Raw genomic sequence first — 112,154 nt, 5'->3', positions numbered from 1 at the left:
CCCACGCCTTCGTTGCCGCTGTAGTCGCGCGCACTGGCACGCACGATGTACTCGCCCGGCGGCAACGCCGCCGGCTGCCAGCGCCCGGTTTCCATCAGCCCATCGCGCACGGTGTTGGTCACCAGATAACGGAAGCGGGTGACCGCGCTACCATGCACGGTGATGCCGCTGTCGGGTGCGTAAGCCACTTTCACCGCCTGCTTCTGCGGTGGCATGCGGTTGAAGACGATGTTCCAGCGCGGCTGCTCGTAGCCCTGCAGTGGCTGCCCGGCGGCATCGAGGATCTGGTAGCCCACCTGGTACGGCCCCAGCCGACGACGCGGCAGGTTGTTGTCCACCTGGTCCCAGGCCTCCACCACGATCTGCACGCCGCGTCCCTGCCGGGCCAGCATCACCACGCCATCGCTGCCGGCGGCCAGTGGCTGGTCGTTATCGTCCAGCAGCGCCACATCGGTGATGCGCGGCGCGAAGTGGTCGGCATAGCCCTTGAACCCCAGCGCCACCGCATTAGTCTCGAAACCGCCATTGCCCACGGCCAGGTGCACGTGCGCCTGGTTGTTGATGCTGCCCAGGCGGTCGCCGACGTGGATGCGTGTACCACGGCGCACGCGGATCCGCTCCAGCGTGCCGTCTTCGGCGTACAGCGGCTGCCAGCGCGCGTCGAACGGTTCGCCGCGTGGCGTACGACCGACGCGCATGTGGATGTACTTCAACCGGTCCACGGCCAGGCCTTCGGCCTGTCCGCCCAGGCTCCAGGCGGCAATCGGGCTGCTGATCTTGCCCTCGGCGATCGCCAGTACGGTCTGGCCGACATCGCCGCGCACATCGAAGCCGCCGTGCAGGTGGTGGCGGCTCTCACCCTGGAAGGTGCCGCGCACCTCGCCGAGTGTGCCGACCACTTCGTGCCAGCCATCCTGCGGTGCCAGTGGCCAGCGTCCGCCACTGTCCGGCAGCGCCGCATCCGAGGCCGGGCCCACCAGCGCCGGTGCGGGCAGTTCACCCACCGGCAACGGGCGCAGGCGATGCAGGCGATAAGCCGCGGAATCGGCCACCAGCAGGGTGCCGTCGGCCTCTACCGCCAGACCGCTGGGGCGCGCCAGGCGTGGCAGGCGGTCATTGCCCAGCAGTGCCAGCTGATGTCCCTGCGGGGTCACCTGCACGATGCGTCCATCCAGGTCACCCACGTACAGCACGCCGTCATGCGTGGTGGCCAGTGACAGCGGGCCATTGATGACCTCCCCGCGGCCAACGACGGTGCTGACCATGCCATCGGTGCCGACGCGACGCACTGCGTTGTTGAACAGATCGGCCACCAGCAGTGCGCCGTGCGCATCGAAGGCCAGCGCCACCGGTGTATCGAAACGAGCGTCAGCGCCGACCGCATCGGCGAAGCCCGGGCGGTCGCCGCCGGCCAACGTACGCACGTTGCCATCGGTACCGATCACCCGGATGCGGTCATTCCAGGTATCAGCCACATAGACCTGTCCCTGCGCATCCACGGCGATGCCCATCGGCCCATCGAAGCGCGCCTGCGCGGCAGGACCATCGGCGAAGCCTTGCTGGCCACCGGCCAGCGTCGTCACCTGTCCATCGGTACTGACGCGCCGGATCGCATGATTGCCGGTGTCGGCCACATACAGGTTGCCCTGCGCATCGGCGGCAATACCCGAAGGCGTGTTGAAACTTGCCTGCAGGGCAGGCCCATCAACACGACCCTCGCCCTGCCCCGCTACCGTTTCAATACGGCCATCGGCCAGGCGGCGGCGAATACGGTTGTTGTCACCGGCATCGGTGAAGTAGACGCTGCCATCGGCACTGGCCAGCAGCGCGTAGGGGTCGGCAAAGCGTGCCTGCGCCGAGGCGCCATCGCGATTACCCGGATGACCGTCGCCGGCCAGCAGCTCGATCTGTGCGGTCCAGCCCAGCGGCGTGGCGGCCGGGCCGCTCGCTACTGTCGGGCCCGATGCCGGGAACTCCCACCAGGTTGCCGCCAGCGCCACCGCTGTTGCCACCACTACGCCTGCCGCCATCCAATGCCGCCGTGCCATCGTTCCTGTTCGCCTGCCAGACCGTGAAGAGGGTCAGACGATAGTCGCTGCACTCCCGGCTGCCAAGGCCACGCCGCTGCAAATGCGGGGGTGCTTGTGGTGGCAGCCCTTTGCGGGTTCAAATCAACGCACTTCGCATTCAAATCAACGCACTTTCCAAGGATGGATGCCGTCATGTCCCGACCTACCCTGCCTCTCGCCGCGCTGCTGCTCACCGTGCTGGCGGCAGCATCTGCACACGCCGTCGAGCCCCATCCCGAGGCGCCAGCGCAGGAGATCGCGGATACCCCCTTTTCCGCCTACCAGCAACGGTGGGAGTCGGCGTTGATGATGGCCGGCAGCGGCAACATGCTGGGTGCCATGATCGCGTTCGAACGGCTGATGGACGATCCGTTGTTCGCCCGTCTCGAGCCCGCCGTGCGTGGGCGCAACGCGCAGATCGCCGGTGCCACCGCGTTGATGCAGGATGCCCCCGGCGTTGCCCGCCGCTACCTGCAGCAGGCACTGACCGCGCTGCCGAACGACCCGGCCACGCTGGCCACCCTGGTATCGGTGGAACTGGCCGAGGACAACACCGCCGCCGCAACCCTTCACCTGCTGCAAGCGGCCACCCATGCAGATGCCCCCGTGCAGGTTGATACGCAGACCGTCAGCTACCTGCAGTACACGCTGCGTGCGCAGCCGGCTCAACGCATGGCCCTGCTGAAGAGCCTGTTCGACAACCAGTGGACGGGGGATGGCGTTGAACCCACCGGCCTCTGGCTGGTGCTGGCGACATTGCAGGTCGAGCACGGCCGCAGCGCAGAGGCAGCTGCCACGATTGCCCGCATCGATACACCGTTGGAGGTGATCGCATTGCGCAGCGACAAGCGCTTCGACCGCTACGTCGATCGCCGCGATCCGCGGTTCGATCCGCAGCAGGTGGCACAGCGCAAGCTGGATGACCTGCGCGTGTCTGGCCTGCTCGATCGCCGCTTGAATGCCAAGCTGGCTGCGTTCGGCTTCATCCAGCTGATGGTGGGCGAGAACGAGCAGATCGTGCAGTTCACCGATGACATTGCGCGGATGGTCAGTGCCGGCCAGCGTCCTGCGGGTGAGGAGGCAACCTGGCTGGCGTGGCTGCTGGACTACCGCACGCTGGCACTGCGCCGGCTGGATCGCATCGACGACTCGGTGGCGGCCGCACGACTGACCGATGCGGTCGGTGCTCTTGGCCCGGACGCGGCCGAGCACCGCATGAACCTGGCCTTCATGCTGTCTGCCACTGGCCACGAACGCGAGAGCGACACCCTGCTTGCCGGCATGGACGGGCTGTCGCCCTTCGGGCTGGCGGCGCGCGCCTACCTGACCTTCGTGCATGCGCGCGAGAACAACGATCCGGCGGCAGCGGCGGCCGCGCGCGCGGAAATCGTCAGCCACCGCAAGGACGCACCCCAGATCCATATGGAGCTGCTGATTGAAGAAGGCGACATGGAGGCCGCCGCAGCCGCGCTGATAAGCCAACTGGAATCCGCAGAGGATCGCACCGACGCACTGCTCAGCCTGCAGGACATGCGCGTGTATCCCTCGCTGCCGGCGGAGCGGGTGGCCGACGAACGCTGGCGCGAACTGAAACAGCGTGCCGATGTGCGTGCCGCGATCAACCGCGTCGGCCGGATTGAGCGCTACCCTCTCTACAGCATTTCCACATCGCGCTGATCGCCGGTCATTTCGCCGGCACTTCGATACGGATGCCCATCGCTTCGCGGTAGCGTGTATACAGGGCCATCACCTTGTCCACGTAGGCCAGGGTTTCGGCATACGGTGGCACGCCCTTGTAGCGCGCCACCGCACCGATGCCGGCGTTGTAGGCCGCCGCTGCCAGCGGACGGTCGCCGTTGTAGCGACGCAGCAGCGCGCGCATATAGCGGGCGCCGCCGTCGATGGACTGCTGCGGCGAGAACGGGTCGCGCACGCCGTATTCCAGCGCGGTGTCCGGCATGAGCTGCATCACGCCCTGCGCGCCCTTGCTGGACACCGCCAGCGCGTCGAAATTGCTTTCGGCGTGGGCGATCGCCCGCAACCAGGCATCGTCCACGCCGGTGGCCTTGGCCGCCGCCTTGAACTGTTTTGCGTGCTGGGCCAGCTGGGGCTTGCCGACCTTGCCCAGGCCTTCGTGCGCCGGTTCGCCCGGCGGTGTGGCTACGGTGAACTTCAGGAACACCCTTGAGCCGGGCAGGTTGCGGGTGGAGTAGACAAGCTTGCCGTCCTGCTCGCGCTCGTACAGCACGCCACTGAACACGCCCATGTTGCCCCACAGGTTGGGGGTCTGCACGGCGCTGTCCTCGATCTCCTTCGGCGTGCAGCGCGAGCCGGGTTCCGGTGCGGTGGCCAGGCTGACGGTGTTGCCCTGCACGCAGCGGTAGACCGTGCGCGCAGCGGCCAGCCCTGGCCACAGGCCAGACAGCAGCAACAGCGCGACGAGGGCGGGACGGAGGGACATGGCGGCGGGATGATCCGGCTGCGGCCGCTAACACTGAGTGAATGGGGGTTCGGCCGGGTGGCGCCCGGCACCCGCAGAAGCAACGGCCGCAGCAACGGCAATGGCAACGGCAATGGCAACGGCAATGGCAACGGCAACAGCAACAGCGGGCTATCCGTGGGATGGCGGGGTGGGTCCGGTTGCGGGGGACGCCGTAAACCCATCCCTGGGGGCTTGGCCGCGGCATCCATGCCGCGGACACCCCCGCAACCGGACCCACCCCGCCTTCGACAGATTTCCGCGATCTGGGAACGGTGTTCTGTGCGGCTGTTGATGGGTGTCGACCACGCGGCTTCTGGTGGGTGTCGACCTTGGTCGACACGTGTAGATCCACGCCATGCGTGGATGGGACTCGCCGAGGCCGCTCGATCTGTTGGCGAGGGTCTTCCTGACTATCTCGCCATCTTCCGCCGCAGCCAATAACCAGCGCCCAGCAGCACGAACCACGCTGGGCTGGCGATCAGCGCCTGGCGGGTGTCGGCCTGCAGGCTCAGCAGCACCAGTACCGCAGCAAAGAAGACCAGGCAGGCCCAGCACATCGCCACGCCACCGGGCATCTTGAAGATCGAGGCCGCGTGGCGCTCGGGATAGCGGCGGCGGTAGACCATGTAGGCCACCAGGATCAGCGACCAGACGAAGATGAACAACACCGTCGCCAGGGTCGTCACCAGGGTGAAGGCGGTCACCAGGTTGGGGATCAGGTAGATCAGCAGGGTGCCGCCCAGCAGGCACAGGCAGGAAAACAGCAGGCCCCGTGCCGGCACTGCAGCGCGCGAGAGCTTGGACAGGCCACGTGGCGCGTGGCCTTCCTCGGCCAGGCCATACAGCATGCGGCTGGTGGAGAAGATGCCGCTGTTGGCCGAGGACGTGGCCGAGGTCAGCACCACGAAGTTGATCAGGCTGGCGGCGGCGGGAATGCCGGCCAGCACGAACAGCTGCACGAACGGGCTCTTGTCCGGCACCACCTGGCGCCATGGAGTCACCGCCATGATCGCGATCAGCGCCAGCACGTAGAAGATGATGATGCGCACGGGGATCGAGTTGATCGCCTTGGGCAGGTTGCGCTCGGGGTCAGCCGTTTCCGCAGCGGTGGTGCCCACCAGCTCGATGCCGACGAAGGCGAACACCGCGATCTGGAAACCGGCGAAGAAACCCACCAGGCCCATCGGGAACATGCCGCCGTCATTCCACAGGTTCGACAGCGATGCGGTGTGGCCGCTGGGCGAAGTGAAGCCCCAGGCCACCAGTCCAGCACCGGTGATGATCAGCGCGCAGATCGCCACGATCTTGATCAGCGCGAACCAGAACTCCATTTCGCCGAACAGCTTCACCGTCACCAGGTTCAACGACAGCAGCAGCATCACGCAGGCCAGCGCCGGTTTCCACGCTTCCAGTCCCGGGAACCAGAACTGCGCATAGGCGGCGATGGCGATCACGTCGGCGATGGCGGTGACGATCCAGCAGAACCAGTACGTCCACCCGCAGAAGAACCCGGCCCACGGCCCGAGCAGATCGGTGGAGAAATCGATGAAGGATTTGTACTGCAGGTTGGACAGCAGCAACTCGCCCATCGCCCGCATCACGAAGAACAGCATCGCGCCGATGATCAGGTAGACCAATACGATGGACGGGCCGGCCAGGCTGATGGTCTTGCCCGAACCCATGAACAGGCCGGTGCCGATGGCACCGCCGATGGCGATCAGTTGCAGGTGGCGGTTGGACAGGCTGCGGCGCAGGTGCTCGGGGGGCGTGGCGGGCTCGGTCATGGGCGCGGGAAGGGGCGGGTGAAGCGTTCGACGGTAGTCCTCCCGCTGCCACAACGCCAGCGCCGGACGGCCCAGGGCCGTCAGCAAGTGTCACTTTCACCACAATGTGACCCGTTACCGCCTTTGTCCCATTCCGCCCAGCCCTGCGCCGTGTTCATATACCGCCATCGCCCAAGGACCGGCCCCGCCCATGTGCCCAGCCCTGCACACCTCTCTGGAGCCCCGGTCATGAGCCGACTGCGGGTCATCATCGGCGGCACCGTCCTGGCCGTGCTGGCCGCGGCAGTGCCGATCGCGGTCATGGTCTATGCCACCTGGGACCGTGCCGTAAGTGTCGAACAGCAGCGGCTGCATGCCATCGCCGAGCGCAGCCTGCGGCGTACCGAAGTGTCCTACCAGGAAGCACTGGCGGCATTGAAGTCGGCCGAGGCCACCGTGCTGCCGCCCTGCGGGGCCGAACACATCCAGCGCATGCAGACCCTGGTGATGACCACGCCGTCGTCGGACCAGATGGGCTACTTCGAGGGCGGCAAGCTGCGCTGCACGTCGTGGGGGCCGTTCCAGCAGGTTGTGGACCAGCCTACGCCGGACCACGTCACCAGCGATGGTGCCGGCATCACCGTCAACGTGCGCCCCGAGGCGGCTGGCCGGCGGCCGATGCTGTCCATGATGTACGGGTCCTACGACGTGCTGGTCGACCCTCGGCGCTTCGTCGACGTCATCGTCGATCCGGACGTGCGGCTGGCCCTGGCAAGTCCGGATGGAAGGCTGCTGACCCAGCAGGACGGCATGGACCCCGCCCTGCTGCAGCGCCTGCTGCGTGAGCCCGGCGAGGGCCTGGACCGCGACACCCTGTATGCCAGCGCGCGCAGCGGTGAATGGCTGGCGATCGCCACGGCGCCACGCACTGCGCTGGCGGCCACGTTCCGGCAGCAGGCGTGGCTGTTCGTGCCCTTGGGCCTGCTGATGGCCGCCGCCGGTGCCGGCCTGGTGATCTGGCTGTCGCGACGACGGCTGTCGATGCGCGGCGAACTGGGCATCGCCATCCGCCGCCGCGAACTCTACCTGCACTACCAGCCCATCATCGAACTGGACACCGGCATCTGCGTCGGCGCCGAGGCGCTGGTGCGCTGGCAGCGCCCCGACGGCACGCAGGTGCGTCCGGACCTGTTCATTCCGTTGGCCGAAGAAGCCGGGATGATCGCCGCCATCACCGACCTGGTGATCGAGAACGTGGTTGCCGACATGCGTGAGCTGCTGGCCGAGGATCGCAGTGCACACATCGCGATCAACCTGGCGGCCGAGGACATCAGCAGCGGACGTGCGCTGAAGGTGATCTCGCAGCGCATGGCCGGCAGCGGCATCCTGCCGCAGCAGATCTGGTTGGAGGCCACCGAACATGGCTTCCTCGACATCGACCGTGCACGCACCATGCTGGCTGCGGCGCGGCGCGCCGGCCACAGCGTGGCCATCGATGATTTCGGCGTCGGCTATTCCAGCCTGCAGTACCTGCAGCAGCTGCCGCTGGATGCACTGAAGATCGACAAGTCCTTCGTCGATGCGATCGGCACCGAAAGCGCGACCAGCCCGGTCACGCCGCACATCATCGGCATGGCCCGCGAGCTGGGCCTGTGGGTGGTGGCCGAAGGTGTGGAAACCGAAGCGCAGCTGGCCTACCTGCACAGCCAGCACGTGCAGTTCGGCCAGGGCTGGCTGTTCTCGCGGCCGTTGCCGCGCGATGAGTTCATCGCCTTCCACCGCAAGCGCCAGCAGCAGTACGGCGCAGCGCGGGAGCACATGCAGAATCCGCGCAGCGTGCCGTTCGAGCGCGAGCAGGCGGGGGAGTAGCCGGCGAACGGCGACGCCCCTCGTGGTGGGTCGCATAAAGCTGTTCGTGGGTTGGCCGGGTGGTACAGATCTCTGCGGCGTTCCACCACGTAAATAGAGAAGAGAAAAGCAACAGCGGGTCGCTGCGCTCGCGCGCGCTGTTGAGCTTCGGCTGGGGTAGTGCCGGCCGCTGGCCGGCAACCCCGTCATCCTCGATCGACGCCTACGCCCAGGCCTTCGGCCGCGCCCAGACCCACAGGCCGCACACCACCAGCAGCAGCAACGGCAGCCAGGCCAGGTGCTGGGCGCCGCTGGCCTGCAGCATCAGGCCGCCGCCGACGCCGCCGGCGGCGATGGCCAGGTTCCAGCCGGTCACCAGCATCGACTGCGCCAGGTCGGCGGCGGCACCGGCGCGGCGCGCCAGGGCGGTCTGGAACAGGGTGGGTACCGCACCGAACGCGACGCCCCACAGGATCGTCACCAGCAGCAGCACGCCCGGCACGCCTGGCCACAGCAGCAGCGAAGCCACCGCCATCACGAAGCCGATCACGCTGGCCCACACCAGCGCGCGCAGGTGGCGGTCCACGCCCCAGCCGGCGATGGCGATACCCACGATCGCGGCGATGCCGAATGCCAGCAGCAGCCGGTCCAGCCACGCCCCGGCGCCGGCCTGCACTGCCAACGGCTCGATGTAGGTGTACAGCACGTTGTGCGCCAGCACGTACAGCACCATCACCAGCAGCGTGCTGCGGATGCCGGGCATGCGCCAGACCGAACCCAGCGACATGCGCCGGCCTGCACCGGCCGCCGGCAACGCGGGCAGCGCCCATCGGGCGTAGCCGAGCAGCAGCACCGCCAGCACGCTCATCAACGCGAACGCCCAGCGCCACCCGATCTGCTGGCCCAGCAAGGTGCCGGCCGGCACCCCCAGCGACAGCGCCAGCGGCGAGCCGATCATCGCTACCGCGATCGCCCTTCCCTGCAGTTCCGGCACCACCATGCGCGCGGCATAGCCGGCCACCAGCGACCACAGCAGGCCCGCGCCCACACCCGCCAGGAAGCGCGCCACCAGGGTCAGCACGTAGTCGTGGCTCAGCGCGGTCACGGTGTTGACCACCATGAAGCCGGCAATCGCCGCCAGCAGCAGCGGACGACGTGGCAGGCGCTGGGTCAGCGCAGTCATCGGCAACGCAGCCAGCACCGAGCCCAGTGCATACACGCTCACCAGCTGCCCTGCGGCCGCGTCGCTGACGCCGAGGCTCTCGCCCATCGGCCGCAGCACGCCCGCTGGCAGCGTTTCGGTCAGCAGAGTGATGAAGCCACCACCGGCCAGTGCCAGCAGCCCGCGCCACGGCAGGCGCGTTGCTTCACCCGCCGGAGCCCCTGCATCAATTGCGTGGCCGCTCATCGCACCGTCTCCAGATCGGCGTACACCGCATCGCGCAGTTCATCGACAAACGCGCCATGCATGCCTTCGTACAGCGTGTTGGTCAGCGCGACCACGCTCAGGCCACGCGCCGGGTCCACGAACCAGCTGTGGCCGTAAGCACCGCCCCAACGCCATGTCCCTGCGGTCTGCGGTGTGCCGCTGGCCGCTGCATCACGCAGCACCGCAAAGCCGAGGCCGAAGCCCCAACCCGGCGGATCAACCGGTCCCAGCTCGCCGACCTGCGGGGTTCCCATCTGTGCAACCACGCTGTCCGGCAGCAGCTGCGAGGCGCGCACATCGCGCAACGCTTCCAGCACGGCCATTACCTCATCGGCACTGCCCACCAGCCCCGCGCCTGCCGACGGATAGCGGTGTGGATCGGTCGCCCGCGCCACGCTGTATTCGATGCCCACCGAGCCCTCGAACGCAGGCACCACCTCGCCCTCCCGCAACCGATGCGGCTGCGGCAGGTCACTGACATACGGCGTGGCCAGACGACTACCCTCGGCGGTGGCGAACGCGGTGTCGCGCAGGCCCAGCGGCTGCGCCAGCAGCCGGTCGAACAACACCTGCAACCTTTCGCCGGTGGCCGCTTCAGCCACGGCGCCCGCCACATCCACGCCCAGCGAGTACAGCCACTGGCTGCCCGGCGCGAACAACAGCGGCGCCTGCGCGATACGCTGCACGTTCTGCTGCAGCGTCACCGGGTTCGCGTCCATGCCGTCGCTCACACCCGCCTGGGCATAGGGCCCCTCGGCATCGGCCTCCAGAAAGCGGTAGCCCAGCCCACTGCTGTGGCTGAGCAGCTGGCGCAGGCTGATCGGCGGGCGGCTGCCATCGGCCAGTGCCGGGCGGAACGCCGGCAACCAGCGCTGCACCGGCGCGTCCAGGTCCAGCACCCCCTCGGCTACCAGGCGCAGGATCACCGTGGTCAGCAGCGGTTTGCTCACCGAGGCCAGCCGGAACAGGTGGTCGCGGCGCATCGGCGTGTTCGATTCACGGTCGGCCAGGCCACTGGCGCTGGCGTGGCGCAGCACGCCGTGCTCGCGTACCAGTACCACCGCACCGACCAGGCGCTGCGGATGCACGGCCCGCAGCAGCGCGCTCACCGCGGGCAGTGCCGGTGCGGTATCAACAGGAAGGGCGAGTGTCATCGGGGTGATCCGTGGGGAGAGGCCCGCCACGGTAGGCAGCTCCGGCGCCGGCAAAAAGCGGGGCGGGGCTCCGTGCATCATGGACCGCAAGGTCCGCAATCGGCATGATGCCCGGAACCACTGGGCCGCACCGCCCCGCCAGGCCCGCGCACCGCAGTGTTGCGCGGGCCACGTCAGCGGGCCGGACTGCCGCGCCCTACCCTGCCCACTTTCGCAGCGACCTTCCCCATGTCCGTCCTCGACAACCTGGCCAACCTGCAGACCTTCGTCCACGCCGCGGACACCCGCAGCTTCGTCGACACCGGCCGCGTGCAGGGCATCTCCGCCTCGGCCGCCGGCAAGTGCGTGGCCCGGCTTGAACACGCACTCGGCGTGCGCCTGTTCCATCGCAGCACGCGCAGCATCACCCTCACGGCCGAGGGCCAGCTGTTCCTGGCACGCTGCCGCCGCATCCTCGACGAACGCGATGCCGCACGCACCGAACTGGCCCAGCAACATGCAACCCCCAGCGGCACCCTGCGCATCAGCCTGCCGCTGGTGGGCGACCTGACCCTGCCGCTGATGGCCGAATTCATGGCGGCCTACCCGGACATCCGGCTGGAGCTGGATTTCTGCGATCGCCTGGTCGATGTCATCGAGGAAGGCTTCGACGCCGTGCTGCGCGTTGGCGAGCCCAGCGATTCACGCCTCACCGCACGCCGCCTCGGGGTGTTCCCACGCCGCGTGGTTGCATCGCCGGCGTACCTGCAACGGCACGGCGTTCCACGCACGCCGGCCGACCTGCTGCAGCACCGCCTGCTGCACTACCGCTTCCCCAGCACCGGCAAGCTCGAGCCATGGCCGATCCTCTGGCCCGAAGGCGAAACGGCACAGGATCTGCCGGTGCACCTGGTCGCCAACACCATCGAAGCGCGGGTGGCACTGGCGCTGCGCGACGGGGGCCTGGCGTTCGTGCCGGTGCATTCGGTGCGCGATGCACTGGCCGATGGCCGGCTGGTCACCGTGCTTGAAGAGCACGTGCATTCCTGCGGCATCTTCCACCTGCTGTGGCCCTCCGGCCGCCACGTGCTGCCGAAGCTGCGGGTATTCATCGAATTCGTCGGCGCGCGGCTGGATACGGTGCCCTGACCCCGCGCCACGGCCGCGACCATTCAGCTCGCGGCGCTATACTGAACGCTCATTCCCCACCGAGGCTCGCGACCAATGCGCCAGTGATGCCGCCGTCTTCGCACTAGACGGCCCGACTCTTCCCGCCCCTGCGCGCAGGGGAGAACCAGGCATCCATGGAGGTCGCATGACTTCGCATTCCCTCACGCTCGATCGCGTGTCGTATCGGTTGGCCGATGGCCGTCCGTTGTTTTCCGATCTGTCCTTTTCCTTCGAACCGGTGGCCACCGGGCTGGTCGGCGCCAATGGCGCCGGCAAGAGCGTGCTCGCGCGCCTGCTCGCCGGCCAGCTGTCGCCCGACGATGGCCGCGTGCACCGCAGTGGCCAGGTGTTCCTGTTGCCTACGCCGGGCTATCCGCCACGTGGCACGGTGGGTGAACTGGCCGGCGTCGGCGCCGAACTGGCGGCACTGGCGCGCATCGAAGCAGGCAGCATCGATGAAGCCGATTTCGCCTGCGTGGGCGACCACTGGGACCTGCGCGAACGCCTGCAGCAGCAGTGGCAGGCGATGCAGCTGCCGGCCGGCCTTGATCCGGCGCAGCCCGCCTCCCGGCTCAGTGGCGGCCAGGCGATGCAGGTGGCGCTGTCCGGTGCGTGGGCCAGCGGCGCGGACTGGCTGATCCTCGACGAGCCGAGCAATCATCTCGACGCCCGTCATCGCCACCAGCTGTACGCACAGCTGCAGCAGTGGCAGGGCGGCCTGCTGGCCATCAGCCACGACCGTGGCCTGCTCGCGCAGATGGCGCAGATCGTCGAACTGGACGCGCACGGCCTGCATCGTTACGGCGGACCGTGGCAGCACTATGCCGACACACGCGCCGCCGAACGCGAGGCCGCCGCCGCGCAGCTGGAGCATGCCCGTGCCCAGCACCGACAGCAGCAACGCAGCGCGCGCGAACAGAACGAGCGCCAGCAGCAGCGGCAGGCACGTGGCAACCGCGAAGCGCGCGAGGCCAACCAGGCACCGATCCTGCTCGGTCGGCAGAAGCAGCGCGCCGAAGCCAGCCACGGCCGTGCGCAGCAGATCCAGAGTGATCGCCTGCAGGCCAGCGCAGCGCAGGTGCGCGCCGCCGCTGCGGCGGTGCACGTGACGCCAGAACTGGCGTTGTTCAGTGGCGAAGGCGAGCGTGGCCAGGGCCGCCTGCTGCAGGCGCACGATCTGGTGCTGCCGCATGGCTGCAACGCGGCGCTGCAGCTGGAGATCAGGCGCGGCCAGCGCATCGCCGTCGTGGGCGACAACGGCAGCGGCAAGTCGACCCTGCTGCGCGTACTGGCCGGGCAGCTGGCGGCGCGCAGCGGTCAGGTGCAGCGGCATGCGCCGCTGGCCCTGCTCGACCAGCAACTGCTGGGGCTTGCAGGTGAGCTGAGCATCCTCGATGCCGTGCGCGCTGCGAATCCCGCGGCCGATGCGGGTGAACTGCGTACGCGTCTTGCCCTGCTGGGCCTGGATGCGCAGCGCGTCCAACGCCCGGCCAGCAGCCTCAGCGATGGCGAGCGGGTGAAGGGTGCGCTGGCCAGCGTGCTGTACGCCGATCCTGCCCCGCAACTGCTGTTGCTGGACGAGCCGGGCAACGCGCTGGACCTTGCCGCGCTGCAGGCGCTGGAAGAACTGCTGGCGGCGTGGCCGGGCGCGTTGCTGATGGTCAGCCATGACACCCACCTGCTGCAGGCGCTGCGGCCAACGCAGGTGCTGCAGGTCGGTGATGCAGGTTGGCGGTGGCGCGATGCGTTGTAGGGCCGAGCACGTGCTCGGCTCCTGCAGGCATTCATCCACGCATGGCGTGGATCTACTACCAGCCTTTCATCCACGCATGGCGTGGATCTACTACCAGCCTCTCATCCACGCGTGGCGTGGATCTACTGCCAGCCTCTCATCCACGCATGGCGCAGACGCATCAACGCTTCCACACCGGGAACGCCTGCGGCATCTGCTGCCACAGCAAGGGCCCGGCCTGCAGCTCGGTGTCGTTGAGCAGGCACGCATCCAGGGCCGACCGCACCACACGCTCGTCCATGTGCACGCCGATCACCACCAGCTCCTGCCGGCGGTCACCCCACAGCGGATGCCACAGGCGTGCCATCGCCGAGTGCGCGGCCGCGTCCGGGAATTCCCGTACGTCCGGCAGCGGCGCGCTCCAGCAGTCGGCCTGCTGCCGGGCCCAGCCCAGATCGCTGTAAGGCAGCGGCGTTGGCGGCAGCAGCGGCGTGGTGTCCTCCTGGCCGGCGCGCACCCGCTCGCGCGCCGCATACCAGAAGCCCGCCGCCTGGGTGCGTGTGGCCGCGCCCACACTGTTCAACTCACCCACCCAGTCCATGCGGTTGGCCAGCCAGAACCAACCCTTGCTGCGAATCACCCCGGGCATGCCGTGCTGCAATGTGCGCGCGAAGCGAGCGGGATGGAACGGCCGCCGTGAGCGATAGACGAAGCTGCCGATGCCGTACTCCTCGGTTTCCGGCGTGTGCTCGCCACGCAGTTCCTTCACCCAACCGGGGGCCTGCTGCGCGCGCTCGAAATCGAAGCGGCCGGTATCCAGCAGCTCGGCAAGCGGCACGTCGCCGAAACTGGACAGCAGCAGCTTCGCGTCGCGGTTCAAGCCGCGCAGCACGGCCAGCGTGTCCTGCAGCACTTCGTCGTCCACCTGGTCCACCTTGCTGACCACGATCACATCGGCGAATTCCACCTGCTCGCACAGCAGGTCGACCACGCCACGATCATCATCCGGCCCCGCCTGCTGGCCACGCTCGGCCAGGCGCAGTGTCGAACCGAAATCGGCCAGGAAGGCACTGCCATCCACCACCGTCACCATCGTGTCCAGCCGCGCGATATCGCTCAGGCTGAAGCCGTGTTCGTCGCGCACCGCGAAGGTGGCCGCCACCGGCATCGGCTCGCCGATCCCGGTCGATTCGATCAGCAGGTAGTCGTAGCGGCCGCTGTCGGCCAGGCGCCGCACCTCCTGCAGCAGATCGTCGCGCAGCGTGCAGCAGATGCAGCCGTTGCTGAACTCCACCAGCGTCTCTTCGGTGCGACGCAGTTCGGCGCCGCCATCGCGCACCAGCTGCGCATCGATGTTGACCTCGCTCATGTCGTTGACGATCACCGCCACCCGCAGGCCATCGCGGTTGCGCAGGATCTGGTTGAGCAGGGTGGTCTTGCCGGCACCGAGGAAGCCGGAAAGCACGGTGACCGGAAGGCGGCGGTCGGCGCGGGAAACAGTGTTCATGTCGGAGCGGGCTGGCTGCGGAATGGAAATGTTACTGTATAACAATTGTCGCGCAAGGAATCTCCCCGCATGAAGTCGCCCTCTGCCGCCCTGCTTGATGCCGGCGCCGTCGCCCTGTCCAGCCTGTGCCTGCTGCATTGCCTGGCACTGCCCCTGCTGGCGGCCGCGCTGCCGCTGTTCGGCGTCTGGGCCGAAGCGGAGTGGGTGCACCTGGTCTTCGTCGCCATCGCGCTGCCGATGACCGGCTTTGCCCTGTGGCGCGCCGAACGCCGCCAGCCGCTGCCTGCGCTGGCATGGCTGAGCGCGGGCATGGGCTTGGCGCTGTTGATGGCCGGGGCGCTGGCACTGCCCTCGCACGCCTGGGAGACTCCGCTGACGGTCACCGGCAGCCTGCTGCTGGCCGCCACGCACCTGTGGAACGCGCAGCACCGGCACCGCAGAAGCTAGTGCCGGCCGCTGGCCGACAACTGCAGGCATCGTCCGCAGGTCATGAGGTTGCCGGCCAGCGGCCGGCACTACCCAGCTATTTGCCGTAACGCCGCAGCAGTGCCACCAGTACCTCGGCTTCGGCCGCCCGCTGCGCCGGGTCGTCCGCACCCACCACGTGTTCCTGCAGATGCTCGTGCAGCAGTTCCATCAGCAGGCTGTGGGCAGCGCCACGCACGGCCGCCACCTGCACCAGCACATCGGCGCAGTCGCCTGCCTCGCCCTCGGGCGTGTTCAATGCCTGTTCCAGCGCCGCCACCTGCCCGCCGATGCGGCGCACCCGGGTCAGCAGCTGCTTTCGATTTCTGTGTACATGGGCCATTGCGGGATCATATACCCTATGGGGGTATCCACCCAAGCCTGACCGCCGCCATGCACCTGGACGCCCTCGCCGCCGCCCGCCGCCACGAGCACCGCTTCGACCACGGCAATCCGCTGGCCGAACGCAACACCCGCCGCGCGATGTGGCTCACCGTCAGCATGATGCTGGTGGAGATCGTCGGTGGCTGGTGGTTCAACTCCATGGCCGTGCTGGCCGACGGCTGGCACATGAGCTCGCACGCGCTGGCACTGGGCCTGTCGGTGTTCGCCTACCGCTGCGCACGGCGCTACGCGCACGATCCGCGCTTCGCCTTCGGCACCTGGAAGATCGAGATCCTGGCCGGCTATACCAGCGCCATCGCCCTGCTCGGCGTCGCCGCGCTGATGGCCGTGCAATCGCTGGAACGCCTGTGGGTGCCCGCGCCCATCCACTACAACGAAGCCATCGCCATCGCCGCGGTCGGCCTGGGTGTGAACCTGCTGTGCGCATGGTGGCTGCATGACAGTCCGGGCCACGCCCATCACCACCATGGACACGGGCACGACCATGGCCATCATCATGGTCATCACCACGATCACGACCACGACCATTCCCACGGCCACGACCTCAACCTGCGGTCGGCCTACGTGCACGTGCTGGCCGACGCCGCCACCTCGGTGCTGGCCATCGTCGCCCTGCTGGGCGGCAAGCTGCTCGGCCTGACCTGGCTGGATCCGGTGATGGGCCTGGTCGGCGCGGTGCTGGTCACCGTCTGGGCAATCGGCCTGCTGCGCGACAGCGGCCGCATCCTGCTCGACGCGCAGATGGATGCGCCGGTGGTGGCCGAGGTACGCGAAGTGATCGAGCAGGGTCCGTGGCCGGCACGCCTGGCCGACCTGCACGTGTGGCAGGTGGGGCGCGGCAAGTACGCCGTCGCCGCCAGCGTGGTCACCAGTGATGCCACGCTCGATCCGGATACCGTGCGCCAGGCGCTGGCGATCCACGAGGAACTGGTGCATGTCACCGTGGAGATCCACCGCAGCCCGTGACGCCAGCAGGGCGACGGTTCTTGCCGAAAATCTGTACCGGCCACGGCTGCGTGCTGCCTACACTGGCCGCACCTGCCCCGTCGGGACATCCCATGCGCACGCTCCGCCTGCTGCTGCCCGGTGCCCTCCTGCTGCTGGTGGCCTGTTCCGGCGATACCCAGCTGCCGTTCTCCTCCGACCCGATGCTCGGCTGCTTTGCCACCAGCCCGCGCAAGTCCGCCGAGTTCCGCATCGAAAAGGAAGCAAGCCAGTACTTCGTCTCGTTCGAACGCGATGGCCACTGGCAGCGCGAACCCAATGCGCTGTACAAAGCCAGCCGCAGCGACATCCAGCAGTACTTCCGCGACGACGCCGACCAGATCGACAGCGCACTGATCCGGATGGCCGGCGGCTTCGGCATCTTCCGCGTCAAGGACGGCGCCACGCTGAAGGCCCGGGCACGCGACAGCGACTACATGGCGCTGCTGCTGATCGGCGCCGGACCGGTGTATGCGGTGAAGTGCCAGTAGCGGCCACATTGCAATTCTTCCCATGGCCTCAGCGATGCCGCTGGCACACGCTGCCGGTTTCGAGGAGGAATTCCGATGACCGTTCTTCTCCTGCTGGCCGCAATCGTTGCAAAGACCCAGGGTGCTTACGACGAGTTGCGTGAGACCGCTGATGGCGAGATCGTGGTGATGCGTACCTTCGACTGGGAGATCGAAGGGCAACGCGCCGAACGCGTAACCGTGCACTGGCTGCTGCAGGAAGACGGCAGCATGCGCTACGACTTCGACCGGCAACCAGCCGCCACCCAGGATGTCCATCGCCGTTCGTGCGCGTTGCGGGGAATGCGCCCCTCGCGAGGCATCAACATGATCTCAGGAGAGGGAACCATCCACGGATTCAGCTGCACCGACCTGCGGTAGCGCCGCGCCCATGTCCGGCTCGGCTGCACGGCGCCTGCGGTACCATGCCCTCCCCCGAGCCACCTACCCTACCCGCCGTGCCCCACTACTCCGGCCCCCTGCTGACCCGCGACAGCGCTGACACCCTGCGCCGTGCCCATGACAAGGGCGCCACCGAGTGGTCGGGCTCGCTCGATCTGGGCCGCAGCGAAGCGGCGGTACAGCTGGATGCCGAGGGTTTCACCTTCCGCGGCCAGCACTATCCGTGGCCGGGCAAGCTGAAGGACCGCACGCTGTACTACTGGGATGGCGAGGAGTTCTGCTCCATCTCCCGCTTCAGCGGCTCGCTGATCAAGCTGGTGCCGACCGAGTGGGGCGCACCGACCTTCGAGATCGACGGCATCAAGATGCTGCCGACCTCCAAGCTGTCGCCGTTCGAGGACGCGCGCCGCAAGGTCGAGCTGGTCGCCCCGGCGGGCAAAAGCCTCCTCGATACCTGCGGTGGGCTCGGCTACTTCGCCGCCTGCGCACTGGAGGCCGGCGTCGGCCAGATCCGCTCGTTCGAAAAGAACGCCGACGTGATGTGGCTGCGCACGCTCAATCCGTGGTCGCCCGATCCTGACTCAGCCGCCGCGGGCGGCCGCCTGCACTTCAGCCACGGCGACGTCTCGCAGCAGATCGAACAGGTCGCCAGCAACAGCGTCGATGCGATCCTGCACGACCCGCCGCGCTTCGGCATTGCCGGCGAACTGTACTCGCAGGTGTTCTACGACCATCTCGCCCGCGTCATCCGCAAGGGCGGCCGCCTGTTCCACTACACCGGCGCGCCGAACAAGCTGACCAGCGGCCGCGACGTGCCACGCGAAGTGGCCAAGCGCCTGGAAAAGGCCGGCTTCAAGGCGGAGCTGGCGCTCGATGGCGTACTGGCCGTCAAGCGCTGAGGCTCACTCGCCTTCCACCTTGGCCAGCTTCATCACCCACTTCGGCACTTCCGGCTCGCCGGCGTAGAACGCCTTGGGCTTGTTTTCGGCCATCGCCCAGCGGTGCAGCCAGCTCGGCCCATAGCGACCACTGTAGCCCTCGGCGCCGCGCGCGTAGGCGGGGTCGCGCACGGCTTCTTCCAGCGACACGAAGCGATAGCCACGGCGCTTGGTGGCTGCCACCAGCTCGGCGAACGTCGCCGCGTTGAGCTCGTTGGCATGCATCAGCCACACCTGCGGCACCGCATACCCCAGCAGCGCCTGTGACTGCTGCTCGTAGTAATCCACCTTGTTCAGCATGTACGGCACATAGCCCTTGCGCAGGCCCGCCAGCGTCGCCTCGCGCTGCGGTGAATCGGGCTGCTCGTTCATCACGTTGGCATAGGCGAAGGCCCACACCCACTCACCGTTGTCGACCGTCACCGGCGCAACGCGGTAGCCGTGCTGCTTGAAGAACACGTCCATCGCCACGCGGTCTTCCTGCGTACGGCCCGCACGCAGGTAAGGGTGGCGCATCCATTGCGGCGTCTGCCCACGCTCGGCCAGCAGCGGCCGCAGCACCTGCTCGCCGCGCAGGAAGTCCTGCTGGAATGCCGCTACGCCTTTGGCGTTGAGGTCCATGTGCGACCAGGTGTGGTTGCCGAGTTCGTAGCCGGCATCCAGCCAGTCGCGCAGCATCTGCACGCGCGCCGGCTGCACCTGGCCATCCACTTCCAGCTTGTTTTCGTTGACGAAGCCCACCACTGGCACATCGGCCTGGCGCAGCTGCGCCATCAGTGCGGCATGGCGCGCCTGCAGATCGGCCGGCACGATCTCATCCAGGCGCGCCCACGGCAGATCGTCAATGGTCACCGCGATGCGCCGATCGACTTCGGCAGCGTGGACAGTCAATGACAACAACAGCAACGGCAACGCACGCAGGAGCAGACGCATCGGTACATCCAAGGGACGAGGATGCAGCGACTGTAACGCGATTGGGCCTTGCCGCCGAGTGTGGACCCGGCCGCAGCGCCAGAGCGGGTCAGTCGGCGATGTACTGCGGCGGCACGTGGTCGGTCAACCAGACACCATTGGCCGAGCGGTGGAACACGTGCCCATCGGCATGCATGCGCCCTGCGTGCACGCTGAGGATCACCGGCGCACCGCGGCGAGCGCCGACCTGGCGGGCCGTCTCCCGGTCCAGTGACAGATGCACGTGATGGCGCTCGCCCGCACGCAGGCCCTGCTCGCGGATCGAGCCGACGAAGCGCGACACCGTGCCGTGGTACAGCCACTGCGGCGGCGCCACCGGCAGCAGTCCAAGATCGACCGCGACCGAATGCCCCTGGTTTGCGCGGATACGCTGGCCATCATCGCTCAGTGCAAAGCGTTGCTTGTTGCAGCTCGCCACGATGTGCTGCAGTCCGCCACGGTCGAGCGCGTGCCCGTGTGCAGCCAGCTTCTGCAGCAGTTCGTCGACGTTGGCCCAGCCCTGGCCGTCCAGGATCAACCCGATTTTCCCGGGTTCATGGCGCAGCACCAGGCTGAGGAACTTGCTGGTCTGCTTGGATGAAGTTTCCGTATTCATCTGCATAGCGTGCCGCAAAAGCGCCAGTTGGTGCCAGTAAGCGGCCCGCGCCAGCTTCAGAACCGGCTCAGCTGAGAGGTAGTGCGCCACAGCCACAGGCCGACCACCATCGCTGCCATCAGCAGTCCGCACAGGATGATGGCCAGCGCATCAGGTGCGTGCGGCGGCATCAGGTCGCCCCTGGCGAAGATCTGCAACAGCCATCGCCGCGTCGAGGACGGGAGCGCATGTCCGTCTGGTGTCAGGTCTGTCATGCATGCTGCAGGCAGCGCAGTGGTGATGCCTGCCCACACATGCTCATACAGTCGCAGCATCACGCTCGCCAGCAGCAGCGCCGCCGCATGCAGGGCAAGCAGGCCCCAAGCGCTGCGGCGCAGCGGTGCATCTACATGGCGCAGCCAGTGCACGCAGACCAGCAGCGTACCCAGCAGGGCCAGCACCAGCGTTGCCATCGGCAGCCAGCACAGCGGCTGCCAGTCGTCCAGCGCGCCGGCACGTGCCAACAGCTGCTCGGCAACCAGCATCCGGGCAGCAGGATCGGCACCGCCGCAGGCCAAAGACAGGGGCTCCAGCAGCAGGGCCACGCGCTGGTGGAAATGGCCTGCGGCCAAGCCCACCGACAGCAGCGCCAGCACCTGCAGCAGCAACAACATCAGGCCGGCGCCAAAGAAGCGTCCGAGGCGGGCAGTGAAGGCGGTCATCGACGTAGTCCCAGCGAGTGACGCGCATGCTAGCCAAGCCAACGGCCGCTGTCGGCTGGCAGATGCGACACGACCCTGGAGGATGCGCGATCATGTCCACTCCTTCAGGAGAGCTGGCGATGGTAGGGCTGTATCTGCTCGTGCGTACCCTGCTGCCGGTTCTGCTTGGCGGGTTGGTTGCGATGCTTGGCGCACGCGTGATCAATGCGCGGCTGGCCCGCCTTCCGCCGCGCGTGATTGCACTGCCGGATGACAGCCTGCTGCCCAGACCCGCCGCACAGCGACGCTATCGCCGCCTACGTCGGCGCAGACCGCATCTGCAGAGCTTCACCGTGCCACCCAAGGTACCGCGCAGCTGGGTCCTGCTCGCGGCAATGGCGTTCATCGGCACGGTGGGCCTGACCGTCTACCTGATGCCCGATGGCCCCCGCTTCCAGGTGCTGGTCGAGAGCACCTTGGGATATCCCTCCACCGTCATCGAGGTCCGCGCGCCCATGCAGCAGCAGTTGCACCTGCTGGACGCCTGCGCACCTGTGCTGCACCGCACTGTCCGCCCCATCACCATGCGCTACCGCAGAGCCCGCACCGGCAATCCGGTCGAGGTGCACGGGGTACTGCCAGTGCAGGTGCGGCACCGGGGCACGCTGCTGCAGGTGGCCACGGCGCAGCCGGTGGACGCGGCCCTGCTGCGCGATGCCCTGCACCAGTGCAGCGCATCGTCCAACGTTACGCTGACGATACAGCCGCGCACCGTCGCGCCATGGCGGGAATGGGGTTGGCAGCCGTGGCCGGGGCGCAACAGCCAGTAAGGCTTCAACCGCGCGGCAGTTTCGCCGCCCACATGTTGTCCACCAGGTTCGGGTAACGGCGCCCGTTCTCCTCTGCCCGCTGCCGCGCCGCCGCCTTCTGCGCTTCCGTCAGCGGCTGCGTCTTCTGGCCCTTCGGGTTGGGCCTCTTCCAGGGCGGCGTGCGGGCAGTGGGCATGTGCGGATGATGCCGTAGTAGGTGTTACTTCTTCAGGAATTCCAGCAACGCCAGATTGAAGTCATCTGCGTGGCTGGTATTGCAGCCATGCGGTGCATTCTTCAGCACCACCACCTCGCTGCCGGCGATGGCCGCGTGCGTGCGCTTGCCCGAACCTTCGAACGGCACCGTCGCATCGCTGTCACCGTGCAGCACCAGCGTCGGTACGGTCACCTTCTTCAGGTCCGCACGGAAATCGGTGGTGGCGAACGCCTTCATGCACCCCAGCGCAGCGGTCTGGTCAGATTGATGGGCAAGCGCGATGGCGGCCTGGCGCTCGTCCTCGGTGACCATCAGCTTGCCGTCGGCACTGAAGAAATCGCGGGTAAAGCCGTCGAAGAACGACTCCCGGTCCTTCTCCAGCCCCTGGCGCATCTCATCCGCCTTTTCCTGGGTCAGCGGCCCTTCGGGATTGTCCGCGCCCTTCAACAGGTACGGCGGCACGGCCGCAGCGAACACCACGCTGTGCAGGCGATCTTCACCATGGTTGGCGATGTAGCGCGCCACTTCGCCACCGCCCATCGAGAAGCCGACCAGGGTGACATCGCGCAGGTCGCGTTCGTCGATCAGGCCGGCCAGGTCAGCGGCCAGGGTGTCGTACTCGTAGCCATCGGCTGGCTTGTCCGAGCGGCCAAAGCCGCGACGGTCGTAACTGATCACGCGGTAACCGGCATCACGCAGCAGCGGCACCTGCGCCTTCCAGGATTCGGCAGACAGCGGCCAGCCATGGATCAGGATGACCGGGCGGCCGGTGCCGCCGGTGTCTTCAATGTGCAGTCGGACGGAGGAGGTAGCCATGGGAACTCCCGGGGGAAAGAGGAGCCCAGCCTAGGCAATCGCACCGGAGCCGCCCGTGACGGATCCGGCTCAGGCCATGACATCGCGTACACGGGCACCGGTCAGCCGGCACATCGGTTCGCACCCGCCAGCACGGCCTTGGTCGGGCCCTGCGCCGGTTTCGTCACGCCCCGGTTACCGTGCGCCATCGTCCATGCCAGTCTGCGCCGGTCCTCAATGGAGCCACGCCATGCTGCTCGCCCTGCCCCTGCTCGCCGCCGCCGTCGCCGTCGCCGACACCTCCCCCGCCAGCGACACCCTGCGCGAGCAGATCCGCACGGCCGACACGCAGCTGTTCGCCGTGGCCTTCGATGCCTGCGATGCCGACAGGGCCGCCGCGATGACCACCGAAGACATGGAGTTCTTCCATGACAAGGACGGCAAGTCCGCCAACAGCCGCGAGGACTTCCGCCGCAGCGTGGCCACCCTGTGCGACAACGCGCGCAAAGGAGGCTGGCACCTGCGGCGCGAGCTGGTGGAGAGCTCACTGCAGGTCTTCCCGCTGCAGGACGATCGCGCCCTGGAAATGGGCGATCACCGCTTCCATGAGCGCGGCGCCGATGGCGTTGAACGCTGGACCGGCCAGGCCCGTTTCATCCAGGTCTGGCGCCGCGTGAACGGTCAATGGCAGGCCGAGCGGGTGATCAGTTACGACCACCACCCGGCAGACAAATAAATATCACCACCGCAGCGCCCGCTCAGTCGCGCAGGTTGCTGGCGCGCGTCAGCATCCAACAGCCGTAGCGGCGCGCGAAGGTGTAGGTATCGCGCTCGGCGTCGCTGCCGAAGGTCACGCGCTGCCCGTTGCCATCGATCGCTTCGATGCGTGTGGGCGCGTTGTAGGTGCCGGCGCGCATGTGCTCCAGCGCGGCCGGATCGCGGCTGACCGGCGAGGGCACGAACAGATTGAACGCGGCCAGGTAGCGGTAGCTGAAACGTTTCAACCGCGCGGCACCCTGCTCCAGCACGACGTGCGTGGGCGCCAGCCCCTCGTGGTCATCGCGCACGGTGTGCATCGGCACCTCGTACTCCAGTGGGTCGGAGGTGTAACGCAGGCGCACCCGGTCATCGGCCGGGTCGGCGAAGCGTTGCAGGAAACGGGTGAAGTCCTGCGAAGGGCAAGCGGGATCGTCCGCCGCCACGGGCGTGTCAGCCACCGCAATACCTGCGCAGGCCCACAGCCCCATGCCCAGCAGCAACCGCGCAGCCGCCTGCCCCCGTATCCGGTTTGTCTCCCCGTGCACCACCTTCTCCCTCCATCCCATTGCAGCCGGGCGCCATCCCCTGCGCCCCGGGCCACAGGCTAGCAACAAAGCGGTTACCGGCGCAGCCCGCGACCGTTTTACACTGGCCACATCCGGCCACACGGTAGCGGCCACATGGAGCCTCCAATGACCCCTGATGATTCCCTGCACCAGCAGATCCGCCAGAACGTAGCCGCACTGGACGAGAAGCACGGCCGTGCGTTCGACGCCACCAGCGAGAACGTGGCCGCCAGCCTGGCCGTCAAAGCCCGCGAACAGGGTCTGGAACGCGCCGACCACGTGGTGGTGAGCAACGCCACGGCCAACCTCCCGGCCGGGCACAACATCTTCGTGGTGCAGGGCGACCCGGCCAATCCGGCGCACCTGCGGGCGATGCTGCCGACCGCCGTGGCCGCGCAGACGCCGGCCGAGCAGTCACTGCAGAAGCTGGGGCTGGGCGGACAGCAGCCGGTGCAGGCCGAGCAGCAGACGCTGGATGCACAGGCGCAGGATCAGCAGCAGAACCCTGCGCATCGCATGGGGTGAATGCCGTCAGGCGTCGATGCTGTCGACGCCTGTCGCATGGGCCGGTATCAGCCCATTCGGGGCTGAGCGTGCTGCGTCTGCTGCAGCTGATCTTCCTGCGCGACGCGGCTGGCCTCGCGGCCCTGATGCTGCACGCTGGCTTGCTGGTACACCTCTTCCACCGTGCCCTGCTGGGCATCGGCCAGCGAAAGACGCTGGCGGTTCGCTGCAGGGTCCGGTGAGGCGGTGTCGCCCGTGCGCTGCAGGAAGACATAGCCCGGCGAATCCACCGCACCGCCACTGCTGAAGGCTACCTGCAAGGTATCGCGTTCGGTGTAGCCACCCTGCACCGCCAATCGCGTCAGGTGGCCCGCCAACAGCTCGGGCTGCTGTCCCGGCGGCAACCCTTGGCGCTCGGCCGCGTCCCCCAGCGCCGCACGCACCCGCTGGTCCAGCGGATGCAATGTGTCACCCGGCACACGTGCGTCGTTGGCCAACCGCTCACCGCTGCGCTCACCGATGTCGTCGTTCTCGCTCAGCAAGCGATGCTTCCACGTGCGCTCGGGCATCGGGTTGGTCTTCGTACGATTGAGATCGCTGTTCGGGAACGGCGGCTCGATGCTGTCCACGCCGTGGATGTTGCGCAGCGGGCGAAAACCGTCCTTGCCCGCGCCCTTGCTGTCCAGGGGAATGCGGACATCCGGGAAGAGCTGCCCTGCGGGACCTCCAAAAGCATTCACGTCGATGCTTCTCTTTCGCTCGATGCCAGCGTGGTTCAGCGCTTCCCAGGTGAAGTCCACGCAGTTGTGGCGCACGTCCTCGTAGTGCTTGCTGAAGCCGAATTTCTCCGGGTCCGAGCCGAAGGCCTCAAGCTTCTTGTATTGCTCTTCGCTTATCTCGAGGGTGCGGGTGTAGCGTGGGTCCTTATAGACATCTGCGTCATCCGGCATGATGTCACCGGGCCCGTTGATGCTTCCGTGTACCTTGGGCGCGAACCCGAAACTCTTCGCGGGCTCGCCTGATGCATGCAGGACATAAAACATATGACCTGGAGAGGATGTCTGCGGAACACCGTCAAGGACCTCTTGTCGACCGGTCTTCGGGTCCATCAGAGGCGTGCCAGGTGCGGCGATGACGATCTCTACGGTATAGCGCGGCTTATCCATAAGGTGGCTCCTTCAGTTCCTTCCGAGGGTGAGGTGCTGACTACTTTCCAACCGGGCGGGCGGCGTGAACCTTCAAACGAGCCGAATAGTGCTTCAACTCGGCGCTGGGCTGAACCGTGCGCACATCCAGCCGGTAACGGGCATCAAGATCCAACGGCAGGGCAACGATGCTCCATCGATACTGGCCACCGCTGCCCGCGCTCAACGCTGCATAGCGCCAGGCATTGGATGCGTGCCATGCAGGAAGCGGCTTCCCAGCGTTGAGCGCGAGTGCCTGGTAGCTGTCATGGGTGGGAACGTCCTGCCAGGCACCTGCGCCCCATCGCTGCAGTGACACCTCAAAGGGAAGATTCAACTTGCGCATGTCCGGTTCGCCGTTCTCGCGCCCGCCTTGCCGCTGCACCTCAAGCTCCAGCGCATAGGTGCGGCCTGGATCGAAATTGCGCGCATTCGTCTCGAACTCGAACCGCACCTCCTGGCCGGGCTGATCCACCGCAATCGGCTGCGTCAGTTCCAGTGGTTCGGGTGGCTCCGGGATGCGGCTGGAACAGGCACCCAGCACTGTGCTCAAGATGATCAACAGGCCGACGTGCAGCCAGCGGTGGATACCCAGCATGTTCAGATCCTTTGGCTCCCTGCCATGGGTTTCAACCCTAGCGGGTTGGCGGTGGGGACCGCAACCGGGCAAAGAAAAAGGCAGGGCAAAAAGCCCTGCCCCTTTCCAGCAGCCAGCTGCCGGGCATGACCCGGCACCATCCCTTACAGCTGGATCCGCGCCACGCTCTCGTCCGAGCCCTTGGCATCCTTCTCGCCGTTCTTGATGCTCACGTACAGCACGTTGTTCTTCGCATCCAGCGCCAGGCTGTTCGGGTGCGTCGGCACGGCGTAGGTCGCCACCTTCTGGTAGCTGTCGCTGTTGTACGCGGTCACCGTCCCGGCTTCGCGGTTGGTCACGTACAGGCGCTTGCGCGGTGCATCCAGCAGGATGCCCAGCGGGCCGGCGTCGGTCGGGATGCTGGCCAGTTCCTTGCCATTGCTGCGGTCGAGCACCAGCACGCGCTGGCCCGGGTGCTTGCTGACCAGCCCGCTGCTCTTGGCCTGGTAACCCCGCAGCATTTCCGAGCCCTGGTCGGTCACGAACAGGCGCTTGCCGGCTGGGTCCAGCGCGATGTTCATCGGCTGCTCGGCGGCAATTTTGTGCTGGGCCTCCACCTTGTTGGAGTCGGTGCCGACCACCACCAGATCGGCGAGCAGATTGCTGGTGTACACGCGCTTGTTGGCGGCATCCAACGCCAGGCCCGGCGCCTTGGCATTGCCCAGGCCCGGAATGGTGTTGAGCACCTTCAGGGTGTTGGTATCGATCACGAACAGCACGCTGCTCACATCGGGCTGGCTGCTGTGGCCGGTCACGTACAGGCGGTTGGCGGCGCTGTCGACCACCAGCTCGCGCAGGTCGTGGGTGTAGGCGGCCTTGCCGTCCTTGCCGGTCTTCTTCTCCATCAGCTGCACGGTGCCGATGGCCTTGTTCTGTGCGGTGTCGACCACGGTTACCGACAGGTCCACGGTGTTGCCCACGTACAGGCGGTTGTGGGCGTCATCCAGCACCACGCCGAACGCCTTGCGCTCCAGCGGGATGCGGGTTTCCACGGCCAACGTGGTCGGGTTCAGGCGCAGCACCTGGGCCGGGCCGGCGTTGTCACCGAAGCCACCGGACGAGGCAACGAACACGGCGTTCTGCTTGGGGCTGTAAGCCAGCTCGTACAGGCCCTGCGCGATGGCCTGGCGCTGCACGGCGGTGGCGGGGCTGGTGGCGGCGGCTGCTTCAGCGGCGAAGGCGGTCGGAGCACCGAGGCTCAGCGACACGGCGACGGCCAGTGCGGCCGAACGGAAAAGGGAATTGCGGATCATGCGAGCGTCCTTCAATGGGCACGGAGGGTGTCCTGGCTCGCGGGGCCGTTCTTCGACGGCCCGGCCCTGCATCTGTCTGCGCGGGGTGGGCTGGCTGGGTAGCGCGGGAATGGTAGCAGGTAGGGGCCGTGGCGTCCGCCTGCGGATGCATGGCGGACGCGCTGTTCGGTGTTGGGCGCCTAGACCATGCGCGGGGCGTGCGCCTGGGCCAGCTGCTGCTCTTCCTGTTGACGCTGGGCATCGCGCTGCGGCTGTGCCTGCGCCAGTTGCTCGATGCGCTCGAACGAGGCGGCCACCGGCGTCTGCGCGGCGACGTCTGCCGGCAGACTGGCGCGCTGATGCGCCGGGTCGCTGCGGTCGCCCTGCACGATGAAGAGGTTGGGGGCGGCATCGCCACGGCGCTCGCCGAGCAGCACATCGTCTACGCGCGTGAACTGCTGCTCCTTGGAGAGTGCCAGGAGGCTGGCGCTGACGTTGCCGTTCTGGGCGCCGAAGGCTCCGAGGTCGGCCACCTGCTGGTGAAGCTGATTGAGGCGAGTGTGATCGGCGTGGGATGGATCGGCGGGGGTTCCGCTCAAGGGATGGGCATCCTGCGTCCGCTCGCCATTCTGCGAAATCCACCACTGACCGAAGGTCTGCGTCGGCATGTCATTCCACTTCACCTTGTCCAGCTCGCTGTCCTTGACCTGCTGTGGGATAGCGTTGATCGCGGGTATGTTGTCCAACACCTTGATCGAGCCTTCGTAGTTCCTGATCTCACCGGCCAGTCCTACCGGGCGCAGACCAGCGTGGTTCAACGCACCCCAGGCGAAGTCGGTGCAGGCATTGGTGACCAGGTTGTAGTTGTTCTTGTCGAAGCCGTGCTTTTCCGGGGCTTCAGCGAACTCCATGATCTTGTCGTACTGTTCCCTGCTGATTTCGATCGTGCGCTCGTAGCGCGGATTTCTATAGACCAGATTGTCGTAGGTATCAACTTCACCTGCGTCCGGGTTGGTTGGCGTGGGCGCGCGCGTATATCCGTAACTTTTTGGATCGCGTCCGCTGCCATCATCGATCGTGAGGAACATGTGCCCCACGGACGAGTTCTCGAGCCGTACTGGCACGGAATCCCTTTCGCCCCAGCGAGGCGTTCCCGGAGCAGCCACATGGATCGTGACGGTGAAACGCTCTGCAGTGTCCTTCTGCATCTCTCATTTTCCCAGTAGTTGGAAGCCGACAATAAGCTCGGCCGATATGTCATTGAGCTGGGGTCGATCCTCCAGCAGGTCCACGGTCAAATGGTATCTGCCGGCATCCAGCAGGCCCGCATCGGCCAGTTGCAGCATGTGGTAGGAAACATCCTGCGAGTACAGTCCAGCCTCAATCAGCATCCCGCTTTCAACTTTCCCCTGAACCAACTTGCCGACGTGGCCGTCAGGCGGAAGAGGCTCCATGCTGCGGCCTCCCGGGGCCGTGGTCATCAGTCGCACCGATGTAGGGTGGTCGCCGTCCAGGCGCTCCAGACGAACGCGCGCGGGGACACCGACGTCCCTTATCCGCTCGGCCTCGGCAAGCAGCGGCTTGACCTCCTGTGCTTGCAGGCGGAACCCGATCTTCAGACTTGGAATCGCGGGAGGTACTGCAGGCGGCAAGTCAAAGGTCACGTCCACGATACGCCTCGCCTTGTCCAACCGCACGTCTCGCGTGAACGGCACCACGGTCCGTGCATCAGCCTCCGCCCGGGTCAACAGCTTCGGGGCTTCAGGTGACGAAGTACTGCCGCAGCCCACCAGCAAGGCGAGTACCACCGACGCAACAACCGCACGCACCGCCGGCATCACTGCTCCTTCAACCGCAGCGAATCCGCCACATCGGTCTGTGCCGCCACCTCGGTAGCGATGCTCGCGCGGCGATGCCCCGGATCATCGCGGTCGCCCTGCACGATGAAGATGCTCTCGGCCTCGTGGCTGCTCTTGGTAGGCCGGCTGAGCAGCACGTGGTCCACGCGGGAGAGGTTGTTCTGCTTGGCCAACACCAGCAGGCTGGCGCTGATGCGCTGGCTGGTGTCGTCGAAGGTGCGCCCGTGTGCGGCGTCCAGCTCGGCCACCTTCTGGATCAGCTGCGCGAACAGCCGGTGATCCGGGTGCGAGGGGTCCAGCAGCGTGCCGGCCACTTCCATCGGGCTGGGCGGCGGCTCGTCGCTCGGGCGACCGCCTTCGCGGTGCAGCTCGGCCTCGCGTTCGGGCATCGGGTGGTGCTGTTCGCCATTCAGCTCGCTGGCCGGGAATGGCGCCGCAATGCACTGGATTTCCGGCAGGTTGAACAGCACCGCAAACTCGCCCAGGTTGCTGCCGCCGTCCAGCGGTGCTGGCTGCGAATGCAGGCCAGCATAGTGCAGCGCGGCCCAGACGAAATCGCTGCAGCGGTTGATGGTGGCCGGGCGATCGACATCGAAGCCGAACTCGGCCGGCTCCTCGGCGAAATCGCGCAGGCAGCCGTAGTGCTCCTCGCTGATCTCAAGGGTGCGGCTGTAGTACGGGTCGCGGTGCTCGTCGGCGTCGTCGTGTACGACCTCGGCGTACTGCACACCGGCAGCGGCCTCATCGGTCGGCAGGCGCGGCGGTGCGAAGCCGTAGCTGTGTGCTTCCTCGCCGGCGGCGGTCCGGAAATACATGTGGCCGCGCGGCGAGCTGCCGCCGCTGTTCAGCGGGGTGCCGGGCGCGGCCAGAAAGAGGGTTACCGTGTAGCGTGTTGCTTGCTCCATGCCTGCTCAGCCTTGTTGGGTACTGCGGTCCTGGCCGGATGATCGCATAGGTGGGTTCGCGGGCAGGTGGACAGCCCGGGCCGGGGTGGCGGTGGCTTGCTGAATGTGTGAACCAGCGTGCAGTACCAGCGCCCCGGAAGCTCGCAGGTGGAGTGGGTTGGGATGCCGCCGTATAGTGGCTGGAACGCTGCAATGGATTTGCTGATGGGTACCCCAACCTCTGGCGCTTCGGCTCGATTGCGCCCGGCCCCTATCTCACTGGATCGGTCGCTCCGACTGCGTTTAATGTCGTATCTGGCCCGAGCCGGGGTAGCCGTCGGGCCATTGGCATTGATCACTCTATCCTCGGCATGCGCGCCCGTATCAGACACGCCTGCTGGCGAGACCCGTCCCTCTGCTTCGGCGAGCCGCCCCGCCGATATCTCAATGTCGGAGCTTCAGAGGAGACTCCTCGCCTACGCCGATTCGCTCAAGTCGCGAGCTGACATCAGCCCTGAGAAGTTCGGCGCAGCAATCGGTGTATCCCTGGTGCCGGACGAGAAGGTCAGCATCAGGAGCGTCGCCAAAGACCTGGTGATAACAGAAGGCTTCAATTACGCAGCCTCATACTTCTCTGTTGAATCTCCGCGTGACTACCCCCGGCATTCCGTCGCCTTCTACCAGCTTGGGAAACCTTCAGTAACCGAAGCTCCTGGCGACGTTTGCTATTGGGATGCGGATAGCGCGGAGCAGGCCTTGAAACGATTGGGCTACAGGGGCCTTGGGGAATCGCCGTTCAAGAGAGGCGGAATCAGGCATTTTTGGCGTCCTATCGGCGCGGGCAAGAAAGGCATGAGTACCAGCCTTCTGACATACCGCATCAATGACAGTGCCGGACTCCGAACGTGTGTGTATGAGATCAGGTTTTCAGGAGGTGACATGTGAAAGGAATCGAAGCAAGTATCGAACCGCTGCTGAGCGATTTGAAAGCTGACAAGCGGCTGCCAGAAGGCGCAGAGGAAGCAATTCGCCGCACCATCGCCGATTCGCCCTATCTCAACCATCTTTTGGCAAACGCGGCCAAGGATGGTCAGGTCGGCCGGATCTCCGTGTCCTATGGCCACCACAACGGAGGTCACTTCCAAGACGCAAGCCCGGGAAGTCCTCCGACCATCTTCATCAGCGCGTCGAATTTCAAGAATTCGTTAGGTGTCGAACTTGAAGAACGTCTGACCGAAGTACTCGGGCACGAGGCCATGCATGGCATCCTCGCAAAGGAACGCGGAGCAGCACTCGAGGAATTCAAGGGCTCCTACGCTACAGAGCTTGATGCTGCCCACGCCTCTCGATCAGGCACCGTCAACCTGACCGATCCAGTGAAGAAGTATCTCGACAAGGGCCGCCAGGACGAGGCGCTGGCAGAGGTTTCCGGCCTGCGCGCGCTGGACAGTCGTCTGAGAAACTTGAACCCGACGTTGGATGAGGCTGCGCTTGAGGCACTGCTTGCGGATCGCTCTGGATCACGCTGCGCCGCCGACGACGGGAGGCTTGCAGAAGGGATCTCGTATGAAGCACTCGCCCATCGCCCCAACAAGGATGGTGTGCAACTGACGAAGGCCGTCGAGCAGTGCTTCTACGATGGCAGCGGCACGCTGGGAAGGCATGGCGATTCGGACTATCGGAACTACTACGGCACCTACCCGCTATCTGTGATCGGGGCGAGTCACGCCTTCCTGGCAGAGGGCCGCCAACCACCTTCCATCCGCATCGATCTTCACGAGCTGGGCTTGAACCCCCAACAGCTTGAGCGCAATGGCCTCAACCTTGGCGGCGCCAAAGTCCTTCCGATTGGCGACTTTGGAAAGGACGGGCTGGGCTGGGTTGAACTGAAGAACACGGGTAGTGCACTTACCACGCCCCCACCGGCGCAGGGCGTTGCAGGTACGCAGTCGTCGCCGGCCCACACGCTCAATCCTGCCGATCAAGCTCTGCTGGAACAGATCCGCGGCAAGGTAGAGGCTCTGGACAAAGCAAACGGCCGCGCCTTTGACGAGACCAGCGAGCGCATGTCCGCCAGTCTGCTGGCAAGCGCCAAGGGTGCAGGCATCACCCGGGCCGATCATGTGGTGTTGAGCAGACAGACGGCGAACTCGCCGGCAGCGCAGAACATCTTTGTCGTGCAGGGTGAGATGTCCGATCCGGCGGCACTGCGCACGCATATAGCGACGGCGGAAGCCGCGCAGCGGCCCGTGCAGGAGAGCTTGAACCAGGTTGAGGCGATTGGTCAGCGCCAGGCGCATGAGCAGGCGACAGAGATGCAGCGTGCGCAGGAGCAGCAGCGGGCTTCGGCGCCGTCGATGTAGCCCGCGCTTGTCTCTGAATGCCTCTGTGTGCCGGCACTAGCCCATCTGCATGCCGCCAGCCGTCTGCGCCGCCGCCTCACGCTGCTGCGTTTCTTGCCGGGCCTGCTCGGACACTCGCGTGTCGATCTGCTGACTACGGGCCAACCCCTCCTCAAGGCTTTGTTGAGACTGGTTCAGATCCACCATGGCCCTGAAGCCAGGCGTCGTGCCCATCACGAAGATTTTCTCTTCCTGCAGCACCACATCGCGCAGTTGTTGCGGCTGGTGAATGCCGTTCTCCCGCGCAGCAACCATCGCTGACATCACCTGCGCATCGCTCACCTTCTCAGGCAAGTCCGATCGCATGCGATCAAACAGTTGCTGCGACTCCGGCGACAGTGCAGCCAATCGCTCGCGCGGCGGTAGTTCGCCCTCCACTTCGGTCAAGAGCTTCTGCAACGTGCTCTGCTTCTTGGGAAGCGGATTCTCGTGTGTGGAATTGAGCTTGCTGTCGGGGAACGGCTTGGGAATGCTTTTCAGCGCATCGATGTTCGGAAGCACCTTCATCGTCCCTTCGAAGCCGGGATCGGGCTTTTCGAGCTTAGGTCGCAGACCGGCCTGGCCAAGGCCTGTCCATACGTAATCGACGCAGCTATTCGACAAACCGTTGTAGTAGAGATTGAAACGATCCTGATCGCGATTGACGCCAGCCTCGCCGTACGCCTTCAATTTGTCGTACTGATCCTTGGTGATCTCGAGCGTGTAGGAAAACCGAGGGTTCTGGTAGGTCTCGAATTCGCCCTTGACCACGTGCCCAGGCCCGGTGATCCCCGTTTTTATCGGTGAGAACCCATACCCGTCTTTCTTGTCTCCATCGGCAACCATGAAGTAGGCATGGCCTGCTGAAGATGAGTGGGTCGTGCCATCCTTGCCTGCGACAGGTGTGCCCGGCGCAGCGAGGTAGACCGTGACGGTGTAAGGTCCTTTCTTGACGTCTTGGGGTGCGGCGCTGTTCGATTGACTGTCCATAGTCTTATTTCACGTTGTAGTTGGCGACGAGAAGCTCGATGTTGAGATGTGCAACTTCTGGGTTGCCCTGAAGGTTGGTCACTTTCAGCCGGTACTTCCCGGCTGTCAGATTTCCAGAATCGGCACGGGCCACCTCGTACTCCCTGTAGGCCAGTGACATGTCGTACTTTCCTGCATTGACCAGACTGTTCGAATCCGCGCCGACGGCATTCCTGTATTCGAATACATCGCCCTTGGCCGGTTGATATCGGCTGCCCTGCCAGACGCCAGGCAGATCGCGATTCAATGCATGTAGCGCGATGGGCGTTTCGGTGCCGCCATCCAGCTTCCACAGCTGCACCTTCAAGGGAATCCGGGCGTCTTCAAGAAAGTCGACATCTCCCGGTTTCATGTCCGGGCGCTTGGCAGGCCCACCGGTACGGAAGCCGATGAGGAAGGTGCGAGGTTTGGGATCCTTCTCCCAAGGCGGCGGCAGTTCAAAACGCGCCTCTACCGTTGCACCTGCGTGGACAAGGTCCATCGGCTTGGCGACGGGGAAACCATCGCCATACATCTGGGGTGCCTGGGTGCCACAGCCGCCCATAAGCAGGGGCAGCAGTACCATCCATGGTCTCAGTAGGTGTCGCATCCGTTCCTCACATTCGGGCACTCACTTGTCGGCAGTTTATACACCGCACCGGCCTGCAGGACCTGAACTGGCTTCACATAACCCCGGCGCGAGATGGGGAGTCCTGCCGTTGAACATTGCACGGGTCAGTTCCGAACGAAGGAAGCACGCAATGGTGCAGGTACTATGCTTGGCGGATGCCCAGCCCTCATCTATCCACGATCATGGCCGTTCGCGTCGTCATGGCAGCACTCGCCCTTGCTTTGGCCGGTTGCGCTTCGTCGCCACACGAGTCCTCCGCTGCACCCACGTCGTTGGGACTGCCGCACGTCTCCACCGCGCTTTTCATCGAGCCGAATGACAACCCCGAGCTTCCAGCCCTCATTCCGCCGGGTGTGCTCAACTCTCCTGCCCCGCGCGCTCCGGCAGATGCGGCGCCTCTGCTGGAAACGGCGGAGATGATCCTGGTAGTGGACGTCGGTGCGGAAGGGGAAGTTCGCAACGTGATGGTTGCGACGTCAACGCGTGTGCGGGATCTTGATCGCGCGGCGCTGGATGCACTCCGACAGTGGCGCTTCGCGCCTACCGAGTACGAAGGGTCAGCCGTGGCGGTACGTGTGCGGGTCCGAGTGGTATTTGAGATGCGCGATCGTTGATTGCCACCCCATGAGATGCGCCAAGTTCATCCTCTGCTGCCCTCGGGAGGATGACCATGACCAAGATCGACGCCGAATGGCTGGAAGCATTCGACAAAGAGCTCCTCCACCTGTTCGCCATCGACCATCGCGATGCCGGCATGAATGAGTACCTGCTGGGCTGCTACGCAGACCTGCCGCCGCGCGAAGCGGCGCTGGCGTTCGGCAGCGACTACGACCTGGAGCGCGACGATGCGCTGTGGCCACGGCCGGGATTGGCGCCTCAGATCGAGCGGTGACGTATTCGCCACTCTTTGCATCGCAGCCCCGATAGCGAGCTGTCGCAATTGGGACAGCACCACACCGAAACCGTGCAGCGTGATGCTCATAAGCGTGGCGGCTTAACATCGCTCGAAAGCCCTGCGCCGCAGGAGATGTGCCGCTTCCGTGCTATGCGACAATGCCGTAAGCGTCAGCATTTGCAGCCTCAGTAGCCTGCGACTTCTTGGCATTTGGCATCTGTGCGGGTACACCTTGGCATGCCACCGAAAAAGGGTGGCGCGGGTGTCGAAAACCCGTTCTGTAGCGATGTGTTTACGCTTGCCAGCCGGCGTCACCTTTGTGTGGCGCCGGCTGGCAATCCGTTCGCGTTCCATGGCGGGCGGTGCGTGGGGGTCTTCGGACCCACCGGCTTCGCTACAGACCGGTTTTCGAGCCACGCATCGTCCGCCACCCTTATTGGTGGCGCTGCTGTCTGTCCTGTACGGAGCATTGCCATGAACGCATCGGAATTCCGTTCCCTGCACGCGCAGTACGATCCCGCCAACGCCGAGCCGGAGCGCGAGCCGCCCATCGATCCCAACGCCTTTGTCGCAACGCTGCGACGTATCGGGACGGGGGCGGCCTCAGATGGCCAGCCTTGGCCGGAGCGTCATCAACTGCCTGGGCGGTGCCTTCAACTGGCGGATGCGGACTGTGCGCTAGCCGGTCTGCGCGTGGTGGCGGAGCTGATGCTGGCTGCGGAGCGGACGCGGCAGAACGGCGCGCCCGAAGAGTACCTGGGGGACCGGGTGATGGAAGGGTTGAAGATGGCTTGTGTGGCGTTGACTGCGCAGGTTGCTGAGCGGTTGCAGGTGCGGGAATAGCCCAGTTGGACCTGGCCATCTGTCGCGTGACTGCTGGTCATCCACGTGCTATCGGCTGACGTCGGTTGGAAGTCACCCTTGCGGGTTCCACCAGGCATCCCCGATTCGGAGATGCCTACCTCCGGTGATTATTTCCTACTTACGCAGCAGTACGGCCCGATGGTAATTCAGGTACTGGACCTGGGCAGCCGAGAACGGAACGGGCGAAGTCTTCTGATCCACCTCCCACTGCAACCGTACCGCCTCCGGCAACTGCTTGCTCAGAATTAGGCGGCCGTCATCTTCAAACGAGATGTATCCGCGGTCGAATAGCCGATCGATATGGGGCGCCAACATCAGCCCATTGCTTCCGTCAAGGCGCTCAGAGTTGGTGCTCTTCGCCCAGGGCTTGATGTGGCTAGCGATAAGAAATTTTGGCTCGCTCGTGCCGGTAACGCGGCAGACCTTTTCGATGTCGCTCACGCTCTTTCGGTAGATGCCCTGCCCCACTCTGGCATTGATCAGCTGGGCCTTCACCGTTTCGCCAATATTGCTGTCTTCCTTGATCTCCTTGACTCGTACCTCGTCTTGCCAAGCGACTAGGTCATCAACGTCAACGTTGAGCAGCGACAGTAGCTGGGCAGCCATCTCCTGGGGCACCGGGAACAGGTAGGCCTGGTTGGCCTTGCCATCCGGCTTTAGCGGCGAGTACTTCCTCGGAAGACTCGGCCCAATCTTCGCCATGTGCTCGCTCACCTTTAGCGGTGCTTCCACCAGGTGATAGTCCACCGGAACTGCCCAGCCGTCCCTGCGCCATTCGTTGTCCGTCTTTTTGAAGTCATCAGGGCGAGCTTTCGCATAGTGAGCGCCATTGACGATCGCGACAGCCTTGATTCGAGTGTTGGCAAACGCAAAGACCACATCACCCGGACGCACCTGGGTCATGTGCTCATAGAAGGGATTTATCTTCCCTTCCACATTGGTCTTCGGCGACCACAAGTAGCCAGCCTTAACCGCCCGATCAAACGTCTGCTTCTGGTTCACCCACCAGTACGCCATCCCTGCTTCCCCTGTCTCATCTAATTGATGAGGCCTATTGGCCTCCGAGACGGGATAGTACCTTTCGATGTCGCAATCAGCACGCACCTGCTGGATGGGGGGGGGGCAGTCAGGGACGCGCCATCCCTTCTACACGGTGCCTCGATGAATTACTTAGAGAACTCCCTTCCTCTTGATCAGTGGCCACGCGCAAAAATCTGTAGCGGTCGAGCACCACGTAGACTTCCATGCGCCCCTGTCAAAGTATTTTCTTCTACCGAAATGCACGCCTATAGCTTGAAACGAACTAGGGATATGAACTGAATGCGCGATACCGGTCAAACCTGCAAGGAACCTAACCACTAGCACTGACTGTGCCGCTGAAACAAGAACTAGGTACTTTGGCGAGTGACCTGATCCACTGTCACGCCGGCATAGAAATGGTCCAGCATGAAGTGCTCTGCGGGGGAGCCGAACAGCTTATAGACTTCCGACCGACGGGTCTCCAGCGCCTCGAGCGCATCAGAAAGAGACAAGTCCGCCCTCTCAAAATCTACAATCGCTGACAAATGAATCCTGCGACTAAGCATTCTTGGCAGGCCATACTCTTCGAGTTGATAAACCGTTGCCGGAAGAAAAGCGTGGGAAAGCCTGTAAATGAATGGCGACACATCGAATCCGCGATTTGGACTAACCCTGGCATGAATTGTATTGATGTCCCCGAGGAGCGCTGCCATTTTATAGGAAACCGTCCTCTCAAGCTTAAAGAACTCCTCAACCGTAACCGAATGATTAGAAAGTTTTCGTAGCATTGCCGGAATTGTAGACGTCCATGAGTCTGCGACGACTTTGATGAATGCAACAACTTTGGTGTATGGAGCATCCCATCCGGCCGGGCTCAGGTTGATTGCATTGAAGAGCACCCATTCCCATGACTCACGATTCGAGGAATTCAGATTCGCTAAAGCCCTCCAATTGCTCGGCTCATTTGAAATCGAATTCACCAGTTTCCAGATGACATTTGCGTCACTCGATTGCAACTTGCCTTCTCGTTGCAGCGCAGCTACAGACGTCACGTTAAGAATAGCCGAAACATCTCTATCAAAAGCCTCGGCCTTGTCCCGCTGCGCTTCGCTCAACGAATCCGACACTGAGTCAATTTCAGCAACACCAAGCAACGATTCAGGCAACTCTAGAGTGAGCTGCGTTTCAGAATCAGCAGGAGCTTTCTCCAGCAAATATACTTCACCAACGAAGTATCTGAACATCCTTCCTCCACGACCAATTAAATTTCGGTAGTCGAAGTTCGAAAGCCGCGGATTGCCATTCTTGTTACTCCAAACCACGACACGTTGCGCTGACGTATTCACGCCCTCAATAATCGAGGACGTAGATACAATCAAATCCAGACCATGCTGTTCCATTTCAAACAGCCGCAGCTGCATCTGAGCAATCGCCCGGTGGATCTGGCCATTATGCAACCCAATCCGATGTTGAATAAGAGTTGATAGAGCCCAGGTTGCAGAATAGTTATCTCCCAGCCATCTGCCTATGTCGCGCAGGAGATCAGAACTAGACAATGGCCACGACATTTTGACAGCATCCGATGCAACCTTGACCTGAGAATGAGATCCTGCATAAAGCAAAGTTTTTGAGCCTGGCTGGCAAATTCTGCGCACTGCAGCCGACTTCTTCTCTACATCACCAGAAGTCGAGTCCGAAAGGTCGTAGGTCTTTAGAACAACGGTATTAAAGTCCGTCTTAACAAACTCCATGCCCCTGGTAAAAGGATTTTCCTTCAACGATGATATGTTGGGCGCCAGGAAATATCTCTGCTTGGCGATCGACGAAAACTTGATCATTGCACGAACTAGCGTTGGTGACCTATCCTTATCGAACGCAGCACTTGCCTTGTAGAACTCATCCACAATGAACAAGTCGAGACTTTCAATTCTGTTCGCATAGGTAATGGCTCGCTCTTGGGGAAATACGAATATTTTCGACCCCTCTGGGATATTCCCCTCAGTCGTCGTCACAACTGAGTAGCTGCCACCAAATTTTCTATGAAGTCGACGCCTCACCTCGTCCATCAACGCGAGCGTAGGCACGATGATGAGGACTGACTTTGGCCGAGTTATCGAAATGAAAGCATCAATAACGAAGCTCTTGCCAAAGCTAGTTGGTGCGCTTACTGCGACGCTCTGCCCCTTCAACAGCTTAGAAAGCAAGGACGATTGGTCGCGATGGAGAGTTGCAAACTCTGGTAGTCCAACGTCTGCTCGAAAAACGTCTGCGACGATGCGATCCTGCCACATCGCTGTATCAAGCTGAAGATAAGGATAGAGGCCGACCCTACGTAACAGATGATTCAGAAGGGGCGTATAGGCCTCCTCTGATTGTGACCGTCCATGGAGATGCTCAATCAATGAAGCTCGGGCCTCCTGCTCACATCCAAGCTCGATCATATCGTTGATTCTAGAAAGCACCTCAAAATCAGTCATTACCACACTCCTTGTGGAACTTCGCGGTTGCGAGGAACTTCTCTACAACCTTCTTCTTGTCAGGGACTGGGAACAGAATCACGTGAAACGTGATGTCACCATACTGAGATACAGTGGACGAAAGCTGGCTGAGCTGCCGACTAAAGTAGGTCACCGCTCGCTCTCGGTGGTGGTCAATCAGGGACTTCTCGTACTCATCGGTCCAAATCGAGGCGCTCGACGTAAGCGCACATTCGTGAAGCAGAAGTATGGGGATGCACAAGTGAGGCTTGAGCTCATCCAGGGAGACGTCCTGGGAGAGCATTTTTTTTATCTTATCTAGAACGACCTCATTTTTTACACAGGCCGAGAGATCGCTCACGTTGCAGATTATTGCATTCTCTTTCTTAAGCTTATCTGCCCTTAGCGACTCCCCCACCGATTTCACAATAGAGGCAATACGAGCATCTTCGATGTTTGAGTAGAATTTAGACTCACCAAACCAGAGGTGAAACTCGTCGCCATCCACGGTCACGTGAACGCTGTCAGCACCCTTCGCGTTATCTTGGGCATTCTGTTTATAGAATATCTTTGGAACTACGGGGAGACCGTCATAGTACGCTCTCATGACCCCATATAACATGGCCTCAGCAAGCTCGCTGCCTGATCCAATATCCTCCGCGCTGTCGGTGAGCCTAAGGTTGCTAGCAGCTCTATTGATAAGGGTTTGCGGGCTGTCTATTAACGCATTTCGCTCAGACTCTGATAGAGCTGTTTGAGCGATATTGTTCCACACGAATTCATGGAATTTTGCCACTCGCCACTTTGAGTCTTCAAAGTCATTCGCGATGCTCAGTACGAAATGTCGATCTCCGCCCGATCCAGCTATGTTCACCGATTCTTTCAAAACAGTCTTGAACACGAACCACTCCAGGTTGGCTAAGCTCTGCTTCCTTCCGAGTCACAATCGCTCGGAGCACATCGAACCACCATTAGCATACTCATCTTGATACAACAAAAAAGGGCGGCCAATGGCCGCCCTTTCTCACGTCAATTAATTGACGAAATCAAACCCCAACAGGATTAGCCTTCTCCGGATCAATCTTGTACTGCTTGATCGCCCGTGCCACATCCTTAGCCGTCATCTTCCCGTCCTTCGCCAGCGCCGCAATCGCGGCATGCGCGATGTAGTACCGGTCAACCTCGAAGAACCGACGCAGGTTCGCACGCGTATCCGAACGGCCGAAGCCATCGGTACCCAGCACGGTGTACGACATCGGCACGAACGCGCGGATCTGGTCCGCATACGCACGCACGTAGTCGGTGGCGGCAATCGCCGGGCCCTGGCGGCCTTCCAGCAGCTCGGTCACGTAGGCCTTGCGCTGCTCACCTTCCGGATGCAGGCGGTTGGCACGCTCCACGTCGAAACCATCGCGACGCAGCTCGTTGAAGCTCGGGCAGCTCCAGATGTCGGCGGTCACGCCGAAATCCTTGTCCAGCAGCTCGGCCGCGGCAATGGCTTCGCGCAGGATGGTGCCCGAACCCAGCAGCTGCACGCGCAGCTCGCCCTTCTTCGGCTTGCCGGCGTCGGTCAGCAGGTACATGCCCTTGACGATGCCTTCGGCCGCACCTTCCGGCATTTCCGGGTGGGTGTAGTTCTCGTTCATCAGGGTGACGTAGTAGTACTCGTCAATCTGATCTTCCATCATCGCCTTGGTGCCGTGCTGCAGGATCACCGTCACTTCGAAGCCGAAGGTCGGGTCGTAGCTGCGCACGTTCGGAATGCCACCGGCCACCAGATGGCTGAAGCCATCTTCGTGCTGCAGGCCTTCACCGTTCAGCGTGGTGCGGCCGGCGGTACCACCCAGCAGGAAGCCGCGGGTACGCATGTCCGCTGCCTGCCAGGCGATGTCGCCCACGCGCTGGAAGCCGAACATCGAGTAGTAGATGTAGAACGGCAGCATCGGCACGTTGCTGACCGAGTAGCTGGTACCGGCGGCCATCCACGAGCTGATCGCGCCCGGCTCGCTGATGCCCTGCTGCAGCACCTGGCCGCTCTGGTCTTCGCGGTAGAACATCAGCTGGTCGGCGTCGACCGGCTTGTACTTCTGGCCGAACGGCGCGTAGATGCCGATCTGGCGGAACAGGCCTTCCATGCCGAAGGTACGGGCTTCGTCGGCCACGATCGGCACGATGTGCGGGCCCAGTTCCTTGTCGCGCAGGGTGATGTTCAGGCTCTGCACGAAGGCCATGGTGGTGGAGTAGCTGCGCTCGCCGCTGCTCTTGAGCAGGCGCTCGTAGCTTTCCAGCTTCGGTGCGTTGAAGCTCTTTTCGGCCTTGCGGCGGCGCTGCGGCAGGTAACCGCCCAGCGCGGCACGGCGTTCCTGCAGGTACTGCACTTCCGGCGAATCCGGGCCCGGGTGGTAGAACGGCACCTGGCCGTCGGCCAGCTGCGCGTCGGTCACCGGAATGTTGAAACGGTCGCGGAAGTGGCGCACCGCTTCGTCGTCCAGCTTCTTGGTCTGGTGGGTCGGGTTCAGTGCCTCACCGGCGCTGCCCATGCCGTAACCCTTCACGGTCTTGGCCAGGATGACGGTCGGCATGCCCTTGGTGTTCACGGCCTGGTGGTAGGCGGCGTACACCTTGTGCGGGTCGTGGCCACCACGGTTCAGGCGCCAGATGTCGTCGTCGGAAAGACCGGCCACCATCGCAGCGGTTTCCGGGTACTTGCCGAAGAAATGCTCGCGGGTGTACGCGCCACCGAAGGCCTTGCAGTTCTGGTATTCGCCGTCGACGGTTTCCATCATCAGCTTCTTCAGGACGCCATTGGTGTCCTTGGCCAGCAGGGCATCCCAGTAACCGCCCCACAGCAGCTTGATGACATTCCAGCCGCCACCACGGAACACGCCTTCCAGCTCCTGGATGATCTTGCCGTTGCCGCGCACCGGGCCGTCCAGGCGCTGCAGGTTGCAGTTCACCACGAAGATCAGGTTGTCCAGGCCTTCACGGCCGGCCAGCGCGATGGCACCCAGGGTTTCCGGCTCGTCGCTCTCGCCGTCGCCGATGAAGCACCACACCTTGCGGTCGGACTTCTCGATCAGGCCACGGTTTTCCAGGTAGCGCATGAACTGCGCCTGGTAGATGGCGGCCAGCGGGCCCAGGCCCATCGACACGGTCGGGGTCTGCCAGTACTCCGGCATCAGCCACGGGTGCGGGTACGACGACAGGCCGCCGCCGTCCACTTCCATGCGGAACTTGTCCAGCTGCTCTTCGCTGATGCGGCCTTCCAGGAAGGAACGCGCGTAGATGCCCGGGGCGCTGTGGCCCTGGATGAACAGCAGGTCGCCCGGATGGTTTTCGCTGGGGGCGCGCCAGAAGTGGTTGAAGCCCACGTCGTACAGCGTTGCGCCGGAGGCGAACGAGGCGATGTGGCCGCCCAGGTCACCCGGCTTGCGGTTGGCGCGCACCACCGTGGCCATCGCGTTCCAGCGGATGATCGAACGGATGCGCCATTCCAGTTCGGCGTTGCCCGGGCTCTTGGCCTCCAGCTGCGGCTCGATGGTGTTGACGTATTCGGTAGTGGGAGAGAACGGCAGATAGGCACCCGAACGACGGGTCAGTTCCACCATGCCTTCCAGCAGCTGATGCGCGCGCTCGGGGCCCTCGACATCAATAACGGCCTTCAACGACTCGATCCACTCCTGGGTTTCCACAGGATTCGGGTCGTTGTTCAGCACCTCGTTCAACCAGTTCATTAGCGCTCCCATTACCGCACGCACGCGCGCGACTGTTGATAGATTTCTAGACCGCAAAGTGTAGCGCACCAAGGGCTTTCGTCACTTGGCTACGCTGGCGTATGGATGCAGGCCACCCATGTCTGCAAGGCCTGTCCCGGGACGTCCACCCGCGGGACAAAGCGCTGACAACGCGCTGCGGCAGGCCGCTGTGGCTGCCTGCAAGGGCTGCGCCAGCTGTCGCTTGCGGCCTGCTGCGCCCATGCGCAGGACGCAGTGTTACCGCCATGGATGACCGTTGTGGGGCAAGGCGGGCGCCATGTCGGCGTTGTCTGACGGGGCGCCGCTGAACCCGCGACAACGTGTCGCGCGCGCCTCTCGACGCGGACGAGGCAGCTGCGCACGGTTGGCCGCGAGCAGGCCCCTTCCCGCGGTTCGCCGCTCGTCTGCTGCGCCCCTGCCCGGGGCGGAAACCCGCAGTGCCGTTGCGTGGCCCGATACGGATGTCGGGCCGCGCAACGGTGGCTTGCGCCGCGCGCATCTTTCCCCCTGAGCCCTTGTGCCGCCTGGCTGCGTGGCCCGATCCGACAAGCGTTGTGGCCGGAATCCTGCTTGCCGCGCTTGGCCTATCGATATATCGTTTGCAATACACGTTACCGATATATCGAAATGGGCCGATCCCCCTCCCCTCGCAGCCGCACCGACGATGCCGCGGTACCCCGCCGCAACGGCCAGCCGCGCGTGCTCAGCCGTGGCGACCTGCGCCTGTTGGTGCTGGCGCTGATCGGCGAGCAGCCGCGCCACGGCTACGAGTTGATGCAGCACATCAGCACCATGTTCATGCAGGCCTATACCCCCAGCGCCGGCACCATGTACCCGCTGCTGGCCAGCTTCGAGCAGGCCGGCTGGGTGGCGTCGGAAGAGGTGGACGGCCGCCGTGTGTTCCGCATCACTGCCGCCGGCGAGTTCGAGCTGAAGGTGCAGCGCAGCCAGGTGCGATTGGCACAACGGCGCGCATTCGACCGCGCTCGCGAGATCACCAAGGCCTCGCTGCCGGCGCCGCTGGCCGCCGCGCTGCGCGAGTTCAAGCGGGCGCTGGTGCACCACCACGGGCGCTGGGCCGACGGCGAAGCCGAGCAGGTGGCGGCCCTGCTGTCGCGTGCCTCGGCGCTGATCAACGGCCAGGGCGACAACGCGCCTTCTCCCTTTTCAACGACCCAGCCAGACTGATTCCAGCCAGGTCTCCCCCATGCCGCGCGCCCCCGCGCGACCTTCCAACTGGTACCCCCATGACCGAACATCACAACTCGCGCCTGCGCCTGGATGTGCGCTTCCGTGAACTGACGGTGCTGCGCACCGAGACTGTTACCCCGCACATGCGCCGCATCGTGCTGGGCGGCGACGACCTGGCCGGCTTCGATTCGCCCGGCGCCGACGACCACATCAAGCTGTTCTTCCCCAACGCCAGCGGCGAGATGGTGCTGCCGGTGCTGACTGCCGAGGGCCGCAGCTACCCCGAGGGCAAGCAGCCTTCGCCCGCACGCGACTACACCCCGCGCTGGTGGGACCACGAAACCGGTGAGCTGGCCATCGACTTCGTGCTGCACGACCAGGGCATTGCCGGGCCGTGGGCCGAGCGCGCACAGGCTGGCGACACGCTGGTGATCGGCGGCCCACGCGGCTCGTTCGTGGTGGCCGACAGCTATGACGCCTACGTGCTGATTGGCGATGAGACCGCGCTGCCGGCCATCGCCCGCTGGCTGGATGTGCTGCCCGAAGGCGCGGAGGTGCAGGCGTACATCGAAGTGGCCGACGAGGACGAGCGCCAGGATCTGCCGCAGTACGAGAACGTGCGCATCCACTGGCTGGAGCGCAACGGCTTCCCGGCCGCCAGCAGCACGCTGCTGGAAGACATGCTGACCGACTTCGAGGTGCCCGAGGGCGATACGTTCTACTGGATCGCCACCGAATCGCGCCGCGCGCGGATGATGCGCAAGTTCATCGAAGGCCACCTGGGCGTGCCGCGCGACTGGATCCGCTCGACCGGTTACTGGAAGGCGCACCCGGACGAACAAGACGGCGATTGACCGCAAAACGGTAGGTGCGGACCGTTGGTCCGCACGCTCTTCTACGGGTAGTGCCGGCCGCTGGCCGGCAACCTCATGACCCTTCGGCGGCATCCTGCAACTGCCGGCCAGCGGCCGGCACTACCAACCGGGGCGCAGCCCCACCCTTCCACCCGAACCGATGCGCGGCCCAGATCTCCAGCGCCAGCAGCAGCGCGATGATCGCCAGCGGCAGCAGCAACCCCAGGTACACACCCGGCATCATGCCGTTGATCTGCGCCTTCACCAGCCGCAGCACGCCGCGCGTATGCAGCAGCTCATCCATGCGCATGGTCAGCGCCTCACGCACCATCTTCGGCTCCAGGCCCACAGTGCCAGCCTTGTCGATCAGCGTGTCTTCCACCATCGCGCGCAGCAACCCGGCGCGCACCTTGCCGATCACCCAGCCCACGCCGCGCGCCATCGGACCGTTACCCAGACGATCCACGCCGGGCAGCGGATGCTCGTGCAGGTAGATCGCAGCAAGCGAATCGGCAACGTCACCCACCGTGCCCTGGCTCTGCAGCGCGGCGCGCATGCGTTCGTCTTCCAGCGAGGCGGTGAAGCCACTGCTCCACCCTTCCACCATCGTCTGCAGGTGCGGCTGGAAGTGGTCGAGCTGCTTGAACAGCGCGCGGTGCGCGCCGGCGGTGAAGCCCAGTTGCAGGCCGAAGAACGCGACAAGCAACGGCAGCAGCACCACATACGAGGCCAGCAGCCCGTGGTGCCAACGCCGCTGCCGCCGCAGCCAACCGCGTCGATGCAGCCCGCGCCAGGCGAAGATGCCCAGCACCAGCCCCAACAGCGTGCCCAGCACGCTGCCGCCGATCAGATCGAGCACGCTCAGGCCGGTCCAGAATTCGCCAAGCCAGTACTGCGCTTCCTGCATGGTGTTGCCTTCCGTGGTTCAGTGCGACCGCCATGGTAACCGCGACCCGATGCCCGGCTGCTCTCTGCGGCCGGCGGGTGCAGACCGTTGGACAGCCTGTGGGGGCGGACCCTCGGCCAGCCGGTGGGTGTAGACCCTCGGACAGCCGGTGGGTGTTAGACCGTCGGACAGCCGGTGGGTGCGGACCGTTGATCCGCACGCCCCCACGCAGTCGCCCGCCAGCGGCCGGCACGACCCGGCAAGCAATGCGACAATCGCACTCCTTTCCTGCAGCAACGAGGCCCACATGGCCAAACTGACCCTGGCCAGCGTGGACACGCTGCGTACCCGCTTCACTGATGATGCCGCCTGCGATGCAGCGCTGTCCGCCTTTGCCGACCCGGCAGCGGCGCGCGTACCGCTGCGTGAGCTGGTCGAGGCACAGCACCGCTACCTGCAGGCCGAACACGAAGTGGCACAGGTGGCCGACATCCTGCGCCGCGACCAGAAGTACGCGCCGGTGGGTCGCCCGTCGGTGCATATCGTGCAGCTGCGCAAGCAGCAGGCAACGACCAAGCAGGCCGCGCTGATCGCTCGCCAGGTAGTGGCGCAGGCGGCGCAGACGTTCGTGCGTGCGAGCGGGTTGGCGGTGAAGGCCAAGCAGAGCCCGAGCGAAGCGTCGGCGGCGTGGCTGGGCGCGTTGCGCTGAGCGCGCGTACCCGGTAGTGGCCACCCTTGGTTGGCCTGCGGAGTGCTCGTGCGCCAACCGAGGTTGGCACCTACCGGGTAGTGCCGGCCGCTGGCCGGCAACCTCGGTGTAGTTGGATGCATGCAGTTGCCGGCCAGCGGCCGGCACTACCAGACGATCGGGCCACCGGGTGATTCGGCAATCGGCCAATCAGGCAATCGAGCGACCCGTCCAGGACGCCGCCAAAAAAGAAGGCCCGCTTTTCAGCGGGCCTTCTGCCTTCTCACGACGAGTGAGCGGGAGGGATCAAGCCGCCGGCTTCTCGCCGGTGGCTTCGGTGGTGATACGGATCTTCACTTCATCGCTGACGTTCGGGGCGTAGGCGCCGACGCCGAAATCGCTGCGCTTGATCGTGGTGGTGGCATCGAAGCCGGCGGCCGGAACCTTGGCCATCGGGTGCTCGCCGCCGCCGTTGACGGTGACGTCCAAGGTGACCGGCTTGGTGATGTCCTTGATGGTCAGGTCGCCGGTAACGGTCAGCTTGTTGGTGCCGGCCGATTCAACCTTGGTGCTCTTGAAGCTGGCAGCCGGGAACTTGGCAGCGTCGAAGAAATCGGCGCTCTTCAGGTGCTCGTCGAACTTGGCGGTGAAGCTGTTCAGGCCGCTCAGCGGCAGCTTCACTTCCACGGTGGACTTGGTGACGTCGGTGGCGTCGTACACCAGGGTGCCTTCGGCGTTGCCGAAGTGCGCGCTCGGGTTGGAGAAGCCGAAGTGGCTCCACTGCGCCAGCACGTCGGTGTGGGTCGGGTCGAGCTTGTAGGTGCCCGAGGCGATGGTGATGGCGGCAGCGGCCGGGGCGGCAGCAGCGGCATCGGCGGCCGGGGTGGTGGCAGCCTGTTCGGTGGCGGCCGGGGCAGCAGCATCGGCTGCCGGGGCGGCGGTGTCGGCCGGCTTGGAGCAGGCGGCGATGGCCAGGGTCAGGGCCAGCGGCAGCAGCAGTTTACGGGTGGCGCTCATCTCAGGAACTCTCCGGATCGTAGGGTGGGAACACAGTGCAGCAATGGCCCGCCACGGCGGGCGGGCCCGAAACCGATACAGCGACTTACGCGATGCGCGCCGCTTCGTCGAAGGACAGACGCGGCAGACGGGGGAACAGGCCCGAATCGTCACCGTACCCCAGGTTGACCAGGAAATTCGACTTGATGCTGGTGCCGGCGAAGAAGGCTTCGTCGACCTTGGCGTTGTCGAAGCCGGACATCGGGCCGGCATCCAGGCCCAGCGCGCGTGCGGCCAGGATCAGGTAAGCGCCCTGCAGGCTGCCGTTGCGGAACGCGCCTTCATGGCGGCCTTCGCGCGGGCCGTCGAACCAGGCCTTGGCGTCGGTGTGCGGGAACAGGTACGGCAGCTTCTCGTGGAAGTCCTGGTCGAAGGCCACGATGACGGTGACCGGGGCAGCCAGGGTCTTGTTGTGGTTGCCTTCGGACAGGGCCGGGGCAAGCTTGGCCTTGGCTTCGGCCGACTTCACGAACACGAAGCGCGCCGGGCTGCCGTTGGCGGCGGTCGGGCCCCACTTCAGCAGGTCGTACAGGGCGTGCAGCTGGGCGTCTTCGACCGGCTTGTCGAGGAAGGCGTTCTGGGTACGGGCAGTGCGGAACAACTGGTCCAGTGCAGCAGCGTCGAGCGCGTGGGACATCGGTGGATCTCCAGGGCGGCTAAGGTCTGTGCCCGCGGGCGGCGCGGGGCGAAACGTCGATCCGCAGTGTAGAGTGTCGCGACTGTTGCAACACCCAGCAGGGCTGAAACGAATTAATGCCAATGGTGAAACGATCGAGCGCGCCTTGGACGGTCACCGACGGCCGTGCCGGTAATGTCCGGCAGGCGGTCGCGCTGGCCTCGGCGCTGCGCCAGGGCACCCACCGCCCCCTGATCCTGCAGCCCCGGGCGCCATGGCGCTGGCTGGCACCGCGGCGCTTGCCCGGTGATGTGCACGGCTACGGCCAAGCCCTGGCAACCCTCGCCGCCGATGCGCCCGCGCTGGCGATCGGCTGTGGCCGCCAGGCCGCCGGCGCGCTGCGCGTACTGCGTGCGCGCGGCAGCCAGGTGGTGCAGATCCTCGACCCGCGCATCGGCTCGCGTCACTGGGATGTGGTGGTGGTGCCCGAACATGACGCGCTGCGCGGCAGCAACGTGCTGACCCTGATCGGCAGCCTGAACCCGGTGGACGATGACTGGCTGGCCTGGGGCCGCGCGGCGTTCGCCAGCTTCAGCACCCTGCCCGGCCCGCGCACCGCGCTGCTGGTGGGCGGCCCGACGCCGCTGGCGCCGTGGGACGAAACCGCGATGGTGCATGTATTCCAGGCGCTGGCCGAGCAGATCCGCAGCGAGGGCGGCAGCCTGCTGGCGACGACGTCGCGGCGCACGCCGCCGGCATTGGCCGAGATCCTGCGCGCGAAGTTCGCCGATCTGCCGCATGTGATCTGGGGCGATGGCGGCGATGGCGTGAACCCGTATGCCGGCCTGCTCGGCTGGGCCAACCGCGTGGTGGTGTCGCCCGATTCGGTGAACCTGTTGTCCGAGGCCAGTGCCACCCGCATGCCGGTGATGGTGGCCCTGGCCGATACCGCACAGGGACGGTTGGCGCGCTTCCAGCAGCAGCTGCGCGAACGCGGGCGCCTGCAGCCGCGTTGGCTGGACTGGCAGTACGACCGCATCGAACCGCTGCGCGAAACCACGCGGATTGCCGCCGAGGTCAAAGCACGCCTGGCATCACGGTAGTGCCGGCCGCTGGCCGGCAACTCATGATCTTCGGCGACGTATATGCGGATGCCGGCCAGCGGCCGGCACTACCTCACCCACCCGTGGAGCGCTGATTCCAGCGATGCGGGTATGATCGGCGCGCGGGCCTGCCCGCGTCTGGAGCGGTTTACATGGAACGTCTGCATCGCCTGCGCTGCGCCCTGCTGCTGTCGATGGGCCTGCTGGCCACCGTGCCGGCATGGGCCGACAGCGGTACCTGCCGCGAGCGCTACCCCAGCGTGGCCGCGCAGGCGGCGATGTTCGATGTGGCGTGGACCACGGCCGAGCGCCTGGATGCGCTGCCCGACGTGGACGTGGTGATCGCCGCGCGTGGCGGCCAGGACCTGAGCCGCTACGGCCTGCGCCACAGCCACCTGGCCTTCCTGCTGCGCGAGGACGACGGCCGCTGGCGCGCGATGCACCTGCTCAACCGCTGCAAGACCGACAGCTCGCAGCTGTACCGCGAGGGCCTGGGTAATTTCGTCGGTGAAAGCGGCACCCATACCGATCTGCGCATCGGCGTGCCGCCCCCGGCGTTGCAGGCTGCACTGAAGCGGATGCTGGCAGCGCCGGCGATCCAGCCCAAGGCGCTGCACGAATCGAACTACAACGTCGTGGCCTATCCGTTCGCTACCGACTTCCAGAATTCCAACCAGTGGATCCTGGAAGTGCTGGCCGCAGCGATGGCGCAGGCCGAAGGGGGCCCGGTCATCGTCAAGCGCGAACAGGCACAGCAATGGCTGCGCGCGCAGAAGTACCAGCCCAGCGTGCTGCATATCGGCCTGGGCAAGCGCGTGGGTGCGCGCTTGTTCGTGGCCAACGCCACCACCACCGACCATCCGGCCAGCGAACGCATTTCCGGCAACTACTCGGTGGTGACGGTGGAATCGGTATTCGACTTCCTGCACCAGCGCAGCCAGCTGCAGCAGGAACTGACCATTGCGCATGCGACGGCCGACACTGCCGCCGCTGCGCCCTGACCTGGCAAGGAGAAGATGATGCGCAACCTGCAGTTTTCCGCGTTGGCCGTGCTTCTGTGCGGCAGCCTGTTGTCTGCAGCACCGGCACATGCCGAGCGCCGCATCGTGATCATCCAGAACAGCGTGCCCGAGGGGCCGAGCCTGGAGATGTCCGCGCCGATGGTGGAACGGGCGCGCGCAGCCGCGGCTGGTGAAACCAACGATGCGGGCATGCCCCCCGGCCAGGGCCCGCGGGTGAAGCTGCCGCAGATGCAGGTCAGCGCCATCTCCACCACCGTCGATGGTCGCCGTGAAGTGCTGCTGCAGGACCCCGCCAACCCGCAGAACACCGCGTCCATGCAATGGCCCAAGCGCCCCGGTGACCCGGCCGTGCAGTTCAACGTGGGCCAGACCGTGAATTTCGAGCCTGCTGAATCGGGCAACGGCTGGCGGGTGAGCGACAACCAGGGCCGGCCGCTGGAGTACCTGCCCGAGGCCACCGGCCCCCGCGACATTTTCGATACGCAGCGCTGAGCCGCTGCCTTCATCCTGACCAGGAGGTCACCATGCTTCGTTCCCTGCGCGCCCCCGCCGCCGCCCTGCTGCTCTCGGCCCTGACGGTGCCGACCGTGCACGCTGGTGCCGCCCCGCACATCAACAGCGGCCAGGCCAGCGTGCTGGTCACTTCGCTGATCGTGGTGTCGGTTCCACTGGCCACCTCGATGGGCCTGGCCGCACTGTCCAAGGCGCCGTTCAAGGCCAGCGAGCGCAATGGCCGGGTGGCCGAGCGCACTCCGGCAGTGCCGCTGCCGCCGATGGAAGTGAAGCAGGTGGCGACCACCGCCGCTGGCGAGCGCCAGGTGCAGCTGCAGGTGCCGGACAAGGCCGACCAGACCGCCACCCTGCAGTGGCCGGCGATCGAGGGCGAAGACCCGGTGGCCGGTTTCGTAGTGGGCCAGCAGGTGCGCTTCGACCCGACCGATGCCGGTGCCGGCTGGACAGTGAAGAACAGTGACGGCAAGGCCCTGGCCTATGTGCCGACCGCCTATGCCGCCGGCGACGCGCTGAGCGAGCAGCTGTAAAACTGAACGGCCGTTTTTGGCTTTGCGGCGGGCCGGGCGGATAATGGGCGATCCCCTTTGTCCCTTGGCTCGCCATGTCCGTGCGTCCTGCGCCTGTTTTTGCCCCGTTGACCGCCCGCGCCCTGGTGCTGGCGGTGCTGGCCATGGGCGCGGTGGTGCTGCTGTCCAACGTGCTGGTGCAGTACCCGATCAATGACTGGCTGACCTGGGGTGCTTTCAGCTACCCGGTGGCCTTTCTGGTCAGCAACCTGATCAACCGCCGCTTCGGCCCGGGCCCGGCCCGCCGCGTGGCGTGGATCGGGTTTGCGGTGGCGGTGCTGCTGTCGGTGTGGGTGGCGACGCCGCGCATTGCGATCGCCTCGTGCTCGGCCTTCATCGTGGCCCAGTTGCTGGACATCACCGTATTCGATCGCCTGCGCCGCGGCAGCTGGTGGCGCGCACCGATGGTGGCCACCACCTGCAGCGCCACGGTGGACACCACGATCTTCTGGTCGATCGCCTTCGCCGGTTCCACCCTGCCGTGGGTGAGCTGGGCGGCGGGCGACCTGGCGGTGAAGCTGGCGATCGGCGTGTGCCTGCTGGCCCCGTTCCGCGCGCTGCTGTGGAAGATGGCGCCGCTGCGTACAGCGGGCTGACCGCCTCACCGGTGGGTGCCAACCTTGGTTGGCGCACTCTCTGAACCCGGTAGCTGCCAACCTTGGTTGGCACACTCCCTGAACCCGGTGGGTGCCGAACGTTGGTCGGCACGCTTCTCCAGGGTTCATCGCAGCTGAGAGATTGTGCCGACCAACGGTCGGCACCTACCAATGGAAGGCCATCGCCGAGCCATTGACCCGGTGGGTGCCAGAGATCGGCACCCACCCAAAGCTGCTACCGCCATTGCAGGCGGTCAGGCGAACGGCAGCTCCGCGGCGATGCACGCGGCGCGGATCGCCGCACACGCCTCTTCGATGGCCGGCGTGGTCGGTGCCAAGCGCGGCCGGCGATCCAGCGTGCAGGCCAGCCCGACCTCCAGCAGCGTGGCATGCGCGCGATGCAGCGCCTGTGCGGTGGCTTCGGGCAGGAACTCCGCCGCGGCCAGCGCGTCGATCAATGCAGGCGTGGCACGCGGCTGCAGCAATGCAGGGGTTTGCGCACTGCATGCCAGCACGCCGGTCTGCAGCAGGAATTCCAGGTCGACCACGCCACCCGCGCCCTGCTTCAGGTCGAGTCGCGCGGCATCGCTGCGGTCCAGTTCGGTGCGCATGCGTCCGCGCATCTTCACCACATCGGCATACAGCGTTGCGCGATCACGTTCGCGGCCCAGGGTCTGCGCACGTACCTGTTCGAAATCCTGCAGCAGGCTGGCATCGCCGGCCACGCCGCGTGCGCGCACCAGCGCCTGGTGCTCCCAGGTCCATGCGCGATCGCGCTGGTACTCGGTGTAGCTGGCCAGCGAAGACACCAGCGAGCCCTTGCCACCATCCGGACGCAGGCGCACGTCGATGTCGTACAGGCGGCCGGCGGCGGTGACTGCAGCCAGCAGCGCCATCACCTTCTGGGCCAGGCGCGCATACCAGCGGCCCGGCTCCAGCGGGCGCGCGCCGTCACTGGCTTCCACACCCGGCGGGTGATCGTGCAGGAACACCAGGTCCAGATCCGAGCCGAAACCCAGCTCCAGGCCGCCCAGGCTGCCGTAACCGATGATCGCGAAGCGGCCGCCGGCGATAGCGCCGTGCGCGGCGTGCATATCGGCCTCGGCCATCGCCAACACGGTGATGACTACCGCCTGCGCCAGTTCGGCCAGTTGCCGGGTGCTGTCGACCGCGCCCTGGCGGCCATCCAGCGTGGCCATGGCCATGCGGAAGCTCAACGCCAGGCGAGTTTCATTGAGCCAGCGCAGCTGCGATTCGGGATCTTCCACCGGCAGCACCTGCCGGCATTCGGCCAGCATGCCGTCGGCGTCGGGCATCGGCCCGGACACGCGTACGTCCAGCAGTTCGTCCAGCAGCAGCGGATACGCGGCCAGGCGCTCGGCCAGCAGCGCGCTGCGTGCCAGCACGTCGACCAGTCGCGCAAGCGCGCTGGGCTGTTCGTCCAGCAGCGCCAGGTAGCTGGTACGGCGCAGCACTGCCTGCAGCAGGCCGAGCACGCGCTTGAGTGCGGCATCGGGCTGCGGTGAACGGGTGGCGGCGTGCAGCAGTGCCGGCAGTACGCGGTCCAGGCGCGCACGCGCCGCATCGGACAGCGACTTCACGCCCGTGCCCTGGGCGAAATCGCGCAGTGACTGATCGGCGCCATTGGCATCGAGGAAACCGGCCTCGGCCAGCAGCGGCGCGTTGCTGCCTTCGGGCAGACTGCGCCAGTAATTGGCCAGCGCATCCGGCGCTGCCTGGCCCTTGCGTGGTGCCAGCAGCGCACCGAACTCGGTACTGACACGCTGCTGCTGCACACGCAGTGCGTCGCGCAGCGCATCCCAATCGGCATAGCCGAGGCCGACGGCAATCCGCTGGCGATCCAGCGCATCGCTGGGCAGCACGTGGGTCTGCGCATCGCGCAGCATCTGCAGGCGGTTTTCCAGCCGGCGCAGGAACAGATAGGCCTCGCGCAGTGCGGCGCCATCATCGCGGGCGATCTGCCCGGCAGCCACCAGCGCGTCCAGCGCGACCAGCAACCGCCGCTCACGCAGCACCGGCTCACGGCCACCGCGAATGAGCTGCAGCGCTTGGCACAGGAATTCGATCTCGCGGATGCCACCGGCACCGCGCTTGATGTCGTCGTGCATCTCGCGGCGGGCGACTTCAGCGGTGATCGCCGCTTTCATCTCGCGCAGGCCGTCGAGCGCGGTGAAATCCAGGTAGCGGCGGTACACGAACGGACGCAGGGTCTGCAGCCAGGCCTCGCCAGCGGCGATATCGCCCGCCACCGCGCGCGCCTTCAACCAGGCATAGCGCTCCCAGTCACGGCCTTCGCGCTGGAAGTACTGATCCATTGCGGCAAATGACAGCGCGACGCGGCCTGCGCTGCCGAACGGGCGCAGGCGCAGGTCGACGCGATGGCTGAAGCCATCGACGGTGGTTTCATCCAGCAGCTTGGCCAGGCGCTGGCCGAGGCGGGCGAAGTACTCTTCGGCCGCCAGCGCGCGCGGACCGTCGGATTCACCGCCCTGCACGTAGGCGTAGACCAGATCGACATCGGAACTGAAGTTGAGCTCGCCACCGCCCAGCTTGCCCAGCCCGAACACCACCAGCTGCTGCGGTTGGCCGTGGTCATCGGCGATCACCCCGTGGCGCTGGGCGAACTCCTGCTGCAGGGCGTCCAGCGCCAAGCGCAGGCAGTCCTCGGCCAACGCGGTAGCGCCCGCCAGGGTCTGCGGCACGTCATCCAGCCCGGCCAGGTCGCGCCAGATCAAGCGGGTGGACATCGCCGTGCGCCAGCGTCGCAGTTGTGCCGGCCAGTCGCTGGGCTGCAGCGGGTCGAGCACCGGCGCCGGCAGCGGCGGGCAGCCCGGCGCGGCCAGCTGCGCCAGCAGGCCGGGCTGGCGCACCAGGGTGTCCAGGGCGAAGTCGCTGCTGATGGCCAGCTGCACCAGCATCGGCTGCAGTTCGGCCGGGATGGGATCGGGCACTGCCTGGGCCAGGCGCGTCAGCGCGCGGTGGACGAGGGGCTGCAGGGTGGCGGGCAATTCGGCGGGGGCGAGGGTCATGCACTGATTCTCGCGGGGTCGCATCCCTTTGCCAACGGCGAAGGGCTGTGACCGCTTGCTGCGATATCGCCGGAGGTTGCTGGGGTTGCCGGCCAGCGGCCGGCACTACCGAAAATGGAATCCGCGCATTCATCTTGGGCGACAGGCAATAAAAAAGCCCGCTTGCAGCGAACTGCCAGCGGGCTCTGCTCCCTCCCCCACGTCGGGATGCAGGGCCATCGTGCGGTGTACGAAAGTACTTTGCACGCTGCACTGCAAAACAAAACTGACGGGTATGGGAGAGGCCTTGCCGGAAACACCATTCCACGAAGGTAGAACCCCCCGTACGGCGGGGGATGGCCGATAATCGGGATTCCCCCCAGAAACGCTGTCGTCATGACTGTTGATCGCATCGCCAACGCGCGTCTTCGTGACCGCGTGGTCTCCGCCGAGGCCGCAGCCGCGCTGATCCAGCCCGGTGAAACCGTGGCCATGAGCGGCTTTACCGGCTCCGGTTACCCCAAGGCCGTTCCCGTTGAGCTGGCCCGCCGCATCGAATCGGTGCATGCCCAGGGCCTGCCCTTCCAGATCAGCCTGATGACCGGCGCCTCCACCGCGCCGGAACTCGATGGCGCGCTGGCCAAGGCCGATGGCATCGCCATGCGCATGCCGTTCCAGAGCGACCCGGATGCGCGCAACCGCATCAACGAGGGCAAGCTGGATTACATCGACATCCACCTCAGCCACGTCGCCCAGCACGTCTGGTTCGGCTTCTACGGTGAGATCGATACCGCCGTGGTCGAGGTCTCGGCGATCCGCGAGGATGGCTCGCTGGTGCCGTCCACCTCGCTGGGCAACAACAAGACCTGGCTGGACCTGGCCAAGAAGGTGATCATCGAGGTCAACGAGTGGCAGCCGGCCGGCGTGGACGGCATGCATGACATCTACTACGGCACCGCGCTGCCGCCGCACCGCAAGCCGATTCCGCTGGTCAATGCCAACGACCGCATCGGCGAGACCGCGCTGCGCTGCGACCCGGACAAGATCGTGGCCGTGGTGCGCACCAACGGCCCCGACCGCAACAGCCCGTTCAGCCCGATCGATGCGACCAGCGAACAGATTGCCGCGCACCTGATCGAGTTCCTGCAGCACGAAGTGAAGCGCGGCCGCCTGCCGGCCAACCTGCTGCCGCTGCAGTCGGGCGTGGGCAACATCCCCAATGCGGTGCTGGCCGGCCTGGCCAAGAGTGGTTTCCGCGACCTGGCCGCGTTCACCGAAGTGATCCAGGACGGCATGCTCGACCTGCTGCGCGACGGCGTGCTGAGCTATGCCTCGTGCACCGGCTTCGCACTGAGCCCGCAGGCCAACGAGACGTTCAAGGAGAACATCGATTTCTACCGCGAGCGCATCATCATGCGCACGCAGGAAATCTCCAACCATCCGGAACTGGTGCGCCGCCTGGGCTGCATCGGCATGAACGGCATGATCGAGGTGGACATCTACGGCAACGTCAATTCCACGCACGTGATGGGCACGCGGATCATGAACGGCATCGGCGGTTCGGGCGACTTCGCGCGCAATGGTTTCCTGTCTGCGTTCCTGAGCCCGTCGACGGCGAAGAACGGCACCATTTCGGCGATCGTGCCGATGGCCAGCCATGTCGACCACACCGAGCACGACGTGTCGGTGATCGTGACCGAACAGGGCCTGGCCGATCTGCGTGGCCTGACCCCGCGCAAGCGCGCGCAGGTGCTGATCGACAACTGCGCGCACCCGGATTTCCGCGCGCAGCTGCAGGACTACTTCGACCGCGCCAGCCGCGAGAGCTACGGCAAGCACACCCCGCACCTGCTGCCGGAGGCGCTGTCGTGGCACCAGCGGTGGCTGGATACGGGGACCATGAAGGCCTGAGTATTGCCGGTTCGCCGGGCATGGCCCGGCGCTACCCCGCATCGCACCTTGGTAGCGCCGGGCCATGCCCGGCAGGTGTTCCGCATCGCACCTTGGTAGCGCCGGGCCATGCCCGGCGGTGTTCCGCATCACACCTTGGTAGCGCCGGGCCATGCCCGGCGGGTGTTCCGCATCAGGTGCGCAGGCTCGCCAGCGATTCGGCCTGGATGCGCTCGTAGATCTCGAACTCATCGTTCACCGCCGCACCCAGCGCCTGTTCGAAGGCCTCGCGATTGGCATGGGCGGCGTACGCGCGCTGCTCACCGCCGCCCAGGTTCGACTGGAAGATGCCTGCGGCGCTGACCGGCAGGAAGTCCTCGTAGACGATCGGGTCGGCCGTGGCCAGGCCAGCGGCAACCAGCACTTCGGCCGGCAGATCGGCCACGCGCTCCGGCGCGGCGCGGCCAGCGTCGGTCAGCTGGTAGCGGTAATACCCCAGGCCTTCCTGGCGCAGGGTGTCGTGGTCATCCGGGAAGCTGGCGAACACCGCCTGCAGGCGCTGCCCATAATCACCACCGGTGCTGCCCGCGCCGTCGGCATCGCGCGCCTGCGTCAGCAGCTGGTCGTACAGCGCGCGGCCCTTGGCGGTCAGCGCCAGGCCGCGCTGCTCGATCTCGCCGAAGCGCGCGGTATGGGTACCGGCGTCGCCGCCTTCGTTGCCCGGGAAGTGCACCGCCTCTTCCAGCGCCTTGAAGCTGGTCTGCCGCAGCAGGATCGGGCAGGCGCGACGCGGGGGGCCCTCGATCACCGCCTTGGCGGCCATGCCGTGCTCGATCATCGCCGCCTGCGCAGCGTCGATGTCCAGCGTGCGCGGGGTCAGGTGGTTGATGTGCGGGCCACGGAAGCTGACCACGTCGGCCACCAGCCGGTGCGCCTTGTGCAGGGCATGGTAGGTCGGCAGGTCGACGGTGGCATCGCCATGCCAGCGGAAGGTCTCCAGCGCCTGTTCGACGAAGCGCTCGGCATCGGCCTGGGTCAGGCCACCGTCACGCTCGGCCTGGTCGATCAGCGCCAGTGCGTCGTCGGTGAAGATGCGGCGGCGGGCGAGGATCTCGGCCGACTGTGCGCGTAGCGCCTCGTCTTCGATCAGCTCCAGGCGCAGCAGCGAGGTGAACACGCGGAACGGGTTCAGTGCCAGCGCAGCGGCGGTCAGCGGGCGGAAGGCGGTGGAATGCACCGGCACGCCGGCCACCGACAGATCGTAGTAGCCCACCGGGTACATGCCCATCACCGCGAACAGGCGGCGCAGGGTTGCCAGTTCCTGCGGGGTACCGACGCGGATCGCGCCATGGCGTTCTTCATCCAGGCGGGCACGCTCGTCGTTGCGCAGCAGCTGCGCGGCCAGCGCCGGGTCCTGCGCCAGGACCTGCGTGTTGATCCGCTCCACCAGTTCCACCAGCGTGCCGTACAACGGCACTTCGGTGCGGTACATGCGGGACATGGCCTGGGCGAACAGGCGGCGGATCACATCAGGCGAAACGAAAGAGGCGCTCATCAGTCACTCGATTACGGGAACGGGGAACAGCTCGGACCCGTATTGTCGCCGGAGCGCGCGGCGGCGGCGATACGCAGAGCAACATGAAGAACATCGGTAGCGCCGGGCCATGCCCGGCGAATCCCCAGGGCCGCGCTGCGCGCTCGCCGGGCGTGGCCCGGCGCTACCGCTTCAACTGCCGCTTCAGCGTGGCATCGAGGGTGATCGGCCGATCCCAGTGCTCGTAGCTGGCCACGATGGCGTGGCGAACGGCCCGGTAGTGCAGGTTCTGCGGCTTGGCCGGCATCCGCTTCACCACCTCGGCCCAGCCGCCCTCGGGGTCCTGGCTGAAGGCACGCACGCTGTCGCGGCAGGTCTGGCCACTGGCCTTGGCCCAGAAACAGGCGAAATAGATGTCGCCGGCCTGCCACCGGTGGGTGGTTGCCAGCGCGGCGATGTAACCGCGCGGTACACCGGCATAGCGCGATACCTCGTCGAGGAAGGCATCGGGGTAACGCTCGGCGTAGTGGTTGATGTCGGCCAGCTGGGTGTCGACCCAGGCATCGCCGGTATCCACCTCATAGGTCGCCGAACGTTCGGCGGTCTGCTGCGCCAGCACGATGGCCGGCGCCAGCAGCAGGGACAACAGCAGGGCGCGCAGTGGCAGTTTCATGCTTCGATTCTGCCGCAGCGGCCGCGCCGTGTCAGGCCGCGGCAGCGGCCTTGGCCTCGATCGTCGCCAGCGCCGCCGGCCAGTCCCAGGCGGTATCGGCGTTGACCATGCGTGGTTCGTCGTCAGCCACGCCGTGCTGGGTCTCGTGCGCCCAGGTCACCGCGTACGGGGTGTGGATACCCCAGCCGCCGAGGGTGATCACCGGTTCGATGTCCGAGCGCAGCGAATTGCCGACCATCACGAACTGCTGCATCGGCAGGTCGAATTCGGCCAGCACGCGGGCATAGGTTTCCGGGTCCTTCTCGGACACGATCTCGATGCGCGGGAACAGGTCCGCCAGCGCCGCGACCTTGATCTTGGCTTCCTGGTGGAACAGGTCGCCCTTGGTGATCAGCACCACCGGGTACTGCGCGGCGATGGCGGCCACCGACTCGCGTACGCCGTCGATCAGTTCGACCGGGTGGCGCAGGGTGTCATGGCCGATGTCGAGGATGCGCTGGATGTCCTTGGCCTCGATCCGCTGCGAGGTGATCTCGATGGCCGCTTCGATCATCGACAGCGTCATGCTTTTCACCCCGTAACCGAACACGCCGAGGTGGCGCTGCTGCACTTCCAGCAGGTGGCGGGCGGTCTGGGTGTCGTGGACGTCGATGTAGCGCGACAGCAGGTCCAGGTAATCCTGCTCGGCCTTGCGGTAGTAGTCCTCGCTCTTCCACAGCGTGTCGTCACCGTCAAAACCGACCAGGCCGATGGCGCGCGAGGGCGCAGGCGTGGAGGTGTTCATCGCCCTAGGATACAGGCGCGGCGATGACGAAAAAAACCCGGGTGGCCGAAGCCACCCGGGTTGCCCATGCACCGGTTGTCCCGAATTCAACCGTGGATCAGCGACCCTGGCCCGCGGCCGTGCCACCCGCGCCGGCACCCGCCTGCTGGGCGGCCACGTAGGCCTTGTACTCGTCGGCGCTCAACTGGCCGTCCTTGTTGGCATCCGCCTGGTCGAACACCTGCGCAAGGCCCGCATTCACCTGCGACTCGCTCTTGCTGATGGTGCCGTTGCCATCGGTATCGATGCTGGCCCACGTCTGGCCGCCGCCGTTGGCCTGCGCCGAGGCTGCTGCGGCCGCGTCGGTGGCCTGGTCAGCCGCTTGGCCTGCCTGTGCCGCCGCCTGCTGGGCCTGCGCCGCTTCGTTCTGTGCATGCGCGGCCTGCTGCTTGGCCGACTGCGCCATCGCCGGGATGGCCAACACGCTGCCGGCGGCGACGATCAGGGCGATCAGGGGCTTGCGGTTGCGAATAGTCATCTGGGGTGTCTCCTGAAGGGTGGTAGTGCGCGGTCGTTGTCTCCGCACGGCACCTACCCTGCCACCGCGTTTCTGAATCGATTTTGCGCCGCGATTCCCTCGAACACGCATGGTTAACCACTGGCGCAGACGCATGCGTTAGCGCGGTGGTTAGTGCGAAGTGAGCAGGTAGTAAGACGAGCATTCAGCGCTGCACGATTTAACCGGCAACGAACGAAAAACCTGCGTCAGTCGACGGTTTTTTCCGATGACCGCGAACTGAACAACACCCATCCCAATGCAACACCGGAGAGCGCACCGGCGATCTCCAGCACCACGCGGCTGCCCAGTTCGTTCGGATCGTGGATGGTGGACAGGAACAGGCGCGCATACAGCGGCGACTCCAGCCGCACGATGCCCATGTAGAACAGCTTCCAGGCGTCGATGCCGGCGGAGATGATCACCGCGATCACGCACGACCAGCCGATCGCATGGCCCACGGTCCAGTGCAGCACCCGGCACAGGTGGTGCCACAGGAAATACACCAGCAGGCCGACCAGCAGGGCGATGAGGCCCGCCTCAAGCGTACCGAGCAGGCCGAAATGCAGGGGAAGGTTCATCGGGCGGGGACGCAGGAGAAGGCGGCCAGTGTAAGGGGTATCGGCAGGGCTGCGCTCTGGTACGCGCCATCGCATACGCGCTGTCGCTCCCACGCTTCGCTGCGCGAACCGCGGGCCCCCCTTACCAGCTTCCACACCCCCGCCGCTTCGCGGCCGCCCCCTGACTCAGGGGGCTCTTCCCCAGACGAGTACCGGCGGCTTCAGTAGATCCACGCCATGCGTGGATGGATTTCCATCGAATCGAATATTTCGACAATTGAACGAAGAACATCCACGCATGGCGTGGACCTACCGTGTCGACCAAGGTCGACACCCACCAGGAGCACGCCAAGCCATTCCGACAGATCGCGGAAATCTGTCGAAGGCGGGGTGGGTCCGGTTGCGGGGGCGTGAGCCGCATGGATGCGGCGACCGAGCTTACATGGACGTACTTGCAGCGGCCCCCGCAACCGGACCCACCCCGCCATCCCACGGAATGCCCGCTGTTGCTGTTGCTGTTGCTGTTGCTGTTGCCGTCAATTCGGCGGGTGCAGGGCGCAGCCCTGCCGACAACCCCTTACCGCACTGGCACGTCGTAGGCGGTACCGGAGTCCGGCTCGGGCTGCAGCGTGTAGTGCCACCACTCCTGCGCATAGTTGGCGAAACCACGCCGTGCCATCGCCTGTACCAGCTGCTGGCGGTTGGCCTTCTGTGCGTCATTCAGGCCGGGCGTCTGCGTATGCGCGCGCGGGCCGAAGAAATCGAAATCGGTGCCCATGTCCATCGGCGTACAGCGCCCGCTGCGGCAATCCAGCAGGCCCAGATCCACGGTGGCACCACGGCTGTGGCCGGAGCGCTCGGCGATGTAGCCGTCGCTCAGCAGCTGCGGCTTGTCCAGATCCGGATACTGCAGCGCCTTGCGCGACTGTTCCTGCGGATCACTTACCCAGGCCATGAACGCCTGCACCGCGCGCACCGGGCGATAGCAATCGTAGAGACGCAAGCCAAAACCCTGCGCGCGCAGGTCGGCTTCCACAGCAGCCAACGCCTTTGCCACCGGCGCCAGCAGATAACACGCGGGCGCCTCATAGCCGGGCACGCGCGCAGCGGTGAAGTTGTTGGCACCGGCGTAGCGGATGTCCATCTCGATGCGCGGTGACAGCGTGCGGATCTCCACCAGTCCCGCCGCAGTGACGTCGGTGGCGGGCGAGATGCGTGGTGGCTCAGCGGCGTGGGCCGCCGCTGCCAGGGCAATCGCCAGTACGAGTGAAATGCAGGTCCTGGAAGTCATAGCTGAAGTCGATCTCCGGATCGATGGCGCGCAGTTCCAGCGTCGGCGTGCCTGCATCGGGATTCAGCCACGCCTGTGCCGCGGGTTCCAGCGTATCCCACTGCAACAGCCAGCGACCCTGCAGCTGCTGCACCGTTGCCTGCAGCGCGGGCGATTTGTCCACGCTGAAGCGCAGGCCATTGCTGGTGGGGCATAGCGAGGCGGGGCCCAGCCAGGGATCGCGGTAACGCCCCTGCCAATGCGCCAGATCGGTTGCTGCAGCCGGTCGGGCAGCCCGGGTAGAGGGTGCACGACTTCCCGTGGCGGCACGCGCGGCCTGATCGGCCTTCAGCTCGGCCAGGTAGTACCCCACAGGTTGCGCGTCATCCGGCGCGGTGAACTGTTTCAGCGTCGACTGCATCAACGCGGTGCGGGCTTCTTCGGCCTCGCCGTTGATCAGCATCACCACGCCGACCTTGCGATCCGGCAGCAGCGCCAGCGAGGAATACATGCCCGACAGCGTACCGGTGTGCGCGACCTTCCAGTGCCCGTCCATGTCCGACACCCGCCAGCCCAGCCCATAGCCATAGAAGTGGGCGTTGTCCCACTTGCGTTGGCGTTCGCCCAATGGCATCGGCATGTGCAGCGTCCACAGCATGCGGCGTTGCTCGGCGCCCAACCACGCCGGTGCCAGCGCCGGGTCCAGCAGCACCTGCATCCAGCGCGTCATGTCGCGCAGCGAACAGCGGATGCCACCGGCCGCCATCGACGTCAGATCGGGGCTGAGCGTTCCATCGGCACCGGCCACCACATTGCGGCCATCGCGACGCACATGCGGTTGGGCGACATTGCCGACCTGCTTCACCGACCATGCGCCCACCTGGCAACGGGTCATCCCCAGCGGTTCAAACACCCGCTCGCGCATCAGCTGGTCATAGGGCTTGCCACCGGCGGCCGCAGCCACCTCACTGGCAACGACGTACATCAGGTTGTCGTAGGCGTAGCCGCTGCGGAAACTGGTGACCGGCTTCAGGTGTGCCAGCCCGGCGATGACATCGCTGCGGGTGAAGGCATTGGGCTCAGGCCACAGCATCAGGTCACCGGCACCCAGGCCGAGGCCGCTGTTGTGAATCAGCAGATCGCGCACCTGCAGGTGTTCGCCCACCCACGGGTCATGCATGCGGAACGCCGGCAGATGACGGCGTACCGGGTCGTCCCAGCGCAGCTTGCCCTGCTCCACCAGCGTGGCCAGCAGCGCGGCGGTCATCGCCTTGCTGTTGGAGGCGATCTTGAACAGCGTGTCTTCATCGATGCGGCCGCCGTCACCGCGCGCGCCTTCGGCGTGGCGATAGACCACCTGGCCATCCTCGACCACCGCCATCGCCAGCCCCGGCAGGTGCTCGTGCTGGCCCACGAAGGCGATGTCGGCGTCCAGGCGTGCGGTGTCCACCGCCCCTGCTGGGGCGGTGGGGCTGGCCAGTGCTGCAGCCAGTAGCAACAGACGATGCAAGTCAGTCTCCGTCAGGCAGCGCGCAGGCAGGTACGGCGTTCATCAAACCACGCCGCCCCGCAGGGCGGCGCGCAGATGCATCCTCAGTAATTCCAGGTCACCGTCAACTGCGCATAGCGCGGCGACTGGAATCCCGTGCCATAACCATACATCGGGTTCGGCGTGCCGATGCTGTCCTGCGGCTCGTAGTCCTGGTCCACGGTGACCACGCGCTGCTGGTTGAGCACGTTGTACACCGCCAGCTTCAGGCGCAGGTCAGTGGGGATCGGCACCTTGTAGGAAACGCTGACGTCCAGATCGTAGGTCCACGGGGTACGGCCATCGCCACCGCGCGGCGAATGCACGAACACGCGTTCGGAGGGGACCGTCGACTGGCAGTTGGACACACACACGTAATAGCTGTGGAAGTCGGTGTCGTCGAAGGGATTACCCGCACCGAAGCGGGTGATCGGGCTGCCCGACTGCACGCCCAGGGTGGCGGCCACGCTGAGGTTCTCGGTCAGCGCGTAGCTGCCGCGGAACTTGAACTGGTGGCGGCGGTCATTGGCCAGATAGCCATAACCGCGGTAGTTCACCCATGGGTTGTCGAAGTTCTCGGTGCGGCCAGCGTCGGCGAAGTCGGTATCGGAGTTGACCGGGCCTTCGGCGTTGCCGCGGCCATAGGCCAGCGTATAGGACGCATTGAAGCCCCACTTGCCATCCCACGCGCGATCGACCTGCAGTTCCAGCGCCTTGTAGTCACGCTTGGGCTTCACCCAGCCGCGTTGGCCCACGTAATTGCCGTCGTCGTCATACAGCGCCCAGCCTTCCTTGGAGGTGTCGATGTCGATCCAGCCATCGTTGCTGCCATCGCAATTGGTGTCCCCCCAGACTGTGTTCGTGCGCCCGGGGTTTCCCATGATCCAGACGCCGTCGATCGCACCACACTGGCCGGTGGCGGTGATGTTCATGTCATCGATGGCGTTGCTCAGGCGCCGGTAGGTGACGCTGGCGGCAACCGACCACGATTCACTCAGCATGTGCTGGAAGCCTAGAATCGCCTCATCCTGATAGACCGGATCCATGTCCCGGTTCACCTCGGCGCGCAGGTCCGGCACGCTGCCATCGCCCTGCGAATTGTCGACCGGACCGATCTGGCCGCCCAGGTTCGGCACGTTGTTGGCGGCGCCGGTGTAGCCCAGGAACTCATACCAGGTGCGCTCATCGAGGAAGCCACCGGCCTGCTTGATGTTGATGACGTTGGCCACCGGCAGGTAGTAACGACCCAGGTTGCCGAACACCTTGGTGGTGCCATCACCACGCACGTCCCAGGCGAAGCCCAGGCGTGGCGCGATCATGTTGTCTATCTTGATGTAGCTGTCGCCGTCGCCGCCCTTGTTGTCGAACCCTTCCACGCGCGCGCCGATGTTGAGCAGGAAGTTCGGGGTGACCTGCCAGTTGTCTTCCAGGTAGTAGGCTGAGTTGATGGTCTCGAACGAACCGGCCACTTCGTAGCGGCGGGTACGCGCGACCAGGCCGCTGGCGGGCACGGTGCCGCCGTTGAGTGAACTGCCCGGCGTGCGGTAGTAGATGTCGTAGCGCAGGCCACCGGGACCGGGATAGGCGCGCTCGTAGTCGGAGGTGTTTTCTTCGCGGTCCAGGCCAAAGCGCAGCAGATGGTTGCCGATGGACCATTCAAAGTCGGCGCGCGCGGCCTTGCGCGTATCCAGCGCCGACTCCAGCTGCGAGCTGCTGGTGCAGCTGCGGTCACCCTGCAGGTTGGAAGGCACGCCCTGGCTGGCAGTGCGGTTGTCGAACACGCGGTTGCAGTTCTCGTCCATCAACGAGCTCTGCGTGCGGTTGCGCTTGTTCTCACCATACATCAGCTTCATGGTCAGATCGTTGTTGACCTGCCAGCTGTAGGTGCCCGACCAGTTCCTGCCGCCCACCGTGTTGTAGATCTGGTTGTTGCGCTCGGCTGCGACAGTGCCGGTGTCATGGTCGTAGCGATAGACGTCGGTGACGGTATCGCTCTTGTCGGAGAATCCGAACAGCGACAGCATCTGGTTGTCGGTGATCTGCCAATCCAGCTTGCCGCCCCAGAACGGATCATCGGCAGTACCCCGGTTGAACACGGTACCGGCATCATTGGTCGAATTGGGCGTGTAGTCGCGCGCTTCGTACATGCCGAAGAAGAACAGCCGGTCCTGCACCAGCGCACCGGAGGCGAACACATTCAGCGCACTGCGCGAGTAGTCGTCACGGCTGGCGGTGATGTAACGGCTGCCGTCGCCGTCATAGCGGTCGCGCGCCTGCGACTGCCAGGCGCGTGGCTCGAAAACCAGTTCGGCACCGGCCTTGAAGTCGTTGCTGCCCGAGCGGGTGACGGCGTTGATGACGCCGCCGGTGCTGCGACCGAACTCCACCGAGTAGCCGCCGGTCTTCACCTGGAACTCCTGGTAGAACGAGAACGGTACCGACGAGAACCCGACCCGGTTGTAGAAATCGGTGACGTTCAGACCGTTGATGTAGACGGTGTTCTCCGCCACCGACGAACCACCGAAGGAGATGCCCTGTCCACCCAACGAGCCCTTGCCCTTCACCGCGCCGGGCGCCAGCAGCGCCACCGCGGTGATGTCACGGTCCACCGGCAGCCGCGACAGTTCCTCGCGGGTGATGTTCGTGGCCGACTCGGTGGACTTCACGTCCACCATCGACACCACCTGCGGCGCGCGCACTTCCACGGTGCCCAACGTGCTGACCGCGCCCAGCGGCACATTCACCGTGGTTGCACTGCCCAGGCTAACGGTGACCTGGCCGACGCGGCTGGCAGCACCGCCCGGCAGGCTGACCTCCATGTCATAGGTGCCGACCGGCAACAACGGAATGCGGTAGCTGCCCTTGCTGTCGGCCTGCACCGAACGCACAAAGCCGGTGGCGGGGTTGCGCACGGTAACGGTGGCACCGGCAGGCACCTGCCCGGCATTGCTGGTCAGGCGGCCGACCACGGCACCGTCCTGCGCGAATGCGCTGGGCGCCAGCGTGGCCAGACACGCGCCGAGGGCGACGCACAAGGCCGCCCGCTTGATGTTGTAAGCCTTCATCCCCTGCTCTCTCCTGCAAGAATTGAATGGTGGTGGGGTGGTGTGTCGCGCTAGCGTTGCCCGGCTGGCAGTACCCGCCACTGGAAGTCGTAGCTCCATTGGTCGAAGTACAGGTTGCCGCCTGACCACTCGGCCTCGCCGCGCTGCGAGTCGACCGTTTCCGAGCGGTAGTGCTGTTTGGCCGGCACGAACGCCTGGCCGAAATCGTCGTTGAAGGCGATGCGGTAGCCATCGAGGCCACCGAGGTAGAAGTCACGCAGCGCGGGCGTGTCGCTGGCCAACGCGCCGGTGGTCACATCCATCGGCAGCCAGCCATAGGGCGCCAGGTAGGCCTGGCCCCAGTCGTGCAGGTTGTTGTAGCCGCTGCCATCGTCGGAGAACACCATGCCCGACTGCCAGCGCGCGGGAATGCCGTTCATGCGCAGCAGGGCGATCAACAGCAGTGTCTGCTGCCCGCAATCGGCATGACCGGCGCGCAACGCGTAGTCGCTGATGTTGCTGAGGGTCGAGTACTCGCGCGCACCGGCCCATGGAATGCGGTCGACCGCGGCGAACAGCTTGCGTACCACTTCATACGGGCGTGTCTCGCCCTGCAGCACCTGGGCGGAGAACAGCTTCAGCGCCGGCGTGAAGCGCACGTGCGGCAGCTGCTCGGCCAGATAGGGCTTCAATGCTGGATCATTCGGCGTGGCCTGCACCTTCGTCGCATCGATTGCCGTGTGGCGCGCGAAGATCGTCACCGCATAGCGGATTTCAAAGTGCGTCGGCTGCCCGGCCACCGCCTTGGCTTCCAGGTAGGCGGTGCGCTGCTGGGTGCTGGCCGGGGCGACTCGAGCCTTGCCTGGTGCACTGCCGATCCACTGCACGCGCTCCTGCTGGCCGGGAATCTCGCGCGGGTACGGAATCCAGGCACGTACGGTTTCGCCGGCCGGTACGGCATCCGCCTTGACCGTCAACGATTGGGTGAATTCGATGCGCTGCGCCAGCACGGATGCCATGCCGCTCTGTTCGGCGGCGGCAACCACGCGCGCGTGATGCGCGTTGAGCACCTCGTTGGGGCCCGGCGCCGGCATCGGCGCATCCGCGCGGCGGCGTGCACGCGCTTCATCGCTGAGCAGGAACAGGTTCGATGGTGCGCGCTTGAAGTACCAGCGCGTGCCATCGATGTCGAGATGTTCGATCAGGCCAAGCTGGTCCCAGCGCGCGAATTCCTCGTCGGTCAGGTCGGGAATCCAGCGGCGTACCGCTGCTTTGGCTGCGGCTTGGTCAAGGGAGAAATCCAGTTTGATGCGGCGCATGCGCTCGCGTTGGAACGCGCTTTCGGCAGCATCGCCTGCGGTCGCCAGCAACGCATCGGCATCGCTGAAACGACCGCTGTCGACCAGATCGATCAGCTGCGTTTCCCGTTCGCGATCAGTGGCGCTGCGCGGATCCGCGGCCGGTGCCGCCGACGCCCACAGCAGCAGCGCGGCACACAGGCCGGCAGCGGCAGGCAGAGACGGTTTGCGAACGGCAGGATCCACAGCGACACTTCCCAAGCGCGGGTGGTAACGGCTGTGTAACACGGGCCGGAAGACCGGTCAATAATTTATTCTTGCTTTCGGGGCCGAAAGGAATAAATATTCCAACAGGCATTCGAGGAGGGTGTGCAGCGCATGATCCTGGCTTCCCGCGAACCGCGTCGGCACTGGCCGCACCGGTTGACCTTGGCACTGGCCCTGGGCCTGCTGGGCGCACCCGCATTCACCCAGGCGGCCACGCCTGTACCCGACCCCGGCGCCCCGCTGCCTTACGTGATCGGCCTGCACGAGGCCTACCTCACCGCGGACTACTGGGCGGCACGGCTGGACAATGCCGACGCACCTATCCTGGACCGCGCGCAGATCGAGGCGCAGAACGCACGGATGCGCGCGCAGGACAAGCACATCCAGGACATCGCCACCCTGCCTGCGCAGCTCAGCGCGGCACAGGTGCGTGACAGCATCACCACGCTGTCGAGCTGGCCCACGCGGGCGCTGTATGACGACAAGGGCCGCGCCATCGCACCGGACGTGCGCAGCGCGATCGAAGCCAACCTCGGTCTCGATGCAGTTCCGTCGCAGGTGTCGCCGGACTACGCCCTGGTGGTGAAGCGCGCCGCGCTGCGCACCTTCCCCACCCGCCAGCGTGTCTTCAGCACCGTCGGCGATACCGACATCGACCGCTTCCAGGAGTCGGCACTGTTCCCCGGCGACAAGGTTGCCGTCGTCCACCGCAGCACCGACGGCCGCTGGCTGTTCGTGCACAGCGAGCGCTACAGCGCATGGATCGAAGCCGACGCGGTGGCCAGCGGTGACAAGGCCACGGTGCTCGGCTACGGCGCGAAGGGCCCGTACCGCATCGTCACCGCCGCCACAGCGCACACCGCCTACACACCCGAAGAACCGCGCGTATCGCGCCTGCAGCTGGACATGGGCATGCGCCTGCCGGTGTTGGCCGACTGGCCCGCCGCTGAGCCGGTGAACGGGCAACAGGCGCACGCCTCTTGGGTGGTGCAGCTGCCGGTGCGCGAGGCCGATGGCCGCCTGAAGCTGGTGCCGGCGCTGCTGCCGCGCTCGCAGGACACCGCCGCCGACTACCTGCCGCTGACTCCGCGCCAGCTGCTGCAGCAAGCGTTCAAGTTCCTCGGCGAGCGCTACGGCTGGGGCCACGACTACGACACCCGCGACTGCAGTGGATTCGTATCGGAGATCTACCGCAGCTTCGGCGTGCTGCTGCCACGCAATACCAGCGCACAGGCGGTCAGTCCCGCGCTGGACCGCTTGCCGTTCACCGCCAAGGACGGCAAGGCCGTGCGCGACCGCGCTGTCACCGATCTGCAGGTGGGTGACCTGGTCTACATCCCCGGCCACGTGATGATGGCCATCGGCCACGTCGATGGCCGCACCTGGGTGATCCACGATACCGCGGGCGGCAGCTGGTTCGGCGCCGACGGCAAGCGTGTGCAGGCCCACCTCAATGGCGTATCGGTCACCCCGCTGGAGCCGATGATGGCCAGCGACAGCGTCCGCTACATCGATCGCATCACCAACATCCAACGCCTGCGTGCCAAGAACCCCTGAATGAAGATCACCGCCATCGAACTGGGCATGCTGCGCGTGCCGCTGAAGACCCCTTTCAAGACCGCGCTGCGCACGGTGGAAACCGTGGAGGACGTGGTGGTGCTGATCCGCACCGACAGCGGCCACACCGGCTACGGCGAGGCGCCTGCCACCGCGGTGATCACCGGTGACACCCACGGCTCGATCATCGAAGCGATCCGGCACTTCATTGCCCCGCGCCTGATCGGCCAGGAGGTGGTCAACCTCAACCGCCTGTGCACGCTGGTGCAGACCGCGATGGAGCGCAACACCAGCGCCAAGGCGGCGGTGGAGATCGCCCTGTACGACCTGTGGGCGCAGCTGCATGGCGCGCCGCTGTACCAGATGCTCGGTGGTGGCGACCCGGTGATCACCACCGACATCACCATCAGCGTGGACTACATCGACAAGATGGTGGCCGATTCGCTGTCGGCGATCGAACGCGGCTTCGAGTCGCTGAAGATCAAGGTCGGCAAGGACATCGGCGTGGACATCGAGCGGGTCAAGGCGATCCATGCCGCCGTCGAAGGCCGCGCGCTGCTGCGCCTGGATGCCAACCAGGGCTGGACCGCCAAGCAGGCGGTGCATGCGATGCGCACGCTGGAAGATGCAGGTGTGGTGCTGGAACTGCTGGAGCAGCCGGTCAAGGCCGCCGACATCAGCGGCCTGAAGTACGTGACCGATCGGGTCAACACCCCGGTGATGGCCGACGAGAGCGTGTTCAGCCCGAGCCAGGTGATGGACCTGATCCAGCAGCGTGCCGCCGACATCATCAACATCAAGCTGATGAAAACCGGTGGCCTGTCCAACGCAATCCGCATTGCCGACATCGCCGGCATCTACGGCGTGCCGTGCATGATCGGCTGCATGATCGAATCCAGCATCAGCGTGGCCGCAGCGGTGCACCTGGCGGTAGCCAAGAGCGATGTGATCACCAAGGTCGACCTGGATGGCCCCTCGCTGGGGCAGTTCGATCCGGTCAGCGGCGGGGTGCGCTTCAACGAGTCGGAGATCAGCATCAGCGATGTGCCGGGGTTGGGCATCACCGAAGTGCGGGGGTTGGAGATGCTGGGTTGATTTCTGCCTTGCGGCTGGCTTGGCGTACAACTGACGTTGGGTCGGGCGTTACTTTTCTTTTCGCGAAAAGAAAAGTAACCAAAAGAAACGCTCCGCCGGCCGCGAGCCGACGTGCTGCGCACGCCGGTGCCCTGCGCTCCTCGGTCCGCCGAGGGACGGCGCGGAACTCGCTGCGCTCAGACACCCGCGCCTCTTCGCCCTCGCCGGACCTGCGGTGCTCGGCTCGCTTGAAGGCGGACTCAACTGCAGCTCCGGGTAGATCCACGCCATGCGTGGATGCCCTTGCTCCTGCTTTTTCCCCACTCCGTACCCCCTTCGCGGCTGGCACCCGCCCGAGCCACCACATACTCTGCTCTACGCCGCCAACCGCAACGCGGTCCTCTATGCTCCAGCGCACGACCATCGGACGCCCCGCATGCCGCCCCTGCTGAAAATCCGCACCGAGCGCGGGCAGATGTCGGCCATCGAACGCCGCATCGCCGACTTCATCCTCGACAACGCGCACCTGCTGCGCGACTACTCCTCGCAGCAGCTGGCCAGCGCGCTGGGCATCAGCCAGTCCAGCGTGGTCAAGTTCAGCCAGAAGCTCGGCTTCAAGGGCTACCCTGACCTGAAATATTCCATCGGCGAGGACGTCGCCCGCGCCGGTGCCGACCCACAGCAGGCGCCCGCCGAACCAGACATCAGCGATGACTACCTGCGCCTGGGCGACGCCCTGCGCCGCAGCAAGGCCCAGGCCGAGGAAGAAACCCGCCAGGCCAACCCACGCGAGGAGATCGAGCGCATCGTTCAGCTGCTCGACGGCGCGCCCAAGCTGTTTGTGCATGGCCTCGGTGACGATGGCCTGTACGCGCGCGAATTCGCCATGCGGCTGTCGCTGCTCGGCCTGCTGGTGGTGCCGCATACCGATCCGATCCTGATGCTGGCCAACCTGTCCGCCGCGCGCCCGGGCGATGTGCTGCTGATGTTCTCCGAGTTCGGCAAGTTGCCACAGCTTTCGCAGCTGTCGCGCCAGTTCCAGGACATGGGCGGCAAAGTGGTGTCGATCACCCGCCACACCGCCAACCCGCTGCGTGCGCATGCCGATGCAGCACTGGTGGTGTGCGCACACGACCGCGCGCCGCAGGTGGCGCAGCTGCTGTACCGTAGCGCCATGCATGCCCTGCTCGATTTCCTGTTCGTGCTGCTCTGCCACGCCAATCCGGATCGCCAGCAGCAGCTGGCGGTGAACCTGGAACGGATCGACCACCTGCTGGATTCCTGACCGGAGCGCCCGATGAACCTGCTGCTGGCCCGCCTTGCATCTGCCGCGCTGCTGCTCGTTGCCGCAGCTGCTCTCCACGCTGCCCCACTGGACAACGCTCGCCAACTGATCGTGGTCACCAGCGAGACCTGGGACAGCACGCAGGGCCAGCTGCAGGCCTTCGTGCGCGACGGCAAGCACTGGCGCAGGCACGGCCAGGCCTTCCCGGTGGCGCTGGGTCGCACCGGCAGTGCCTGGGGCCTGGGCCTGCATCCTGCCCAGAACGACGGTCCGCAGAAACAGGAAGGCGATGGCCGCAGTCCGGCCGGTGTGTTCGCGCTGGGCAGCGCGTTCGGCTATGCCATCACCCGGCCCGGCACGGCGATGACCTATCAGCCGATGCTCGAGAGCAGCTACTGCATGGACGTGCCAGCATCGCCGTTCTACAACCGCATCGTCGATGCGAAGAAGGTGGGCAGCGCCGCCATCGCCGGTTCCACCGAACCGATGCGGCTGGACCTGCACAACCAGGGTGACGTGCGTTACCGGGAAGGCTTCGTGATGGCGCACAACCCGGACAACCAACCCGGCAAGGGCAGCTGCATCTTCGCCCATCTGTGGCGCCAGCCCGGCGAGGCCACCGCTGGCTGCACTGCGATGCCAGAGGTGCGCATGCAGGCGTTGCTGGACTGGCTGCGCCCGCAGGACACGCCACGCTTCGTCCTGTTGCCAAGGGCCGAATACCAGCGCCTGCAGGCACAGTGGAAGCTGCCCGCGCTTGAAGGAGCCGTACGTTGAGCGCCGCCGACGAACCCCAACTGCAGCGCGCGGTCAGCCGCTGGCAGATCGTCGGCCTGTCCATCAACGATGTGGTCGGCAGCGGCATCTACCTGCTGCCGGCGGCCACGGTCGCCCTGCTCGGCCCCTTCAGCCTGTGGGGCGTGGTCGCCGCCGGCATCGTCGTCGCCCTGCTGGTGCTGTGCTACGCGCAGGCGGCCAGCTATTTCGATGAACCCGGTGGCAGCTACCTGTACGCGCGCCAAGCCTTTGGCCGCTTCGCCGGCTTCGAGATCGGCTGGATGATCTGGCTGACCCGCATCAGCTCGGCCGCAGCGCTCAGCAATGCGCTGGCCGACGCTGTGGCGCGGTTCTGGCCGTGGGCAGGCGCAGGCATGGGCCGTATCGCGATCATCGTTGTCTCGCTCGGTTTCCTCACCGGGGTGAACATCATCGGCGTGCGTTCGGCCGCCCGCACCGGCATCGTGCTGGTGATCGGCAAGATGCTGCCGCTGCTGTTGTTCGTGGCCATCGGCGCGTTCTACATCGACCCACAGCTGGCCTTCTCCGGCCAGCGCCCGGACCCGCACGACCTGCAGCGCATGGGCGAGGCGGCGCTGCTGTTGCTGTATGCCTACGCCGGGTTCGAGAACATTCCGGCCGCAGCCGGTGAATACCGCAACCCACGCCGCGACATCCCGTTCGCGCTGATCACCATGATCGTCACCGTCACCGTGATCTACGCGGCGGTGCAGATCGTGGCGCAGGGCACGCTGCCCGGCCTGGCCAACTCGGCCACGCCACTGGCCGATGCGGCCTCCAGCTTCGGCGGCGAGGCGCTGGCGCTGATCCTCACCGTGGGCGCGACCATCTCCATCCTCGGCACCAACAGCAACACGATGATGATGGGCCCGCGGTTCCTGTTCGCCCTGGCCCGCGATGGCTACGGCCCGAAGGTGCTGGCGCAGGTGCACCCGCGCTTCCGTACCCCGGCCGCGGCGATCTTCTGCCAGGGCCTGATCGCCCTCGGCCTGGCGCTGTCCGGGTCGTTCGTGCAGCTGGCACTGCTGTCGATGACCACACGCCTGTTCGCCTACATCGGCACGGCCGCCGCAGTGCTGGTGCTGGCCAAGCGCTATGCCGACCGTCCCGGCGCGCTGAAGCTGCCCGGCGGCCCGTTGATTCCGGTGCTGGCCCTGCTGCTGTGCGTGGCCCTGTTTGCCAGTGCCAGCTGGCAGAACATCGTCGCGGCGCTGGTCGCCTTCGCCGTTGGCGCGGTGATCTACAAGCTGCCGCGCAAGGATGCCGCTGCTGATTGACCTGCCGATCACGCTGCCGGTCCGGCGCGTTAACCGGCCGATGGGCACGATCAGGCTTCGTCCACTACGGAGCCTTCTGTCCATGAGCCCCGATTACCAGATCCCCGGTCGCGTGCCGGAAGACAGCACCCCGCGCGAGGCCATTTCCGACTACTGGCGCGACCGCTACAGCGCCGAACCGTATTACGACGCCAGCCTGCTGTTCGATGACTACGAGCCGGCCTATCAGATCGGCCACGCAGCGCGCTTCAACGAAACCCGCGCCGATCAGGTGATCCGCGCCTACGAACAGGTCGAAGCGGAGTTGCAGTCCCGCTGGGCGACGGAGCGCGGCAAGAGCCGCCTGGAATGGGATCAGGCCCGCGCCGCTGTCCGCCGCGGTTGGGATGAAGCCCATGTAGCCGATCCGCGGCTGACGCGCCACGGTTGACCCCTCCAGCAGTTGACTGATGCAGGCCCAGTAGCGCCGAGCCCCTGCTCGGCGCCTTCTGCGTTGCAGGCCTGGGCCGGGCAGGCGCTCGGCGCTGCCTCAGCCGGTCATTCCTGTTCCGGCAGCGGCGGGATCGACGAAGCGCGCTTGGGCTCGGCCGCGTTGGCGGCAATCAGGTCGCGGGTGTTCTTCTGCACCGCCACCGCGCCAAACAGCGACAGCGCGAATGCCATGCCGTAGAAGCCCTTTTCGCTCAGCACCAGGGTGGCGTTCCACAGGCCGACCAGCAGCAGCAACAGCGCCGACAGCAGTGCGAACCAGCACAGCGCGTAGTACAGGCCGCTCACCGGAATGGCCTCGACGCGGTCGCGCACGCTCTTCTGCAGCGATACCGCTGCAAACAGGCCGAACAGCAGCAGGGTCAGGTAATAGCCCTTTTCGTTCAGCGGCATCTCGGCATTGAACAGGCCGACCAGGTAGGCCACCGCGCCCAGCAGCAGGGCCACCCACGAGGCGGCGATGAAGGCGGGCGAGGGTCGATGGATGAGGGGTGCGTTCATTGCAGGTCCTTGGCAGACAGGCGGGCAATGCTTTGCCCGGGCGACAACACCCTAGACGATCCGCGCCATGCCGCACAGGGGGGAGCAGGACCTTCGGGCCACGACCGTCACCGCCCCGGTGGTATACAAGGGAGAGCCTGGCCATCCGCATCCCCTTCCGCTGGAGATACCCATGACCCGCACGCCCCTGCTGCTCGCCCTCGGCCTGCTGCCGATCCTCGCCACCACCGCCTGCAACGCGGCCGGCCCTGATGCGTCTGGCCAGAAGGCCCCGGCGACCGCCGCGGCCAGCGCAGACCAACGTCCCTTCACCGCCACCGAGGTCAGCCGGTTCGACCAGCCGTGGGCGATGACCTTCCTGCCCGATGGCAGCCTGCTGGTCACCGAAAAGCGCGGCAAGCTGCAGCACCTGGACCTGGCCAGCGGCCAGAAACATGAGATCACCGGTGTGCCGAAGGTCGCCTACGGCGGCCAGGGTGGGTTCGGTGACGTCATCCTGCATCCGGATTTCGCCCGCAACCATGTGGTGTACGTCAGCTACGCCGAGGAAGGCACGCTGGACACGCGCGGCGCTGCCGTGGCCCGTGCCACCCTCGCCCTCGATGCCAACGGTGGCGGCCAGCTGAAGGACCTGAAGGTGATCTGGCGGCAGACGCCGAAGGTCAGTGGCGAAGGTCACTACGGCCACCGCCTGGCCTTCGGCCCGGACGGCAAGCTGTGGATCAGTTCGAGCGAACGGCAGAAGTTCGATCCTGCGCAGGACATGAGCGGCAATCTGGGCAAGATCATCCGCCTCAACGACGACGGCAGCCTGCCGGCCGACAATCCGTTCGCCTCGCAGGGCGGTGTGGCCGCGCAGGTGTGGTCGCTCGGCCACCGCAACGTGCTGGGCATCGCCTTCGATGCCAACGGCAAGCTGTGGGCGCAGGAGATGGGCCCGGCCGGCGGCGATGAGCTGAACCTGATCGTGCGCGGTGCCAACTACGGCTATCCGATCGTGTCCAACGGCGACCACTACGACGGCCGTCCGATTCCCGACCATGACACCCGCCCGGAGTTCGCCGCACCGAAGGTGACCTGGAACCCGGTCATTTCCCCGGCCGGCCTGATGTTCTACAGCGGCAGCCTGTTCCCGCAGTGGAAGGGCAGCGCCTTCATCGGCGGGCTGTCGTCCACCTCGCTGGTGCGGGTTGCCTTCGACGGCGACAGCGCGCGCGAGGCCGAACGCTTCAACATGGGCGAGCGCATCCGCGAAGTGGAACAGGGCCCGGACGGCGCGCTGTGGCTGCTGGAAGACGGCAGCAAGGCACGGCTGCTGAAGCTCACGCCGAAGGCCTGACGGCCGGGTGGTGCCGGCTGCTGGCCGGCACCTGCAGGAGCCCTGGTTGCCGGCCCGCGGCCGGCACTACCGATCTGGAACGGCCCTGCATACGGGGCCGTTTTCGTTACTGGATGGTGCCGACCTTCACCTCGGTGCGCGTGCAGGCCTTGTCCAAGCACTGGCCGGTCAGCCAGACCTGGCCATCGCCGATCATCACGCCCTGCTGGTTGACGAACACCGTGCCGAAGTCCTGCGCGGACACCGCCTTGACCACCGCCGGGGTGATGATCTTTTCGTAGTTGCGCTGGAATTCACCGGGCCCGGTGATCTTCCTGCCACCGCTGATGTTCAACGGGAAACGCACTTCTTCAACCACCGCCGCGCGATCGCCACCGACCACTGCGGTCTTGAAGGCAGTGAATACTTTTTCATACTGCGCCGCATCGCCGAGCAGCGTCTCGATGCGCGCGCGGGCGTCGTCTGCCGCCGCAGGTGCTGCGGGGTTGGCAGCATCGGCCGGCGTCGCAGCCGCATCCTTGGCGTGCTCCGCCGCAGCCTGTGGCGCGGCGACCGCATCGGGCGTGGTGCTGGCGGCCGCCTCGGCCGGCGTCGCGCCCGTCATCGGCGGAGGCGCATCGGCGGCAGGTTCGGGCGGCGGTGCCGGCTGCGAGCACGCGGCCAGCAACAGGACAGGAACAAGGTAGGCCATCGTGCGCATGCGCGGTCTCCATCGGATCAGGCTCCGATGGTAGCGCCGGGCCGTGCCCGGCGTGTTCGCCATGGGTGAGGACGCCGGGGATGGCCCGGCGCTACTCATTGCCAGTAGATCCACGCCATGCGTGGATGCTCTACCGATCAGGCCTTCAGCAGTTCGAACTGCACCGCGTCACCGGCCATCGACGAGGCGCACACCCACACGTCGAACAGGCCCGGCTCGGCACGCAGCACGCCGTCGCGGCCGGTGAATGCCAGCTGTTCACGGGTCAGGGTGAACACCACCTCGGCCGACTCGCCCGGCTGCAGGGCCACCTTGCGGAAGTCCTTCAGCTCGCGCACCGGCCGCACGCGGCTGGCCACGCGGTCGTGGATGTACAGCTGCACCACTTCCTCGCCGGCCACGCTGCCGGTATTGGTCAGCGTGGTGGTCACGGTCAGGGTGTCGTCCCAGCCGACGCGCGCAGTGCTCAGCTGCGGCACGCCGTAGGCGAAGGTGGTGTAGCCGATGCCATGGCCGAACGGGTACAACGGCTCGTTCGGAATCTCGCGCCAGCGTGCCTTGAATTCCGACATCGTCGGCAGTTCCGGGCGACCGGTGCGCGGGTGGTTGTAGAAGTACGGCTGCTGGCCGGACACCTGCGGGAAGCTGACCGGCAGGCGGCCGGAGGGGCTGTAATCGCCGAACAGCACATCGGCCACGGCATGGCCGGTCTGCGTGCCCAGGTACCAGGTGATCGCAACGGCATGCGCATTGCGCACCGCGCCCTGCAGGGCCAGCGCGCGACCATTGCGCAGCAGCACCACCAGCGGCTTGCCGGTCATCGCCACCGCTTCGGCCAGCGCCTGCTGTGCCGGCGGCAGGGTGATCTCCACGCGCGACTGCGCCTCGCCGCTGTAACGCTGCGGCTCGCCCAGCGCCAGCACCACCACGTCGGCGCGCAGCGCAGCGGCCACGGCCGCCTCGGTGCCACCGGCAATGGCGGCTTCCAGTTCGCATCCCGGCACCACTTCCAGCAGCGCGTCATCGCCGATGGCCGCGCGCACGCCGGTTTCCAGATCCACGTAACGCTGCTTGTCGCCGAACAGCGTCCAGCAGCCTTCGATGTTGTCGCGGTCCTGCACGAACGGGCCGATCAGCGCGATCTTCTGACCGTTCTTCTGCAGCGGCAGCACGTTGTCGCGGTTGTTCAGCAGCACGATCGAACGGCGCGCGGCATCGCGCGACAGTTCGTCATGGGCGTCGATATGGGAGGTATCGGCTTCGCGCGCCGGGTCCAGCGAGCGGTACGGGTCGTCGAACAGGCCGATGGCTTCCTTCAGCCACAGGATGCGGCGCACGCCTTCATCCAGCACGCTCATCGGCACCTCGCCGCTCTCCACCAGGCCCGGCAGGTGCTCGGCGTAGAAGCCGCTCTGCATGCTCAGGTCCAGGCCGGCGGTGAACGCCTTGGCGGTGGCATCGCGGTCGTCGGCGGCATAACCGTGCGCGACCAGTTCCATGTCGGCGGTGTAGTCGGAGATCACCACGCCCGGGAACTTCCATTCACCGCGCAGGATGTCGGTCAGCAGCTCGGCGTTGGCGCTGGCCGGCACGCCGTTGATGTCGTTGAACGAGGACATCACGGTGATCGCGCCAGCGTCGAAGGCCGCCTTGAACGGCGGCAGGTGCACATCGCGCAGGGTCTGCGGCGAGATGTCCACCATGTTGTATTCCATGCCGGCCATCACCGCGCCATAGGCGGCGAAGTGCTTGGGCGTGGCCAGCAGCGAGTCGGCGGCCCGCAGGTCGCTGCCCTGGAAGCCACGCACGCGGGCAGCGGCGAAGGCACAGCCCAGTACCACGTCCTCACCGGCACCTTCGGCACCGCGGCCCCAGCGCTGGTCACGGGCGATGTCCACTGCCGGTGCGTAGGTCCAGTGCAGGCCGGCAGCGGTGGCTTCAACCGCAGTGGCGCGCGCGGTGCGCTCGGCCAGGTCCGGCTCGAAGCTGGCGGCCTCGCCCAGCGGAATCGGGAACACCGTGCGCATGCCGTGGATGACGTCGGCCGCCAGGATCACCGGGATGCCCAGGCGGCTCTCCTCGGTGGCGACCTGCTGGATGCGGCGGCCGAGCTCGGCGCCGACACCGTTGAACAGCGAGCCGACCTTGCCCTCGCGCACCTGCTGCAGCACCTGGTCGGCATTGCGCACGTTGGCTTCCGGGTTCACATCCGGGGCGAACGGGCGGACCATGTCCGCGAAGACACCCAGCTGGCCGACTTTTTCCTCGACGGTCATCTGGGCAATGAGGGATTCGATGCGATCGGAGGCCACCGGCAGTCCTTGATGAAAACGTTTACAAGCCCGGCATTCTAGCGATCCCGGACGATTTGGCGAGAGGTTTCGTCATTCAGTTTCAGCCACCAGCCGGATCCGTACGGTCTGGCCGGGGGCATCGCAGCTTACTCCGAGCCGGCCAACTGGCGCTGCCCGGCCATCAACATCGCGTCGCTGGACGCCTGGAACACCCGCAGGCCAAAGGCCGGCAGGATCGCCAGCAGGTGGTCGAAGATGTCCGACTGCACCGCTTCGTATTCGCCCCAGGCGGTGCTGCGGGTGAAGCAGTACAGCTCCAGCGGCAGGCCTTCGGTGGTCGGCTGCAGCTGGCGCACCAGCAGGGTCATATCGGTATGGATGCCCGGGTGGCTGGCCAGATAACGCTCCACGTAGGCGCGGAAGGTGCCCAGGTTGGTCACCCGGCGGCTGTTGACCTCGGCCACGCCCTGCTCGCGCAGGCGCCCGTTCCACTGGCCCAGCTCCTGCTGCTTGCCGCGCAGGTAGTCGCCCAGCAGGGCGAACTGGCCGAGGAAGGCCAGGTCCTGTTCCTCCATGAAACGCACGCTGTGCTGGTCCAGGAACAGCGCGCGCTTGATCCGGCGGCCACCGGCCTCCTGCATGCCGCGCCAGTTCTTGAACGACTCGGTCACCAGCTTCTTGGTCGGGATGGTGGTGATGGTCTTGTCGAAGTTCTGCACCGTCACCGTATGCAGGGCGATATCGATGACATCGCCGTCGGCATTCTGGCTGGGCATCTCGATCCAGTCGCCGATGCGGATACGCCCATCACCACTGATCTGCACGCTGGCCACCAGCGACAGGATGGTGTCCTGGAAGATCAGCATCAGTACTGCGGTGGCCGCGCCCAGGCCGGTGACCAGGTAGCGCAGGTCGACACCGGCGAGGGTGGCAACGATCGACAGCCCGGCGATCACGAAGATGATGATCTTGGCGACCTGCAGGTACCCCTTGATCGGCTTGTTGCGCGCCTCGGGGCGACGTTCGTACAGGTCGTTGGCCGCATCCAGCGCATGCGACAGCGCCAGCACCACGGTCAGGATCGCCCACGCCTGGCAGGCACCGATGATGAAGCCGACCAGGCCCGGCGGCAGGTCCGGCACGATACGGATGCCCGAGGCGATCACCTGGCTGGGCACCACGTTGGACAGCCGCGAAATGACCCGCATCAGATGGCTGCCGCGGCCGGTATCGGCGCCGGGCAGGCGGTTGAGCAGGCGACGCAGGCCGCGCAGCAGGATGCGCTTGGTCACCCAGTTGGCCAGGCCGGCGGCAACCAGCAGCGCCGAGATCATCAACGCCAGGTAGGCGCCAGGATAGGGTTCCAGTGTGTTCTGCAGCTTTTCCAGCCACTGTACCGCCACCACTGCGTCCACCATCGGTTGTCTCCTTCTTCATTGCTGTTGAGGTTGCCGACCAGCGGCCGGCACTACCGGGGGTTGCCAGCCGACGGCCGGCGCTACCGGCGTGTCAGTCCCGCGAGCGTTCGATGATCACGCCGACCGCACGTGCACCGCGCACCGCCCCGGGCTTGCTCAGCTTCAGGCGCAGCCACTTCACGTCGAACTCGTCCAGCACGATCTGCGCGCAGCGCTCGGCCAGGGTCTCCACCAGGCCGAATTCCGATTCGCGCACGAACTGCTCCAGGCGCTTGCTGACTGCCTTGTAGTTCAGGGTATGGGCAATGTCATCGCTGGCGGCCGGGCGACGGTTGTCGAACCCCATCTCCAGATCGAACACCAGGTCCTGGCGGATCCGACGCTCCCAATCGTAGATGCCGATCAGGGCGTCGATCGTCAGCCCTTCGATGAAAACCTTGTCCATTGCGGTTACCAGCCGGAAAACAGGCGGCCATGGTAACGGGACGGCAGTGAGCCTGCCCGGAACGGAGGCGGGTCGCCAGGCATTCGCAAGGTCTGGAAAAGACAAAGGGCCCTGCTAGCGGGGCCCTTTGGTACTACCGTTTTGTCCCCGGGGGGAGCTTTCTCAAGCCGCGGGTCCCGGTGGCGCAGGCACTGAGGTTAGGCAAGGACCCAATCGCCGGTCAAGGCCAATTGCGACAAAGCAACTCACGGAAACGTCCGAGCCGAAACACAGGAAATCGGTCACGCAGGCAACGGCGTTCCCCGATGGTGATCGCCGCCGTCTCTGGCCAGCATCGACCCTTCCTTCACCACCGCACATCACGATGGCTGCATACGATGCATTGAGGCGCGCTCTGTCAGCGGAGCGCCTGTCGACCTACGAGAGAATTGCATCGGCCTGCAGCCCGGGTGTCACCGCCGAATCCCTGTACCTGTGGAACATGCGGATGTGCGGTGCGCTGATGATGCCGCTGCATCTATGCGAAGTTGTCATCCGCAACGCAGCCGCATCGGCGCTGGCCCGGCAACATGGGCCTCGATGGCCGTGGAATGATGCCTTCCGACGCAGGCTGCCGGCATCTTCATCCGCTTCGGCGAGAACCGCACTGGAACTGGTCACCGGCCGTACCACCGACACGCCCGAGATCGTCGCCAACCTGCCGATGGTTTTCTGGCAGCAGCTCTTCACCTGCCGCTTCGACGCTTCGCTGTGGATACCAGCACTCAGCGGTGTTCTACGCCATGCGCCTTCGGCCCATCCCAGCGTCACCAGGAAAGCCATCCACGCAGACATCGGACGCATCCGCCACCTGCGCAACCGCATCGCCCACCACGAACCGATCCTTGAGCGCGACATCGGCGCCGACCTGGCCGCGATCGGGCGGCTGATCCACGCCCGGTGCCCGCACACGCTGGCATGGCTGCAGCGCCATGAACGGGCCACCACGGTGCTGGCGGCCTCGCCGTTGGCAGGGCGTCCATAATGCGTCCGCCGGGCATGGCCCGGCGCTACCGGTTGCGGGGCTTCACACCGCCGGCAGCGTCGCCATGTCCCAACGCGGCGTGACGTCCACCTTCGGCGGGCTGTGCTGGCCCGCCAGCAGGCGCAGCGCGCCGGCGAAGGCGATCATCGCGCCGTTGTCGGTGCACAACGCCGGCCGCGGGAAGCAGGCGCGGCCGCCGAGGCGCTCGGCCATCTGCTGCAGGCGGGCGCGCAGGCGCTTGTTCGCACCCACGCCGCCGGCCACCACGATCACATTGGTGCCGGCCGCTTCCAACGCGCGTTCGCACTTGATGCACAGGGTCTCGACCACGGCGTCTTCAAAGCCACGGGCGATGTCGGCGCGGGTCTGCTCGCTCTGGTCGCTGTCGCGCCAGGCCATCAGGACCTGGGTCTTCAGGCCGGAGAAGCTGAAATCCAGGCCCGGGCGGTCGGTCATCGGCCGCGTGAAGCGGTAGACGCCCGGCGTGCCCTGCTCGGCCAGCGCGGCCAGCTGCGGCCCGCCCGGGTACGGCAGGCCCATCATCTTGGCGGTCTTGTCGAAGGCTTCGCCTGCGGCGTCGTCCAGGGTTTCGCCCAGCAGCCGGTACTGGCCGATGGCATCGACGGCCACCAGCTGGGTATGGCCACCGGACACCAGCAGGGCCACGAACGGGGCCTGCGGCGGATCGTCTTCCATCAGCGGCGCCAACAGGTGACCTTCCATGTGGTGCACGCCCACGGCGGGGATCTCCAGCGCCCAGGCCAGCGACCGGGCCACGCCGGCGCCCACCAGCAGCGCCCCGACCAGGCCGGGGCCGGCGGTGTAGGCCACCCCGTCGATGTCGTTCACACCAAGCCCGGCCTCGGCCAGCGTCTGCCGGATCAACGGCAGCAGCTTGCGCACGTGGTCACGGCTGGCCAGTTCAGGCACCACACCGCCGTACTCGGCGTGCAGGGCGATCTGGCTGTAGACCGCATGGGCGCGCAGGGCAGCGCTGCCGGCCAGGTCGGTGTCATACACCGCCACGCCGGTCTCGTCACAGGAAGATTCGATGCCAAGGACTCGCATGCCTGCTATTATGACGCCCCTGCCAACCCCTCGGGGAACTGGCAGGCCTCACTGCAATCCAACAACTTGCCCCTATTCAGGATTTGTGGCTTGCAGTTTGTTTATTCGCCACTATAATGTGCGGCTCGCCGGGCGTGACCCGGTTCTACTGTGTCCCGGAGATTCCATGCCCAGCGTCAAAGTCCGCGAGAACGAACCCTTTGAGTTTGCTCTTCGCCGCTTCAAGCGCACTTGCGAAAAGGCCGGTGTGCTGGCCGAAACCCGCAAGCGCGAGTTCTACGAAAAGCCGACCCAGGAGCGCAAGCGCAAGGCCGCCGCTGCTGTGAAGCGTCAGCTGCGCCGCTCGTCGCGCGACGTTACCAAGCGTCAGCGCCTGTACTGATCGGACGCATCTTCATTGCGGTGGGCATTCCCTGCCGCGATGGAGTCGAAGCCGGCACGCGCGAGCGTCGCCGGCTTTTTGCGTTTCCGGGCCCGGGCATCCGCCCTGCCCCACTACCACCACGAGGTTCGTCATGAGCATGAAGCAGCAGCTCACCGAAGACATGAAGGCCGCCATGAAGGGCGGCGAGAAGCACAAGCTGGGCGTCATCCGCCTGATCAACGCCGCCATCAAGCAGAAGGAAGTCGACGAGCGCATCGAGCTCGACGACACCGCCGTGATCGCGGTGCTCGACAAGATGGTCAAGCAGCGCAAGGACTCGGTCAGCCAGTTTGAAGCGGCCAACCGCGAAGACCTGGCGGCAATCGAGCGCGCCGAAATCGTGGTGATCGAAGCTTACCTGCCGGCCAAGATGGGCGAAGCCGAGATTGTCGCGGCCATCCAGGCGGCCATCGCCGAAACCGGCGCCAGCAGCGCGGCCGACATGGGCAAGCTGATGGGCGCGCTGAAGCCCAAGCTGGCCGGCCAGGCCGACATGGGCCTGGTGTCCAAGCTGGTCAAGCAGGCGCTGTCGTAAGCAACGCCAGACCCGGGTCCCTTCCGCACTGCGAAGGGACTGCGGGACGCGCTCCTGCGCACCTGCTTCACCGCGTCTTCGACGTGGTGCTGCTACAACTCCGGCATGGTTGATCCAACGTCCCACGCCCCCGAAGACAGCGCGCCGCACGGCGGCCCCGCGTCCCTGCACAAGTACATCAAGCGCCTGCAGGACAGTTTCCCGATGGCCGTCGTCAAGCGCTTCGTCGAAATCGACGTGCTGACCCAGGCCGCCTCGGTTTCCTTCTATGCCCTGCTGTCGATGGCGCCGCTGCTGGTGCTGCTGCTGTGGCTGACCGCATCGCTGTATCCGCCGGCACAGCAGGCCCTGGTCGACCAGATCAGCTCGGTGGCCGGCAGCAGTGCCGCGACCGTGGCCGAAACCGTGCTGAAGAATGCCGACAACCAGCCCGACGTCGGATCGCTGGCCGGGCTGTGGAGCACGCTGCTGCTGTTCGTTGGCGCCACTGCGGTGTTTGCCCAGTTGCAGAACGCACTGAACCTGATCTTCCGCACCAGCGGCGAACGCCTGGAGGGCATCAAGGCGTGGCTGCGCAAGCGCGTGTTCTCCTTCGGCGTGGTGCTGGCGCTGGGCTTCCTGCTGATCCTGTCGATGACCGCCACCACCGTGCTGCAGGTGGCCTTTGCGCAGCTGCCCTCGATCCTGCCGGCCATCGGCTACCTGACCAGCCTGCTGCTGTACGCGGTCGGCTTCGCCTTCATGTATCACTACCTGCCGGACCGGCGCGTGGCGTGGCGCCAGGCCTTCATCGGCGGCCTCATCACCTCGGCGCTGTTCGCACTCGGCCGCTATGGCATCGGCGTGTACATCGCCACCGTCGCACCGGGCAGCGCTTACGGCTCGATGGGTGCGCTGGTGATCTCGCTGGTCTGGATCTACTACGCCACCGTGGTCTTCTTCGTCGGCGCGCTGATGACCGCGGTGATCGATGAACGCCTGCGCGCACGCCATCATCTGCTCGCTGCCGGCATCGACCCTGGCACTGCGGCGAACGCGCCCGGGAACGTGGCCGGCAAGGGGTAAACTAGGGGGACTGACTTCCCCCCTTCCGCGTGGCTGCCGCCGCGCCCTGCCTCGTTGCCCATGGCCCGTATCCCCGACGCTTTCATCGACGACCTGCTGGCCCGCTCCGACATCGTCGAGGTGGTGGGCAGCCGCGTGCCGTTGAAGCGCCAGGGCAAGGAGTACGCCGCGCGCTGCCCGTTCCATGACGAACGCTCGGCCTCGTTCACCGTCTCGCCGACCAAGCAGTTCTATCACTGCTTCGGCTGCGGCGCGCACGGCACGGCCATCAGCTTCCTGATGAACTACGACCGCCTCGAATTCCTCGACGCGGTGGATGAACTGGCCAAGCGTGCCGGCATGGAAGTGCCGCGCAGCGAGAACCCACGCAGTGCCCAGCAGCAGGATGACAGCCGCGAGCTGTATTCGGCGCTGGACGCGGCAACCAAGTTCTTCCAGAAGAACCTTGAGGGCAGCGAGAAAGCCCGCAGCTACCTCGATGGCCGCGGCGTGGATGAAGAGAACCGCGCGCGCTTCCAGATCGGCTATGCACCTGATGGCTACAGCGGCCTGCGCGACGCACTGGGCAAGGACGAGCGGCGGATGAAGCTGCTCGACCGCGCCGGCCTGTTCTCAAAGAACGACCGCGGCCACGTCTACGACAAGTTCCGCGACCGGGTGATGTTCCCGATCTTCGACCGCCGTGGCCGGGTGATCGCCTTCGGCGGGCGCGTGTTCGAGAAGGATGACGGCCCCAAGTACCTCAACTCGCCCGAGACCGCGCTGTTCCACAAGGGCCGCGAGCTGTACGGCCTGTGGCAGGTGCGCCAGGCCAACCAGAGGATCGAGCGCTTGATCGTGGTCGAGGGCTACATGGACGTGGTCTCGCTGTTCCAGTTCGGCGTCACCCAGGCGGTGGCGACGCTGGGCACGGCGACCACGCCGGACCACGCCGAACTGTTGTTCCGCAACGCGCCGGACGTGTTCTTCTGCTTCGATGGCGACGCCGCCGGCCGCCGCGCCGGCTGGAAGGCGCTGGAATCGGTGCTGCCACGCATGAAGGACGGCCGCCAGGCCTTCTTCCTGTTCCTGCCCGACGGCGAAGACCCGGACAGCATCGTGCGCAAGGAAGGCGCCGAGGCCTTCGACGAACGCTTGAAGCAGGCCACGCCGCTGTCGCAGTTCTTCTTCGACGAGCTGACCCGCGAGATCAACCTGGGCACGCTGGATGGCAAGGCACGGCTGGCCGAGCGCGCCAAGCCGATGCTGGCGCAGATTCCCGATGGTGCCTTCGGCGATCTGATGAAGCAGCAGTTGGCACAGCTGACCGGCCTGGGCGGCAACGCGCAGGCGGGCCGGCCGCAGATGCCACAACGCGCCGCTCCGCGCACGATCCAGCCGGCGGCCAAGCGCAGCCTGGTGCGTGGCGCGATCGCCGTCCTGCTGCAGCAGCCGTCGCTGGCCCTGACCCTGGGCGGCAAGCACCACTTCCAGGGCCTGCGCCTGCCGGGCGTTGAGCTGCTGCTGGAATTGCTGGGGCTGGTCGAACAGCGCCCGGACATCAGTACCGGCGCCCTGCTGGAGCATTTCGACGGCCGCGAAGAACAGGCCTCGCTGCACACCTTGGCCGCGCAGACGCTGGCGGGCGATGAAGCGATGTGGACGGTGGAACTGCATGACGCGGTCGGCCAGCTGGAGAAGCAGCTGCTGTTCCAGCGGATCGACGACCTCAACGCCAAGCAGCGACAACAGGGTCTGGACGATACTGACAAGTACGAGATGCGCGAGCTGCTGAAGGCACGCGCCAATCTGCGCCTGTAGCGGCAGAACACATTCCCGGAGAGAGCATGCTGCTGCGCCTGACCTGCCTGCTGTTGTTGTCGCTCTGCCCGATCCTGCCGGCCTGGGCTGCGGACCCTGTTCTTGCTGAAGTCCGCCCCGGCCTCTACGCCGGTGGCCAGCCCACGGCCGCGCAACTGCACGAACTGGCTGCCCAAGGCGTGCGCACGGTAATCGACCTGCGCCAACCCGATGAAGATCGCGGCTTCGATGAAACACGCGAGGCCGAAGCGCTCGGCCTGCGCTATGTGCGCATCCCGGTAGCCGGCGCCGAGGGCCTGGATGCCACCAACCTGCGCGCCGTGCACCAGGCGCTGCAGCAGAGCCAGGGGCCGGTGCTGCTGCACTGCGCTTCCGGCAACCGCGCCGGTGCCGTGCTCGGCCTGGTCAACGCACGCTACGAACACGCCAGCCCGGAACAGGCGCTGCAACTGGGCCAGCGAGCCGGCCTGAAGTCGTTGGAAGCGGCCACCCGCGAGCGTCTGGCGATCCCTTCTCCCACCCCCTGATTCCCGGGGTAATCCCCCCGCACCAAGGAGCCCATCCACCATGACCCGCTGGTGGTCGCGCCTGCGACCGGACAACTTCACCCTCGCCCTGCTGTGCACCGTCGGCCTGGCCTCGCTGCTGCCGATGAAAGGCGCCGCCGCCCTGGTGCTCGACGATGTCACCACCGTCGCCATCGCCGCGCTGTTCTTCCTGCACGGCGCGCGCCTGCCACGCGAATCGATCATCGGCGGCATGCTGCACTGGCGCCTGCACCTGACGATCCTCGCCTGCACCTTCATCCTGTTCCCGCTGCTGGGGCTGTTGTTCAAGCCGTTGTCCGGCTGGCTGCTGACACCTGAGCTGTACCTGGGCGTGCTGTTCCTGTGCACCCTGCCCTCCACCGTGCAGTCGTCCATCGCGTTCACCTCGATGGCGCGCGGCAACGTGCCGGCGGCCGTGTGCAGTGCTTCGCTGTCGAGCATCCTCGGCGTGTTCCTCACGCCCCTGCTGCTGACCGCACTGGCCGGTACCTCCGGCGGCGTGCATGACCCGCTGCATGCCATCGGCGGCATCATGCTGCAGCTGCTGGTGCCGTTCGCGGCCGGCCACCTGCTGCGCCCGTGGATCGCCGGCTGGGTTGAGAAACAGCGCGCGCTGCTGCGCTACACCGACCAGGCCACGATCCTGCTGGTGGTGTACTCGGCATTCGGCGAAGCGGTTACCGAGGGGTTGTGGAGCAAGACGCCCCTGCTGTCACTGTTCGCGGTGGCGGTGGTGGCGGCGGTACTGCTGGGCATCGCCATGCCGCTGATCACCTTCATCGCCCGCCGCCTGCGCTTCAACCGCGAAGACGAGATCGCCATCGTGTTCTGCGGCTCGAAGAAGAGCCTGGCCACCGGCGTTCCGATCGCCAAGGTGCTGTTCGCTGGGGGCAGCCTCGGCGCGATCGTGCTGCCGGTGATGATCTATCACCAGATCCAGCTGATCGTCTGCGGCGTGATCGCGCAACGGTATGCCAAGCGCGCGCCCTGACCTGTGGAACATCGCCGGGCATGGCCCGGCGCTACCTGACGCGGTGGTAGCGCCGGGCCATGCCCGGCGGCGTCACCCCGTCACAACCAGGGCAGGATCCAGTGGTCCACCAGCAGGAAGGCGAACAGCGCCATCAGGTAGACGATGGAGTAACTGAACATCTTCATCGAGAACAGCTCGTCCGGCGGGTTGAGCATGCGCCAGGCGTACCAGAGGAACACCGCGTTGAGCACGATCGCCCCGCCCAGGTAGAACGCTCCGCTCATGCCAACCAGGTACGGCAGCAGGCAGACCAGCGCCAGCACCACCGAGTACGCCATGATCTGCTTGCGCGTGTGCACCACGCCATGGGTGACCGGCAGCATCGGGATTTCCGCCTTGGCGTAATCCTCGCGACGGAAGATCGCCAGCGCCCAGAAGTGCGGCGGCGTCCAGATGAAGATGATCAGCACCAGCAGCGACGAGTACGCCCAGTCCGACTGCCCCTGCATGCCGGTCACCGCCGCCCACCCCAGCATCGGCGGCATCGCACCGGCCAGACCACCGATGACGATGTTCTGCGAGGTCGCACGTTTCAGGTAGACGGTGTAGATCACCGCATAACCGATCAGCGAGGCGAAGGTCAGCACCGCGGTGATCCAGTTCACCCACAGCACCAGGATCGCCATCGACAGCACGATCAGCACGCCGGCGAACACCAGCACCTGCCACGGCTTGACCTTGCCCACCACCAGCGGACGCCACGAGGTGCGCGCCATCTGCGCGTCGATGTGCGCATCCAGCAGCTGGTTGATGGCTGCAGCGGCGGACGCGGCAAGCCAGATGCCGAGGAAGCCGAGCAGGCCGGCACGCACCTGCTCCCAGCTGGGCACGCCGGGAATGGCCAGGACCATGCCGACCAGGGCGGTGAAGACGATAAGGGCGACGACCTTGGGCTTGGTCAGGTCCCAGTACTGGCGATAGTTGGAAAACATGGGATCAGTCCGGGGCACGCAGGCGGGCCAGCAGGCTGACCAATACAAACAACAGGGCAACGGCAACGCCGTTGTGCGCCACTGCCACTTCCAGCGGCAGCGCCAGCTTCACGTTGAGGATGCCGAGGGTGACCTGCAGCACCAGCAGCGCGACCAGGGCCGAAGCCCAGCCGCGCATGCTCGGCAGCCGGAACAGGCGCAGGCCCAGCCACAGCAGGTAAACGGCAACGACGATGGCAAACAGGCGATGGGCCATCTGGATGGCGATGCGCGAGGCACCGTCGAGCACGCCGCCTTCGTAGTCCACGCCGATACCGCGCCACAGGGTGAAGCCCTCGGCGAAGTTGTGCTGCGGCCACCACTGGTTGGCACAGCGCGGGAAGTTGTCCAGCGAGGCGCTGCCGCCGCCGCACGCCAGCGCCGCGTAGTTGGCGCTGACCCAGCCACCCAGCGCGATCTGGGTGACCAGCACCGCCACGCCAATGCGCAGCAGCCACTTCAGCTTCGGCGCCTCGGCCAGGGTGATCGGCATGTGCGTGGCACGCCAGGCCATCCACACCAGCAGGCCGAACATCAGCATGCCGCCCAGCAGATGACCCATCACCACGATCGGCTTGAGCAGCAGGGTCACCGTCCACATGCCCAGCAGCGCCTGGAAGATCACCACCGCCAACGTCAGCAGCGCAGCGCGCGCCAGGTCGATGTTGCTCCAGCGCAGCGCCGCGATCAGCAGGATGGCCTCGCCGACCAGCGCCAGTGCGCTGGCGGTTCCATGCCAGCCCATCATGTACAGCGGTATGCCCGCGGCCACCAGCACGCAGGCGGTGACCACCGCCGTGCTTCCGAAACGCCGCTTGCGCGTGGCCAGCAGGGCCAGGGTCAGGATCTCGATGCCGAGCGCGCCGGCCAGGAAGCGGTGCACCTGCTCACGCCAGGCCTTGTGTGTTTCCAGCGGACGGATCTCCGCTGCCGGGTGGCCGATGGTCTCTTCCACGTGCTGCGGCCAGGTTGCCTGCCCATAGCAGGTCGGCCAGTCCGGGCAGCTCAGGCCGGCATCGGACAGGCGCACGAAGGCACCGAACATGATCGTGCTCGCGGTCATGATCATGGCGAACCACGCCAGGCGGTGGAAATTGCGGTGCAGCGCCGGACGCGCGGAAAGGCTCATCAAACGGGACTCACTTCAGTTTCAGCAACGTGGCCATGTCCTTGCGCAGACCGCCGAGATCGCTCCCGGGGGCATGACGCATGATCACGAAGCCGTTCGGATCGATCACGTAGACCGGCAGACCCGCCGGATCATCGACGCCAGGCAGCGCCGCGCGCAGGGCTGGCGACGGGGCCAGCGGCCGCAGCGCGGGCAGCGAGGCGATCGACGCCGGTGGCGTTCCCAGCCACAGGATCTCGACATTATCGGCGTTATGGCCGAACAGCTGCCACACCTTGCCCAGTCCCTGCGACAAAGTGACGCACTGCGCGTCGCAGGCTCCGGCCGGGGCCACCAACAGGCGCCATGTGCGCGCCTCGGGGTTCCAGGGGTAGGCCGCGCCATTGGCCAGCGTCGGCGGTTGCTGGCGCAGATCCACCGGCGGCTTCAGCAATTGCCCTGCATTGCGGTGCGCGGTTGGCTGCCAGCCGGAGAAACGCAGGAGGGCGGCCAGCGCCATCGCCCCGAAGAAAACGGCGAACAGCAGCACCAGGGTCCGGCGGCCGTTGCCGCGCGCCTGCGGGGAGGTAGCAGTGTTCATGCAGGGCATTTTCTCATGGTTGGGAAAGGGATGCCGGCCAGCGGCCGGCACTACCGGGCAACGGACCGTCTTCTGCGCCATTCCAGTACCAGCGCCACCACCAGCACGGTCAGCGCCAGCCCGAACCACTGCACGGCGTAACCCAGGTGGCGCTGCGGCGGCAGCGTGTTCGGCAGCAGGTCGAGATCGCGCTCATCGCCGAACGGCAGCGCCGGGTCCAGCCGCAGCACGCGCTCGGGCAACGATGGCAGGCCCAGTGCCGCAGCCAGGCCATCGGCGGGAAGGCGACTGGCCAGCCAGCGCCCTGCAACATCGGTGGTAGTGAACGCCGGCCCCAGCGCCAGCCCGGACGAAGGGGGCGGCGCCAACAGGCCTCGCACGGCCACCGGCGACGGCGGTGCCGGCACCACCGGCAACCTGCGGTCCGGCGGCAGCGCGCGCCAGCCAAGGTCCACCAGCAACAAGCTGCCCGCATCGCTGCGGAACGGACGATAGATCTTCACTCCGGCGCGGCCGTGGCGGGTCTGGTTGTCCAGCAGCACCACGCCCGGCAGGAAGCGACCGTGATCGGCCACGCCATGCAGCGCGCCCTGCGCCGCCAGCGCCTGCGCCAACGGCAGCGCCTGCGCCACGGCTGGCCCCTGTGCATCCAGCAACGCCTGCTTGGCCTGCATCCGCTGCAGCTGCCACAGCCCCAGCGCGGTGAATCCGGCCATCGCCAGCAACGCCATCAGCCAGCCGATCAGGCGCGTGTGCTGGCGCATCATGACAAGTCCGCGCAAACGCGGTCAGATAGGCACATCCACCCTGCCCTCGAGCCGCGCATGAGTGATTCGCTGAAGACCCTGCTGGTAATCGCGTTTCTGATCGTCATCGTCTGGAATCTGGGCGCCGGCCTGTATTACCTGCTGGTGGACCGCGGCCAGACCAAGCGCACGGTCAATGCACTGACCCGCCGCATCGGAGTGTCGGTGGCGTTGATCGTACTGGTGATCGTCAGCATCTACATGGGCTGGATCAAACCGCACGGCATCGGCGGCTGACGCCCCATCAGGCCAGGCAGCGCTGGCGGCTGACGCTGCCGACGCCTGCGCGGTCAAAGCACGTAGACGAACAGGAACAGCATCAGCCACACCACGTCGACGAAGTGCCAGTACCACGCGGCCGCTTCAAAGCCGAAATGGTTGTCGCGGGTGAAGTGTCCCTTCGCCGACCGCAGCCACATCACGATCAGCATGATCGTTCCCAGCAGCACGTGTGCGCCGTGGAAGCCGGTCAGCATGAAGAAGGTCGAACCGTAGATGCCCGAGCCGAGCGTCAGGTTCAATTCCTTGTAGGCGTGGATGTACTCCTCGGCCTGCAGGGTCAGGAAGCCCAAGCCGAGCAGCACGGTCAGGCCCAGCCAGATCAACAGCTGGCGGCGGTTGCCCGCCTTCAGCGCATGGTGGGCGATGGTCAGGGTCACGCCCGAGGTCAGCAGGATCAGCGTATTGATCAGCGGCAGGCCCCAGGCCGGGATCGTCTGGAACGCGCCACCGATCGCTGCCGGGCCATTGGTCGGCCAGCCGGCCGAGTAGCCCTGCCACAGCAGCTCGTTGGTCATCACCCCGCGCCCTTCGCCGCTCAACCACGACAGGCCGAGGTGGCGGGTGTAGAACAGGGCACCGAAGAAGGCACCGAAGAACATCACTTCGGAGAAGATGAACCAGACCATCCCCATCCGGAACGAACCATCCACCTGCCGGTTGTAGTTGCCTGCCTGCGACTCGCGCACCACATCGCTGAACCACCAGAACAGGGTCAGCACCAGCATCGCCACGCCGATGTAGAACGTCCAGCGGCCCCAGCTGGCGTCATTGAGCCAACTGGCCACGCCGACCATGGTCACCATCATCGCGATGGAACCGACGAACGGCCACTTGCTCTGGGCCGGGACGAAGTACACGTTGGCGTCGGTAGGTGTCTGGGCCATGGTCGGTATCCGGGTCAGGGAGCAGCGTGGGCGCCTTCCGACGTGGCGGCGGGCGCCAGCCGATCGGACAACGCATCGTTGCGGTAGAAGGTGTAGGACAAGGTGATCGTGCGGATTTCCGGCGGCAGGTCCGGATCGACGATGAAGCGCACCGGCATGTCACGCTTCTCGCCGGCCTGCAGGGTCTGCGCGGTGAAGCAGAAGCACTCGGTCTTGCTGAAGAACCCGGACGCGCGTGCCGGCGCCACCGACGGCACCGCGCTGCCGACCACGGCCTGCTGGCTGTCGTTGCGGGCGAAGTACAGCGCCTCGTTGAGCTCGCCAGGCACCACATCCATGGTCAGCTGCTCGGGATGGAACGACCACGGCAGCCGCGAATTGACGCCACCATCGAATTCCACCCGCACGGTGCGCTTGCCGGTGGCAGCACCGGTACTGGCTTCGCTGCCCGGGCCACGTTCCAGGCGCACGCCGAATACCTTCTCGCAGGCGATGCGATACAGCGGTACCAGCGAGAACGTCAGCAGGAACACCACCACCGCAACGCCGATCAGGCGCGGCAGGCCGGCGCTGCGTGACGGAGCGGTGGCCGGTGTTTCGCTCATCGACCGATCACGCCGCTGAGGATGAAGCCGACGTACACCAGCACGGCGATCGCGCCCACCCACAACGCGGTGCGCTTGGCGCGCTGGCGCTGCTCCGCATAAAGCGGCGCGGTGCCCGGCCGCAGGCCTGGCGATGCGCTTGCGGCCACGCGTGGCTCGGCTCTGGCCGGGGTGATCGGGCTCTCGTTATGCATGCACCACCTCAATGACCGATATCGTCGTGGGCCAGGTCACCCGGGCGGATGGTCGGCGGCGTGGTGAAGGTGTGCGCCGGTGCCGGCGACGGCAGCGTCCACTCCAGACCGCGCGCGCCTTCCCAGGAGCGGGCCTCGGCCTTCTCGCCATTGCGCAGCGAGGACAGCAGGATCGCAGCCATCATGAACGGCGTGGCGAACATGCCGAACGCACCGATCGAGCTGATCAGGTTCCAGTCGGCGAACGCCACCGAGTAATCGGGGATGCGGCGCGGCATGCCGGCCAGGCCCAGGAAATGCTGCGGGAAGAACAGCAGGTTGACGAACACGATCGACCACCAGAAGTGCACCTTGGCCCACTTCTCGCTGTACATGCGCCCGGTCCACTTCGGCCACCAGTAGTACACCGCCGCGATCAGCGCGAACACCGCGCCGGTCACCAGCACGTAGTGGAAGTGGGCGACCACGAAGTAGGTGTCGTGATACTGGAAGTCGGCGGCCACGATCGCCAGCATCAGTCCGGAGAACCCGCCGATGGTGAACAGGATGACGAACGCCACCGACCACAGCATGGGGGCTTCGAACGTGAGCGAGCCGCGCCACATCGTGCTGACCCAGTTGAACACCTTCACCCCGGTCGGGATCGAGATCAGCATGGTGGCGAACATGAAGTAGATCTCACCGCCCAGCGGCATGCCCACGGTGAACATGTGGTGGGCCCAGACGATGAACGACAGGAACGCGATCGCCGCAGTGGCGTAGACCATCGCCTGGTAGCCGAACAGCGGCTTGCGGCTGAAGGTCGGGATGATCTCGCTGACCACGCCGAAGGCGGGCAGGATCATGATGTAGACCTCGGGATGGCCGAAGAACCAGAAGATGTGCTGGAACATCACCGGGTCACCACCACCGGCCGCATTGAAGAAGCTGGTGCCGAAGAACTTGTCGGTCAGCAGCATCGTCACCGCACCGGCCAGCACCGGCATCACCGCGATCAGCAGGAACGCGGTGATCAGCCAGGCCCAGCAGAAGATCGGCATCTTCAGCAGATCGATGCCGGGCGCGCGCATGTTCAGCACCGTGGCGATGATGTTGATCGCGCCCATGATCGAACTGATGCCGGCCACGTGGATGGCGAACACGGTGAACGCCACGTTGTAGCCGCCCTGCAGCGACAGCGGCGGGTACAGCGTCCAGCCACCGGCCGGCGCGCCACCGGGCAGCAGGAAGGTCAGCAGCAGCAGGCTGAAGGCCACCGGCAACAGCCAGAACGACCAGTTGTTCATGCGCGGCAGCGCCATGTCCGGCGCGCCGATCTGCAGTGGGATCATCCAGTTGGCCAGGCCGACGAAGGCCGGCATCACCCCGCCGAAGATCATCACCAGCGCGTGCACGGTGGTCAGCTGGTTGAAGATTTCCGGACGGATGTACTGGATGCCGGGCTGGGCCAGTTCCAGCCGGATCAGCACGCTCATGAACGCGCCGATGACGAACATGATGAAGCTGAAACCCAGGTACAGCGTGCCGATGTCCTTGTGGTTGGTCGAGAAGAACCAACGCTCGAAGAAGCTCTGCGGGTGATGGTGATCGTCGTGCCCAACTGCCGAGTGCGCCATTGCAAAACACCTCTCAGGATCGGTTGTCGCCGCAGCCGCGATACGGCCGCGGGCAGTTACATCAGGCTCCGCTGGCCGCCGCCGCAGGCGTGTTGCCGGCCTCGGCGGCTGCCGGTGCCGCCGGCTGCGCCGGCGTTTCACTGGCAGGTGCGGTGGGTTCGGCGGGCGCGGCAGGGGCTGCCGGTGCAGGCGCCGGTTTGCGCTGCGCCAGCCACTGCTTGAATTCTTCCTTGGACACCGCCTCGACCACGATCGGCATGAAGCCATGGTCCTTGCCGCACAGCTCCGCGCACTGGCCGCGGTAGACACCGGGCTGCTCGATGCTGGTCCAGGCTTCGTTGATGAAGCCGGGAATGGCGTCCTGTTTCCAGCCCAGCGCCGGCACCCACCAAGCGTGGATCACATCGTCGGAGGTGATGACGAAGCGCACCTTGGTGTCCACCGGCAGCACCAGCCGGTTGTCGACATCCAGCAGGTAGTGCGGATGGCTCTCGCGGGTCGGTACCTTGCCACTCTGCCGCATGCGGTCGGACTCGCGGTCCAGGCGGCTGGTGAAGGTCACGTTCTCGCCCAGGTACTCGTACTTCCACATCCACTGGTAGCCGGTGACCTTGACCGTCATCTCGGCATCGCGGGTGTCGTACATCTTGATCAGGTTGGCCGTTGCCGGCCACGCCATCACCACCAGGATGATCACCGGGATCACCGTCCAGATGACTTCGGCCTTGGTGTTGTGGCTGAAGGTGGCAGCGACCGCGCCCTTGGACTTGCGGAACTTGAACATCGCGTAGGCCATCGCGCCGAACACGATCACGCCGATCACCGTACAGACGATCAGCGAAAGGTTGTTCGATTCCCAGGCCAGGCGCGAGGTCTGGGTCACCCCCTTGCCCATGTTCAACTGCCACGGTTTTGGATCGGCCGCCTGGGCCAGCGCCGTCCCCGGCATCGACAGCAGGGCCCCCATCGCGGCGGCCATTGCAACGCACTTCGTGCCCCACCCTCTGCTTTGCTTCATTGCCTAGACCCTTAGCGTCGTCGGTTGCCGCCATCGCTGGCGGCGAGCAAATCTTCAAGCGTTTCAACAAGCGTTTGACGTTCGGCCGGCGCGAGGAAACTCCCCACCTCCACCTGCCGGCCGCTGGATGCCAGCCGGACCCTCTGGTCGTCGGTGAGCAGGCGCACCCAGTGCGGATGAGCCCGGAACACCGGCGATCCACCGGGCACGGGGATGACCTCCACGCACGCCGGCACTACCCGGATTTCCTCCTGCCGTTCACCACTGCGCCACAACGCGCGCAACGCAGCTGCCAGCAACAGGCTGTACAGCAGCGCGAACAGGGGGGCGAATGCATTGCCGGCCACCCACCCGAAGGCGGACACCAGCCACATCACTCCCGACAACACAGCAAACAACAGGACGAACTGCCGGGCATCGAGCGCCCGTGGGGGACGCAGTCGCAGCTGCGTACCTGACCCATCCGGAGCTGTAAGCACCTCGATCATGTCGCAACCGCGTTCCTGCCGCGGGAAACGTCTCGATGGTAGCCCTGCCCTCTCGCCGGTAGCAAGGGTGCATTCACACTTTTTCCGATGCTGCAATACAGCATGGACCCAGCGGAACGAATGACGAATTCGGCACAAAAGGGCCCGACTTTGCTGAACACGCTGAATCCACCACCGCTAGGGGCTATCAGCATTCATGAAGGTGGCTGCGCGGGCCTTCCTGAAGTCGAAAAAATGATTAAAATCGCCAAGTTTTCCACTGGCCGGACCGGCATGAACGCACCCTCCTCTCCCATTGCCGCCAGCGACGCCCCGCGTCACTCGGCGCTGCTGTCGCCGGAACTGCCGGCGTCCCCCAACCCGTTCCGCCAGGCCATTACCGATGGTTGGCTGAAGGACGAGGCCAGCCATGTGCGCGAACTGCTGGCGCAGGCGCGCCTGCCGGCCGACGAGCAGGCCAAGGTGCAGGCGCTGGCCGCCGACCTGGTCGCCCGGGTGCGTGTGCGCGCCAAGGACCAGGGCGCGATCGAAGCCTTCATGCGCCAGTACGACCTGGGCAGCGAGGAAGGCGTGCTGCTGATGTGCGTGGCCGAGGCGCTGCTGCGCATTCCGGACCAGGAGACCGCCGACAAGCTGATCCGCGACAAGCTGGCCGATGCCGACTGGGAAAAACACCTGGGCGGCAGCGACTCGGTGCTGGTCAACGCCTCCACCTGGGGCCTGATGCTGACCGGCAAGCTGGTGCAGATGAACGACGCCACCCGCGCCGATGCACCCAGCGCGTTCAAGCGCCTGGTCGGCCGCGTCGGTGAGCCGGTGGTACGCCTGGCCGTGCGCCAGGCGATGAAGATCATGGGCCACCAGTTCGTCATGGGCCGCACCATCGGCGAAGCGCTGGCACGCTCGCACAAGGGCGACAGCGCCAGCTATCGCTACTCGTTCGACATGCTCGGCGAAGGCGCGCTGACCATGAAGGACGCCCTGCGTTACCTGGAAGACTACCGTCGTGCGATCCACGCCATCGGTGGTGACCACAAGGCGCGCGGTGGCCGTGCCGATAGCGACGTCAACAACGCACCGGGCATCTCGATCAAGCTGTCGGCGCTGTACCCGCGCTACGAGCACGCCAAGCGCGCGCGCGTGCTGAAGGACTTGGTGCCCGGCGTGCTGGAACTGGCGCAGCTGGCCAAGAGCTACGGCATCGGCTGCACCGTCGACGCCGAAGAGTCCGATCGCCTGGAACTGTCGCTGGACATCATCGAGCAGGTGTTCTGCGATGCCTCGCTGGCCGGCTGGGATGGCTTCGGCGTGGTCGTGCAGGCTTACCAGAAGCGTACGCCGTACACGATCGACCACCTGGCCGACATGGCGCGTCGCGCCGGTCGTCGCCTGCAGGTGCGCCTGGTCAAGGGTGCCTACTGGGACGCCGAGATCAAGCGCGCGCAGATCGAAGGCTATGCCGGCTACCCGGTGTTCACCCGCAAGCAGAACACCGACGTGTCCTATCTGGCGTGTGCCAAGCGTCTGTTTACCCATGCCGACGCGATCTACCCGATGTTCGCCACGCACAACGCACACACCATCGCCGCAGTGCGCAGCATCGCCAACGGTGGCGTCTACGAGCACCAGAAGCTGCACGGCATGGGTGATGACCTGTACGCCGAAGTAGTGCCGGCCGATCGCCTTGGCCTGCCCTGCCGCGTGTACGCGCCGGTCGGTTCGCATGAAGACCTGCTGCCGTACCTGGTGCGTCGCCTGCTGGAAAACGGCGCCAACTCCAGCTTCGTCAACCGCATCACCGACGAGCGCGTGCCGATCGCCGACCTGGTCCGCGATCCGGTTGAGATGGTGTCCTCGTTCGAATCGATTCCGCATCCCAAGATCCCGCTGCCGGTTGACCTGCTGCGCAGCCAGAACCACGACAGGAAGAATTCCATGGGCGCCAACCTCGCCAACGACAACGAACTGCGCGCCTTGGCCGAGCAGCTCAACGCTGCAGTGAAGCCTTGGCAGGCCGCACCGCTGGTGCCGGGCGCGAACCCGACCGGTGCCTCGCTGCCGGTGACCAACCCGGCCGACACCCGTGAAGTGGTCGGCCAGTGGCAGGCGGCCGATGCCGCCACCGTGCAGAAGGCGCTGGCCAATGCCGTGGCCGCACAGCCGGCCTGGAACCGCACCCCGGCCGCCAGCCGCGCCGCCATCCTCGAGCACGCCGCCGACCAGCTGGAAGCGCGCATGCCCGAATTCATGGCGCTGTGCGTGAAGGAAGCCGGCAAGAGCCTGCCCGACGGCATCGCCGAAGTACGCGAAGCCGTGGACTTCCTGCGCTACTACGCCAAGCAGGCACGCGAGCAGTTCAGTCACGCCGAGAAGCTGCCCAGCCCGACCGGCGAATCCAACGAACTGCAGCTGCATGGCCGCGGCGTGTTCGTCTGCATCAGCCCGTGGAACTTCCCGCTGGCGATCTTCCTGGGCCAGGTGGCTGCCGCACTGGCCGCCGGCAACAGCGTGATCGCCAAGCCGGCCGAGCAGACCAACCTGATCGGCTACTACGCAGTGAAGCTGCTGCACGATGCCGGCGTGCCGGCTGACGTGGTGCAGTACCTGCCGGGCGATGGCGCTACCGTCGGCGCCACGCTGACCGCCGACCCGCGCGTGGCCGGTGTGGCCTTCACCGGCTCCACCGACACCGCCCGTGCGATCAACCGCGCGATGGCCGCACGCGATGCCGCCATCGGCGTGCTGATCGCCGAGACCGGCGGCCAGAACGCCTTCATCGCCGACTCCTCGGCGCTGCCGGAACAGCTGGTCAAGGACGCCATCGGTTCGGCCTTCACCTCGGCCGGCCAGCGCTGCTCGGCCGCGCGCGTGCTGTTCGTGCAGGACGACATCGCCGACAAGGTGATGACCATGCTGGCCGGTGCGATGAAGGAACTGAAGGTCGGCAACCCCGGTCTGCTGTCCACCGACGTCGGCCCGGTGATCGACGCCGATGCACTGAAGATCCTGCAGGACCACGCCGTGCGCATGGACCGCGAAGCGCGCCTGATCGCTGCGGCGGAACTGTCCGCCGAAGCGGCCAACGGCACCTTCTTCGCACCGCGTGCGTACGAACTGAAAGACCTGGGCCAGCTGCAGAAGGAAATCTTCGGGCCGGTGCTGCACGTGATCCGCTGGAAGGGCGACCAGCTCGACGCGGTGATCGACCAGATCAACGCCACCGGCTATGGCCTGACCCTGGGTGTGCATTCGCGCATCGACGAAACCGTCGACCGCATCAGCAACGGCGTCCACGTCGGCAACGTCTACGTCAACCGCAACCAGATCGGTGCGGTGGTCGGCGTGCAGCCGTTCGGCGGCCAGGGCCTGTCCGGCACCGGCCCCAAGGCCGGCGGCCCGCACTACCTGCTGCGCTTCGCCACCGAAAAGACGGTGACGGTGAACACCACCGCTGCCGGCGGCAATGCCTCGCTGCTGACCCTGGGCGACTGATCCCAGGCGTCATGCAGTAAACGAAAAACCCCGCGAAAGCGGGGTTTTTTCATGTTGGGCGGATGCGGGCCTGCCAGCCCCTGGCAACTCATTCCGCCAGCACACTGAACCGGTTGTCCGCACGCCTCGCCAACTCCTCCAGCACCCGCGCGATACGCATCTCCAGGTCGCCTTCCAGCAGCACGTACGCCACTCCTCGCGCCAGCAACTGCTGCAGATACCACGCGTGTTGGCGCATGCGGAACTCCTCGCCCACACGCGTCCCATCCTGCTCGAACGGGATATCCGGGGCGCACAGGAACAACAGGTCGTACGCACGCGCCGCGGCCCGCTGCAGTGGTTCGGGTGCAGTGCCGAACATCCAGCCGCTGTAGCCCAGCGTCACCAACGGCGTGGTATCGCAGAACACCCAGCGATGCGCATGTTGCGCAGCCTGGTGCTCGTGCTGCGGCTGGGTCGCAGCGATACGCAGCAGATCCTGCGCCTGCAGCTCGCCGCCCTGCTGCTCCCACAACGTACGCCCGAACTCCGGCACCCATGCCGTACCCAGGCGTTCGGCCAGCACCCGCGCCAGCGTGCTCTTGCCCGTGGACTCACCGCCGATGAAGGCCACCCGTTGCACATGGTCGGCATAGACCGACCGGCTCAGGCCCTGTCGATGCGCATGCGGATCGGCGCGCAGTTCGGTACCACTGGCCTGACCGATGTCGGTCGAACGCTCCAGCCGATGGTGCTGCACCGGCGCATTGAAATGCTGCGCCAGGGCTGCAGCGAAACCATCGCCGTAGTCTTCACCGGTGAAAACAGCCTGCACCGGTCCGCTAAGCAGCGCCACGCACAGCCATGCGGTGAACGCGCGTTGCACCTGCTCACTGTCCTTTTCCTGCGGCAGCGCACGTACGGGAATGCCCTGTTGCCTGCACAACGCCGCCAGCCGCGCATCATCCAGCACCGCCACCGTCGCCTGCGGAAAGCGCGCGCGCAGCCAGCGCTCGCGGCGCTCTGCGCTGTAGCCGGCAAAGCCCGGCTGCGACCAGCCGATCACCAGCAGCTGGGTGCAGCGGGCAGAAGCAAATTCGATCAGGCGCTCGTGGCCGAGGTGGAGCGGGCAGAACTTGCCGACCACCAACCCGCGCGGTACCCGCTCAGGCAATGCCATCGGCCGCCCTGCCCGTATCCGCTTCGGCGCGCATCAGGTGCCGCCAGTGACGCAGCGCCACCAGCGCGTTGATCCAGAAACCGACGTACAGGATCGAGGTCAGGTGCAGCCCGCGGCTGTAGTACAGCGGCACCGCGATGGTGTTGACCAGCAGCCACACCCACCACGATTCCAGCTTGCGCCGCATCATCAGGATCTGTGCGATCACGCTCAGCACCAGCACCGCCGAGTCGATGTAGGGCGCATACGCATTGGTCAGCCGGGTCAGCATCCAGCCGTAACCGAAGGTCGCCAGCACCGCCAACGGCAGCAGCCAGCTCCACGCGCGTGCTGGCAAGCGGGTGATGGGCAACGGCGCGCCATGGTCACCACGCAGCCACTGCCACCAGCCGAACACGCTGATGACCACGAAGAAGAACTGCAGGACCATGTCCGCGTACAGGTGCGAGCGCTCGAACACCGCGGCGAACAACGCGCAGCCGACGATGCCCAGCCACCACGTATGCACGTTGTTGCGGCCGGCCAGCAGTATCGAGCCGGCAACGGCGATGTTGGCAGCCAGCTCCAGCTGGAAATTCGGATCGGACAGGTTCATCGCGCTATTGTCGCGGATCCACGACGTGCGTGGATGGCTCCAGTAGATCCACGCCATGCGTGGATGCAGATCCCCGGAAAAAAGAAAGCCCCGCTTGCGCGGGGCCTCCTCCTTCGTACTGCTTCAGGCAATCGCCGGAATCAGAACTTGTACTGCATCGACGCAGCCAGCACGTCGCCGGTGACCTTGTACTTGCCGACAACGTTGTTGGCGGTAGCGGAGGTCGAGTTGATGTTCGGATCCTTGGTGAACAGGTGGGTGTAGCCCACGCTGTATTCCATCTTCTCCGACGGCGCCCAGGTCAGGCCCAGCGACAGCCACTTGCGGGTGGTATCCGGCACGCGGACGTCACGGTGGGCGTCGGTGGTCGGGGTCTGGTCATAGGCCAGACCGCCACGCAGGGTCAGCTGCTCGTTCAGACGGTACTCGGTACCGATCGAAGCGAAGGTGGTGTCGCGGTAGTGGAACGGCAGCACGCTGTCGGGCTGGTTGGAGTCGTAGTCGACGCGCACTTCGTCGAACTTGCTCCATGCGGTGCGCGACACGTCGGCCATGATCTTCCACTGGTCATTCACGCGGTGCGTGAAGCTGACGGTGGCGCTGGCCGGCAGGGTGATGGTCGCGCGGCCGTTGCTGTCGACGAAGGTGCCCGGGGCAGCCTGCGCAAGGAACGCGGCAGCAGCCGGGGTCATGGTGAAGTCGGCCTTGCCGTCGGTGATCTTGTGTTCGACTTCCGAGCGGTAGCTGAAGGCGATGTTGGTGCCTTCCACCGGGCTGACGGTCATGCCCAGGGTGTAGCCGACGGACACTTCGTCGCCCTTGATGCGCAGGTAACCATCAGCGGTACCCGGCGAGAAGCCGAGCTGTGCGGCCTGGCGGCCAGCGGCCTGGGCAGCGGCCTGGGCCTGTGCCGGGGTGCGGCCAGCGGCCAGTGCAGCGGCGGCAGCGCGTTGCTGGGCGCTGGCGTTGATGGCGGTACCGCCGTCAACGGCGCTGGTCAGGTCGACATTCAGGCGCTCGGCGAACACCGACGCACCGAACGACAGGTACGGGTTGACGTCGTAGGAGAAGGCCGCACCCAGGTCGATGGCCTGCAGTTCGGTCTTGACGCCGTTGTAGCGGCCGACCCAGTCACGGTCGTATTCGGTCTTGAAGCCGAACGGCACGGTCAGCGACACGCCGAAGTGCATGTTGTCCTTCTCGCCGAACGGCACGTGGAAGTACGCGGCCGGAACCGGAGCGATCATGCCGGCGTCGCCGCCGTTGCCGCCGGAAATCGGAGCGCCGTTGGCATAGCGGCCTTCGCCGCGGAACTTGGCGCCGAAGCTGATGGCGCTGACGTCACCCTGGATCTGGGTGCCTTCCAGCAGGCGCATCGAGGCCGGGTTGGTGGCGACCACCGAGGCATCGCCTTCGGCAGAGGTGGAACCAGCGAAGGCGCGGCCCAGGCCCTTGGCGCTGTTTTCCTTCAGCTGGAAGGCGGCGGCATTGGCGTCGGCGGCGGCCAGCGCACCGGCAACGCCGACGGCCAGCAGGGTCAGGCGGGCAATGGTAGAAGCAGTTTGCATCGTAGTTCTCTCTCCGGTAAGCGGTGATGGTGCTCTAAGTGCGCCTGCGCCCGACAGGCCGGATGGCCTTTCGAAGCGCGCCGGATTCCCCTCCCGACATACGACGCCGTATGCGAGTATTACCCAGAGCCGTTAATGAAACAATAACAGCGCTGGCGCATTCTTCGTCGCAAAAGCTGAACAGGCTCCTTCCCCGCCAAAAGCGCCCGCACGCTAGGCTAGTGCCATGTTTGTCTCCCTCCCCTCGCGCAAGAAGGCGACCCTGCGCTGGGCTACACCCGTGCTGTTTGCGGCACTGTGGCTGGCATTCCTGTGGTCGATCTCGCGCCCGGACGATGCCCGTGGAAGCCTGTGGCTGGACTGGGGCGCCCTGTCCACCGGCCTGACCCACCCGCTGGACTGGTGGGCAACGCTGCAGGACGGCAGCGTGCTGCGCCTGTTCACCGCCCTGTTCCTGCACGCTGACTGGTCGCACCTGCTGGGCAACCTGGTGTTCCTGCTGATCTTCGGCCTGCCCGCCGAGCGGGTGCTGGGCCCGTGGCGGTTGCTGCTGCTGTTCCTGGTGGGCGGGGCGATCTCCAACCTGGTCGCGATCTACACCATGGGCAGCCCGGACCAGATCATCATCGGCGCCAGCGGTGCGGTGTCGGCGCTGATCGGTGCCTATCTGGCACTGTTCCCCGGCGCGCGCCTGGGCGTGGTGATCCCGCTGGGGCTGTTCCTGGAGTTCGTGCGCGCCCCTGCCTATCTTCTGATCGGTGTGTGGGCGGCGCTGCAGGTGGTGTTCGCCTACATCGGCCCGACCTTCGGCATGGTCGCCTGGTGGGCGCACATCGGGGGCTTCGTGTTCGGCGTGGTGTACGGCATGTACGTGCGCGCGGCGATCGCGCGGCGTCTGCGCAAGCGGCACGGGTTCTAGCGTCCGCTTGCTGCAATCTGCGAAACGCCCGAGCCATGCTCGGGCGGTGTCCGCACATCAGTCGAGCATGGCTCGACGCTACGCAATCAAGGCTTGGCCGGGATCTCTGCAGGCTTGGCTTCGGGCTTGGCTTCGGGCTTGGCTTCGGGCTTGGCTTCCGGCTTCGCTTCAGCTTTGGGCTCCGCCTTCGGTGCAGGCTTGGCGGCGGCCTTTGCTGCCCTGTCCGCTTCGGCCTTCGCAGCTTCTGCCTTCAAGCGCGCCGCAACCGAACCCGGGTTCTTCAGTTCGGCCAGTGCATCGTTGATCGGGCCATCGCCCGGCAACACGGCGCCTGCGTGGTAGCCCTCGGTGCCTTCCTCATCACCGCGCAGGTGGCCCGGCAGCGTCGCCTCACTGTAGTCACTCAGGCTGGCCGGCAATGCCTCGTCTTCCGGACGCGGTGCTGCCTTCAGTTCCACTTCCGGCACGATACCGGTGGCCTGGATCGATTTACCGCTGGGTGTGTAGTAGCGCGCCGTGGTCAGCTTCACCGAATCGCCGTTGTCCAGCGGCAGCACAGTCTGCACCGAGCCCTTGCCGAAGGTGCGGCTGCCGATCACGCGCGCGCGCTTGTTGTCGCGCAGTGCGCCGGCCAGCACTTCCGATGCACTGGCCGAACCGGCATCGACCAATACCACCACTGGCGCGCCCTTCAGCAGGTCGCCCGGGGTTGCGTCGAAGCGTGCATCGCTGATGCTGATGCGGCCGCGGGTGCTGACGATGTTGCCCTTGTCGAGCAGATCATCGGCCACCTGCACCGCAGCGGTCAGCAGACCACCCGGATTGCTGCGCAGATCCAGCACCAGCCCCTTGAGGTTGCCGCCGGACTGCTTCTGCAGCTGCTGCAGGTGCTTCTGGAAATCAGAGCCGGTGTCGGCCTGGAACGTGCTCAGGCGGATGTAGCCATAACCCGGTTCCAGCAGGCGGCTGCGCACGCTGGTCACGCGGATCGTCTGCCGGGTCAGGCTGACGTCGAAGGGCTTGGGCTTGCCGTCGCGGACGATGGTCAGCACCACCTTGCTGCCCGCCGGGCCGCGCAGTGGTTCGCTGGCGTCGATCGCGCTGATCGGCTTGCCATCGATGGCGATGATCAGATCGCCGGCGAGGATGCCGGCCTTGGCCGCCGGCGTGTCGTCGATCGGCGAGATCACCTTCATGCTGGCGTTGTCCGGCTGCTGCTGCAGCTCCACGCCGATGCCTTCATAGGCGCCATTGGCCTGTTCGTCGAACGCCTCGGCATCTTCCTTGTTGAAGTAGGTGCTGTGCGGATCGAGGTCGAGCAGCAGGCCACGCACAGCCGACTGCATCAGCTTGTTGTCATCGACCGGATCGACGTAGGCCGCGCGCACCGCGTTGTAGACGGCCACGAAGCGCCGGATATCGTCCAGCGGCACCTTCGAGGTCACCGCCTCCTCGCTGCTCGCCGCCTTCCCGGGAGTTTCCTTCAACGGGACGGGGGCGGTCTGCTGTGCCCAGGACAGGGCCGGCAACAGAGCCAGCAAGAGGGTGGCGGTACGGGCTGCGCGCATGGATCACTCCTGTCGACGATGGCATCGTGCCCAAGGCACATGCACCGATTATGCGCGAAGCGTGGCTAAATTCCCGTTGAATCCGCCCTGCTGCGGCCAGGCGGAATTCAGCGCCGCTGCAGCCAGCTGTCCGGATTGACCGGTTGCCCGCCGCGGCGCAGTTCGAAGTACAGCGCCGTCACGCCCTGGCCACCGGAGTTGCCGACCTTGGCCACTGCATCGCCACGGCTGACCCGCGCACCGGCATCCTTCAGCAGGGTGTCGTTGTGCGCGTACAGGCTCATGTAGCCGTTGCCATGGTCGACGATCAGGATCATGCCGTAGCCGGTCATCCAATCGGAGAACACCACCGTACCGTCGGCCACGGCGGTGACGGTGCTTCCGGCGGGGGCGCCGATCAACACGCCACTGCTGGTACGGCCATCCGGCAGCTTGCCGCCATAGCGGGCCAGCAGATTGCCCGACAGTGGCCAGCCCAGGCCACCCACCTTGGGCGCTGGTGCCGACGCCACGGCCGGCGGGATCTTGGTTGCCGGTGCCGGACGGCCTTCGGCCTTGGCCTGGCGTGCGGCCTTTTCGGCAGCGGCCTTCTCCGCAGCGGCCTTGCGGGCGGCGGCACGGCGCTCGGCCTCGGCACGGGCCGCGGCAGCGCGCAGGTTGGCCAGCAGGGTTTCCAGCGCCTTGGCGTCCTGGCCCAGTGCCTGTTCCTTCTCGCGCTTGTCCTTGAAGCGCTCTTCCAGCGAAGCGACGGTCTGCGCACGCTCGCGACGGTCCGACGCGAGCGTGGCGACCTGCTGCTTCTGGTCGCGGTGAGTGCCCTGCAACTGCTGTTGGCGCTGGGCGATCTGTGCCTGCAGCGTCTCCAGTTCCTTGAGGTCGGCCGTCAGCGTGGTGATACGCTGCGCGCGCTCGCGCTGCAGGTAGCGGTGATAGGCCAGCGCACGGTTGGCATCGGCCACCGTGTCCTGCGAAAGCAGCAGCTTCAACGGCGCGTGGTTGCCAAGCTGGTAGGCCGCACGCAGCAGTCCGGCCAGTTCGCGATTCTGCTTTTCCAGGTTGGACTGCAGTGCATTGCGCCGCTGTTCGGCCTGGGCCAGCGCCTGGGTCTGCTCGCGCAGCGCCGATTCGGTCTGGGCCAGCGCACGACCACTGCGTGCCACCTTTTCATCGGCCTCGCGCAGCTGCTGCGACGCCTGTCCGCGCTGGCCCTCGATCTGCCGGCGCTCCTGCGCCACGCCCTTCAGTTCGGTGCGCAGCTTCTGCAGCTTGCGCTCGGCCTCGCGGGCCGAAGAGGTCTGCGCCGCACCCGGCAATGGCAGCGCCAGGGCCAGCGCCATTCCCAGCAACAGGCAACGTCCACCGCGCAGGGTGGCGATGTGATGCCGGCGTGAGGGGAAGACGTTGTTGCGCAAGGGCTTTCCAGTGACTTCAGGCAGATGCGGAGACGTGCAGGGAATGGTGACATCTCCGCACGCGGCCTGCCAGCCGCACAACAACGAGGTTCCCATGAAAGCTCTCTCCATTCCGCTGCTGTTGAGCATTGCGCTGGCCAGTGGCCCGGCCTGGGCCCAGGCAGACGTGAGCAAGGTCAACGGCAGCATCAGCGCCGATCCGGGCCAGCGCTACGGCAAGCTGGACACCGTCAATGGTGGCATCCGTGTCGGCGAAGGCGTGGAAACCGGCAGCATCGACACCGTCAACGGCGGCGTCAAGGTCGCCGATCGTGCGCGCACGGGCAGCATCGAGACCGTCAACGGCGGCATCCGCCTGGGTCGCGAAGTGACGGCCCACGGCGATGTCAGCACGGTCAACGGCAGCGTCTTCAGCGACCAGGGCAGCCAGATCGAAGGCGGCGTGGAAACCGTCAACGGTGGTATCGGCCTGGTCGGCAGCCGCGTGCGCAAGGACGTGGAGACCGTCAACGGCGACATCACCGTCGGCATCGGCTCACAGGTCGGCGGTGGCGTGCATGTGCGCAAGCCGAACTTCAGTGTCTCGCTGACGGCCAGTCGCAAGCCGCGGGTCATCATCGGGCCGAATGCCGTGGTCAACGGCAGCCTGCTGTTCGAGCGCGAGGTGGTGCTGTACGTCCACCGCAGTGCGCGCATCGGCCCGGTCACCGGCGCCGATCCGATCCCCTTCGATACCGATACCGCCCCGGCCGACTGAGCCTGCGGCTTGGGCGATACTCCCCGCTACCGGTCGCGCGTGCTGCGTGGCCGTCCCTTGTGTTTCCAGGAACCGATGATGCCCCGCAAACTCCTCCTGTGCCTGGCCGCCGCGGCCGCGCTCAGCGCCTGCAAAGGCGAAGACACCCCGGCTCCGGCGCCCAGCGTCGACAGCGCCGCCAAGCCGGCCACGCACACCTTCTCAGCGGCGATCAACGCCGCCGACTTCGCCGAGATGGTGAAGACCCTGGCCTCTGACGAGTTCGAAGGCCGCTCGCCCGGCAGCAAGGGCGAAGAACTGACGGTCAACTACATCCGCGACCAGATGCAGCGCATCGGCCTGCAGCCCGGCAACGGCGACAGCTGGTTCCAGGACGTGCCGATGACCGAGACCACGGCCGATGAATCGACCGTGCTCACCCTCACCCAGGGCGGCAAGACCCGCGAACTGAAGTTCGGCACCGACATGGTGGTGGGCACCCGTACCGGCCAGACAGAAGTGAAGGTCGATGCCAGCGACCTCGTCTTCGTCGGCTACGGCGTGGATGCGCCGGAGCAGAAGTGGAACGATTACGCCGGCCAGGACTGGAAGGGCAAGACGGTGGTCATGTTCGTCAACGACCCAGGCTTCCATGTCGATGACGAAAAGCTGTTCGACGGCAAGCGCATGACCTACTACGGCCGCTGGACCTACAAGTTCGAGGAAGCTGCGCGCAAGGGAGCTGCTGCCGCGCTGATCGTGCATGACACCGCAGGCGCTTCGTACGGCTGGGACGTGGTGAAGAACTCCTGGACCGGCCCGCAGTACGACCTGCCGGCCAAGGACGATGCGGAGCCGCGCCTGCCGGTACAGGGCTGGTTGAGCGCCGACGCGGCCAAGGCCCTGTTCGCCGGCGCCGGGCTGGATCTGGACCGGGCCTACAAGGACGCCAGCAAGCCCGGCTTCAAGCCGGTACCGCTGAAGGCAACCGCTTCGGTGGACCTGAAAAGCAAGGTCGCGCAGAAGCAGTCGCGCAACGTGGTGGGCGTGCTGCCTGGCAGCAAGCGTGCCGACGAGGCCGTGCTGTACATGGCGCACTGGGATCACCTCGGCAAGCACGAGGGCGAACAGGGCGACAACATCTACAACGGTGCCGTCGACAACGCGACCGGCGTGGCCGGCATCCTTGAGGTGGCCGAAGCGATGGCCCATCAGGAACCGAAGCCGGAACGTTCGGTGGCGTTCCTGGCGGTGACCCTGGAAGAATCCGGCCTGCTGGGTTCGAAGTACTACGTCGCCCACCCGACCTTCCCGCTGGACAAGATCGCTGGTGTCATCAACATCGATGCGATGTCGGTGGCCGGTCGTGCCAAGGACGTGACGGTGACCGGCTTCGGCAGTTCGGAGCTGGAAGACATCCTCAAGCCGCTGGCTGCAGCCCAGGATCGCACCCTGCACGGCGAGACCTCGGTGCAGAGCGGCTTCTACTTCCGTTCGGATCACTTCAACTTCGCCAAGGCGGGTGTGCCGGCGCTGTACGCCGACGGCGGTGAGGACCTGCGCGACGGCGGTGTCGAGGCTGGCCGCAAGGCGGCCGCCGACTACGGTTCCAACCGTTACCACGGCCCGAAGGACGAGTATGACCCGGCCACCTGGAAGCTGGATGGCACGGTCGAGGACCTGCAGCTGATGTATGGCGTCGGCAAGGAACTGGCCGGCGGCGATCGTTGGCCCAACTGGTACGAAGGCAATCCGTTCAAGGCTGCCCGCGACACGATGATGAAGGCCAAGGCACCGGCCGCTGCGGCGAAGTAAGTCCCCCAGCCGTTGAGTTCCAAAGAAGGCGGCGCCCTTGGGCGCCGCTTTTTTGTGCGTGAGTGCTGGGACCCGGTAGTGCCGGCCGCTGGCCGGCTGGCACGTGCAGCCGCGTGATGTTCATGAGGTTGCCGGCCACCGGCCGGCACTACCTTCGGTTTCTCGCGCGCAAAAAAAAACCCCGCTGCGTGAGCAGCGGGGTTTTTGGATGTAAACCCTGGCGATGACCTACTCTCGCATGGCTTAGGCCACACTACCATCGGCGCAGCTACGTTTCACTTCCGAGTTCGGGATGGGATCGGGTGGTTCCATAGCGCTAATTTCACCAGGGAGACGGTTGCAGCAGCGCTTGCAGCGCCAGCTCGCGTACTTGCCCTTGGGGCGGAAGGAACTCAAAAAAGCAGAGCCTTCACTTAATAGAAAAAACCCCGCTGCGTGAGCAGCGGGGTTTTTGGGTATAAACCCTGGCGATGACCTACTCTCGCATGGCTTAGGCCACACTACCATCGGCGCAGCTACGTTTCACTTCCGAGTTCGGGATGGGATCGGGTGGTTCCATAGCGCTAATTTCACCAGGGAG

104 protein-coding genes and 2 rRNA genes (1 of these 106 running past the window's edge) are annotated in these 112,154 nt (G+C 65.9%); 45 read left to right on the top strand and 61 right to left on the bottom strand.

Going from position 1 to position 112,154, the window contains the following annotated elements:
• Positions 1-2,048: the 5' portion of an SMP-30/gluconolactonase/LRE family protein gene (locus tag CR918_RS00525; protein WP_099782651.1), read on the bottom strand. Its footprint begins 34 nt before the window's first position; only the first 2,048 of its 2,082 coding nucleotides appear in the window; the start codon lies at positions 2,046-2,048; its stop codon lies beyond the left edge, outside the window.
• Positions 2,049-2,222: 174 nt separating this feature from the next.
• Here CR918_RS00525 and CR918_RS00520 point away from each other — a divergent pair, with 174 nt between their 5' ends.
• The gene (locus CR918_RS00520; RefSeq protein WP_099844200.1) at positions 2,223-3,746 is read left to right on the top strand and encodes a hypothetical protein; all 1,524 of its coding nucleotides are present in this window, start codon (positions 2,223-2,225) and stop codon (positions 3,744-3,746) included.
• 7 nt (positions 3,747-3,753) lie between these two features.
• Here the strand turns inward: CR918_RS00520 and CR918_RS00515 are convergent, their stop codons facing one another.
• Together CR918_RS00515 and cycA are read right to left on the bottom strand one after the other, a co-directional pair.
• Positions 3,754-4,530, bottom strand: coding sequence for a lytic transglycosylase domain-containing protein (locus CR918_RS00515; RefSeq protein WP_033830232.1), 777 nt, complete (start codon positions 4,528-4,530; stop codon positions 3,754-3,756).
• A gap of 431 nt (positions 4,531-4,961) precedes the next feature.
• Positions 4,962-6,335: a D-serine/D-alanine/glycine transporter gene (cycA, locus tag CR918_RS00510; protein WP_025879191.1), complete on the bottom strand. Its 1,374-nt coding sequence runs from the start codon at positions 6,333-6,335 to the stop codon at positions 4,962-4,964.
• Between the two features lie 228 nt (positions 6,336-6,563).
• Here cycA and CR918_RS00505 point away from each other — a divergent pair, with 228 nt between their 5' ends.
• The gene (locus CR918_RS00505) at positions 6,564-8,183 is read left to right on the top strand and encodes an EAL domain-containing protein (RefSeq protein WP_099841819.1); all 1,620 of its coding nucleotides are present in this window, start codon (positions 6,564-6,566) and stop codon (positions 8,181-8,183) included.
• A gap of 202 nt (positions 8,184-8,385) precedes the next feature.
• Here CR918_RS00505 and CR918_RS00500 read toward each other — a convergent pair whose 3' ends face one another.
• Both CR918_RS00500 and CR918_RS00495 read right to left on the bottom strand, forming a co-directional pair.
• Positions 8,386-9,570 carry an MFS transporter gene (locus CR918_RS00500; protein WP_099841818.1) on the bottom strand — a complete coding sequence of 395 codons (1,185 nt, stop codon included), beginning with the start codon at positions 9,568-9,570 and terminating at the stop codon, positions 8,386-8,388.
• Positions 9,567-10,745 carry a serine hydrolase domain-containing protein gene (locus CR918_RS00495; protein WP_099841817.1) on the bottom strand — a complete coding sequence of 393 codons (1,179 nt, stop codon included), beginning with the start codon at positions 10,743-10,745 and terminating at the stop codon, positions 9,567-9,569. The genes CR918_RS00500 and CR918_RS00495 overlap by 4 nt, the downstream gene beginning before the upstream one ends.
• A 228-nt stretch (positions 10,746-10,973) precedes the next feature.
• Between CR918_RS00495 and CR918_RS00490 the strand changes: the two genes are divergently transcribed.
• Both CR918_RS00490 and CR918_RS00485 read left to right on the top strand, forming a co-directional pair.
• Positions 10,974-11,873 carry a LysR family transcriptional regulator gene (locus CR918_RS00490; protein WP_033830227.1) on the top strand — a complete coding sequence of 300 codons (900 nt, stop codon included), beginning with the start codon at positions 10,974-10,976 and terminating at the stop codon, positions 11,871-11,873.
• 166 nt (positions 11,874-12,039) lie between these two features.
• The gene (locus tag CR918_RS00485; RefSeq protein ID WP_099841816.1) at positions 12,040-13,647 is read left to right on the top strand and encodes an ATP-binding cassette domain-containing protein; all 1,608 of its coding nucleotides are present in this window, start codon (positions 12,040-12,042) and stop codon (positions 13,645-13,647) included.
• Between the two features lie 160 nt (positions 13,648-13,807).
• Here the strand turns inward: CR918_RS00485 and CR918_RS00480 are convergent, their stop codons facing one another.
• Positions 13,808-15,133, bottom strand: coding sequence for a GTP-binding protein (locus CR918_RS00480; RefSeq protein WP_025879197.1), 1,326 nt, complete (start codon positions 15,131-15,133; stop codon positions 13,808-13,810).
• 69 nt (positions 15,134-15,202) lie between these two features.
• Here CR918_RS00480 and CR918_RS00475 point away from each other — a divergent pair, with 69 nt between their 5' ends.
• A complete protein-coding gene (locus tag CR918_RS00475) occupies positions 15,203-15,580 on the top strand; it encodes a MerC domain-containing protein (protein WP_025879198.1) in 378 nt (125 codons plus the stop codon).
• Between the two features lie 76 nt (positions 15,581-15,656).
• Here CR918_RS00475 and CR918_RS00470 read toward each other — a convergent pair whose 3' ends face one another.
• The gene (locus CR918_RS00470) at positions 15,657-15,941 is read right to left on the bottom strand and encodes a metal/formaldehyde-sensitive transcriptional repressor (protein ID WP_099841815.1); all 285 of its coding nucleotides are present in this window, start codon (positions 15,939-15,941) and stop codon (positions 15,657-15,659) included.
• A gap of 50 nt (positions 15,942-15,991) precedes the next feature.
• Here CR918_RS00470 and dmeF point away from each other — a divergent pair, with 50 nt between their 5' ends.
• The 4 genes from dmeF to CR918_RS00450 all read left to right on the top strand — a co-directional run bounded on the left by dmeF (position 15,992) and on the right by CR918_RS00450 (position 18,797).
• Complete coding sequence (gene dmeF, locus CR918_RS00465) at positions 15,992-16,969, top strand: CDF family Co(II)/Ni(II) efflux transporter DmeF (protein ID WP_099841814.1); 978 nt, start codon at positions 15,992-15,994, stop codon at positions 16,967-16,969.
• 92 nt (positions 16,970-17,061) lie between these two features.
• On the top strand, positions 17,062-17,478 hold the full coding sequence (locus CR918_RS00460) for a hypothetical protein (RefSeq protein WP_025879201.1): 417 nt from the start codon (positions 17,062-17,064) through the stop codon (positions 17,476-17,478).
• Between the two features lie 75 nt (positions 17,479-17,553).
• Positions 17,554-17,877 carry a hypothetical protein gene (locus CR918_RS00455; RefSeq protein ID WP_099841813.1) on the top strand — a complete coding sequence of 108 codons (324 nt, stop codon included), beginning with the start codon at positions 17,554-17,556 and terminating at the stop codon, positions 17,875-17,877.
• Between the two features lie 77 nt (positions 17,878-17,954).
• Complete coding sequence (locus CR918_RS00450) at positions 17,955-18,797, top strand: class I SAM-dependent methyltransferase (RefSeq protein WP_099782633.1); 843 nt, start codon at positions 17,955-17,957, stop codon at positions 18,795-18,797.
• Positions 18,798-18,800: 3 nt separating this feature from the next.
• On the opposite strand, the gene CR918_RS00445 is transcribed toward CR918_RS00450, so the two are convergent.
• The 3 genes from CR918_RS00445 to CR918_RS00435 form a co-directional block, all read right to left on the bottom strand.
• Entirely contained in the window at positions 18,801-19,769 is a 969-nt protein-coding gene (locus tag CR918_RS00445) for a polysaccharide deacetylase family protein (RefSeq protein WP_099841812.1), read from the bottom strand.
• An 88-nt stretch (positions 19,770-19,857) separates the two neighbouring features.
• Complete coding sequence (locus tag CR918_RS00440; RefSeq protein ID WP_099844198.1) at positions 19,858-20,403, bottom strand: RNA 2'-phosphotransferase; 546 nt, start codon at positions 20,401-20,403, stop codon at positions 19,858-19,860.
• A gap of 56 nt (positions 20,404-20,459) precedes the next feature.
• Positions 20,460-21,104: a hypothetical protein gene (locus CR918_RS00435; protein ID WP_099841811.1), complete on the bottom strand. Its 645-nt coding sequence runs from the start codon at positions 21,102-21,104 to the stop codon at positions 20,460-20,462.
• A gap of 92 nt (positions 21,105-21,196) precedes the next feature.
• Between CR918_RS00435 and CR918_RS00430 the strand changes: the two genes are divergently transcribed.
• Positions 21,197-21,913, top strand: coding sequence for a hypothetical protein (locus tag CR918_RS00430; protein WP_133119653.1), 717 nt, complete (start codon positions 21,197-21,199; stop codon positions 21,911-21,913).
• A gap of 4 nt (positions 21,914-21,917) precedes the next feature.
• Here the strand turns inward: CR918_RS00430 and CR918_RS21115 are convergent, their stop codons facing one another.
• Positions 21,918-22,088, bottom strand: a complete 171-nt coding sequence (locus tag CR918_RS21115; protein ID WP_099841809.1) for a hypothetical protein — start codon at positions 22,086-22,088, stop codon at positions 21,918-21,920.
• 24 nt (positions 22,089-22,112) lie between these two features.
• Positions 22,113-22,925, bottom strand: coding sequence for an alpha/beta fold hydrolase (locus CR918_RS00420; RefSeq protein ID WP_025879208.1), 813 nt, complete (start codon positions 22,923-22,925; stop codon positions 22,113-22,115).
• A gap of 229 nt (positions 22,926-23,154) precedes the next feature.
• Between CR918_RS00420 and CR918_RS00415 the strand changes: the two genes are divergently transcribed.
• A complete protein-coding gene (locus CR918_RS00415; RefSeq protein ID WP_099841808.1) occupies positions 23,155-23,640 on the top strand; it encodes a DUF4440 domain-containing protein in 486 nt (161 codons plus the stop codon).
• A 22-nt stretch (positions 23,641-23,662) separates the two neighbouring features.
• Here CR918_RS00415 and CR918_RS00410 read toward each other — a convergent pair whose 3' ends face one another.
• A complete protein-coding gene (locus tag CR918_RS00410) occupies positions 23,663-24,121 on the bottom strand; it encodes a hypothetical protein (protein ID WP_133119652.1) in 459 nt (152 codons plus the stop codon).
• A 234-nt stretch (positions 24,122-24,355) separates the two neighbouring features.
• Between CR918_RS00410 and CR918_RS00405 the strand changes: the two genes are divergently transcribed.
• Positions 24,356-24,754, top strand: a complete 399-nt coding sequence (locus CR918_RS00405; RefSeq protein ID WP_223483326.1) for an XVIPCD domain-containing protein — start codon at positions 24,356-24,358, stop codon at positions 24,752-24,754.
• A gap of 47 nt (positions 24,755-24,801) precedes the next feature.
• On the opposite strand, the gene CR918_RS00400 is transcribed toward CR918_RS00405, so the two are convergent.
• From CR918_RS00400 to CR918_RS00375, 6 genes are all read right to left on the bottom strand, one after another.
• Positions 24,802-25,899 (bottom strand): hypothetical protein, encoded by a 1,098-nt coding sequence (locus tag CR918_RS00400; protein WP_099782612.1) that lies wholly within the window; start codon positions 25,897-25,899, stop codon positions 24,802-24,804.
• A 40-nt stretch (positions 25,900-25,939) separates the two neighbouring features.
• The gene (locus CR918_RS00395) at positions 25,940-26,515 is read right to left on the bottom strand and encodes a hypothetical protein (RefSeq protein ID WP_099841806.1); all 576 of its coding nucleotides are present in this window, start codon (positions 26,513-26,515) and stop codon (positions 25,940-25,942) included.
• A 143-nt stretch (positions 26,516-26,658) separates the two neighbouring features.
• Complete coding sequence (locus CR918_RS00390; RefSeq protein WP_099841805.1) at positions 26,659-27,807, bottom strand: YncE family protein; 1,149 nt, start codon at positions 27,805-27,807, stop codon at positions 26,659-26,661.
• A 179-nt stretch (positions 27,808-27,986) separates the two neighbouring features.
• Complete coding sequence (locus CR918_RS00385) at positions 27,987-28,994, bottom strand: XVIPCD domain-containing protein (protein ID WP_059065804.1); 1,008 nt, start codon at positions 28,992-28,994, stop codon at positions 27,987-27,989.
• Positions 28,995-28,997: 3 nt separating this feature from the next.
• Positions 28,998-29,624: a hypothetical protein gene (locus tag CR918_RS00380; protein WP_099841804.1), complete on the bottom strand. Its 627-nt coding sequence runs from the start codon at positions 29,622-29,624 to the stop codon at positions 28,998-29,000.
• The gene (locus tag CR918_RS00375; protein WP_099782603.1) at positions 29,624-30,550 is read right to left on the bottom strand and encodes an XVIPCD domain-containing protein; all 927 of its coding nucleotides are present in this window, start codon (positions 30,548-30,550) and stop codon (positions 29,624-29,626) included. Before CR918_RS00375 ends, CR918_RS00380 begins: the two co-directional genes overlap by 1 nt.
• A gap of 426 nt (positions 30,551-30,976) precedes the next feature.
• On the opposite strand from CR918_RS00375, the gene CR918_RS00370 reads away from it, so the two are divergent.
• A complete protein-coding gene (locus CR918_RS00370) occupies positions 30,977-31,474 on the top strand; it encodes a hypothetical protein (protein ID WP_099841803.1) in 498 nt (165 codons plus the stop codon).
• Positions 31,471-32,892: an XVIPCD domain-containing protein gene (locus tag CR918_RS00365; protein WP_099841802.1), complete on the top strand. Its 1,422-nt coding sequence runs from the start codon at positions 31,471-31,473 to the stop codon at positions 32,890-32,892. Before CR918_RS00370 ends, CR918_RS00365 begins: the two co-directional genes overlap by 4 nt.
• Before the next feature lie 36 nt (positions 32,893-32,928).
• Here the strand turns inward: CR918_RS00365 and CR918_RS00360 are convergent, their stop codons facing one another.
• Both CR918_RS00360 and CR918_RS00355 read right to left on the bottom strand, forming a co-directional pair.
• Positions 32,929-33,900 (bottom strand): lytic enzyme, encoded by a 972-nt coding sequence (locus CR918_RS00360; RefSeq protein WP_243378932.1) that lies wholly within the window; start codon positions 33,898-33,900, stop codon positions 32,929-32,931.
• A gap of 4 nt (positions 33,901-33,904) precedes the next feature.
• A complete protein-coding gene (locus CR918_RS00355; RefSeq protein WP_099841801.1) occupies positions 33,905-34,504 on the bottom strand; it encodes a hypothetical protein in 600 nt (199 codons plus the stop codon).
• Between the two features lie 227 nt (positions 34,505-34,731).
• Between CR918_RS00355 and CR918_RS21360 the strand changes: the two genes are divergently transcribed.
• The 3 genes from CR918_RS21360 to CR918_RS00340 all read left to right on the top strand — a co-directional run bounded on the left by CR918_RS21360 (position 34,732) and on the right by CR918_RS00340 (position 36,287).
• Positions 34,732-35,163, top strand: a complete 432-nt coding sequence (locus CR918_RS21360; protein WP_415847012.1) for an energy transducer TonB — start codon at positions 34,732-34,734, stop codon at positions 35,161-35,163.
• 56 nt (positions 35,164-35,219) lie between these two features.
• Positions 35,220-35,441, top strand: coding sequence for a hypothetical protein (locus tag CR918_RS00345; RefSeq protein ID WP_207759512.1), 222 nt, complete (start codon positions 35,220-35,222; stop codon positions 35,439-35,441).
• A gap of 477 nt (positions 35,442-35,918) precedes the next feature.
• Positions 35,919-36,287 (top strand): hypothetical protein, encoded by a 369-nt coding sequence (locus tag CR918_RS00340; protein WP_099841798.1) that lies wholly within the window; start codon positions 35,919-35,921, stop codon positions 36,285-36,287.
• Between the two features lie 135 nt (positions 36,288-36,422).
• Here CR918_RS00340 and CR918_RS00335 read toward each other — a convergent pair whose 3' ends face one another.
• The 4 genes from CR918_RS00335 to aceE all read right to left on the bottom strand — a co-directional run bounded on the left by CR918_RS00335 (position 36,423) and on the right by aceE (position 43,539).
• The gene (locus CR918_RS00335; RefSeq protein WP_165780882.1) at positions 36,423-37,310 is read right to left on the bottom strand and encodes an HNH endonuclease; all 888 of its coding nucleotides are present in this window, start codon (positions 37,308-37,310) and stop codon (positions 36,423-36,425) included.
• 386 nt (positions 37,311-37,696) lie between these two features.
• A complete protein-coding gene (locus CR918_RS21010) occupies positions 37,697-39,805 on the bottom strand; it encodes a DEAD/DEAH box helicase (RefSeq protein ID WP_133119651.1) in 2,109 nt (702 codons plus the stop codon).
• Positions 39,798-40,706, bottom strand: coding sequence for a HamA C-terminal domain-containing protein (locus tag CR918_RS00330; protein WP_165780881.1), 909 nt, complete (start codon positions 40,704-40,706; stop codon positions 39,798-39,800). Before CR918_RS00330 ends, CR918_RS21010 begins: the two co-directional genes overlap by 8 nt.
• Positions 40,707-40,851: 145 nt before the next feature.
• Positions 40,852-43,539 carry a pyruvate dehydrogenase (acetyl-transferring), homodimeric type gene (aceE, locus tag CR918_RS00325; protein WP_099841795.1) on the bottom strand — a complete coding sequence of 896 codons (2,688 nt, stop codon included), beginning with the start codon at positions 43,537-43,539 and terminating at the stop codon, positions 40,852-40,854.
• A 648-nt stretch (positions 43,540-44,187) separates the two neighbouring features.
• On the opposite strand from aceE, the gene CR918_RS00320 reads away from it, so the two are divergent.
• Both CR918_RS00320 and CR918_RS00315 read left to right on the top strand, forming a co-directional pair.
• Positions 44,188-44,748, top strand: coding sequence for a PadR family transcriptional regulator (locus tag CR918_RS00320; protein WP_099841794.1), 561 nt, complete (start codon positions 44,188-44,190; stop codon positions 44,746-44,748).
• A 59-nt stretch (positions 44,749-44,807) separates the two neighbouring features.
• On the top strand, positions 44,808-45,605 hold the full coding sequence (locus CR918_RS00315) for a siderophore-interacting protein (RefSeq protein WP_099841793.1): 798 nt from the start codon (positions 44,808-44,810) through the stop codon (positions 45,603-45,605).
• A 73-nt stretch (positions 45,606-45,678) separates the two neighbouring features.
• On the opposite strand, the gene CR918_RS00310 is transcribed toward CR918_RS00315, so the two are convergent.
• Positions 45,679-46,512: a hypothetical protein gene (locus CR918_RS00310; RefSeq protein ID WP_099841792.1), complete on the bottom strand. Its 834-nt coding sequence runs from the start codon at positions 46,510-46,512 to the stop codon at positions 45,679-45,681.
• Between the two features lie 286 nt (positions 46,513-46,798).
• Here CR918_RS00310 and CR918_RS00305 point away from each other — a divergent pair, with 286 nt between their 5' ends.
• Positions 46,799-47,200, top strand: coding sequence for a hypothetical protein (locus CR918_RS00305; protein ID WP_099841791.1), 402 nt, complete (start codon positions 46,799-46,801; stop codon positions 47,198-47,200).
• Between the two features lie 285 nt (positions 47,201-47,485).
• Here CR918_RS00305 and CR918_RS00300 read toward each other — a convergent pair whose 3' ends face one another.
• Both CR918_RS00300 and CR918_RS00295 read right to left on the bottom strand, forming a co-directional pair.
• Positions 47,486-48,196, bottom strand: a complete 711-nt coding sequence (locus tag CR918_RS00300) for a YceI family protein (protein ID WP_025878214.1) — start codon at positions 48,194-48,196, stop codon at positions 47,486-47,488.
• Positions 48,197-48,281: 85 nt separating this feature from the next.
• Positions 48,282-48,872 carry a malonic semialdehyde reductase gene (locus tag CR918_RS00295; RefSeq protein ID WP_025878215.1) on the bottom strand — a complete coding sequence of 197 codons (591 nt, stop codon included), beginning with the start codon at positions 48,870-48,872 and terminating at the stop codon, positions 48,282-48,284.
• Between the two features lie 122 nt (positions 48,873-48,994).
• On the opposite strand from CR918_RS00295, the gene CR918_RS00290 reads away from it, so the two are divergent.
• The 5 genes from CR918_RS00290 to CR918_RS00270 all read left to right on the top strand — a co-directional run bounded on the left by CR918_RS00290 (position 48,995) and on the right by CR918_RS00270 (position 52,651).
• Positions 48,995-49,954: a mitochondrial fission ELM1 family protein gene (locus tag CR918_RS00290; RefSeq protein WP_025878217.1), complete on the top strand. Its 960-nt coding sequence runs from the start codon at positions 48,995-48,997 to the stop codon at positions 49,952-49,954.
• A gap of 152 nt (positions 49,955-50,106) precedes the next feature.
• Positions 50,107-50,955, top strand: coding sequence for a DUF2145 domain-containing protein (locus CR918_RS00285; protein ID WP_099782573.1), 849 nt, complete (start codon positions 50,107-50,109; stop codon positions 50,953-50,955).
• 18 nt (positions 50,956-50,973) lie between these two features.
• Entirely contained in the window at positions 50,974-51,468 is a 495-nt protein-coding gene (locus tag CR918_RS00280) for a hypothetical protein (protein WP_099782571.1), read from the top strand.
• A gap of 32 nt (positions 51,469-51,500) precedes the next feature.
• A complete protein-coding gene (locus CR918_RS00275) occupies positions 51,501-52,016 on the top strand; it encodes a hypothetical protein (RefSeq protein WP_025878222.1) in 516 nt (171 codons plus the stop codon).
• Positions 52,017-52,090: 74 nt separating this feature from the next.
• Positions 52,091-52,651: a queuosine precursor transporter gene (locus CR918_RS00270; RefSeq protein ID WP_025878224.1), complete on the top strand. Its 561-nt coding sequence runs from the start codon at positions 52,091-52,093 to the stop codon at positions 52,649-52,651.
• Positions 52,652-52,905: 254 nt separating this feature from the next.
• On the opposite strand, the gene glnE is transcribed toward CR918_RS00270, so the two are convergent.
• A complete protein-coding gene (gene glnE / locus CR918_RS00265; protein WP_099841790.1) occupies positions 52,906-55,701 on the bottom strand; it encodes a bifunctional [glutamate--ammonia ligase]-adenylyl-L-tyrosine phosphorylase/[glutamate--ammonia-ligase] adenylyltransferase in 2,796 nt (931 codons plus the stop codon).
• A gap of 375 nt (positions 55,702-56,076) precedes the next feature.
• Here glnE and scpC point away from each other — a divergent pair, with 375 nt between their 5' ends.
• Positions 56,077-57,591: a succinyl-CoA:acetate CoA-transferase ScpC gene (gene scpC, locus CR918_RS00260; protein WP_080150722.1), complete on the top strand. Its 1,515-nt coding sequence runs from the start codon at positions 56,077-56,079 to the stop codon at positions 57,589-57,591.
• Positions 57,592-57,763: 172 nt separating this feature from the next.
• Here scpC and hglS read toward each other — a convergent pair whose 3' ends face one another.
• From hglS to CR918_RS00215, 9 genes are all read right to left on the bottom strand, one after another.
• On the bottom strand, positions 57,764-59,125 hold the full coding sequence (gene hglS / locus CR918_RS00255) for a 2-oxoadipate dioxygenase/decarboxylase HglS (RefSeq protein ID WP_032975602.1): 1,362 nt from the start codon (positions 59,123-59,125) through the stop codon (positions 57,764-57,766).
• Between the two features lie 163 nt (positions 59,126-59,288).
• Entirely contained in the window at positions 59,289-59,777 is a 489-nt protein-coding gene (locus CR918_RS00250; protein WP_033830185.1) for a hypothetical protein, read from the bottom strand.
• A gap of 31 nt (positions 59,778-59,808) precedes the next feature.
• Positions 59,809-60,561 carry an HAD family hydrolase gene (locus tag CR918_RS00245; RefSeq protein WP_032975604.1) on the bottom strand — a complete coding sequence of 251 codons (753 nt, stop codon included), beginning with the start codon at positions 60,559-60,561 and terminating at the stop codon, positions 59,809-59,811.
• 97 nt (positions 60,562-60,658) lie between these two features.
• Positions 60,659-61,078: an EF-hand domain-containing protein gene (locus CR918_RS00240; RefSeq protein ID WP_025878233.1), complete on the bottom strand. Its 420-nt coding sequence runs from the start codon at positions 61,076-61,078 to the stop codon at positions 60,659-60,661.
• A 227-nt stretch (positions 61,079-61,305) separates the two neighbouring features.
• Positions 61,306-61,677 (bottom strand): hypothetical protein, encoded by a 372-nt coding sequence (locus CR918_RS00235; protein ID WP_059065767.1) that lies wholly within the window; start codon positions 61,675-61,677, stop codon positions 61,306-61,308.
• A gap of 556 nt (positions 61,678-62,233) precedes the next feature.
• The gene (locus CR918_RS00230) at positions 62,234-62,947 is read right to left on the bottom strand and encodes a M15 family metallopeptidase (protein ID WP_033830184.1); all 714 of its coding nucleotides are present in this window, start codon (positions 62,945-62,947) and stop codon (positions 62,234-62,236) included.
• Positions 62,880-64,436, bottom strand: coding sequence for a serine hydrolase domain-containing protein (locus tag CR918_RS00225; protein ID WP_099841789.1), 1,557 nt, complete (start codon positions 64,434-64,436; stop codon positions 62,880-62,882). Before CR918_RS00225 ends, CR918_RS00230 begins: the two co-directional genes overlap by 68 nt.
• Before the next feature lie 83 nt (positions 64,437-64,519).
• Positions 64,520-67,519 (bottom strand): TonB-dependent receptor, encoded by a 3,000-nt coding sequence (locus tag CR918_RS00220; RefSeq protein WP_099841788.1) that lies wholly within the window; start codon positions 67,517-67,519, stop codon positions 64,520-64,522.
• A gap of 50 nt (positions 67,520-67,569) precedes the next feature.
• On the bottom strand, positions 67,570-69,042 hold the full coding sequence (locus CR918_RS00215; protein WP_099841787.1) for a transglutaminase-like domain-containing protein: 1,473 nt from the start codon (positions 69,040-69,042) through the stop codon (positions 67,570-67,572).
• Between the two features lie 132 nt (positions 69,043-69,174).
• On the opposite strand from CR918_RS00215, the gene CR918_RS00210 reads away from it, so the two are divergent.
• The 6 genes from CR918_RS00210 (at position 69,175) to CR918_RS00185 (ending at position 75,484) form a co-directional block, all read left to right on the top strand.
• Positions 69,175-70,620, top strand: coding sequence for an SH3 domain-containing protein (locus CR918_RS00210; RefSeq protein ID WP_099844194.1), 1,446 nt, complete (start codon positions 69,175-69,177; stop codon positions 70,618-70,620).
• The gene (locus tag CR918_RS00205; RefSeq protein ID WP_025878242.1) at positions 70,621-71,715 is read left to right on the top strand and encodes a dipeptide epimerase; all 1,095 of its coding nucleotides are present in this window, start codon (positions 70,621-70,623) and stop codon (positions 71,713-71,715) included. It begins immediately after the preceding gene.
• A 415-nt stretch (positions 71,716-72,130) separates the two neighbouring features.
• Positions 72,131-72,979, top strand: a complete 849-nt coding sequence (locus CR918_RS00200) for a MurR/RpiR family transcriptional regulator (protein ID WP_032975614.1) — start codon at positions 72,131-72,133, stop codon at positions 72,977-72,979.
• Between the two features lie 12 nt (positions 72,980-72,991).
• Positions 72,992-73,756 (top strand): L,D-transpeptidase family protein, encoded by a 765-nt coding sequence (locus tag CR918_RS00195; RefSeq protein ID WP_099841786.1) that lies wholly within the window; start codon positions 72,992-72,994, stop codon positions 73,754-73,756.
• Positions 73,753-75,054, top strand: a complete 1,302-nt coding sequence (locus CR918_RS00190; protein ID WP_099841785.1) for an APC family permease — start codon at positions 73,753-73,755, stop codon at positions 75,052-75,054. Before CR918_RS00195 ends, CR918_RS00190 begins: the two co-directional genes overlap by 4 nt.
• Positions 75,055-75,136: 82 nt before the next feature.
• A complete protein-coding gene (locus tag CR918_RS00185) occupies positions 75,137-75,484 on the top strand; it encodes a hypothetical protein (RefSeq protein WP_025878246.1) in 348 nt (115 codons plus the stop codon).
• Positions 75,485-75,591: 107 nt separating this feature from the next.
• On the opposite strand, the gene yiaA is transcribed toward CR918_RS00185, so the two are convergent.
• Complete coding sequence (gene yiaA, locus CR918_RS00180; protein WP_025878247.1) at positions 75,592-76,044, bottom strand: inner membrane protein YiaA; 453 nt, start codon at positions 76,042-76,044, stop codon at positions 75,592-75,594.
• Between the two features lie 172 nt (positions 76,045-76,216).
• On the opposite strand from yiaA, the gene CR918_RS00175 reads away from it, so the two are divergent.
• Positions 76,217-77,383 carry a PQQ-dependent sugar dehydrogenase gene (locus tag CR918_RS00175; RefSeq protein ID WP_059065755.1) on the top strand — a complete coding sequence of 389 codons (1,167 nt, stop codon included), beginning with the start codon at positions 76,217-76,219 and terminating at the stop codon, positions 77,381-77,383.
• 106 nt (positions 77,384-77,489) lie between these two features.
• Here CR918_RS00175 and CR918_RS00170 read toward each other — a convergent pair whose 3' ends face one another.
• From CR918_RS00170 to folB, 4 genes are all read right to left on the bottom strand, one after another.
• Positions 77,490-78,083, bottom strand: a complete 594-nt coding sequence (locus tag CR918_RS00170; protein WP_099841784.1) for a hypothetical protein — start codon at positions 78,081-78,083, stop codon at positions 77,490-77,492.
• Positions 78,084-78,220: 137 nt separating this feature from the next.
• Positions 78,221-80,395 (bottom strand): glycoside hydrolase family 3 N-terminal domain-containing protein, encoded by a 2,175-nt coding sequence (locus CR918_RS00165; protein ID WP_080150739.1) that lies wholly within the window; start codon positions 80,393-80,395, stop codon positions 78,221-78,223.
• A 128-nt stretch (positions 80,396-80,523) separates the two neighbouring features.
• Positions 80,524-81,795 (bottom strand): mechanosensitive ion channel family protein, encoded by a 1,272-nt coding sequence (locus CR918_RS00160; protein ID WP_059065752.1) that lies wholly within the window; start codon positions 81,793-81,795, stop codon positions 80,524-80,526.
• A gap of 91 nt (positions 81,796-81,886) precedes the next feature.
• The gene (gene folB / locus CR918_RS00155) at positions 81,887-82,240 is read right to left on the bottom strand and encodes a dihydroneopterin aldolase (protein WP_025878255.1); all 354 of its coding nucleotides are present in this window, start codon (positions 82,238-82,240) and stop codon (positions 81,887-81,889) included.
• Between the two features lie 364 nt (positions 82,241-82,604).
• On the opposite strand from folB, the gene CR918_RS00150 reads away from it, so the two are divergent.
• Complete coding sequence (locus CR918_RS00150; RefSeq protein ID WP_099782545.1) at positions 82,605-83,264, top strand: hypothetical protein; 660 nt, start codon at positions 82,605-82,607, stop codon at positions 83,262-83,264.
• A gap of 42 nt (positions 83,265-83,306) precedes the next feature.
• Here the strand turns inward: CR918_RS00150 and tsaD are convergent, their stop codons facing one another.
• Positions 83,307-84,332, bottom strand: a complete 1,026-nt coding sequence (gene tsaD, locus CR918_RS00145; RefSeq protein WP_099841783.1) for a tRNA (adenosine(37)-N6)-threonylcarbamoyltransferase complex transferase subunit TsaD — start codon at positions 84,330-84,332, stop codon at positions 83,307-83,309.
• A 166-nt stretch (positions 84,333-84,498) separates the two neighbouring features.
• On the opposite strand from tsaD, the gene rpsU reads away from it, so the two are divergent.
• The 6 genes from rpsU (at position 84,499) to CR918_RS00115 (ending at position 89,695) form a co-directional block, all read left to right on the top strand.
• Complete coding sequence (rpsU, locus tag CR918_RS00140) at positions 84,499-84,714, top strand: 30S ribosomal protein S21 (RefSeq protein ID WP_002808376.1); 216 nt, start codon at positions 84,499-84,501, stop codon at positions 84,712-84,714.
• A 133-nt stretch (positions 84,715-84,847) separates the two neighbouring features.
• Positions 84,848-85,291: a GatB/YqeY domain-containing protein gene (locus CR918_RS00135; RefSeq protein WP_032975623.1), complete on the top strand. Its 444-nt coding sequence runs from the start codon at positions 84,848-84,850 to the stop codon at positions 85,289-85,291.
• A gap of 105 nt (positions 85,292-85,396) precedes the next feature.
• Positions 85,397-86,356, top strand: a complete 960-nt coding sequence (locus CR918_RS00130) for a YihY/virulence factor BrkB family protein (RefSeq protein WP_059065748.1) — start codon at positions 85,397-85,399, stop codon at positions 86,354-86,356.
• Between the two features lie 60 nt (positions 86,357-86,416).
• Positions 86,417-88,156, top strand: a complete 1,740-nt coding sequence (gene dnaG, locus CR918_RS00125; protein ID WP_099841782.1) for a DNA primase — start codon at positions 86,417-86,419, stop codon at positions 88,154-88,156.
• 26 nt (positions 88,157-88,182) lie between these two features.
• Entirely contained in the window at positions 88,183-88,683 is a 501-nt protein-coding gene (locus CR918_RS00120) for a protein tyrosine phosphatase family protein (protein ID WP_025878280.1), read from the top strand.
• Positions 88,684-88,723: 40 nt separating this feature from the next.
• Positions 88,724-89,695, top strand: a complete 972-nt coding sequence (locus tag CR918_RS00115) for a bile acid:sodium symporter family protein (protein WP_099841781.1) — start codon at positions 88,724-88,726, stop codon at positions 89,693-89,695.
• Between the two features lie 80 nt (positions 89,696-89,775).
• On the opposite strand, the gene cyoE is transcribed toward CR918_RS00115, so the two are convergent.
• The 4 genes from cyoE to CR918_RS00095 are packed head-to-tail and all read right to left on the bottom strand — an operon-like array spanning position 89,776 to position 93,184.
• Entirely contained in the window at positions 89,776-90,669 is an 894-nt protein-coding gene (gene cyoE, locus CR918_RS00110) for a heme o synthase (RefSeq protein ID WP_033830169.1), read from the bottom strand.
• A 4-nt stretch (positions 90,670-90,673) separates the two neighbouring features.
• Entirely contained in the window at positions 90,674-91,837 is a 1,164-nt protein-coding gene (locus CR918_RS00105) for a COX15/CtaA family protein (RefSeq protein WP_025878285.1), read from the bottom strand.
• A gap of 10 nt (positions 91,838-91,847) precedes the next feature.
• Positions 91,848-92,417 (bottom strand): hypothetical protein, encoded by a 570-nt coding sequence (locus CR918_RS00100; protein ID WP_033830168.1) that lies wholly within the window; start codon positions 92,415-92,417, stop codon positions 91,848-91,850.
• Positions 92,418-92,467: 50 nt separating this feature from the next.
• Complete coding sequence (locus CR918_RS00095) at positions 92,468-93,184, bottom strand: SURF1 family protein (RefSeq protein WP_099841780.1); 717 nt, start codon at positions 93,182-93,184, stop codon at positions 92,468-92,470.
• 57 nt (positions 93,185-93,241) lie between these two features.
• Between CR918_RS00095 and CR918_RS00090 the strand changes: the two genes are divergently transcribed.
• Positions 93,242-93,460, top strand: coding sequence for a twin transmembrane helix small protein (locus tag CR918_RS00090; RefSeq protein ID WP_010484233.1), 219 nt, complete (start codon positions 93,242-93,244; stop codon positions 93,458-93,460).
• A gap of 53 nt (positions 93,461-93,513) precedes the next feature.
• On the opposite strand, the gene CR918_RS00085 is transcribed toward CR918_RS00090, so the two are convergent.
• From CR918_RS00085 to CR918_RS00060, 6 genes are all read right to left on the bottom strand, one after another.
• Positions 93,514-94,389 (bottom strand): cytochrome c oxidase subunit 3, encoded by an 876-nt coding sequence (locus CR918_RS00085; RefSeq protein WP_025878291.1) that lies wholly within the window; start codon positions 94,387-94,389, stop codon positions 93,514-93,516.
• Between the two features lie 14 nt (positions 94,390-94,403).
• Positions 94,404-94,994 carry a cytochrome c oxidase assembly protein gene (locus CR918_RS00080; RefSeq protein WP_025878292.1) on the bottom strand — a complete coding sequence of 197 codons (591 nt, stop codon included), beginning with the start codon at positions 94,992-94,994 and terminating at the stop codon, positions 94,404-94,406.
• On the bottom strand, positions 94,991-95,188 hold the full coding sequence (locus CR918_RS00075; RefSeq protein WP_099782535.1) for a hypothetical protein: 198 nt from the start codon (positions 95,186-95,188) through the stop codon (positions 94,991-94,993). The genes CR918_RS00080 and CR918_RS00075 overlap by 4 nt, the downstream gene beginning before the upstream one ends.
• An 8-nt stretch (positions 95,189-95,196) precedes the next feature.
• Positions 95,197-96,804, bottom strand: a complete 1,608-nt coding sequence (gene ctaD, locus CR918_RS00070) for a cytochrome c oxidase subunit I (protein ID WP_025878294.1) — start codon at positions 96,802-96,804, stop codon at positions 95,197-95,199.
• Between the two features lie 61 nt (positions 96,805-96,865).
• On the bottom strand, positions 96,866-97,822 hold the full coding sequence (coxB, locus tag CR918_RS00065; protein WP_025878296.1) for a cytochrome c oxidase subunit II: 957 nt from the start codon (positions 97,820-97,822) through the stop codon (positions 96,866-96,868).
• Positions 97,823-97,833: 11 nt separating this feature from the next.
• Positions 97,834-98,310, bottom strand: coding sequence for a DUF2244 domain-containing protein (locus CR918_RS00060; protein WP_025878297.1), 477 nt, complete (start codon positions 98,308-98,310; stop codon positions 97,834-97,836).
• Positions 98,311-98,583: 273 nt separating this feature from the next.
• Here CR918_RS00060 and putA point away from each other — a divergent pair, with 273 nt between their 5' ends.
• Positions 98,584-101,802: a bifunctional proline dehydrogenase/L-glutamate gamma-semialdehyde dehydrogenase PutA gene (putA, locus tag CR918_RS00055; protein ID WP_099841779.1), complete on the top strand. Its 3,219-nt coding sequence runs from the start codon at positions 98,584-98,586 to the stop codon at positions 101,800-101,802.
• 88 nt (positions 101,803-101,890) lie between these two features.
• Here putA and CR918_RS00050 read toward each other — a convergent pair whose 3' ends face one another.
• The 3 genes from CR918_RS00050 to CR918_RS00040 all read right to left on the bottom strand — a co-directional run bounded on the left by CR918_RS00050 (position 101,891) and on the right by CR918_RS00040 (position 105,124).
• The gene (locus CR918_RS00050; protein ID WP_099841778.1) at positions 101,891-102,961 is read right to left on the bottom strand and encodes an AAA family ATPase; all 1,071 of its coding nucleotides are present in this window, start codon (positions 102,959-102,961) and stop codon (positions 101,891-101,893) included.
• Positions 102,948-103,556 carry a nicotinamide riboside transporter PnuC gene (gene pnuC, locus CR918_RS00045; RefSeq protein ID WP_025878300.1) on the bottom strand — a complete coding sequence of 203 codons (609 nt, stop codon included), beginning with the start codon at positions 103,554-103,556 and terminating at the stop codon, positions 102,948-102,950. Before pnuC ends, CR918_RS00050 begins: the two co-directional genes overlap by 14 nt.
• Positions 103,557-103,696: 140 nt before the next feature.
• Entirely contained in the window at positions 103,697-105,124 is a 1,428-nt protein-coding gene (locus CR918_RS00040; protein WP_025878303.1) for an outer membrane protein transport protein, read from the bottom strand.
• A gap of 226 nt (positions 105,125-105,350) precedes the next feature.
• Here CR918_RS00040 and CR918_RS00035 point away from each other — a divergent pair, with 226 nt between their 5' ends.
• Positions 105,351-106,043, top strand: coding sequence for a rhomboid family intramembrane serine protease (locus CR918_RS00035; protein ID WP_025878304.1), 693 nt, complete (start codon positions 105,351-105,353; stop codon positions 106,041-106,043).
• 86 nt (positions 106,044-106,129) lie between these two features.
• On the opposite strand, the gene CR918_RS00030 is transcribed toward CR918_RS00035, so the two are convergent.
• Together CR918_RS00030 and CR918_RS00025 are read right to left on the bottom strand one after the other, a co-directional pair.
• Entirely contained in the window at positions 106,130-107,611 is a 1,482-nt protein-coding gene (locus tag CR918_RS00030) for a S41 family peptidase (protein WP_080150755.1), read from the bottom strand.
• Positions 107,612-107,718: 107 nt separating this feature from the next.
• On the bottom strand, positions 107,719-108,948 hold the full coding sequence (locus CR918_RS00025) for a murein hydrolase activator EnvC family protein (RefSeq protein WP_223483365.1): 1,230 nt from the start codon (positions 108,946-108,948) through the stop codon (positions 107,719-107,721).
• 169 nt (positions 108,949-109,117) lie between these two features.
• Here CR918_RS00025 and CR918_RS00020 point away from each other — a divergent pair, with 169 nt between their 5' ends.
• Complete coding sequence (locus CR918_RS00020; protein WP_099841777.1) at positions 109,118-109,780, top strand: DUF4097 family beta strand repeat-containing protein; 663 nt, start codon at positions 109,118-109,120, stop codon at positions 109,778-109,780.
• Positions 109,781-109,858: 78 nt separating this feature from the next.
• The gene (locus tag CR918_RS00015; RefSeq protein ID WP_099841776.1) at positions 109,859-111,574 is read left to right on the top strand and encodes a M28 family metallopeptidase; all 1,716 of its coding nucleotides are present in this window, start codon (positions 109,859-109,861) and stop codon (positions 111,572-111,574) included.
• A 215-nt stretch (positions 111,575-111,789) separates the two neighbouring features.
• On the opposite strand, the gene rrf (CR918_RS00010) is transcribed toward CR918_RS00015, so the two are convergent.
• Positions 111,790-111,904, bottom strand: a 5S ribosomal RNA gene (gene rrf / locus CR918_RS00010).
• Between the two features lie 132 nt (positions 111,905-112,036).
• Positions 112,037-112,151, bottom strand: a 5S ribosomal RNA gene (gene rrf, locus CR918_RS00005).
• Positions 112,152-112,154 lie beyond the last annotated feature (3 nt).

Source organism: Stenotrophomonas indicatrix, from assembly GCF_002750975.1.
Lineage (GTDB): Bacteria > Pseudomonadota > Gammaproteobacteria > Xanthomonadales > Xanthomonadaceae > Stenotrophomonas > Stenotrophomonas indicatrix.
This window is presented reverse-complemented; position numbering and strand designations above follow the sequence as displayed.

Excerpts from the sequence above, each read along its gene's own strand:
- dmeF (WP_099841814.1), top strand. The coding sequence starts at position 15,992 with ATGCACCTGGACGCCCTCGCCGCCGCCCGCCGCCACGAGCACCGCTTC.
- CR918_RS21010 (WP_133119651.1), bottom strand. The coding sequence starts at position 39,805 with ATGACTGATTTTGAGGTGCTTTCTAGAATCAACGATATGATCGAGCTT.
- CR918_RS00080 (WP_025878292.1), bottom strand. The coding sequence starts at position 94,994 with ATGAGCGAAACACCGGCCACCGCTCCGTCACGCAGCGCCGGCCTGCCG.
- CR918_RS00085 (WP_025878291.1), bottom strand. The coding sequence starts at position 94,389 with ATGGCCCAGACACCTACCGACGCCAACGTGTACTTCGTCCCGGCCCAG.
- scpC (WP_080150722.1), top strand. The coding sequence starts at position 56,077 with ATGACTGTTGATCGCATCGCCAACGCGCGTCTTCGTGACCGCGTGGTC.
- CR918_RS00015 (WP_099841776.1), top strand. The coding sequence starts at position 109,859 with ATGCCCCGCAAACTCCTCCTGTGCCTGGCCGCCGCGGCCGCGCTCAGC.
- CR918_RS00520 (WP_099844200.1), top strand. The coding sequence starts at position 2,223 with ATGTCCCGACCTACCCTGCCTCTCGCCGCGCTGCTGCTCACCGTGCTG.
- CR918_RS00285 (WP_099782573.1), top strand. The coding sequence starts at position 50,107 with ATGGAACGTCTGCATCGCCTGCGCTGCGCCCTGCTGCTGTCGATGGGC.
- CR918_RS00355 (WP_099841801.1), bottom strand. The coding sequence starts at position 34,504 with ATGGTACTGCTGCCCCTGCTTATGGGCGGCTGTGGCACCCAGGCACCC.
- CR918_RS00105 (WP_025878285.1), bottom strand. The coding sequence starts at position 91,837 with ATGAGCCTTTCCGCGCGTCCGGCGCTGCACCGCAATTTCCACCGCCTG.
- CR918_RS00475 (WP_025879198.1), top strand. The coding sequence starts at position 15,203 with ATGAAGTCGCCCTCTGCCGCCCTGCTTGATGCCGGCGCCGTCGCCCTG.
- CR918_RS00275 (WP_025878222.1), top strand. The coding sequence starts at position 51,501 with ATGCTTCGTTCCCTGCGCGCCCCCGCCGCCGCCCTGCTGCTCTCGGCC.
- CR918_RS00020 (WP_099841777.1), top strand. The coding sequence starts at position 109,118 with ATGAAAGCTCTCTCCATTCCGCTGCTGTTGAGCATTGCGCTGGCCAGT.
- cycA (WP_025879191.1), bottom strand. The coding sequence starts at position 6,335 with ATGACCGAGCCCGCCACGCCCCCCGAGCACCTGCGCCGCAGCCTGTCC.
- CR918_RS00185 (WP_025878246.1), top strand. The coding sequence starts at position 75,137 with ATGAGCCCCGATTACCAGATCCCCGGTCGCGTGCCGGAAGACAGCACC.
- pnuC (WP_025878300.1), bottom strand. The coding sequence starts at position 103,556 with ATGAACCTGTCCGATCCGAATTTCCAGCTGGAGCTGGCTGCCAACATC.
- CR918_RS00385 (WP_059065804.1), bottom strand. The coding sequence starts at position 28,994 with ATGCAGAAGGACACTGCAGAGCGTTTCACCGTCACGATCCATGTGGCT.
- CR918_RS00290 (WP_025878217.1), top strand. The coding sequence starts at position 48,995 with ATGGTGAAACGATCGAGCGCGCCTTGGACGGTCACCGACGGCCGTGCC.
- CR918_RS00305 (WP_099841791.1), top strand. The coding sequence starts at position 46,799 with ATGGCCAAACTGACCCTGGCCAGCGTGGACACGCTGCGTACCCGCTTC.
- CR918_RS00430 (WP_133119653.1), top strand. The coding sequence starts at position 21,197 with ATGTCCACTCCTTCAGGAGAGCTGGCGATGGTAGGGCTGTATCTGCTC.
- tsaD (WP_099841783.1), bottom strand. The coding sequence starts at position 84,332 with ATGCGAGTCCTTGGCATCGAATCTTCCTGTGACGAGACCGGCGTGGCG.
- CR918_RS00200 (WP_032975614.1), top strand. The coding sequence starts at position 72,131 with ATGCCGCCCCTGCTGAAAATCCGCACCGAGCGCGGGCAGATGTCGGCC.
- CR918_RS00170 (WP_099841784.1), bottom strand. The coding sequence starts at position 78,083 with ATGCGCACGATGGCCTACCTTGTTCCTGTCCTGTTGCTGGCCGCGTGC.
- CR918_RS00270 (WP_025878224.1), top strand. The coding sequence starts at position 52,091 with ATGTCCGTGCGTCCTGCGCCTGTTTTTGCCCCGTTGACCGCCCGCGCC.
- CR918_RS00075 (WP_099782535.1), bottom strand. The coding sequence starts at position 95,188 with ATGCATAACGAGAGCCCGATCACCCCGGCCAGAGCCGAGCCACGCGTG.
- CR918_RS00230 (WP_033830184.1), bottom strand. The coding sequence starts at position 62,947 with ATGACTTCCAGGACCTGCATTTCACTCGTACTGGCGATTGCCCTGGCA.
- coxB (WP_025878296.1), bottom strand. The coding sequence starts at position 97,822 with ATGAAGCAAAGCAGAGGGTGGGGCACGAAGTGCGTTGCAATGGCCGCC.
- CR918_RS00345 (WP_207759512.1), top strand. The coding sequence starts at position 35,220 with ATGACCAAGATCGACGCCGAATGGCTGGAAGCATTCGACAAAGAGCTC.
- CR918_RS00320 (WP_099841794.1), top strand. The coding sequence starts at position 44,188 with ATGGGCCGATCCCCCTCCCCTCGCAGCCGCACCGACGATGCCGCGGTA.
- CR918_RS00025 (WP_223483365.1), bottom strand. The coding sequence starts at position 108,948 with ATGGCGCTGGCCCTGGCGCTGCCATTGCCGGGTGCGGCGCAGACCTCT.
- CR918_RS00035 (WP_025878304.1), top strand. The coding sequence starts at position 105,351 with ATGTTTGTCTCCCTCCCCTCGCGCAAGAAGGCGACCCTGCGCTGGGCT.
- rpsU (WP_002808376.1), top strand. The coding sequence starts at position 84,499 with ATGCCCAGCGTCAAAGTCCGCGAGAACGAACCCTTTGAGTTTGCTCTT.
- CR918_RS00470 (WP_099841815.1), bottom strand. The coding sequence starts at position 15,941 with ATGGCCCATGTACACAGAAATCGAAAGCAGCTGCTGACCCGGGTGCGC.
- CR918_RS00400 (WP_099782612.1), bottom strand. The coding sequence starts at position 25,899 with ATGGATAAGCCGCGCTATACCGTAGAGATCGTCATCGCCGCACCTGGC.
- CR918_RS00030 (WP_080150755.1), bottom strand. The coding sequence starts at position 107,611 with ATGCGCGCAGCCCGTACCGCCACCCTCTTGCTGGCTCTGTTGCCGGCC.
- CR918_RS00515 (WP_033830232.1), bottom strand. The coding sequence starts at position 4,530 with ATGTCCCTCCGTCCCGCCCTCGTCGCGCTGTTGCTGCTGTCTGGCCTG.
- CR918_RS00505 (WP_099841819.1), top strand. The coding sequence starts at position 6,564 with ATGAGCCGACTGCGGGTCATCATCGGCGGCACCGTCCTGGCCGTGCTG.
- CR918_RS00175 (WP_059065755.1), top strand. The coding sequence starts at position 76,217 with ATGACCCGCACGCCCCTGCTGCTCGCCCTCGGCCTGCTGCCGATCCTC.
- CR918_RS00360 (WP_243378932.1), bottom strand. The coding sequence starts at position 33,900 with ATGGACAGTCAATCGAACAGCGCCGCACCCCAAGACGTCAAGAAAGGA.
- CR918_RS00040 (WP_025878303.1), bottom strand. The coding sequence starts at position 105,124 with ATGCAAACTGCTTCTACCATTGCCCGCCTGACCCTGCTGGCCGTCGGC.
- CR918_RS00115 (WP_099841781.1), top strand. The coding sequence starts at position 88,724 with ATGACCCGCTGGTGGTCGCGCCTGCGACCGGACAACTTCACCCTCGCC.
- ctaD (WP_025878294.1), bottom strand. The coding sequence starts at position 96,804 with ATGGCGCACTCGGCAGTTGGGCACGACGATCACCATCACCCGCAGAGC.
- CR918_RS00250 (WP_033830185.1), bottom strand. The coding sequence starts at position 59,777 with ATGAAACTGCCACTGCGCGCCCTGCTGTTGTCCCTGCTGCTGGCGCCG.
- CR918_RS00150 (WP_099782545.1), top strand. The coding sequence starts at position 82,605 with ATGGCTGCATACGATGCATTGAGGCGCGCTCTGTCAGCGGAGCGCCTG.
- CR918_RS00160 (WP_059065752.1), bottom strand. The coding sequence starts at position 81,795 with ATGGTGGACGCAGTGGTGGCGGTACAGTGGCTGGAAAAGCTGCAGAAC.
- CR918_RS00245 (WP_032975604.1), bottom strand. The coding sequence starts at position 60,561 with ATGAACACCTCCACGCCTGCGCCCTCGCGCGCCATCGGCCTGGTCGGT.
- cyoE (WP_033830169.1), bottom strand. The coding sequence starts at position 90,669 with ATGTTTTCCAACTATCGCCAGTACTGGGACCTGACCAAGCCCAAGGTC.
- CR918_RS00295 (WP_025878215.1), bottom strand. The coding sequence starts at position 48,872 with ATGTCCCACGCGCTCGACGCTGCTGCACTGGACCAGTTGTTCCGCACT.
- CR918_RS00460 (WP_025879201.1), top strand. The coding sequence starts at position 17,062 with ATGCGCACGCTCCGCCTGCTGCTGCCCGGTGCCCTCCTGCTGCTGGTG.
- CR918_RS00405 (WP_223483326.1), top strand. The coding sequence starts at position 24,356 with ATGACCCCTGATGATTCCCTGCACCAGCAGATCCGCCAGAACGTAGCC.
- CR918_RS00205 (WP_025878242.1), top strand. The coding sequence starts at position 70,621 with ATGAAGATCACCGCCATCGAACTGGGCATGCTGCGCGTGCCGCTGAAG.
- hglS (WP_032975602.1), bottom strand. The coding sequence starts at position 59,125 with ATGAGCGCCTCTTTCGTTTCGCCTGATGTGATCCGCCGCCTGTTCGCC.
- yiaA (WP_025878247.1), bottom strand. The coding sequence starts at position 76,044 with ATGAACGCACCCCTCATCCATCGACCCTCGCCCGCCTTCATCGCCGCC.
- CR918_RS00060 (WP_025878297.1), bottom strand. The coding sequence starts at position 98,310 with ATGATCGAGGTGCTTACAGCTCCGGATGGGTCAGGTACGCAGCTGCGA.
- CR918_RS00380 (WP_099841804.1), bottom strand. The coding sequence starts at position 29,624 with ATGCCGGCGGTGCGTGCGGTTGTTGCGTCGGTGGTACTCGCCTTGCTG.
- CR918_RS00435 (WP_099841811.1), bottom strand. The coding sequence starts at position 21,104 with ATGACCGCCTTCACTGCCCGCCTCGGACGCTTCTTTGGCGCCGGCCTG.
- CR918_RS00220 (WP_099841788.1), bottom strand. The coding sequence starts at position 67,519 with ATGAAGGCTTACAACATCAAGCGGGCGGCCTTGTGCGTCGCCCTCGGC.
- CR918_RS00500 (WP_099841818.1), bottom strand. The coding sequence starts at position 9,570 with ATGAGCGGCCACGCAATTGATGCAGGGGCTCCGGCGGGTGAAGCAACG.
- CR918_RS00210 (WP_099844194.1), top strand. The coding sequence starts at position 69,175 with ATGATCCTGGCTTCCCGCGAACCGCGTCGGCACTGGCCGCACCGGTTG.
- CR918_RS00240 (WP_025878233.1), bottom strand. The coding sequence starts at position 61,078 with ATGACTATTCGCAACCGCAAGCCCCTGATCGCCCTGATCGTCGCCGCC.
- CR918_RS00455 (WP_099841813.1), top strand. The coding sequence starts at position 17,554 with ATGACCGTTCTTCTCCTGCTGGCCGCAATCGTTGCAAAGACCCAGGGT.
- CR918_RS00395 (WP_099841806.1), bottom strand. The coding sequence starts at position 26,515 with ATGCTGGGTATCCACCGCTGGCTGCACGTCGGCCTGTTGATCATCTTG.
- aceE (WP_099841795.1), bottom strand. The coding sequence starts at position 43,539 with ATGAACTGGTTGAACGAGGTGCTGAACAACGACCCGAATCCTGTGGAA.
- CR918_RS00130 (WP_059065748.1), top strand. The coding sequence starts at position 85,397 with ATGGTTGATCCAACGTCCCACGCCCCCGAAGACAGCGCGCCGCACGGC.
- CR918_RS00100 (WP_033830168.1), bottom strand. The coding sequence starts at position 92,417 with ATGAACACTGCTACCTCCCCGCAGGCGCGCGGCAACGGCCGCCGGACC.
- CR918_RS00315 (WP_099841793.1), top strand. The coding sequence starts at position 44,808 with ATGACCGAACATCACAACTCGCGCCTGCGCCTGGATGTGCGCTTCCGT.
- folB (WP_025878255.1), bottom strand. The coding sequence starts at position 82,240 with ATGGACAAGGTTTTCATCGAAGGGCTGACGATCGACGCCCTGATCGGC.
- putA (WP_099841779.1), top strand. The coding sequence starts at position 98,584 with ATGAACGCACCCTCCTCTCCCATTGCCGCCAGCGACGCCCCGCGTCAC.
- CR918_RS21360 (WP_415847012.1), top strand. The coding sequence starts at position 34,732 with ATGGCCGTTCGCGTCGTCATGGCAGCACTCGCCCTTGCTTTGGCCGGT.
- CR918_RS00235 (WP_059065767.1), bottom strand. The coding sequence starts at position 61,677 with ATGAACCTTCCCCTGCATTTCGGCCTGCTCGGTACGCTTGAGGCGGGC.
- CR918_RS00340 (WP_099841798.1), top strand. The coding sequence starts at position 35,919 with ATGAACGCATCGGAATTCCGTTCCCTGCACGCGCAGTACGATCCCGCC.
- CR918_RS21115 (WP_099841809.1), bottom strand. The coding sequence starts at position 22,088 with ATGCCCACTGCCCGCACGCCGCCCTGGAAGAGGCCCAACCCGAAGGGC.
- CR918_RS00095 (WP_099841780.1), bottom strand. The coding sequence starts at position 93,184 with ATGATGCGCCAGCACACGCGCCTGATCGGCTGGCTGATGGCGTTGCTG.
- CR918_RS00050 (WP_099841778.1), bottom strand. The coding sequence starts at position 102,961 with ATGGCATTGCCTGAGCGGGTACCGCGCGGGTTGGTGGTCGGCAAGTTC.
- CR918_RS00495 (WP_099841817.1), bottom strand. The coding sequence starts at position 10,745 with ATGACACTCGCCCTTCCTGTTGATACCGCACCGGCACTGCCCGCGGTG.
- CR918_RS00280 (WP_099782571.1), top strand. The coding sequence starts at position 50,974 with ATGCGCAACCTGCAGTTTTCCGCGTTGGCCGTGCTTCTGTGCGGCAGC.
- glnE (WP_099841790.1), bottom strand. The coding sequence starts at position 55,701 with ATGACCCTCGCCCCCGCCGAATTGCCCGCCACCCTGCAGCCCCTCGTC.
- CR918_RS00445 (WP_099841812.1), bottom strand. The coding sequence starts at position 19,769 with ATGCGTCTGCTCCTGCGTGCGTTGCCGTTGCTGTTGTTGTCATTGACT.
- CR918_RS00415 (WP_099841808.1), top strand. The coding sequence starts at position 23,155 with ATGCTGCTCGCCCTGCCCCTGCTCGCCGCCGCCGTCGCCGTCGCCGAC.
- CR918_RS00300 (WP_025878214.1), bottom strand. The coding sequence starts at position 48,196 with ATGAGCGCCACCCGTAAACTGCTGCTGCCGCTGGCCCTGACCCTGGCC.
- CR918_RS00195 (WP_099841786.1), top strand. The coding sequence starts at position 72,992 with ATGAACCTGCTGCTGGCCCGCCTTGCATCTGCCGCGCTGCTGCTCGTT.
- dnaG (WP_099841782.1), top strand. The coding sequence starts at position 86,417 with ATGGCCCGTATCCCCGACGCTTTCATCGACGACCTGCTGGCCCGCTCC.
- CR918_RS00370 (WP_099841803.1), top strand. The coding sequence starts at position 30,977 with ATGTCGGAGCTTCAGAGGAGACTCCTCGCCTACGCCGATTCGCTCAAG.
- CR918_RS00480 (WP_025879197.1), bottom strand. The coding sequence starts at position 15,133 with ATGAACACTGTTTCCCGCGCCGACCGCCGCCTTCCGGTCACCGTGCTT.
- CR918_RS00420 (WP_025879208.1), bottom strand. The coding sequence starts at position 22,925 with ATGGCTACCTCCTCCGTCCGACTGCACATTGAAGACACCGGCGGCACC.
- CR918_RS00310 (WP_099841792.1), bottom strand. The coding sequence starts at position 46,512 with ATGCAGGAAGCGCAGTACTGGCTTGGCGAATTCTGGACCGGCCTGAGC.
- CR918_RS00375 (WP_099782603.1), bottom strand. The coding sequence starts at position 30,550 with ATGGAGCAAGCAACACGCTACACGGTAACCCTCTTTCTGGCCGCGCCC.
- CR918_RS00440 (WP_099844198.1), bottom strand. The coding sequence starts at position 20,403 with ATGAATACGGAAACTTCATCCAAGCAGACCAGCAAGTTCCTCAGCCTG.
- CR918_RS00485 (WP_099841816.1), top strand. The coding sequence starts at position 12,040 with ATGACTTCGCATTCCCTCACGCTCGATCGCGTGTCGTATCGGTTGGCC.
- CR918_RS00135 (WP_032975623.1), top strand. The coding sequence starts at position 84,848 with ATGAGCATGAAGCAGCAGCTCACCGAAGACATGAAGGCCGCCATGAAG.
- CR918_RS00090 (WP_010484233.1), top strand. The coding sequence starts at position 93,242 with ATGAGTGATTCGCTGAAGACCCTGCTGGTAATCGCGTTTCTGATCGTC.
- CR918_RS00490 (WP_033830227.1), top strand. The coding sequence starts at position 10,974 with ATGTCCGTCCTCGACAACCTGGCCAACCTGCAGACCTTCGTCCACGCC.
- CR918_RS00390 (WP_099841805.1), bottom strand. The coding sequence starts at position 27,807 with ATGATCCGCAATTCCCTTTTCCGTTCGGCCGCACTGGCCGTCGCCGTG.
- CR918_RS00120 (WP_025878280.1), top strand. The coding sequence starts at position 88,183 with ATGCTGCTGCGCCTGACCTGCCTGCTGTTGTTGTCGCTCTGCCCGATC.